The sequence below is a fragment of the Bradyrhizobium sp. USDA 4541 genome (assembly GCF_024171085.1).
Lineage (GTDB): Bacteria > Pseudomonadota > Alphaproteobacteria > Rhizobiales > Xanthobacteraceae > Bradyrhizobium > Bradyrhizobium australafricanum.
Genome location: NZ_JALJZF010000001.1, coordinates 7,222,489 through 7,337,831, shown reverse-complemented (window position 1 = coordinate 7,337,831; position 115,343 = coordinate 7,222,489). Strand labels below are relative to the sequence as shown.

The window sequence follows — 115,343 nt, the reverse complement described above, 5'->3', positions numbered from 1 at the left end:
AGCCATTGCGGCATCGGGTCCGGCAGCGCGAAATTGTCGGCGGCGTCGGCGAGCGTATCCGACAGCAGTCGCTGTGCCTGCGGCGTCGCCCACAGCAGCGCGCCGGCGCTGTTCACGGCGAGCAGATAGCGGCCGGAGACGTCGAGCGCCGCGCGGGCGCTTTGCGTCATCCGCGCATTGGCGAGATGGACCCGGATGCGCGCGAGCATCTCCTCGACCACGATCGGCTTCGTGACATAGTCGACGCCGCCGGCCTCCAGCCCGCGCACGATATGCTCGGTTTCGGCGAGGCCCGTCATGAAGATGATCGGCACGCCGTCGAGCCCTGCGTCGCGCTTCAGCCGCCGGCAGGTTTCGAAACCGTCCATGCCGGGCATCACGGCATCGAGCAACACGATATCGGGCGTGATCTGTTCGACGATGCGCATCGCCGAGGCGCCGTCGAGCGCGACCATCACGGTCATGCCAGCGCCGTCGAGCGCATCGGTCAAGAGACGCAACGTCTCGGGTGAGTCGTCGACGACGAGCGCGACGTCGCGCTTCTTCTGTTCAATGGTCATAGCTGTGCAATGTCTTCAACGTCGCCATATATTGATCGAGATCGAACCGGTCGATCAGTGTGCGCATCTGGCCGACGAAATCGGCATGTTCGGGACACTCATTGCCGATCTCGTCGAGCTTGAGCTGGATCGCCCTGACATAGCCGAGCTGGCCGAGGCTGATCAGCTCTTCGACATATTTCACCGGCGGCCGCGAACCGCTCTCGGGCTTCCATTGCGGAGGCGGGGCCGGCTCGGCCTCATACTGCCACTCGATCTTGAGCAACTGGCGGATGGTCTCGAGCAGCCGCGGGATGTCGATCGGCTTCATCAGGTAGCCGTCATGGAATGGCTGCGCCAGCGGCGCGCCATGAGCCTCCAGCGCGCTGGCCGAGATCATCAGGATCCGCGCCTGGTGATGGCCTTCGGAGCGCAGGGTTTCGGCGACCGTCCAGCCGTCCATGCCCGCCATCGAGATGTCGAGCAGAAATAAGTCCGGCCGGCAATGCTGTGCGAGGGCAAGGCAGCCCGGTCCGTCCGGCGCGCTGAGCAGGATGAAGCCGAGCGGCGTCAGGATCTCGCGCAACAGGTCGCGGTGGGTCGGGTCGTCGTCGGTGATCAGGATGGTCTTGCGCGGACCGTGATAGCCGTACACGGGAGCATCGACCGGTGCATCGCGCCGCGGATTGGTGACCTCCGACAGCAGCAGCTTGACGCGGAAGGTGCTGCCGGTGCCGACCGTGCTCAGGACCTTGATGTCGCCGCCCATCACGCCCGCGAGCAGGCGGCTGATGGTCAGGCCAAGCCCGGTGCCGGTCTGCGGCTGGGTGACGCCGAGCGCACCGCGCTCGAACGGCGCGAAGATCCGCTCGAGGTCGTCGGGCTGGATGCCCGGCCCGGTATCGATCACCTCGAACTCTGCGACCGGGCTGCGGTAATGCACCACGAACTGGACCTGGCCGGATTGCGTGAACTTGATCGCGTTCGACAGCAGGTTGATCAGGATCTGACGCAGCCGCTTCTCGTCGGCATAGACCACGACGGGCAGCACGGCAGGCCGTTTGAACACGAAGTCGATGCCTTTTGCTGCGGCTTGCAGGCGGAACATGCCGACCAGCTGCTCGAGGAAATCGTTCAGCCGCACTTCGTCGCGCGACAGGTAGAGCCGGCCGGCCTCGATCTTGGAGATATCGAGGATGCCGTCGATCAGCCCAGACAGATGATCGGCGCTGCGGCGGACGACGCGCACCTGCTCGCGCGGCCGCACCTGCAGGCTGTCGTCCTGCTCCAATAGCTGCGCGTAGCCGGAGATCGCATTCAGCGGCGAGCGAAGCTCGTGGCTGAGGCCCACGACGTAGCGGCTTTTGGCGAGATTGGCTGACTCGGCGACTTCCTTGGCGCGCTGCAGTTCGGCGTCGGTGCGCTTGTGGGCGTCGATCTCCTGGATTAGCAGCGTGGTCTGGCGGCGTGTTTCCGCTTCCGCGGCGCGCCGGCTTTGTTGCGCCAGCACGAACAGCCAGGCGACCACGCCGATGATGAGGGTCAGCGCAAAGAACACCTTCCAGAGCACGTCGGCCAGCAATTCATTGGCATGCACGGCCGCCGTGGTCTGCAGGTAGATCAGGCCGAGCACCAGCGCCACGAGGCCGGCTGAGACGGCGAACACGCCGAGGTAATGCCCGAGCTGTGAATTGATGCGGGCGTAGATCGGCTGCGGCATCACCTTGCCCAGCGCGTCCGAGACCTGTGCGCCGATCCGGCCATGCGGCTTGCAGAGGTCATGGCAGCGTGCGTCGAGCGAGCAGCACAGTGAGCAGATCGGGCCTGCATAGGCCGGGCAGGAAGCCATGTCCTCGGGCTCGAACGCATGCTCGCAGATGCAGCACTGGATCGACTCGATGTTCTGCCAGCTCCGCTTCGGCTTGCGGGCGATGTAGTACTTGCCGTCGGTGGCCCAGGCGATCAGGGGAGCCGTGACGAACGCGACCGCAAGCGCAACGAAGGCCGACAGCGCCTTCGCGGTCGGGCCGAACAGGCCGTAGAACGCGCTGATCGAGACCACGGTGGCGATCGTCATCGCGCCGACGCCGACCGGATTGATATCGCAGAGATGGGCGCGCTTGAACTCGATGTGCTGCGGCCGCAGGCCGAGCGGCTTGTTGACGACGAGATCGGCGACCAGCGCGCCGACCCAGGCGATCGCGACGTTGGAGTAGAGCGCGAGCGTCTGCTCCAGCGCCTTGTAGACGCCGATCTCCATCAGCAGCAGCGCGACGACGACATTGAACACCAGCCACACCACGCGGCCCGGATGCGAGTGGGTGAGGCGGGAGAAGAAGTTCGACCAGGCGATCGAGCCGGCATAGGCGTTGGTGACGTTGATCTTGACCTGCGACAGGATCACAAATGTCCCGGTCAGCGCCATTGCCAGATCCGGCTGCGACAGCACGTAGCGGAAGGCTTCGAGATACATGTTGGCCGGCTCGGCCGCGTGCTCGGCCGAGACGCCGTGGCTGAGCGCGAAGAAGGCCAGGAACGAACCGGCCAGCAGCTTGAGCGCGCCGAGCACGATCCAGCCGGGACCGGCGCTCAGCAGCGCGATCCACCAGGCCTTGCGCGAGGTGCGGCGGTCGCGCGGCAGAAAGCGCAGGAAGTCGACCTGCTCGCCGATCTGCGCCACCAGCGCGAACACGACGGAGGCGGCGGTGCCGAACAGCAGCAGGTCGAGAGTCCCTGCGGGATCGCCGTGATCGCCGGCGAATTTGCGCCACTCGGTGAAGGAATGCGGATTGGCCCAGGCGATCGCCGCGAACGGCATGATGTGGAGGATGATCCACAGCGGCTGGGTCCAGAGCTGGAAGCGGCTGATCAGCGTGATGCCGTAGATGACCAGCGGAATGATCACGACTGCGCTGATCAAATAGCCGATCGGTCGCGGGATGCCGAAGCACATGTCGAGCGCGCTGGCCAGGATCACCGCCTCGATCGCGAAGAAGATGAAGGTGAAGGAGGCGTAGATCAGCGAGGTGATGGTCGAGCCGATATAGCCGAAGCCGGCGCCGCGGGTCAGCAGGTCGATGTCGATGCCGCTTTTCGCGGCATGGTAGGCGATCGGCAGCCCGCAGAGGAAGATGATGACGCTGACGACCAGGATCGCGGCGGAGGCGTTCATCGCGCCGTAATTCAGCGTGATGGTGCCGCCGATCGCCTCCAGCGCGAGGAAGGAGATCGCGCCGAGCGCGGTGTTGGCGACGCGGGCGGCGGACCAGCGCCGCGCGCTCTTGGCGGTGAAGCGCAGCGCGTAGTCTTCCAGCGTCTGGTTGGCGACCCATTGATTGTACTGGCGCCTGACGCGGTCTATCCGCTGCCGCCCTGCCACTCGTTTGAACTCCTGGTCCACGATGCGCTGATCGCGGGCAAATCCCGTACCAAAAACCTACGTCGCTATTTTGCGGTGCAGTATACGCGATCTCACGTATCAGTGCGCTGCACAAAAGTGAGCAATCCTCGCCTGATCAATAAGCGTTCTCGAACCAGATGGGGTGCTCATGTCAGACGAACCAAAACCAGGCCTGAAGTCTCCGCTCCGACGCAAGCTCTTGATGGGAATGGCGGCATTGCCGGCCGTTTCGATGCTGGGCCGTCCGGCATTTGCCGACGTTCCTGCAACCTCTGCGGTCAATACCACGGGTCTTGCAGTCACCGATAGCGAAGTCACGGTCGGCATCCTGCATTCCGTCACCGGCACCATGGCGATCTCCGAGACCGGGTCGGTCGAGGCCGAGAAGCTCGCGATCGAGCAGATCAATGCCGCCGGCGGCGTGCTCGGCCGCAAGATCAAGTTCATCCAGGAAGACGGCGCCAGCGACTGGCCGACCTTCGCGGAAAAGGCCAAGAAGCTGCTGGTCAACGACAAATGCGCGGCCGTAATGGGCTGCTGGACCTCGGCCTCGCGCAAGGCGGTGCTGCCGGTGTTCGAGCAGTACAACGGCATGCTGTACTACCCGACCTTCTATGAAGGCCTCGAGCAGTCCAAGAACGTGATCTACACCGGGCAGGAGGCGACCCAGCAGATCATCGCCGGCCTCGACTGGGTCAACAAGACCAAGGGCGCCAAGAGCTTCTACCTGCTCGGCTCGGACTACATCTGGCCGCGCACCTCGAACAAGATCGCGCGCAAGCACATCGAGAACCATCTGCAGGGCTGCAAGGTGGTCGGCGAGGAATACTTCCCGCTCGGCTCGACCCAGTTCAACTCGGTCATCAACAAGATCAAGCTGACCAAGCCGGACGTGATCTACGCGATCATCGTCGGCGGCTCCAACGTCGCATTCTACAAGCAGCTCAAGGCGGCCGGCATCGACTTGTCCAAGCAGACGCTGCTCACGATCTCGGTCACCGAGGACGAGATCGACGGCATCGGCGGCGAGAACATCGCCGGCGCCTATGCCTGCATGAAATACTTCCAGTCGCTCGACAATCCGAACAACAAGGCCTTCGTGCCCGCCTTCAAGAAGATGTGGGGCGAGAAGACCGTGATCGGAGACGTCACCCAGGCTGCCTATCTCGGTCCGTGGCTGTGGAAGTTGACGGTGGAGAAGGCCGGCTCCTTCGACATCGACAAGGTGGCGGCCGCGTCGCCCGGCGTCGAGTTCAAGGGCGCGCCGGAAGGTTACGTCCGGATCCACGAGAATCATCACCTCTGGTCGAAGACCCGCGTCGGACGCGCCAAGGCCGACGGCCAGTACGAGCTGATCTACGAGACCGCCGATCTCGTCGAGCCGGATCCGTTCCCCAAGGGCTACCAGTGAGCCTGTAGCCCGCATGAGCGGGGCGATATGCGGGACCGTCCCGGGTATCGCACCCGCTCACCCGGGCTACGAAGCTCCACAACGCATCGTGGCGTGGACGTCATCGTCCACGCCGCGGAACGAGCGTCGCTTGACCGGCGGCGCGTGCCCCTTGGAATGACGGAGGACCAGATGTTCGGCGACTATTCGATCAGCGATCTCGGCGCCATCCTTGCGATGCAGGGATTTGCCGGGCTCATCCTGTTCTCCGTCTATGTGCTGATGGCGCTGGGGCTTGCCATCATCTTCGGCCAGATGGGCGTCATCAACATGGCCCATGGCGAGTTCATGATCCTGGGGGCGTACGTCACCTGGATGACGTCGAACGCCGTGCAGCACGTCGCGCCCTGGCTGTTCCCCGGTTACTTCTTCATCGCAATGATCCTCGCGTTCATTGCGTCAGGCGCGCTCGGCATGCTGGTCGAGTGGGCGCTGATACGCCATCTCTACAAGCGTCCGCTCGACACGCTGCTGGCGACCTGGGGCCTCAGCCTGATCCTGCAGCAGGCCTATCGTTCGGTCTTCGGCGCGCGCGAGGTCGGCGTCGAACTGCCGGAATGGATGATGGGCTCCTGGCAGGCGACCGACTCCATCCAGATTCCGATCAACGGCATGTTCGTGATGGCGCTGACCATCCTGATCACGATCGCGGTCGCCTATGTGCTGTTCTGGTCAAGCTGGGGCAAGCAGGTACGCGCCGTGGTGCAGAACCGCGTGATGGCGGGCGCCGTCGGCATCAACACCGAGAAGGTCGATCGTTACACCTTTGGCCTCGGCTGCGGCATCGCCGGGATCGCCGGCTCGGCCTTCACCATGATCGGCTCGACCGGACCGACCGCCGGCCAGCTCTACATCGTCGACACCTTCCTGGTCGTCGTGTTCGGCGGTGCGGCTTCGCTGTTCGGCACCATCGCCTCCGCCTTCTCGATCTCGCAGACCCAATCGACGCTGGAATTCTTCCTGTCGGGATCGATGGCCAAGGTGATCACGCTGCTGACGATCGTCGCGATCCTGATGGTGCGTCCGCAGGGGCTCTTCGCGCTCAAGGTCCGCAAATAAGAACAAGCAGGCTGGTCATGATCATCAACTCGCGCTTTTTCAATCGCTCCGAACTGCTCGGCTTCCTTGCGCTCGCAGTGCTGTTGTTTGTCATCCTGCCGCTGTCGCTGGATATCTTCCGCCTCAACCTCGTCGCCAAATATTTGACCTACGCCTTCGTCGGGATCGGCCTCGTGCTGTGCTGGGGCTATGGCGGCATCCTGAGCCTGGGGCAGGGCGTGTTCTTCGGCCTCGGCGGCTACTGCATGGCGATGTACCTCAAGCTCGAGGCGTCGTCGGTCGCGAACACCAAGATCCAGTCGACGCCGGGCATCCCCGACTTCATGGACTGGAACCAGCTCACCTCGCTGCCTTTCTTCTGGAAGCCGTTCCACAGCTTCCCGGTCACGCTGCTTGCGATCTTGCTGGTTCCCGCGGTCTTCGCGCTGATCATCGGTGCCGCGATGTTCAAGCGTCGGGTCGGCGGCGTGTACTTTGCCATCATCACGCAAGCGATCGCCGCGATCCTCACTATTCTGATTGTCGGGCAGCAAGGCTACACCGGTGGCATCAACGGCATTACCGACTTACGCACGCTGCACGGCTGGGACATCCGCACCGATCACGCCAAGTTCATTCTGTATTTCGTCGAGGTTGTGCTGCTGTTCGGCTGCATCTGCGTCGCGCAGTTCATCCGCCTGACAAAACTCGGGCGCATCCTGGTGGCAATGCGGGAGCAGGAGGATCGCGTGCGCTTCTCCGGTTACAGCGTCGCCAACTTCAAGATCTTCGCATTCTGCGCCGCGGCGGTGTTTGCTGCGATCGGCGGCGCCATGTTCACGCTCGAGGTCGGCTTCATGTCGCCGTCCTTCGTCGGCATCGTGCCGTCGATCGAGATGGTGATCTACACCGCGGTCGGCGGCCGGATGTCGATCTTCGGCGCAGTCTGGGGCGCGCTCCTGGTCAATTTCGCCAAGACCAGCCTCTCGGAGTCCTTCCCGCAGCTCTGGCTGTTCGGCCTCGGCGCGCTGTTCATCGCGGTCGTGCTCGCCTTCCCGAACGGGCTCTCCGGCATCTGGGCGGACCACGTCCAGCCGCGCATCGATCGCCTGCTGGCATCACGCAAATCGAAATCGGCGGCCGGCCTGATCGCCGACGGCGCACCGGCCGAGTGAGGAGGGATCATCATGCTCGTCGGCCATCAGCCCAAGGACTTCCTGCTCGCGGTCTCCGGTCTCACTGTGTCGTTCGATGGCTTCAAGGCCGTGAACGATCTCTCCTTCTATGTTGAGGAGAACGAGATCCGCGTCATCATCGGCCCGAACGGCGCCGGCAAGACCACGGTGCTCGACCTGATCTGCGGCAAGACCAGGGCGACGTCAGGCTCGATCCAGTTCCGTGGCCAGGAGCTGACCAGGTTGCGCGAGAACGAGATCGTGCAGGCCGGGGTGGGACGCAAGTTCCAGACGCCGTCGGTGTTCGAGGATCTCACCGTGTTCGAGAACCTCGAGATTTCCTTCCCGCGCGGCCGGACCGTGTTCGGCTCGTTGACCTTCCAGCGCGACGATACCGTCAGGCAGCGGGTCGAGGAGGTCGCCGAGATGATCTTCCTGAAGGACAAGCTCAACACCTATGCCGACCAGTTGAGCCATGGCCAGAAGCAGTGGCTCGAGATCGGCATGCTGCTGATCCAGGATCCGGACCTCTTGATGCTCGACGAGCCGGTCGCCGGCATGAGCGTGTCTGAGCGCGCCAAGACGGCCGAGCTGCTCAACCGCATCATCAAGGACCGTTCGGTGCTGGTGATCGAGCACGACATGAAGTTCGTCGAGGACATCGCGCACAAGGTCACGGTGCTGCACCAGGGACAGATCCTGTCCGAGGGAACGATGGAGCACGTCAAGAACGATCCGAAAGTCATCGAAGTGTATTTGGGCCACTGAGGAACCGGGACGATGCTGGCAATCAATGATCTTCACGTCGCCTATGGCCAGAGCGAGGTGCTGCACGGCCTCAACGTCTCGGTCGCGCCCAACGAGATCGTCGCGATCATGGGCCGCAACGGCATGGGCAAGACCACGCTGATGAAGTCGCTGATGGGCATCCTGCCGGCCAAGAGCGGCAAGGTGACCATGGACGGCACCGAGCTCGGCGCGATGAAGAGCTACGAGCGGGTCGCGAAGGGGCTCGCCTATGTGCCGCAGGGTCGCATGATCTTCTCCACGATGACGGTGAAGGAGAACATCGAGACCGGGCTCGTGGTGTCAGGCGGCTCCGAGGTACCGGGCGACATCTATGAGCTGTTTCCGGTGCTGCTCGAGATGAAGGGCCGCCGCGGCGGCAATCTCTCGGGTGGACAGCAGCAGCAGCTCGCGATCGCCCGCGCTCTGGCGACCAAGCCGAAGGTGCTGCTGCTGGACGAGCCGACCGAAGGCATCCAGCCGTCGATCATCAAGGACATGGCGCGCACCCTGAAGCGGATCCGCGACGAGCGCGGGCTGTCGATTGTGGTCTCCGAACAGGTCCTGAGCTTCGCGCTCGACATCGCCGACCGGGTGCTCGTCATCGAGAATGGCGAGATCGTCCGCGACGATCCGCGCGCCAGCGTCGATGCCGCGCAGATTTCCAAGTACCTGTCCGTCTAACTATCAGTAACCCAAGGGGAGCAATGCGATGCCAGATACACTGATCAAGGTCGATCTCAGCAAGTCGGCCTACGAAAACGACAAGATCCACAACCGCTGGCATCCGGAGGTTCCGATCGTCGAGTGGGTCAGCCCCGGCGAGGACTTCATCATCGAGACCGTCGACTGGACTGGTGGCTTCATCAAGAACAACGATTCGGCCGACGACGTGCGCGATATCGATCTGTCGATCGTGCACTTCCTGTCCGGCCCGATCGGCGTCAAGGGCGCCGAGCCTGGCGACCTCCTCGTCGTCGACCTGCTCGACGTCGGTCCCTTGAAGGAGAGCCTGTGGGGCTTCAACGGCTTCTTCTCCAAGCAGAATGGCGGCGGCTTCCTTACCGACCATTTCCCGCTGGCGCAGAAGTCGATCTGGGACATCAAGGGCCTCTACACCTCGTCGCGCCACGTCCCCGGCGTGAACTTCGCCGGCTTGATCCATCCCGGCCTGATCGGCTGTCTGCCCGACGCCAAGATGCTTGCCGCATGGAACGCGCGCGAAGCCGAACTGATCGCGACCAACCCGACCCGCGTGCCGGGCCTCGCCAACCCGCCGTTCGCGCCGACCGCCCATGCGGGCCAGGCCAAGGGCGACGTCAAGGCCAAGATCGGCCTCGAGGGCGCCCGCACCGTGCCGCCGCGCGAGCATGGCGGCAATTGCGACATCAAGGATCTGTCGCGCGGCTCGAAGATCTACTTCCCGGTTTATGTGCCGGGCGGCGGGCTCTCGATGGGCGATCTGCATTTCAGCCAGGGCGACGGCGAGATCACCTTCTGCGGCGCGATCGAAATGGCCGGCTGGCTGCACATCAAGGTCGACGTCATCAAGGACGGCGTCTCGAAATACGGCATCAAGAACCCCGTGTTCAAGCCGTCGCCGATCACGCCGAACTACAAGGATTACCTGATTTTCGAGGGCATCTCGGTCGACGAGGCCGGCAAGCAGCATTATCTCGACGTCCACATCGCCTATCGCCAGGCTTGCCTCAACGCGATCGAGTATCTGAAGAAGTTCGGCTACTCCGGCGCCCAGGCCTATTCGATCCTCGGCACCGCGCCGTGCCAGGGTCACATCTCCGGCGTCGTCGACGTGCCGAATGCCTGCGCCACGTTGTGGCTGCCGACGGAGATCTTCGACTTCGACGTCATGCCGTCGTCGGCGGGACCGATCAAGCACATCACGGGCGACGTGCAGATGCCAATCTCGCCGGACAAGTGATCCTTTTGGTGATCCCTGCGCGAAGGGTGCGGGACGGCTGCGTATTGGCCGCCCCGCATCCATCGCCGGATGTCACGCACGATTGCGCAAGGATGAAGGAAATGCCGATCTACGAATATCTCTGCAACGACTGCGGCCCGTTCACCGACATGCGGCCGATGGCGGAATGCGACCTGCCGCAGGACTGCCCGCAATGCGAGACGACGTCGCCGCGCGTGATCCTGACCGCGCCGGCGTTCTTCTGCATGCCCTCCGACAAGCGCAAGGCCCACGCCACCAACGAGCAGAGCCGCCATGCGCCGAAGACGCTCGATCAATACAAGGCGGCGCACGGCCCGGGCTGCGGCTGCTGCTCGACGGGAAGGAAGAAGCCGGCACGGCTGATGACCAAGACCAAGAGCGGCGCCAAGGGCTTTCCGACCGCGCGGCCCTGGATGATCAGCCATTAGAGCGTTTTCGAGCGAAGTGGATACCGGTTCGCGTTAAGAAAACGCGTCAAAACAAGAGTCTGGAGCCCGTCCCGATTCACTCGGAACGGGAAGGGCTCTAGAAGCGTGGCTGATCATCAGGCCTGTTCGGCGACCTTCAGGGCTTCGGTGCGGATTTCCTCGACCAGCCGTTCCTTCAGGGCGACGAATTCGGGCGTGGTCTTGATCTTGTAGGACCGGGGATGCGGCAGGTCGACTGCGATCTCGGCCTTGATGCGGCCCGGACGCGCGCTCATGACGATGACGCGGCTGCCGAGGAAGATCGCTTCCTCGATGTCGTGGGTGACGAACAGCACCGTTTTCTGGTCGCGCTCCCAGATCCCCAGCAGCATCTCCTGCATCAGCGCGCGCGTCTGGTTGTCCAGCGCGCCGAACGGCTCGTCGAGCAGCAGGATCTTCGGATCGTTGGCCAGCGCACGGGCAATCGCGGTGCGCTGCTGCATGCCGCCCGACAGCTGCTTGGGCCAGTGATTTTCGAAGCCCGATAGCCCGACCCGGCGAATGAACGCATCGGCGATCTCGTGGCGCTCCGCTTGCGACACGCCGCGCTCGCGCAGGCCGAAGGCGATATTCTCCCGCACCGTCAGCCACGGAAACAATGTGTAGGACTGAAACACCATGCCGCGATCGGCGCCGGGGCCGGTGATTTCGCGCCCGTCGAGCGTGACCCGTCCGCTGGTCGGCCGGTCGAGCCCGGCGATGATCCGGAGCAAAGTGGACTTTCCGCATCCGGAGGGGCCGAGGATGGTGACGAAGTCGTTGTTGCCGACGTCGAGCGTGGTCGGCTCGAGCGCTCTCGTCGGCGCGTTGCCGGCGCGGGCGGGGAAGGTTCGCGAGACCTGATCGATCCTGAGCGCGGTCATGCGAGCTTCCACGGGAACAGCCAGGCGTTGAAGGCCTTGAACAGGAAATCGGAGATCAGGCCGATCAGCCCGATCACGATGATGCCGAAGATGATCTGGCCCGTGTTGAGCAGCGCCTGGCTGTCGGTGATCATGTGTCCGATGCCGGATGATGAGCCGATCAATTCGGCCACGATGACGTAGGTCCAGGCCCAGCCCAGCACCAGCCGGAGGATTTCGGCAATCTCGGGCGCGGCGGAGGGCAGCAGCACGCGGCGGATGATGCCGCGGTCGCGGGCGCCGAGCGTGTAGGCGGCCTCCACCAGGTCGCGCCGTGTGGCACCGACGGTGACGGCGACCATCAGGATGATCTGAAATACTGCGCCGATGAAGATCACAAGCAGCTTCTGCAACTCACCGATGCCCGCCCACAGGATCAGCAGCGGGATGAAGGCGGATGCCGGCAGATAGCGCGCAAAGGACACAAAGGGCTCGAGAAAGGCCTCGATCGGCTTGTAAGCGCCCATCAGAACGCCGAGCGGCACCGCGATGACGGCAGCAAGCACAAACCCGCCGATCACGCGCCAGATCGTCATCCCGATGTCGAACAGAAAGCCCTGCTTTGCGAGCAGCTCATAGCCCTCCTGCACCATGGTCAGCGGGTTGGCGAGGAAGGTCCTCGACACATGGCCGCCGAACGTTGCCCAGGACCAGAGGGCGACGAACAGCACGAAGAAGGCGAGGCCATAGGCCACGCGCTGCTTCGATGTCGTGGGCTCGAGAGGACGCATCAAATGATCCGGAAGTAGCTTATGCGCCGGTCCCGCCCGCTGTGTCGCGAGGTGGGACCGGTCCAAATGGTTGCTGCGTTACTTGATGAAGCTTGCGTCGTAGATGTCTTCGACCTTCGACGCGGCCTTGATGATGCCGACCTCGAGCAGGAGCTCGGCAGCGTCCTTGTTGAAGGTCAGGAAGTCGCCGGCGAAGAATTTCTGGTTGGCGGCCTTGTCCTGCCAGCGCAGGTACTTTGCCGAGTTGCCGAACTGCTCGCCGGTCTGCTTCACGTCAGCGCCCATGATCTCGTAGGACTTGGCCTGGTCCTTGGCGATCATGTCGAGCGCCTCGAAATAGCTGTTGGCAAGCGCCTGCGCCGCCTTCGGATTGTCGGTCAGGAATTTCGGCGTGCAGCCGAACGTATCCATCACGATCGGGTAGTCGAGCGTGGTCGCGATGATCTTGCCCTTGTCGGGAGCGGCGCGCACCGTCGACAGATAAGGCTCGTAGGTCATCGCGGCATCGTTCTGGCCGGAGACGAAGGCCTGCGCTGCGGCGGCCGGCTCCAGATTCACCACGGTGACGTCTTTCACCGTGAGGCCGTTCTTCTTCAGCATCCAGGCCAGCGCGAAATACGGAGAGGTGCCGGGCGCCGACGCCGCGACGGTCTTGCCCTTGAGGTCCTTGATCGCGGCGATGTCGTTGCGCACGGCCATGCCGTCGGCGCCATAGCTCTTGTCGAGTTGGAAGATTTGCTTGGTCGCGACGCCATTGGCGTTCCAGGAGATCCAGGTCTCGACCGTGGTGGCCGCGCACTGGATGTCGCCCGAGGCGATCGCGAGATGGCGGTCCTTCTGCGGAATCTTCTTCAGGGTCACGTCGAGGCCGTTCTTCTTGAAGATGCCGGCCTCCTTGGCGAGCGTCAGCGGCGCGAAGCCGGTCCATCCGGAGATGCCGACGCCGACCTTGACGTCATCCGCGAACGCGCCCGTGGACGCGAGCAACACTGCGATTGCGGGCAATAGCTTGAAGGAACGCATGATTGTCGACCCCTTGAACGATGGATTGAACCCAGTTGATGTCTTCACGTCAGTCGCGGCGGATTGCCGCATGAAGCATGTCGGCGGACGATGGCCCATGATGCATTGCATGAAATATGCCGCGCAAGCTGTCCTCAGCCTCCCTTGAAGCGGGCCACCAGGCGATGCGTCTCGCCTGGATAATGCAGCCGCACCGCCGTCAGCGTGCGCGCGCTGCGCCAGGTGTAGCGGTCGATCACGAGGCAGGGCGCCCCGACCGCGATGTCGAGCGCCTTTGCCGTGCGGTCGTCGGCGATGACGGCGCTGATCGTATGCTCGGCTTCGGTCCACGGCACATGGTGCAGCAGCCATGACCCCGGCGGTTCGCGGGCGAAGTCCGCGGTTGCAGCTTCCGGCACCGTGGAGAGATCGATCAGCCTGTCCTCGACGGCGAACGGCACATTGTCGGCGCTGTGCCGGCAGGCGATCGCGACTATCTTGCCGGCCGTGCTGACGCCGAGCCGGGCGCGATCGGCCGATGTCGCGGTACGGCGCCGGCATTCGATCAGCTGATAGCCGTAGCTGCGGCCGAGCGCGGTGATCTCGGCGCGGATGTCGGCGATCTTGAGCACCGCCGACAGATGCTGCGGACGGCGCACGAAGGTGCCGGCACGGCGCCGCCGCTCGATCAGGTCGGCCTGCGCCAGTTCCGACAACGCCTTGTTCACCGTCATGCGCGAGCAGCGATAGCGCGCCATCAGCTGGTGCTCGAACGGGATGCGATGCCCGGGCGGCCATTCGCCGGTCAGGATCCGCGTCTCGATGTCGAGCCGGATGCGCTTGTAGAGTGTCGGCTTGTTCGCCGCGCCGGGCTTGGCCTGGTCGGAGGCGAGGCTCATGCGACGAGCCTCCGCACGCTTGCATTGAACTGCTCGCGCGCCTTGTCGCGCAGCCGATGCCGTCCGCCCGCCACCACCTTGTCGCCGGCGGCCCAGACGCAATCGATCGCGTCGCTGCCGGTTGCAAACAGCCAGCCGTCGAGAACCGCATCGCCCGATCGTCCCGCGAGGGACGGATGCGCGGTGTCGAGGCTGACGATGTCGGCGCGCGCGCCGGGCGCAAGCCCGGCCTTGGTCCGTGCCAGAGCCTGCGCGCCGCCAGCGAGCGCCTGGTCGAACAGGGCGCGGCCGGTGGATGTGCCGGGACGCCCCGAGAGTACATTGCGCTCGCGGTGTTTCAGCCGCTGACCGTATTCGAGCTGGCGCAGCTCGTCGGCGACGCCGACCAGCACATTGGAATCGGTGCCGATGCCGAACCGGCCGCCCGCGGCGAGGAATTCGCGCGCCGAAAAGATGCCGTCGCCGAGACTTGCTTCGGTGACGGGGCAAAGGCCGGCAACCGCGCCGCTGCCGGCGAGTGCATTGACTTCCTGCTCCGTCATGTGGGTCGCGTGAATGAGGCACCAGCGCTGATCGACGGGCGCATGTTCGAGCAGCCATTGCACCGGCCGCTGTCCTGACCAGGCAAGGCAATCCTCCACCTCGCGCACCTGTTCGGCGGCGTGGATGTGGATCGGGTCCGCCCCGGCAAGCGGGATGATCGCCGCCAGCTCATCCGGCGCCACGGCGCGCAGGCTATGCGGAGCGATGCCGATGTTGGCGCCGGGAAGTTTTCGGATTGCCTCGCGCGAGGCGGCCATCAGCGCGGCGAACTGATCGACCGAGCAGATGAAGCGACGTTGCCCGGCATGCGGTGCGGCGCCGCCGAACGTGCTGTGAGCATAGAAACTTGGCAGCAGCGTGAGCCCGATGCCGGAGGCGTCGGCGGCCTCTGCGATGCGTATGGCCATCTCGGCGAGATTGGCGTAGGGCGCGCCGTCTCGATCATGATGCAGATAGTGAAACTCGCCGACACGGGTAAAGCCGCGCTCGAGCATCTCGACATAGAGCAGGGTCGCGACGGCTGTGACGTCGTCCGGCGTCATGGTCAGCGTGAAGCGATACATCGTCTCACGCCAGGTCCAGAACGTATCGGTCGTGTCGCCGCGCAGTTCGGCAAGGCCGGCCATGCCGCGCTGAAAGGCGTGGCTGTGCAGGCTCGCCAATCCCGGAACCGCCATTTGGTGACGTTCGTCGCCGGCGCCAGGCGCAACGCCCGCCGTCACCGAGGCGATCGCGCCATCGACAACGACGACTTGCACGTCATTGGCCCAGCCCGAAGGCAGCAGCGCGAATGCGAAATGCAGTCGTGTCATTTTTCCACGCCGGCTGGACAGAACCCGGACACGATTATATGTCTAGACATATAAGTCAAGCATCCCACCTCGAGGGGACGATCGCATGGCAGAGCGCTTCGACCGTATCTGGCACAACGCCCGGCTCGCCACGATGCGCAGCGACCGCACTGATCTCGGCGAGATCGAGCGGGGCCTGATCGCGGCGCGCGACGGCCGCATCGTCTATGCCGGCGTGCAGTCGGACTTTCCTGTGGATGCGGACGCCGTTGATCGGATCGATTGTGCCGGCCGCTGGATCACGCCTGGGCTCGTCGATTGCCACACCCATCTCGTCTTCGGCGGCGACCGCGCGCACGAGTTCGAGCTGCGCCTGAAGGGCGCGAGCTATGAGGAGATCGCGCGCGCCGGCGGCGGCATCGTCTCGACCGTTGCGGCGACGCGCAAGGCGACCGAGGCGGAGCTCGTCGCCGGCGCGCTGCCGCGGCTCGACGCGCTGATCGGCGAGGGCGCAACCACCGTCGAGATCAAGTCCGGCTATGGCCTCAATGCCGAGACCGAGATGCGGCAGCTTGCGGCGGCACGCAGCCTCGCCCGCCTGCGGCAGGTCGCGATCCGCACCTCTTTCCTCGGAGCGCATGCGCTGCCGCTGGAGGCCAATGGCGACAAGGACGGTTACATCGATCTGGTCTGCAACGAGATGCTGCCGGCCGTGGCCAAGGCCGGCCTTGCCGATGCCGTCGACGGCTTCATGGAGGGGATCGCGTTTTCCGGAGAGCAGACGGCACGGGTGTTCGAGGCGGCGCGTGCGCTCGGACTGCCGGTCAAGCTGCATGCGGATCAGCTGTCCAATCTCGGCGGCGCGGCGCTGGCCGCGAAATTCTCGGCGCTCTCGGCCGATCATCTCGAGCACACCGACGAAGCCGGCGCGGTGGCGATGGCGATGGCCGGCACCGTCGCGGTCCTGCTGCCCGGCGCGTTCTATTTCATTCGTGAAACGCACAAGCCGCCGGTCGAGCTGTTCCGTAGCCACGGTGTGAACATGGCGCTGGCGACCGATTGCAATCCTGGCAGCTCGCCGCTCACCTCGCTCCTGCTGGCGATGAACATGAGCGCAACGCTGTTCCGGATGACGGTCGCCGAATGCCTCACAGGGGTGACGCGGGAAGGGGCGCGCGCGCTCGGCATGCTCGCCGAGACCGGTACGTTAGAGGCCGGCAAGTGGTGCGATCTGGCGATCTGGGACATCGAGCGTCCGGCCGAACTGGTCTACCGCATCGGCTTCAACCCGCTGCACAGCCGGGTGTGGAGGGGGCAATGAGCGATCGGGATGCGCCTGTCGTCGTGACTCCCGGAACCGTCGGCCTCGACGTCCTGGTGCGCGTGCTCGCGGGCGCGCCCATCATGCTCGATCTATCGTGCTGGCCGCGCGTCGAGGCGGCCGCGGAGATCGTGGCGAAGGCGGCGCATATCGACGTTCCCGTCTACGGCATCAATACCGGTTTCGGGAAGCTGGCATCGACGCGCATTGCGCCCGATCAAACCGCGCTGCTTCAGCGCAACCTCATCTTGTCGCACTGCTGTGGAGTCGGTCCGAACACGCCCGAGCCGATCGTGCGTTTGATGATGGCGTTGAAAGTGATTTCGCTCGGTCGCGGCGCATCCGGCGTGCGCCGCGAGGTGATCGAGCAGTTGCAGGGCATGCTGGCGCGCGGCGTTTATCCGCTGGTGCCGCAGCAGGGCTCGGTCGGTGCCTCCGGCGATCTCGCGCCGCTCGCTCACATGACCGCGGTCATGATCGGGGAGGGACAGGCAATCCTTGATGGCAAAGTCGTGCCGGGCCGCGAAGCGCTTGCGGTTGCCGGCCTCGCGCCCTTGACGCTCGGCCCGAAGGAGGGGCTCGCGCTGATCAACGGCACGCAGTTTTCCTCCGCCTACGCCATCTCCGGTCTGCTGCGTGCGAATCGCCTGGCGTGCGCCGCGCTGGTGACCGGTGCGCTGTCGGTCGATGCGGCGATGGCGTCGACGGTGCCGTTTCGTCCCGAGATTCAATCTTTGCGTGGCCATGACGGGCAGATCGCTGCGGCCGCCGCCCTGACCGCGCTGCTTGACGGCAGCGACATCAGGCAATCGCATCTCGAAGGCGACGAGCGCGTGCAGGATCCCTATTGCCTGCGCTGCCAGCCGCAGGTCGCGGGTGCTGTGCTCGACCTGCTCGCGCAAGCCGCCCGCGGGCTGACCGTTGAGGCCAATGCCGTCACCGACAATCCACTCGTCCTGGTCGAGACCGGCGAAATCGTGTCAGGCGGCAATTTCCACGCCGAGCCGGTGGCGTTCGCCGCCGACCAGATTGCGCTCGCGCTTTCGGAGATCGGGGCGACCAGCGAGCGGCGGATCGCGACCCTCGTCGATCCCGCCCTGAACTTCGGCCTGCCGCCGTTCCTGACGCCCGAACCCGGCATCAATTCCGGCTTCATGATCGCCGAGGTGACGGCGGCGGCGCTCTATGCCGAGAACAAGCAGCGTGCGATGCCGTGCTCGATCGATTCGACGCCGACCAGCGCCAACCAGGAAGATCACGTCTCGATGGCCGCGCATGCTGCGCGCCGGCTGTCCGATATGGCCGACAATCTCGCCGCCATCCTCGGCATCGAACTGCTGGTCGCCGCGCAGGGCATCACGCTGCGCGCGCCGCACTCAACGAGCGCGCCGCTCGCTGCGGTCATTGCCGCGCTCCGAGAGCAGGTTCCGGCGCTCGCCGCCGACCGCTACATGGCTGACGATCTCGCCAGGGCGGCCGCTCTGATCGAAGCCGACGCGCTGCCCGCCGCTGCGATCGCGGTGCTTCCGACCGATCCATTTCCAAGACTGACTTAGAAGACTTGCTTAGCAGGAACATCCGTCATGAACCGCCGACTGGATAACGAACGCATCATCCGTGCTCCCCGCGGCACCGACATCAGCGCCAAGAGCTGGCTGACGGAAGCACCGCTGCGCATGCTGATGAACAATCTGGACCCTGATGTCGCCGAGCGCCCGAGCGAGCTCGTGGTTTATGGCGGCATCGGCCGTGCGGCGCGCGACTGGGAGAGCTTTGATCGGATTGCCGCGTCCTTGCGCAAGCTCGAAGGCGACCAGACCCTGCTGGTGCAGTCCGGCAAGCCGGTCGGCATTTTCCGGACCCATGCCGACGCGCCGCGCGTACTGATCGCGAATTCCAACCTGGTGCCGCATTGGGCAACGCTCGATCATTTCAACGAGCTCGACCGGCAGGGCCTGATGATGTTCGGCCAGATGACGGCAGGCTCATGGATCTATATCGGCAGCCAGGGTATCGTGCAGGGGACCTATGAGACGTTCGTCGAGGTCGGCCGCCGGCATTATAGCGGCAGTCTCGCCGGCAAATGGATCCTGACGGCGGGCCTCGGCGGCATGGGCGGTGCCCAGCCGCTGGCCGCGACGATGGCCGGCGCCTCGATGCTCGCGGTCGAATGCCAGCCGAGCCGCATCGAGATGCGGCTGCGGACGGGCTACCTCGACCGCCAGGCGGCGACGCTCGATGACGCGCTCGCAATCATTGCTGAGGCGGTCAAGAGCCAGAAGCCGGTGTCGGTCGGCCTGCTCGGCAATGCGGCCGAGATCTTTCCCGAACTGGTGCACCGCGGCGTGCGCCCGGACATCGTCACCGACCAGACCAGCGCGCATGATCCGATCAACGGTTATTTGCCGAAGGGATGGACACTCGCCGATTGGGAAACCAAACGCGCGGGCGACCCGAAGGCCGTTGAGACGGCAGCCAAGACCTCGATGGTCGATCACGTCCAGGCCATGCTGGATTTTCACGCGCAGGGAATCCCGACGCTCGATTACGGCAACAACATCCGCCAGATGGCCAAGGACATGGGCCTGAAGCAGGCGTTCGATTTTCCAGGCTTCGTTCCGGCCTATATCCGTCCGCTGTTCTGCCGCGGCGTCGGGCCGTTCCGCTGGGCGGCGCTGTCGGGCGATCCCGAGGACATCTTCAAGACCGATGCAAAGGTCAAGGAGCTGATGCCCAACGACAGCCACCTGCACAACTGGCTCGACATGGCCAAGGCGCGCATCAAGTTTCAGGGACTGCCTGCGCGAATTTGCTGGGTCGGGCTCGGCGACCGCCATCGGCTTGGCCTTGCCTTCAACGAGATGGTGGCGCGCGGCGAGCTCAAGGCGCCGATCGTGATCGGCCGCGATCATCTCGACAGCGGCTCGGTGGCGAGCCCGAACCGCGAGACCGAGGCGATGCGCGACGGCTCCGACGCGGTGTCCGACTGGCCGCTGCTCAATGCACTGCTCAACTGCGCGAGCGGCGCCACCTGGGTGTCGCTGCATCACGGCGGCGGCGTCGGCATCGGCTATTCGCAGCACGCCGGCATGGTGATCGTCGCTGACGGCACGCCGGAGGCCGCGCGCCGGCTCGAGCGTGTGCTATGGAACGACCCGGCGACAGGCGTGATGCGCCACGCCGACGCCGGCTATGACACGGCGGTCGAATGCGCGCGCGCCAACCGGCTCGATCTGCCTAGCCTGCGCTGATAGGACCTCCTCGATCGGGAGTTGCGGCATCTCCCGACCGGGGCGCAGCTTAACGAGCAATCCCGTTGCAGCTCTCAACCTTCCGGTTGATGTACGCGAGGTGACCGGCCGGACATGCCTTGATACGGGAAATCGGCGGTGCAGCTACCGGAGATAGGTGGTCCGTGGAGCGCTGCGTCTGTGACCCGTCGCGGGTGACACATTAGTCTGCCTGCTTTCGCGTCAGCTTCGCTGACAGGATGAGCGGCCAGGGTCCTTGTCTCGCGGCAGATGGCATGCAATCTTCCGCAGCCGGCAATGCTGTTCGAGAGCAACAAGAACAATAATCCCTCTCGTCCCTCCAATTCTGTCGAGGGCCTGATCATGTCGAACCTTACCCAAACGACATCCGCTCCGTGGCGGATAGGAGTGCTGTTCTCGCGAACCGGCTTCATGTCGGTCATCGAGGAGACCCAGTATCAGGGCACGCAACTCGCGATCGAAGAGGTGAATGAAGCGGGCGGCGTCTGCGGCCGCGAGCTGGTTCCCGTTGCCTATGACCCCGGATCGGACTCGGCCGCCTATGGTCATTACGCCAAGCGGCTGATGATCGAGGATCAGGTCAGCACGATCTTCGGCTGCTACACCTCGTCGAGCCGCAAGGCGGTGCTGCCGGTAGTCGAACGGCTGAACGGTCTGCTCTGGTATCCGACGCTTTACGAAGGGTTCGAGGCGTCGCCCAACGTCATCTACACCGGCGCCTCGCCGAACCAGAACAGCCTCGCGCTGTGCCGCTATTTGATGGATACGTTCGGAACGCGGTTCTATTTCGTGGGGTCCGACTACATCTATCCGCGCGAGTCCAACCGGGTGATGCGGGAGCTGCTCAAGAGCAACGGCGGCTCGGTGGTCGGCGAGCGCTATGTCAATGTTTACGCGCGCTGGCAGGATTTTGTGCCGATCATCCAGGATATCAAGCGTGTCAGGCCCGACGTGATCTTCTCGACCGTCGTTGGCGAGGGCACGGTGTTCCTTTATCAGGCCTATGCGAATGTCGGGCTCGATCCAAAGCAGGTGCCGATCGCCAGCCTGACCACGACGGAAGCGGAAATTGCCGCCATGGGCTTCGACGTCGGCGAGGGACACGTCACGGCCGCATCGTATTTCCAGGGCGTCGAGGGCAGCGCTAATAATGCGTTTGTGCAGCGCTTCAAGAAGCGGTTCGGCGCCGATATCTCAACCAACATGTGCGCCGAAGCATCCTATTTCCAGCTGCATCTGTTCGCGAAGGCGCTCGAGCAGGTCAATTCACTCGACACCGAAGTTCTCCGCTTGATGGTGTTCGGCACCAGCTTTGATGCACCGCAAGGTGCCGTCACCGTCAACCCGATGTCGGGTCATACCGACCTCTGGACCCGCATCGGGCGCGCCAACCGCCAGGGGCAGTTCGATGTCGTCAGCCAGTCGAAGGAGCCGGTGCATGCGGATCCGTTCCTGATCGGATATGGTCGTGCAACGCAAACAGGAAGCGTCCAATGAACGAAATGTCGCGTAAGCCGTCGCTGAGCCGAGACGTCGGCGGACGCAAGACCATGGTTCAGGAACTTGCCGATCTGTCGGCGGTGGTGGTCGCGCCGGTCGACGATCAGGTCGGCATGTTGCTGCGCGAGTTGCAGCGGTTCCGGATGCGGGTGCGGCAGGTCTGGCCGATGCCGGAGAGCGTGCCCGCCGATGCCGACGTGGTGTACTGCGAATATTCCCCTGATCTGGCGCGGCGCCTGCCATGGATTCCCGGCGACGCGCGCTCGGCGCTGGTTGTGATCCTGCCGGCGACGGAAACCGTTCACGCCGATGCGCTGTGTCATGCGACGCCGAACGCCGTGCTGCCGCGGCCGTTCACGCAGAATGCCGTGCTGTCCAGTCTCGTGCTGGCGCGCAGTCAATTTGGTTATGAACGGCGGCTTCGCAGCAAGATCGAGAAGCTCGATGACAATCTGCGCTCGATGCGCACGGTGGAGCGCGCCAAGGCGATCCTGATGGCGACGCGGCAGATGCCGGAAACCGAAGCCTATGGCTTCATCAGACGACAGGCGATGGATCGTCGCGTGTCGGCAAGTGCAGTCGCCGCGGCGATTGTTGACTCGTTCGAACTGCTTGGCTACGATCATCGACAGTAAGCCCCAATAGCGGGGCCGGCGGCGACAGCGCCGCCTTCAACCGGCAACAAAGCCCTCCCAATGCTCGCGTAAGCGCGCATCGGGAGGGCTTTTTGTTTTTTCAGTCCTGAAGGGAGCTAGGGATGAGCATTTCACGGCGGACTTTGCTGAGGAATACCGCGGCGCTGGGCGCGTTTGCCGGCACCGGACTGCCGCACATCTGGATCAAGAACGCCGACCTCGCTTACGCCGCCGGCGGCGAGATCAAGGTCGGCGTGCTGTTCTCGCTGACGGGAACGACCGCGATCATCGAGGAATCGCTCAACAAGGCGACGCTGCTCGCCATCGAGGAGATCAACGCCGCAGGCGGCATCAAGGGCAGCAAGATCGTGCCGATCGTCGAGGACCCCGCGTCCGATCCGGCGACCTTCTCGGAGAAGGCTCGCAAGCTCGTCGTCGGCGACAAATGCGTCAGTGTGTTCGGTTCCTACACCTCGGCAAGCCGCAAGGCGGTGCTGCCGGTGTTCGAGCGGCAGAACAATCTCTATTGGTATCCGACGCTCTATGAAGGCCGCGAGTGCTCGAAGAACGTCATCTACACCGGCGCGGTGCCGAACCAGCAGCAGGACGAGTTCGTGCCCTGGCTGGTCAAGAAGTTCGGCAAGAAGTTCTACCTGATCGGCTCCAACTACATCTATCCGAAGGAAGAGAACAACTACTGCAAGAAGCTGCTTGAGAAACTCGGCGGCGAGGTCGTGGCGGAAGAATATGTGCCGCTCGGCCATTCCGAATTCTCTTCCGTCATCAACAAGATCCGCTCGACTCAGCCGAACGTGATCTTTTCCACCGTGGTCGGCGATTCCGTGGTCGCGCTGCATCGTCAGTACAAGGCGGCCGGCCTCGATCCCGAGAAGATGCCGATGGCGAGTCTCACGACCTCCGAGAACGAAGTCGCTGCGATGGGCGGCGAGGCGGCCGCCGGTCACTTCACCTCGGCGCCTTACTTCATGGTGCACAAGTCGCCGGAGAACGAGAAGTTCGTCGAGGCTTACAAGAAGCGTTGGGGCGCCGACAAGGTGACGCATTTCGTGTCGGAGGCCTGCTACTTCCAGACCTACCTGTTCAAGCAGGCGGTCGAGAAGCTCGCGACCAGCGATCTCACGCCGCCGAACATCCGCGACGCGGTCAAGGGCCAGGAAGTGATTGCACCGCAGGGCAAGGTCCGGATCGAGCCGGAGAACCTGCACACCTGGCTGTGGCCCAAGATCGCGCAGGCGAAGTCGAACGGACAGTTCGAGATTCTCGTCGAGGCCAAGGAGTGGCTGAAGCCGGTGCCTTACGCGGCCTATCCCGGACAGTCATGCACCGAGAAGGGCTTGGTCGAGAAGAGCTGACGACGGGGGCTGACGAAGGCCGTCGGCGTGCGGCGCCGGCGGCCAGCGTCCCGAAACGAATGCTGCCTCTCGCACGAACGGGGGCGAGGGGCAGGGCGCACAACGCGAACATCGAAAGCGGATCCCGACGTGGACCAATTCATCGAACAAATCGTCACCGGCCTCAGCATCGGATCGATCCTGCTGCTGGTCGCGCTGGGCCTGTCGATCATCTACGGCTCGATGGGCATCATCAATCTCGCCCATGGCGAGTTCGTGATGCTGGGCGCTTACGCGGCCTGGGTGTTTCATACCTATCTCGGGCTCGGCCTGCTCGCGAGCCTGGTGCCGATCTTCTTCGTGGTCGCCGCGTTCGGCTGGGTCATTGAACGTTACGTCCTGAGCCTGCTCAACAACCGGCCGCTGGACACGATCCTTGCGACCTGGGGCGTCGGCATCATGCTGCAGCAGGCGGTGCGGCTGATGGTCGGCAGCGAACTGCGCTACGTGCAGCTGCCGCCGGCGCTGTCCGACAGCATGGACGTGTTCGGCATCTCGGTATCGTCCTATCGGGTGTTCCTGTTCGTGGTGTCGATCGCACTGTTCGTGGCGACCTGGTTGCTGATGAACCGCACCACGGTCGGAATGAAGCTACGCGCGATCATCCAGGACCGTTCCGTCGCTGCCTCGTTCGGAATCAACGCCAAACGGGTCTATGCGCTGACCTTCGCCTACGGTGCGGGCCTTGCGGGACTGGCTGGCGCGCTGGTGTCGCCGCTGAAGAGCGTGTCGCCCGATATGGGCACCGGCTATGTGGTCGATGCCTTCATGGTGGTGGTGCTCGGCGGCGTCCAGAGCCTCGCCGGCACCGTGGCGAGCGCCTTCATCCTCGGCGAGCTCTCCGGCGGCATTGCCTTCCTGCAGAACGACACGGTGGCCAAGGCAATCGTGCTGCTCGCCATCGTCGTGCTCATCCGTTTCCGCCCCGAGGGGCTTTTCACCGCACGCGTGCGGGCCTGAGACAGATCGCTCATCTATGCCGTCGCATGTTTCTAACTCCAGCGGATTGCAGCGCCTGATCGCGCAGCTTGCGCCTCTGCTGATCGTCTGCGCCGTGGTGTTCGCGCTGCCGGTGCTGCTCAACAACGACTTCCTGCTCAACAAGGTCGCGCGTTATCTGGTGCTGGGCATCCTCACGGTGTCGCTCGGGCTGTCCTGGGGATTCGGCGGCATCCTGAATCTCGGCCAGGCGATGAGCTTCGGGCTCGGCTCCTACGCCATGGCAATGGCGCTCAAGCTCAAGACCGTGCCGGTGCATACCGGAGCGAGCGGACTGCCGGACTTCATGGTCTGGAATAATGTCCAGCATTTGCCGTGGTTCTGGGAGCCGTTCCGCTCGCTGACCTTCGCGATCGCCGCCGGCCTGATCGTGCCGGCGCTGGTTGCGGCGGCGCTCGGCTGGTTCATGTTCCGGGGCCGCGTCACCGGCGTCTATGTCTCGATCATCACGCTCGCCACCATGGTGGTGATCAATCTCGTGATCATCGACCAGCAGAGCTACACCGGCGGCTTCAACGGCATCACCGATCTCGCCCAGCTCGAGATCTTCGGCGTCGCGTTCGATGCCTATGGCCGGGCTACCTATTATCTCGTGGCCAGCTGTGTCCTGCTCAGCCTGCTTGTCGCCTTTGCCTTCACGAGAACCAAGGCCGGACTGATCGTGCAGGCGATCCGCGACCATGAGAGCAGGGTGCGCTACTTCGGCTACGACGTCGCGCTCTACCAGATCTTCGTGTTCGCGCTGTCGGCGGCGATCGCGGGCCTTGCCGGCATGCTCTACACGGTGGTGATGGAGTTTGCCTCGCCGACCTTCCTCGGCGTGCAGCTCTCTCTTTCGGTGGTGGTGTGGTGCGCGGTCGGCGGCCGGCAGAGCCTGGTCGGTGCGTTCCTTGGCGCAGTGCTGGTGGCGGGCATGCAGGGCGCGCTGTCGGAGTCAGCGGCGTTCCTGGAAACCTGGACGCTGGTGATGGGCGCGCTGTTCGTGCTCGTGGTGCTGTTTTTGCCGAAGGGGCTCGCCGGCCTTGCGCAGGTCGTGCTGCGCTGGATCGTGCAGCGCCGCCATGCGGCCGCGGGCGGGGTGGCGCAAGGCGTCGGCCAGACGGAGGGCAGCACATGAGCTCCCATCTCGATCTCCGCGACGTGTCGGTCAGCTTCAACGGCTTCAAGGCGCTCAATTCACTCAACATGAGCGTGCGCAAGGGCGAGCTGCGCTGCCTGATCGGGCCGAACGGCGCGGGCAAGACCACCGCGCTGGACATCATCTGCGGCAAGGTCAAGCCGAGCGCCGGCACGGTGAGCTTCGATGGCACCGCGCTGCAGGATCTTGAGGAATACGAAATCGCCCGCGCCGGCGTCGGCCGCAAATTCCAGGTGCCGAGCGTGTTCCGCGAGCTGTCGGTCTCCGAGAACCTCGAAGTGGCGCGGGCGCGTCGCACCTCCGTGCTTGGCAATTTGCGCTGGAACATCGGCAATTCAGGACGCGAGCATGTCGAGCGTCTGGCCGAGCTGGTCGGGCTCACCGAGCAGCTCGACCGGCCGGCCGCCTATCTGTCGCACGGTCAGACCCAGTGGCTGGAGATCGGCATGCTGGTCGCCCAGGACGCCGAGCTGATCCTGATGGACGAGCCTACCGCGGGCATGACGGCGCAGGAAACCCGCAAGACCGCCGAACTGTTCGCACGGCTGAAGGGCAAGCACACGCTGATCGTGGTCGAGCACGACATGGGCTTCGTCAAGGCGATCGGCGACATCATCTCCGTGATGCATATGGGCCAGATGCTGGCCGAGGGCACCGCGGCAGAAGTCGAGGCGCATCCGGAAGTGCGCCGCGCCTATCTCGGATCGGGAGGCATCAGCCATGCTTGAGCTGACCGACGTCGACGCCTTCTACGGCAACAGCCGCGCCCTGCAGGGCATCAACCTGATGGTTGGCAATGGCGAATTCCTCTCGGTGCTCGGCCGCAACGGCGTCGGCAAGACCACGCTGATGCGCAGCATCCTCGGCCTGATGGACCGGTGCACCGGACGGCTATCGCTCGACGGTGCCGACATCTCGCCGCTGCGGACCTATCAGCGCGCCAAGGCCGGTATTGCCTACGTGCCGCAGGGCCGCGGGATTTTGCCGCGCTTCACCGTGCGGGAGAACCTGACGCTCGGAACCTTCGCGGCGAAATCGGCCAACGGAATCGAGGAGTGGGTGCTCGAGCTGTTTCCGGTACTCAAGGACTTTCTCAATCGCTATGGCGGCAATCTCTCCGGCGGCCAGCAGCAGCAGCTTGCGATCGCGCGGGCGCTGCTGGCCAAGCCCAAGGTCATCCTGCTGGACGAGCCGACCGAGGGCATCCAGCCGAACATCGTCGAGCAGATCGAGGACGTGATCGTCAGTCTCAATCGCGAGCGCGGCATCACGGTCGTGCTGGTCGAACAGAATGTCGCGTTCGCGCGGCGCGCGTCTCACCGCTTCGCGCTGCTCGAAAAGGGACGCGTCGTCGCCAAGGGCGCGATCGGTGAGCTCACCGATGATCTCATCCAGCTGCACATGGCCGTGTAGCGGGAATTATCGCTCAGGAAAGGGAGTCGAGACATGTTGCATGGAGACATATCGAGCAGCAAGGACACGGTCGGCGTTGCCGTGGTGAACTACAAGATGCCGCGCCTGCACACCAAGGCCGAGGTGCTGGATAACGCGCGCAACATCGCCAAGATGGTCGAGGGCATGAAGCTCGGCCTTCCGGGCATGGACCTTGTGATCTTCCCGGAATACTCGACCCACGGCATCATGTACGACTCCAAGGAGATGTACGAGACGGCGTCGTCCGTGCCGGGCGAGGAGACCCGCATCTTCGCCGACGCCTGCCGCAAGGCGAAGGTCTGGGGCGTGTTCTCGCTGACCGGCGAGCGCCATGAGGAGCACCCCAACAAGGCGCCGTACAACACCCTGATCCTGATGAACGACAAGGGCGAGATCGTCCAGAAGTATCGCAAGATCATGCCGTGGGTGCCGATCGAGGGCTGGTATCCCGGCGATTGCACCTACGTCTCGGACGGGCCGAAGGGGCTGAAGATCAGCCTGATCATCTGCGACGACGGCAACTATCCGGAGATCTGGCGTGACTGCGCGATGCGCGGTGCCGAGCTGATCGTGCGCTGCCAGGGCTACATGTATCCGGCCAAGGAGCAGCAGATCCAGATATCGAAGTCGATGGCCTGGGCCAACAACTGCTACGTCGCGGTCGCCAACGCCTCTGGCTTCGACGGCGTCTATTCCTACTTCGGCCATTCCGCGCTCATCGGTTTCGACGGAAGGACGCTCGGCGAGTGCGGCACGGAGGAGAACGGCATCCAGTACGCGCAGCTCTCGGTGTCGCTGATCCGCGACGCCCGCCGCAACATGCAGTCGCAGAACCATCTCTTCAAGCTGATGCACCGCGGCTATACCGGCCTGATCAACTCCGGCGACGGCGATCGGGGGCACGCGGTCTGCCCCTACACCTTCTACAAGAACTGGATCACGGACCCCGAGGGCACCCGGGAAATGGTCGAGGCCATGACCCGTCCGACTGTCGGAACCGACGAATGCCCGATCGAGGGCATTCCGAACCAGAAAGTCGCACATCGTTGAGTGACATCGATAATCGGCGCCGGCGCGATGTTTCGCGCCGGCGTGGTTCGATGCAACGGCGGACACTTCCTCGCGGAGGAAACAGGGGGGACATCATGAGCGGTCAATCGAATAGCGGGCTGGTTCAGCAGACCGAAGGGCAGATCGACGACCTTCTCGGCCATGAATTCGAGCACGAGCCGGTGCCGATGAGCGCCCGGCGCAGCGCCTTCTCGGTCACGATGGTGTGGCTGGGCTTTCCGATGATCATCACCGGCGCGATGACCGGATCGCTGTTGGTGCTGGGCATGGGGTTCAAGAATGCACTGGTGGCGATGATCGTCGGCAATTTGATCATGTTCGCCTATGTGGGCGCGCTCGGCCTGATCGGCACCCGGCGCGGCATGAACTTCGCGCTGATCGCGAGTATCGTGTTCGGAAAGAAGGGCTACGTGCTGGCGTCGGGCCTGCTGTCGACCCTGCTGCTCGGCTGGTATGCAGTGCAGACCGGCATCACCGGCGCATTGATCTCCTCGACCTACGGCCTCAACTATGTGGCGATGACCATCGTCGCCGGCGTGCTCTATATCGGGATCACCTTCGTCGGCGTGAAGGGATTGCACTGGATCGGGCTGGCGTCGGTGCCGCTGTTTGTCGTGCTTGGCCTCTGGGTCGCGGCCGATGCCGCCTCGACCACGACGTCGGCGGCGATCTTCGGCTATGCCGGCAACAATGGCGTCGCCAGCATGTCGATGGGCGTCGGGCTTACGGTGGTGCTCGCGCTGTTCATCGACGCAGGCACGGTGACGGCGGACTTCAATCGCTGGGCGCCGAGCACGCGGTCCTCGCTGTTTGCCACGTTCAGCGCGTTTCCGTTCGCCAATCTGGTCGCGATGCTGGTCGGCGGCGTGATGACGGCGGCGCTCGCCGTGCCGAACGCCAACCCGTTCGGTGTCGACAACATGTTTGGCTACATGAACGGCAAGCAGCTCACCTGGCTCAGCATCCTCGCATTCATCTTCCTCTATGCCAATCTCGGCTCGGTCTGCTCGCATTGCCTGTACAACGCGGCCACCGGCTGGTCGCGCATCCTCGGGACCAATATGCGGCTGATGGCGGTGGTGCTCGGCGCGCTTGGCATCCTGGTCGCTGCCGGCAATGTCTGGGCGTTCTTCATCCAGTGGCTGTCGCTGCTCGGCATCCTCGTGCCGCCGATCGGTGCGATCATTCTGGTCGATCAGTATCTGCTACGGGCCGAGGCGCGCGCGGACGTCGACTGGCGTGCGAAGCCGTTCATCGCCTGGGGCATCGGGTCGCTGTTTGCCTTTGCGGTTGAAAACCTGATGCCGGGACTGTCCACTGCGATCTCCGCCGCAGTGGTCGCAGGCATCGTGTACGGTGCGATCGCACGGGTGGATTCTCCGACTGAAAAGGTGGCGCGTCCGGCGTAAGCGATCAGCTCGATCAAGCAAGAAGGGTACATCAATGAGCGTCGACTATCAGATCCATGATCTCGGCAATTTGACCTTGCAGCGCGGCGCGACCATTCGCGACTGCAAGCTCGCCTACAAGACCTATGGCCAGCTCAACGCAGCCAAGGACAACGTCATCGTCTATCCGACCTGGTACTCCGGCCAGCACTACGACAATGAATGGCTGATCGGACCGGGCAGGGCGCTCGACCCGGCAAAGTACTTCATTATCATTCCGAACATGCTCGGCAACGGGCTGTCGTCGTCGCCGAGCAACACGCCGGAACCGTATAATGGACCGCGTTTCCCGCAGGTGACGGCCTATGACAATGTGCGCGCCCAGCATCGGCTGGTGACCGAGAAATTCGGCATCAAGCACATCTGTCTCGTGGTCGGCTGGTCGATGGGCGCGCTGCAGACGTTCCATTGGGGCGCGCTCTATCCGGATATGATGGATCTGTTGGCGCCGTTCTGCGGCTCGGCCAAATGCTCGCGGCACAACTTCGTGTTCCTCGAAGGCGTCAAGGCGGCACTCACGGCGGATGCTGCGTGGAAGGAAGGCTGGTACACCGACAAGCCGGCCCGCGGCCTGCGCGCCGCCGCGCGTGTCTATGCCGGCTGGGGCTTTTCGCAGGCCTTCTATCGCGAGCAGCTCGACATCAAGACGCTGGGCTATTCGTCGCTGGAGGATTTCCTGGTGGCATTCTGGGAAGGCTTCTTCCTGCCGAAGGATCCCAACAACCTGCTGACCATGCTGTGGACCTGGCAGCACGGCGACATCAGCGACAACGAAATCTACAACGGCGACTTCAAGGCCGCGCTGCGGGCGATCAAGGCCAAGGCCTATGTCATGCCGGGTCAGACCGATCTCTATTTCCCGCCGGAGGACAGCGCGTTCGAGGTCGAGAACATGCCGAACGCCAAGCTCGTGCCGGTACCGTCGATCTGGGGCCACTTCGCCGGCGGGCCGGGGACCAATCCGGTCGATGTCGACTTCATCGACAGCAAGCTCAAGGAGCTGCTCGCATCGTGATATCGACCGGTTGCGAACGGCTGCCTGCGCGATCATGGGAGGCGTGAGCTTGTCCAATCCCGCTTTGCTGCTTGATCAATACCGCATCCGGGAAGAGCCGTATTACCGGCCGCTCAAGGATGAGGTCGAACTGTTCGGTGCGGCCTATGCCAACCGCATGCCGGTGATGCTGAAAGGGCCCACCGGCTGCGGCAAGACCCGCTTCATCGAATATATGGCGTGGCGGCTCGGCCGCCCGCTGATCACGGTGGCCTGCCACGAGGACATGACGGCGGCGGATCTGGTGGGGCGCTGGCTGCTCGACGCAGAGGGCACGGTGTGGAGCGACGGGCCGCTCACCACAGCGGTGCGCCTTGGCGCGATCTGTTACCTCGACGAGATCGTCGAGGCGCGCCAGGACACGACGGTCGTGATCCATCCCTTGACCGACGATCGTCGTGTGCTGCCGCTGGAAAAGCGCGGTGAATTGATCCACGCCCATTCCGACTTCCAGCTCGTGATTTCCTACAATCCGGGCTACCAGAGCGCGATCAAGGACCTCAAGGAATCCACCAAGCAGCGCTTCGCGGCGCTGGATTTCGGCTATCCTGATCGGCCGGCCGAAACCGAGGTGGTGTCGCGCGAAGCCGGTATCGAGCCGAACCTCGCCGATCTCCTGGTGAAGATCGCCCAGCACAGCCGCAACCTGAAAGGCCAGGGGCTCGACGAAGGTGCCTCGACCCGGATGCTGGTCAATGCCGGCCGACTGATCGGATGCGGCATCAGCCTCGAAAAGGCCTGCGAGACCACGATCGTCGTTCCCCTGACCGATGATGCGGACACCAGGAACACGTTGCGCGACGTGATCTCGGCCTGTGGGTAAGTGGAAGATTGCAGGTGGCGGTCGCGCAAATCAGTTCGCTCGATAGCTTCCGGTCCGGACGTCGGCTTGCGGCACTCTTGCGCGGCCATGACGATGTAGCTGCGGCGGTGCAGACAGCGCGTACCGCTCTGCAGCGAACTGGTTGGTTCGATCACCTGGCGGTCTGGGACGAGGCCGTGCACGCCCTGTTCGAGGCCAATCTCGGTCAAGCCGTGGTGCAGGGTTTTCTGCGTCTATCGGAGCAATGGCCGGCGCAGCGATCGGCCGATGATCTGATCGCGATCGGCCGCGCGGTCAGGGACATCGGCTGCGGTGCCGGAAGCCGCGTCGCCCATGCCTTGCTGACCGAATTGTCCAAGGTGCTGCCCCGGCTTGCGGGTGCAGGAGAACTCACCGCGGTTCTCGCCGCGCTCGACGAACTCGCAGCCACCGGGCCGGAGTCGGCGGGGCTCGCGATCGGCCGGCTGGGGCAGTTTCTGACGCATGCCGGCGGCGAGGAGTTTGCGGCGTGGGTCTCCGCTGGCTTGCGCGCCAGTGGCAGTCGCGCATCGCGCCGCCGCGCCTATTTCGCGCTCGACGATCAGCTTTCGGCGCAGCTGTTCGCAGCCGGTCGGAGCGGGGATGATTTCGCGCGGCTGGAGAAGCGCCTCGCTGCAACCACGATCGCGTTGTGGAACAGAAAGCCGCGTTTCCGCAAACTTGCCGTTGCACCGACGCCGGTGCCGCGGCGGACCTCGCTCGCCGCCGGCCTCGTCGGTCTTCCGCAGACCTTTCCCGGCTTCGAGGGCGAGGCGGCCGACGCCGTCTATCTCGCGGCGGTCGCGCATGCCGGCGCGCATCTGGTGCATTCCACCGTCCGCTTTCCGGTGCGACGACTGAAGGCGCTGCAGATCGCGCTGGTCTCGCTGATCGAGGATGCCCGGGTCGAGGCGCTGGCGCTCTACCAGATGCCGGGGCTGCGCCGGCTGTGGCTGCCATTTCACAGCGCCACGCCAGCCGGCCAGGCAACCGCAGCCGGACTGATGATGCGGCTGGCGCGGGCGCTGATCGATCCCGATTATCAGGATCCGGATGCGTGGGTGACCAAGGGGCGGACGCTGTTTGCCGCTGCCGCCGGCCGCTGGACCGATCCCGCCATCAGCCGCGAGATCGGTGGTTTGCTCGGCAACGACATCGGGCAGATGCGGCTGCAGTTCAACGCCAAGAGCTACGTCGTCGAACCTGCCTATCGCGACGACAATCTGGCGCTGTGGGATTTCGGCGACCAGCGGGACAGTCCGGCCGAGACGATCGAACTTGCCGTCGATTCCGTCCGGATCGAGCGGCGCGACGATGCGGGTGGTCAGCCGGCCGACGACAACGCCAGGCCGGACGAGACGCTGCGCGCGAAGGCCAGCGCGGTAACGCTGCTGGACGGGTTTCCGGTCGCGACCTACCCGGAATGGGACTATGCGGCGCGTACCGAGCGGCCGGACTGGACCACGATTCTGGAAGCCGATGCCGCCGTTTCCGCACAGCCCTTCGATTCCTCGACGGACGCCGACGCGATGCGCTGGATCACGGAGTTGACCCGCGACGCGTCGATCGGCCGCCGGATCAGACACAAGGGCCAGCGCGACGGCGACGCGCTCGACATCGACGCGGCGATCGCCCTGACAATCGAGCGGCGCACCGGCAATATCAGCGAGCCCAGGGTCTACCAGCGCGATGCGCCGGGACCGCGCGATCTCGCCATCCTGCTGCTCTTGGACCTGTCGCAATCGACCGCCGACCGTGACCGCCGCGGCCGGACGGTCCTCGACGTCGAACGCAAGGCGGCTGCGATCATGGCGGCGGCGGTCGAGGCCGCCAATGATGCGATCGCGGTGCATGGTTTCAGCTCCGACGGCCGCGAGCGCGTGCGCTATCTGCGCATCAAGGGCTTTGCGGAGCCGATGGATGCCGTGGTTCGCGCGCGTCTAGCCGGCCTTGGTAGCAGCCATTCCACCCGGCTGGGCGCGGCATTGCGCCATGCCGGGGGCTACCTCGCGGAACGACGCGCGTTCCGGAAAGTGCTGCTGGTTCTGACCGACGGCGAGCCGTCCGACGTCGACGTGCCGGATGCGCAATATCTCGTCGAGGACGCCCGCCGGGCCGCGCAGCAGCTGCGGCGGCGCGGCACCGATATCTTTGCCTTCGGCATCGGTGAGCACAGATTTCCCCAGCTCGATCGGATTTTCGGCGAGCGCTATGCGCTCCGGGTGCCGCGCATCGAGGTGTTGCCGCAACGGGTGATGCAGCTCTACGCGGAACTGAAGAAATAGACGACCGGCTCTAGCCCGTTGCCCGGGGCAGGGAGCCCTTTGCGGTGATCTCCGCCGAGAGTTCCTCGATCGTCTTGCGCTGCTCCATGGCGGCGCGGCGGATCAGCGCAAAGGCCGCCGGCTCGGCCAGCGCATGGCTGTGCATGACCTGAAGGACCGCGGCAAGCACGACGCGGCGGGATCGCAGCCGCTGCTCCAGCTTGAGCACCTGCTGCTTGAGCTCGCTGGTGCGCTCGCTTCGCTCGAAAGCCAGGACGAGCGCGGCATAGATGCCGGCCGATCGCAGCGGCTTCACCAGGAATGACGCCGGATCGAGGTCGAGCACCAGCTTCAGACGGCTTGGCGTCTCGGTGCCGAGCAGGGCGATGACCGGGCTTCGTCCAAGCGACGTCTGCTGTGCCGGCGAGGTGAGCGGCAGGAACTCGTCATCGATCAGCGTCACGTCGGGAAGGCAGTCGATACTGGCACCGGGCTCCCATATGACGATCTCGATCCCGAGGCGCTCGAACTGCCGCCTGACGATCGAGGCATCGCGCTCATCCTTGATGGCGACGAGCGCCTTGCGGCCCCGCAGCGAAAATGAAGACGGTTTGCTCATTTCACAACCCGCAAATGCGGCGCATTCGGCAACGTTCCATCCCTTGCCGGGCTGGCGGCGATGTCGAGCTGCGTCAGATAGGGATCCGGTCTAACCGGCGCTTCAGCTTCCCAGAAGATGTCAAACTGTCCTTCGGCGTTCGAGACGGCCAGCCGCGGCGTCAGGACGCAGTGGTTGTTGCTGCCGTCGATCCAGACCGGACCTTGCGGCGAATTGTAGCGATGGCCGGCCGCGGCGCGCCGCACCTCGCCGATATCGGATGTGCCCGCGCGCTGCAGCGCCCGGGCCAGCAGATAGACCGCGACATAGGCGGATTGCCCGTCGACGGACGGGCTGCTGTGCTCGCCGTGGCGCGCCTTCCAGCGCGCCACGAAGGCCCGGTTCTCGGGCAGGCGAATGCTCTCGAAATAGGCCGACGATGTGATGCATCCGGCCGATGCAGGACCCGCGATCTTGAGCTCGGGCTCGCACAGGCTGCAGCTCAGCATCGGGATCTCGAGGCCAGCCGCGGCGGTCGCCGCATGAAAGGCGCGGATGAAGTCGTAACTCGAACTGCCGACCAAGGTGTTGAAGACGACCGGCGGCCGGCGCCGCACGATCTCGTCCACGATGTGCGTGACCGCGCTTTCACCAAGTTCGAGCAGGCGTTCGGCGAGAATGCGTCCTTTGGCCGCCGTCACCAGCTCGCGGGTGACGCGATTGGTTTCCCAGGTCCAGACGTAGTTGGAGCCGACACAGAAGATCTCGCGCGACAGATTATCGAGCACGTAACGCACCAGCGGCAGTACGTTGTGATTGGGTGAGGCGCCTACATAGATGACATTGTCGGAGCATTCGAACCCCTCGTAGCGCGCCGGATACCAGAGCAGGCGGTCGGTACGCTCGACGATCGGCAGCACCTGCTTGCGCGAGGCCGAGGTGTAGCAGCCGATGATATGCTCGACGCCGACGTTGCGAATGAGGTCGTCGCAGACCGTGTGGTACTCCGAAATGATTCCGCGGGGATCGCGGACATGCGCCGATATCGCGAAGTCGAATTCGTCCTGATTGTTGATTTCGTCGACCGCCATCATGGCGCTCTTCAGGATCTCGCGTCCCATGGCCTGATAGGGCCCGTGCTGCGAGCAGATGATGCCGACTGGAATGGAGGGCTTGGTCATTGAGTACTTTCGGCCGCGCAACGCATCAAGGAAATCATCTTCGCAGAGGTCGGTGCAAGAGGTCATGCCGATTTGCTGCGCATGCACCTCGCGAAATTTGTGCAGCCAGCCTCGTTGACAACGCGCTGCACACCTCCTTAGAATTTTCTCCTACAGGGCTTCCTGTCGAACCTTGCGTGCGTCGATCTGGCCGATGACGTCCCGATCGCCGCGCAGAGTGCTCCGTTCGACCCCGGACCCATGCGATAGTTCATAGCTGCGGCATTTGGGCCATTCGTCACCTTCGTTTCGGAGGGGCGGGTGGCTTTTTGCTTTTGCCGCTAAACAAATTGGCGACACGTCCGTGCCGCCAAGCCGGAGGCGCATGCGCGGTGATGGGCAGTGCCTGCGCTTGCGTCATGTCAAGTGCGGGGATGAGAAACGATGCCGACGACGGATCTTCACTATCTCGGGCTCATTGAGATCGGGCAGCAAATCCAGGCCAAAAAGCTCTCGCCGGTCGAGGTGACGAAGGCGATGCTCGGGCGGATCGAGCAGCTCGACGGCAAGCTCAAGAGCTACGCCTATGTGATGGGCGAGGCGGCGCTGGCCGAAGCGGCCGCAGCCGAGAAGGACATCGCATCCGGCAAGATCAAGGGACCGCTCCACGGCGTGCCGATCGCCGTCAAGGATTTGTGCTGGGCCAAGGGCGCTCCGGCCGCGCATGGCATGACCATTCACCGGGACTTCCGGCCGAGCGAGGATGCCACGGTCGTCGCGAGATTGAAGGATGCCGGCGCTGTCATCCTCGGCAAGCTGCAGCAGACCGAGGGCGCCTATGCCGACCATCACCCGAAGATCGATCCGCCGAAGAATCCGTGGAATGCGGATTTGTGGTCGGGCGCATCGTCGAGCGGTTCCGGCGTCGCCACCGCCGCGGGGCTTTGCTTCGGCTCGCTTGGCACCGATACGGGCGGCTCGATCCGTTTTCCATCGGCCGCCAACGGCATCACCGGGCTGAAGCCGACCTGGGGACGCGTGAGCCGTTATGGCGCGTTCGAACTCGCGGCAACGCTCGATCACATCGGGCCGATGGCGCGCAGCGCGGCCGATTGCGGCGCGATCCTCGCCGTGATTGCCGGCCAGGATCCCAAGGACACCACCTCCGTGCCGCTGCCTGTGCCGAACTATCTCGCCGGCCTGTCCGGCGATTTGCGCGGCGTGACGATCGGGGTTGATCGGCGCTGGACCATCGAAGGCACCGACGAGGCTGCCGGCAAGGTGCTCAGCGAAGGGCTGCGCGTTGCTGCCGATCTGGGCGCGAAGATCAAGGACATCACGTTTCCTGATCCCAAGGCCGTCATCGAGGACTGGTTCCCCTTGTGCGGCATCGAAGTGGCGGTCGCGCACGAAGAGACCTATCCCGCACGCAAGGACGAATATGGTCCGGCGCTCGCCGGCCTGCTCGATCTCGGCCGGGCGCAATCCGGCATGAATTACCAGAAGATCGTGCTGCGGCGCGAAGCGTTCCGCGGCGCGGTGCGGCTGTTGTTCGAGACGGTCGATCTGATCGCCGTTCCGGCCCAGGCGTTCGCTGCGCCGACATTGGCCAAGATGGCGGCGCTGGGTGAGGATCCGTCGCTGATTACCGGGCTGCTGCGCTTCACCTGTCCGTTCGACATGACCGGCAGCCCAACCGTGACGCTTCCCGGTGGCTTCGCGCCGAACGGCGGGCCCGTCGCCTTCCAGTTCGTGGGCCGTCACTTCGACGAAACAAGCCTCGTTCGCGCGGGCGATGCCTTCCAGCGCGTCACCGACTGGCACAAGCGCCATCCCGCGATCTGAATTGGGGAGCCGACCGCATGACCGAAGATTGGTTGAAGAGTTCCATCATGGCCAAGCGCGCCCTTGCCAAGGGCGCGACCGGTACGACCCATAGCCTGACGATCGAGCAGCAGGGCGGCTTTCATTACGTCTATGGACCCTATGCCAAGCCGACCCTGTCGATCGATCCGGGCGGGGTCGTCGTTGTCGAAACCGAAGACGCCTTCGGCGGCGTGCTCACCAGCGAAAGCGACAGCCCTACGGCGAAGCTGAACTTCCCCTATCTGAACCCGCAATGCGGGCCGATCGCGGTCAAGGGCGCCAAGAAGGGCGATTGCCTCGCCGTCTATATCCGCGACGTCGAGACCCGCGGCGCGCAGCCGGCCGGAACGACCTGCATCATTCCGGAGTTCGGCGGCCTGGTCGGGACCGCATCCACGGCGCTGCTCAACCCGCCGCTGCCGGAACGCGTCAGGAAGCTGCATGTCGACCGCAACGGCGTGCGTTGGAACGACAAGATCACGCTGCCCTATGAACCGTTCATCGGCACGATCGGCGTCTCGCCAGAGATCGAGGCGATCTCCTCGCTGCAGCCCGATTATCACGGCGGCAACATGGACCTGCCCGACGTTGCACCGGGCGCGATCATCTATCTGCCGGTGCATGCCGAAGGCGGGCTGCTCTATGTCGGCGACTGCCACGCCACGCAGGGCGATGGCGAGCTCTCGGGCGTCGCGCTGGAGCAGCGCGCGACGGTGACGCTGCAGATCGATCTGATCAAGAACTGGAGCTTCGCCTGGCCGCGGCTCGAGACGCGCGACTTCATCATGACGATCGGCAGCGCGCGCCCGCTCGAGGACGCGGCGCGCATCGCCTATCGCGAGCTCGTGCGCTGGATGAACGCCGATTACGGCTTCGACGAGATCGACGCCTACATGCTGCTCAGCCAGGCCGGCCGCATGCGGCTCGGCAACATGGTCGATCCCAAATATACGATGGGGGCGTCGATCCTGAAGAATTACCTCAAGGCGTGACTTCAAACATCCTTCAACGACAGAGGACATCGCGATGTATTCGGGGCGTATAGTCGGAATGGCTTTGCTTGGTGCAATGCTCGGGACCGCGGCAATAGGTGCCGCCCAGGCGGCGGAGCCGCCGCTGAAGGTCGGCTTGCTGGAGGACGTCTCCGGCGATCTCGCCTTCATGGGCATGCCGAAGCTGCACGGCTCGCAGCTGGCGGTCGAGGAGATCAACAAGAGCGGCGGCATTCTCGGCCGGCAGATCGAGCTGATTCATCTCGATCCCCAGGGTGACAATGCCCGCTATCAGGAGTTCGGCCGCCGGCTGCTCAATCGCGACAAGGTCGACGTGCTGATCGGTGGCATCACCTCGGCATCGCGCGAGGCATTGCGCCCGATCGTCGATCGCACCACCACGCCGTACTTCTATACGAACCAGTATGAAGGCGGTGTCTGCGATGCCAGCATGATCAGCATGGGTGCGGTACCGGAGCAGCAGTTCTCGACCCTGATCCCCTGGATGGTCCAGAAGTTCGGCAAGAAGGTCTACGTCATCGCAGCCGACTACAATTTCGGCCAGATCTCCGCGGAGTGGAACCGCAAGATCATGAAGGACCTCGGCGGCGAGGTCGTGGGCGAGGAATTCATCCCGCTCGGCGTGTCGCAGTTCGCGCAGACGATCCAGAACATCCAGAAGGCGAAGCCGGACTGGCTGCTGACGATCAATGTCGGCGCGGCGCAGGACTCGTTCTTCGAACAGGCAGCCGCGGCCAACCTCAACCTGCCGATGGGCTCTTCGATCAAGATCATGCTCGGCTTCGAGCATAAGCGGTTCAAGCCGCCGGCGCTCAACAACATGCATGCGACCGCGAACTGGTTCGAGGAGATCGATACCCCCGAAGCCAACGACTTCAAGAAGCGCTGGCACGCAAAATTCCCCGATGAGCTTTACATCAACGACATGGGCTACAACGCCTACAACGCGCTCTACATGTACAAGGCGCTGGTCGAGAAGGCCAAGTCGACCAAGCTCGAGGACATGCGCAAGGTGATCGCAACGGGTGATGCCTGCATCGAGGCTCCCGAGGGCAAGGTCTGCATCGACCCGAAGAGCCAGCATACGTCGCACCGCATGCGCCTGATCTCGGTCGGGCCCAAGCATGAGGTGACGGTGGAGAAGGACTACGGCACGATCCAGCCATACTGGCTTGGCGAGATCGGCTGCGACCTCACCAAGAAGAACGACAAGGACCAGTACACGCCGAGTCATCTCCCCAGCAAATCGTGACGCGCGCAGGCACGAATCTTGCTCGTGTTGTGCATCACGACTTCGAAACCGAAACCGGCGCCGCAATGATGCGGCGCCGCGATCAGGGAGACCGGAATGTCGGCTGAACTCTTCTCGGTATTCTATCAGTTCGCCGATGTCTTCGCGTTCCTCATCCTGTCGGCGGCGGGCCTGGCCATCGTGTTCGGCATGATGGGCGTCATCAACATGGCGCATGGTGAGTTCATCATGTGCGGCGCCTACGTCACCGTAGGGCTCGTGAATCTCGGCGTCCCGCTTCCGATCGCGCAGATCATGGCCGCGCTGACGGCGGGGATCATCGGCATGATCGTCGAGTACCTCGTCGTGCGGCGCTTCTACAAGCGACCGCTCGACTCGTTGCTCGCGACCTGGGGCCTCAGTCTGATCGTGACGCAGTCGATGCTGCTGATCGTCGGCTCCGCGGTGCGCGGTATCGGTACGCCGGAAGGAAGCTTTGCGATCGGCGGCTACACGTTTTCGACCTACCGGCTGGTGCTGTTTGCCTGTGCGGTAGCGGTGCTGGCGGGCCTCTACATCATCTTCATGAAGACGCGCTTTGGCGTGATCGCGCGCGCCACGATGCAGAATGCGGCGATGGCCAAGGCGCTCGGCGCGCGCACCGGGCGGATCTATTCCATCAGCTTCGGCATCGGCACCGCGCTCGCGGGGCTCTGCGGCGCGCTCTACGCGCCGACCATGACGCTGATCCCGACCATGGGCGCGACCTTTGTGGTCGAGAGCTTCGTCACCGTGGTGATCGGCGGCGCCAATGTCCTGCTTGGAACCGCGCCGGCCGCGGTGTTCCTGGCGATGATCCGAATGGCATTGAATGCCAGCTACGGGCAGATCATCGGCCAGATCGGCATGCTGTTTGCTGTCATCCTGATCATACGTGTGCTGCCCGAGGGACTATCCAGCGTGCTGGTTCGTCGTGGGCGCTAGACGGGAATTTCTGATGTTGAAGCTGCTCGAGGGCCCGCAGACGCTCGGACGCGGGAAGATCTTCTGGTCCTGCTTCCTCGCCGTGCTGGCCGGGGCGCTGATCTATCCGCTGTTCGCCGATTCCTATGATGTCGGCAATTTCGCCTACTTCCTGATCTGGATCTTCATGGCGCTCGGCCTCTGCCTGATGTGGGGATACGGCGGCATGCTGTCGTTCGGCCAGACCTTCTTCTTCGGCATCGCCGGCTACGGCTATGGCGTGCTCGCCATCAATATGGGCGGGGGAACGACCACGATCGCCGCGCTGGTTCTCTCCGTGGTCATCGCGATGATCGCGGCCGGGATCCTCGGTTACTTCATGATCTGGGGCGCCATCAGCGGGATTTTCTTCGGCATCGTGACGTTGTCGGCGACGCTAGTGCTTGCCTTCTTCCTCGGGCAGACCGCGGGGCCCGAATGGCATATCGGTCCGGCCCGGCTGAACGGCTTCAACGGCATGAAGGGAATGGACCCGCTCACGGTCGGCGACTTCGACATCGAGGGCTCGGCGCTCTATTACGTCATGATCGCGCTGATCGTGATCGTCTACATCGCGCTGCGCATGCTGGTGAACTCGAGCGTCGGCAACGTGATCGTGGCCACGCGGGAAAATCCGCAGCGCGCCGAGATGCTCGGCTATGACGTCCGCAAGTATCAGCTTCTGACCTTCGTGATTGGCAGCGGGCTCGCAGGCCTCAGCGGCGCACTGTACACGTCGTGGGGGCAGTTCATCACGCCATCCAGCATCGGCCTGCCGGCGGCGGCGATGCCGATCGTGTGGGTGGCGTTCTCCGGACGCAACGATCTGACCGCGACCTTGGTCGGATCGTTCCTGCTGCTGTTCGGCTTTCAGACCATCACGGTCTACAGCCAGCAGGCGGCGTTGGTGCTGATGGGCGTGCTGCTGCTCGCCACCGTGATGCTGGCGCCGCAGGGCTTTGTGCTCGGCATCGGCAAGCTCGTCGTCGATTGGTGGACCAGGCGTCGGCGCCGCGACGAAGCCCCCGCGCTGGCCGATACCGCCCGCCTGCAATCCGATGAGACCTGAATCATGGCGCTGGTCGATGTGAAAGGTGTCTCCAAGCGTTTCGGTGGATTGACCGCCGTCTCCGACGTCGACCTGACGGTCAATGCCGGCGAGGTGCACTGCCTGATCGGGCCCAACGGGGCCGGGAAGAGCACGCTGTTCAAATTGATCGTCGGGCTCTATCCGCCGACCACGGGCAGCATCTTCTTCGACTCGATCGATATCACCGCCGAGCGGCCCTACGCGCGGGTGCAGCGCGGCATGAGCATCAAGATGCAGGCGCCGAGCGTGTTCAAGGAGCTGCCGGTGCGGCAGAACATCCAGATCGCGCTGCAGGAACGCATTTCGGGCGCGGAATGCCGTGCTGAAGAGGAGCGGCTGCTCGCATTGTTCAATCTGGCTGACGATAGCGGCAAGCTCGCCGGTGCGCTTTCGCACGGCCAGCAGCAATGGCTGGAGATCGGGATGGCGCTGGCGCTGCAGCCGCAGCTGCTGCTGCTGGACGAGCCGACCGCCGGCATGTCGCCAGAAGAGACTTTCAAGACCGGCGAGCTGATCAAGTCGTTCAATGCCGAGGGCATGACCGTCCTGGTCGTCGAGCACGACATGGCGTTCGTGCGTCAGGTCGCCCAGCGCGTTACCGTTCTGCATCTTGGCAAGATCTTCGCGCGCGGCAGCTTGGAGGCGATTTTGGAAGACGAGAAGGTCGCGGAAATTTATCTGGGTAAGACTCATGCCCACTGATCGCATCCTGGAGGTGTCGGGGCTTTGGGCGGGCTACGGCGCGACGCCGATCCTGCAAGGCGTCAGCATGTCGGTCTCGCGCGGCGAGATCGTCGGCGTGATCGGCCGCAACGGCGTCGGCAAGTCGACCCTGATGCGGTGCCTGATCGGTCTGCTGCAGACCTGGCGCGGCACCATCAGCTTCATGGATCAGGATGTCACGCAGCTCGAGGCCGATGCGCGGGCGCGCGCCGGCTTCGGCTACATCCCGCAGGGTCGCGACGTGTTTCCGCAAATGAGCGTCGAGGAGAATTTGCAGGTCGGCGAGTTGATCGGCGGGCCCGAAGGCAAGAAGCTGCCCGAGCTCGTCTACGAGTATTTTCCACGCCTGAGGGAGCGCCGGCGCCAGATCGCGGGCACCATGTCGGGCGGCGAGCAGCAGCAGCTTGCGATCGGCCGCGCGCTGATCGGCAATCCGGCGCTGATGATCCTCGACGAGCCGTCGGAGGGCATCCAGCCGTCGATCGTGCAGCATATTTGCGAGGCGCTGAAATCGTTCCGAGCGGAGCTCGGGACCACGATCGTGTTCGTCGAGCAGAACCTCGACACCATCCTGGAGATCGCGCAGCGCTGCTACATCATGGAGAAGGGCAAGATCACGCGATCGCTGGCCGGTGAGGAGGTCAACGCGGACAACGTTCGCGCGCAGCTGTTACTGTGATCGACCGCGCGATGCGGTGAAGATCAGTGCGTTGCATAATTGATAATAATGGAGGGAATGGACATGGATCTCGGACTCAAGGGAGCAAAGGTTCTCGTTACCGGCAGCACCAAGGGCATCGGCAGGGCGATCGCCGACACGTTCGCCGCCGAGGGCGCCAATGTCGGCATCTGTGCGCGCAACCAGGGCGACGTCGACGCTGCGGTCACAGCGCTCAAGGCCAAGGGCGTTGCGGCGTTCGGTAGTGCCGTCGACGTCTCGAACGGGCCGGCCCTGAAGGCCTGGGTCGCCGATATGGCGTCCAAGCTCGGCGGCATCGATGTCGTGGTCGCCAATGTCAGCGCGCTGTCGATCGGGCAGGACGAGGAGAGCTGGGAGAAGGAATTCTCCACCGACATGATGGGGACGGTGCGCCTCGTCAACGCGGCGATGCCGTATCTGGAGAAGAGCGGCGCCGCCGCGATCGTCACCATCTCGAGCGTTTCGGGACGCGAGGTCGATTTTGCCAGCGGTCCCTACGGTACGTTCAAGGCGGCGATCATCCACTACACGCAGGGCCTCGCCTACCAGCTCGCGGCCAAGGGCATCCGGGCCAATTCGGTATCACCGGGCAACACCTACTTCGAGGGTGGTGTCTGGAACATGATCAAGGACGGCAATCCCGAACTGTACAAGACCGCACTGGCGCTCAACCCGACCGGCCGCATGGGCACGCCGCAGGAGATGGCGAACGCCGCTGTGTTCCTGGCGAGCAAGGCGGCGAGCTTCATCACCGGGACCAACCTCGTGGTGGACGGCGCGTTGACGCGCGGCGTCCAGTTCTAGGCGGGGCGCGCCGTCAGCAGAGCCGCGAGATCGCCGCCCGCGGCGGCGGTCCGGACAGGCATATTCCGATAACAGCAGGGCGTCAGATGTCAGCGGATTCATTGCACTACAGATCCATCACCGAAATCTCCGAGCTCATTCGCCGCAAGGAGGCGAAGCCGTCGGAGATCACCGAGGCAATGCTGGGCCGGATTGCGAAGCTGGATGGACAGTTTCACGGTTATGCGCTGGTCCTAGCGGAGCGAGCGATGGCCCAGGCCAAGCAGTACGACGCGGAGATCGCCAAGGGTGTCTGGCGTGGCCCGCTGCATGGCGTTCCGATCGGGCTGAAGGACCTCTGCTACACCTCCTTTGCACCGACCGCGGGCGGCACCACGATTCACGCTAAATTCGTACCGTCCTTCAATGCCACGATCGTGGACCGGCTCGAAGTCGCCGGCGCGGTGACGCTCGGCAAGCTGAAGATGACGGAGGGGGCCTATACCAGCCACCATCCTGCAATCCAGGCGCCGCTCAACCCGTGGAATGTGAACTACTGGGTCGGCTCCTCATCGACCGGATCGGGCGTCGCGACCGCGGCGGGGCTCTGCTACGGCTCGATCGGCAGCGACACCGGCGGCTCGATCCGCTTTCCGTCGGCGACCTGCGGGTTGACCGGGATCAAGCCGACCTGGGGGCGGGTCAGCCGCTACGGCGTCTTCCCGCTGGCCGACTCGCTCGATCACGTCGGGCCGATGTGCCGGAGCGCTGCGGATGCCGCGGCGATGCTCGGCGTCATCGCGGGCGCTGATATCAACGACCCGACCGCCTTGCGGGCTCCAGTGCCGAACTATCTGGCTGGAGCGGGCGACAGCATCAGGGGCCTCAGGATCGGTGTTGACCGCAGGTACACCCAGGAGGGCATCGACCGGCAGGTCGTCGCTGCGCTGGTGCAAGCCGAGCGCACGCTCGCCGATCTCGGCGCCGACATCCGCGAGGTGCATTTCCCGCCTTACCAGAAGCTCGTCAGCCAGTGGATTGCGATGTGCTCGGTCGAGACGGCTGAGGCGCATCTGGACACCTACCCGTCGCGCAAGTCGGAATACGGACCCGATCTCGCGCAGCTGATCGAGCAGGGCCGGGCGACGAGCGGCGTCGATATTGCCGCGATTCATCATGAACGGTTGAAGTTCAGCGGCAGCCTCGCCGCGATGTTCGAAGATATCGACCTGCTGCTGATCCCGACGATGCCGGTGCCGATCCCGACGCTCACCAAGATGAGCGAATACGGTGCCGACCCCAATGTCCTCCTGAGCATTCTGCGCTTCACGGCGGTGTTCGATTTCTCAGGCAGCCCGACCATTACCTTGCCGATGGGCATGGCCTCGGACCAGATGCCGCTCAGCATGCAACTGGTCGGCCCGCATCTGTCCGAAGACGTGCTGGTCCGCGCCGGCGCCGCGTTCCAGTCGGTGACGGACTGGCATGCGCGGCGGCCGCCGATCGAATAGGCACCGCTAGCCTGTCTTGTCGACATTCCAGAACAGCGGCACCGGCGCCCGGACGATGTCCTTCAGCGCCTTGCGCGTCGCGGCCGGTTGATTGTACTGCCCGGTCGGGACGTGGGTGACCACCTCGTAGGCGCGTGCCTGGATCTTGTCGGCCAGCGCCTTCTGGTCCGGCGGCGCCGCGGTTCGGGCAAAGCTGTCGCGCAGCCGCTCGAGCTCGGCGTCCTCGACCCAGCCGAAGAAGCCGCCGTTCTTGCCCTTGCCGTTGACGCAGGCGTTGCCGATCGGATTGACGAGGTCGGCGCTGGCCCAGGTCGAATGGTAGAGCGACCAGCCGCCCTCGGCCGGCATCGACTGTTTGGCGCGGCGTGCCACCACCGAACCCCAATCCATCGCCAGCAGGCTGACGTTCATGCCGATCGAACGCAGCGCCTCGGCGGTGACCGTGCCGAGCGCGGTGATGATCGGGGCGTCGGTCGCGTGCAGGATCGTGATCTGCTCGCCCTTGTAGCCGCCCTGCTTGAGCAACTCCCTGGCTTTCGCGGTGTCCGCCTTGGTCGACCATCCGACCGCGCTTTCGAACGGCGTGCCGGCGACGAAGATTGCCGGCGTGATCTTGTAGTAATCGGGATTGCCGATCTGGGTGTCGAGCCAGTCCTTCTGGTTCACCGCGTGCAGCACGGCCTGGCGGATCTCCGGCCGGTCGAACGGCGGCACCAGCCAGTTCATCCGGCACATGCCGGAGAAGCCGAGCGTGTTGTAATCGGTCAGCTCGACATTGGAGGCGCGAGCAAGCATCGGATGATGGTCGTGCGGCGGCACCTCGAAATAGTCGATCTCGTCGTTGACAAGCGCGTTGGTCGCGATCTGGAAATCCGGCACGCTGATCCATTCGTAGCGGCCGATCTTGACGACCTTGCCGCCGCCGGTGCCGTCGGACGGCTCGTCGCGGGAAACGTAGTCCGGGTTTTTCTCATAGGCGGCCTTGACGCCGGGCTGGAATTCCGCCGTCACGAAGCGGAACGGTCCGGAGCCGAGATGATCTGATATGGCCTGGTCGGCGGGCGTCGCGGCGATTCGCGCCGGCACGATGAAGGGCACGTTGGCGGTTGGCTTGCCGAGCGCCGCCAGCACGAAGCCGCATGGCTCCCTCAGCACCATGCGGAAGCTGCGCTCGTCGACCGCCTTCAGTTCGGCAATGAATTCGAACAGTTTCTGGCCCATCGTGTCGCGCTTGGCCCAGCGCTGCAGCGAGGGGATGACGTCGGCCGACGTCACCGCGCTGCGGTCATGGAATTTGAGGCCGGGCCGCAGGCGGAAGGTGTAGGTCAGGCCGTCGGCGGAGACCTCCCAGGCCTCGACCATCTGCGGCTTGATCTCGAATTTCGAATTGGTCGAGAACAGCGTGTCGTAGATCATGTAGCCGTGGTTGCGCGCGGTCCACGCCGTCGTCATGATCGGGTCGGTGACGCGCAGCGGCGCGTGCATGACGGCCGTCATCGTCTTCGAACTGGCCCGCGCGATGCGCGGCATCGCAATGCCGAGGCTTGCTCCCGCACCGATCTGCAGCAGACGGCGGCGGTTGATCGGTGGTCCCATGGTGTCCCCCTGTCGCAATCGGTCAGCTCTTGCCGGCAAGCCTGGCCGCGATCGCGCGATAGCCGCGCATCCACATGTGATCGAGATCGAGATCCATCGGCAGCGGCTGGGAGGAGACGCGTGCGATCACGGTCTCATTGGCCGGATCGATGTAGATCCACTGGCCATGAATGCCGACCGCGGCAAACGGCGTTTCACGTCGATCGAGCGTGTACCACTTGTTGCGGTAATTGCCGTTTGGAAACACTTTCGTCAGGTCGCCGCGCGACCAGGCCTCGGCATTGCCGTTCTGCCTGATGTCGTCGATCCACCAGCCGGGGACGACCTGTCGTCCGTTGCTGATGCCGTGATTGCGCATCATCTCGCCGAACCGGGTGAGATCCCGCAGTGTCGCGCAGATGCCGCCGGCGACGCGGCCGGCACCGCGTGAATCGACCGTGATGTAGGCGTCGTGCTCGGCGCCCATCGGCTGCCACAGATAGTGGGAGAGGATCTTTGCGTAGGGCATGCCGCAGGCGCGCTCATAAACCCAGCCGAGCACGTCGGTGTTGGTCGAGACGTAGTGGAAGGTCTCTCCATGCGGTGCGCCGTTCGGCCGCAGCGTGCGCAGATAGTCGCGCAGATTGCTCGGCGGAATCGCCGGATCGGGCAGCTCCCAGCCGGTCGAGCGCCGGTAGTTGATGACGTCGCCGTCGCGCGCCATGTAATCCTCGTCGAAGCGGATGCCGACGCTCATGTCGAGCAGATGCCGCACCCTGCAGTCGCCGCCATAGACCGAGCCCTCCATCTCCGGGATGTAGCGCGTGACCGGCGCGTCGGGATCGAGCTTGCCGTGATCGGCGAGGATGCCGCCGAGCGTTCCGGCGACCGACTTGCTGACGGAGAAGATCAGGTGCGGGGTATCGGGCGTCAGGCCATGGGCATACCATTCGAACGCGACCTGTCCGCGATGCGACACCACGATGCCGTCGGTGTGGCTGGCGCGCAGCGCCTCGCCGACGCCGACCGTCTCGCCGCGCGGGTTGGCGAAGCTGAGGTCGTCGAGATAGCGCGGCGCAAAGGACAGTGGCGCCGGCGCTGCGGCGCGCGCGATGTTCGCGGTGGGCAGCAATTCGCGGACATTGCGGAATGCCCACTCGTTGAAGGGATGTTGGCGCCAGTTGGCGAGCGTGACCTGTTCGTCGGCCGCCGACGGGAAGGCGGCCATGATGCGACGCGAATTCATTCTTGATCCAGCAATGACATCGGATGATGCGCGAAAGTTCCGCATGGCTCGTGTCGCTCGCAATCAACCGGATGGTGGAGGGGGCCGTTGGGTTACTTCGGCGTAACCGTTTCCCCGGATGTGCGCTTCGTGCGTTTGGCCCGCAATTTGCTTGACTATGGCTCGCGCGTGCCCCAGCGTGACCGTTACGCGACGCGCAGACGTTCGCCATCGGGAAACATCGGGAGGTAGGTCATGATCGCGCTTCTGGGCCGACCGGATCCGGCAACCACGCAGGCCATTCAGTTCGCGCGCGGCATTCTCGAGGGGTCGGCGACCGCGTTCTACGAGGTCGACGGCAATTTGACCCTCAACCGCTTCGTGCTCTCTAGCAACGTGCCGCCGAGTTTTCACGACCAGTATCTTGCCGGCATGAACCGGCTCGATCCGTTACATCCGCGCTCGGCGAGCAACCGGCCGATTGCGCGGCTGAGCACAGCGCTCGACCAATGCGCGACCCAGGAGGCGGCGACCTACCGCGCCTTCGCCGGCCAATGCGGCGTCGCCGACATGATCGAGTTCTTCTTCCGCCGCAACGACCGCATCGTCGCCGGAATGAGCGTGCTGTGGGCGCCGGGCTGCGCGATCCCCGACGGCAGCATGCACATTGCGGAGAAGATCCACGACTATCTCGAGTTCAACCTCACCAGCCGCCTGTCGTCGAATGCCGACGAGCCGGCGCGCTTTGGCCTGACCTCGCGCGAGATGGAAGTCGTCGAGCTGTTGTGCTGCGGCCGAACCAACCGCGAGATCGGCGAGTGTCTGAACATCGGCCTCGCGACGGTGAAGACGCACCTGATCCATATCTTCGAAAAGCTCGGCGTCGAGACCCGCTCCGCCGTCGTGGCGATGATGTCGCGGCCGCATTGAGGCGCGGGCTGTCGATTAGAGCCCGCGGCTCTTCCAGCACGTCGTCTCTGCGAAAGCAGGGACTCATACGCTGCGGCGGATTGTGAACGGGATTCGTTACTCCAGCGTCGTGAAACGATAAACATCGGTGGTTATGGGTCCCTGCTTTCGCAGGGACGTCGATGAGGATGAATCGCAATTCAAGATGTCAAGCGGCGCGGTGTCATCACCCGCGAATGCGCGCATGCGGGGATCCAGTATTCCAGAGATGCCTGTGCTTGAATCGAGAGGCCGCGGCACACTGAATCGCCAGGTCGAGCCGGGCGATGACACCGAAGAATATGCCAGCACACAGCTCCCTCCACGTGTCGTCCCGGCGAAGGCCGGGACCCATAACCACAGGACTGGGTTGGTGAGGAAAGCCGTGGCCCCAGCGTCGCACAACAATCATCTTCAGTGGTTATGGGTCCCGGCCTGCGCCGGGACGACGATGAGGATGCTTCTCGCGCGAGACAACGCACCGCTACTGCGCACCCTTCTTCGGTGTCATCACCCGCGCATGCGCATGCGGGTGATCGAGTGGCGCTTCTGACAAAGCGAAATATTCTTCGCGTGAAGGATTGACAGGATTTGCTGAGTTGCCCGTCGAACTGATCTGTCGTTTCCGGAATTGGGCGGGACCGTCGCTCCGTGGGCCGAAGCGGCGATCCCTGATCGCGCGAGGTGCATGGTCGGGTGTGGGCAAAATGTCGGCCAATCCGCACGACTGGGGACATGATAGATCGACAAGCGCACGCGGCAATTGCCATTCTGGACTAGCCCCGAGTAACAGATTCAGCGGCAAGCAAGCTCCACAGCGCAGAAGTAGTAGCGCGGCGCAGCAATCGCGGTTCCTGGTAGATGAGAGTCCGGGGAGAGGCGTAACGTCATGGACGGAGGCTGGCCGCTACGGCCTCCGAAGCCGCCGTCAGCCCCAGCTCACCCCCTGAGCTGGGCGCGCCGGAGCGCACGAAGCGCAGGAGGGTAGGCCAATCAGAGGCGCGAGCTGAGTTTCGTCGTCGCGGCCCTCGACGCTGCCTTTGACTTTGCGCGCGTCGTCACGCCATGTCTGGAAGATGCTGCGATTCGGGTATGTCGCTTGCCGGCCAGCTTTGTGTGCCTTGATACCGTACGATGAGCAGCATACTCCCGACCATCGACCGGTGCGAGATGCGCTGGGTCTCCATTCAAGTATGGACGTCCGACTCCGAACTGCTTTTCGTGCTCGTCGATCCATTTCCATAATCGCTTGGTCTCGGTTGCACGCTCCTCCTTGCTCCCGCCATTCATGCTGACGACGTCTGCGGCGAGCCCGTGACCATAGCCTCCACGCGAGCTGCCGCCGTGATAGGACTTGTCATTTGCGGCCTTCAGCCCGCTTGCAATCGATTGGCGGTAGTCGTCGCGAAATCCGCTTGTGATCCCGGGTGCCAGTCCGGCCTGCTCCGCTGCGTGGAGCATATAGAACAGCTTTTGCTTGAAGGCTCGATCCATCCCTCCGATCACGTAATCCATCAGAGGCATGCGGGCTCTTTCTGCCGCCCTGGGGTCCTTCCATCCGAAGTCATTTTCGACCCGCTTCGGGATGCTGCGCGTGACCGTGATCAGCTTGCGCTTCCGTTTGATGATCACGTCCTTTTTTTCGTACACGACGATCCAGTCGGTCTTCGGCGCTCGCGTGTAGAGCGCGCCAAGGAACCGGTCGATGCACGCCTCGGCAACAAAGCATTCGTCCAGGACCAGAACTGTATCAATATTGTCCGGGGCGACCTTGAACGAGCCGGCAACGTTGGCCGTGGATACCTGCTCAGGTTGCTTCTCGCCTGGCGTCGTCGACGGAGCCTCGGGCGACGCTCGGTCCGCATCCGGCAAGACACCTCCGTCGGCATCGGATTGAGCCGACGGTTCGGATGCCGTCACGGGTCGGCTCGACTCCTCATTGGGCGACGCCGCACGCACGTCGTGAACGACGGCGCAGCATGACAGTGAGACCAGAGACGAGGCAATGCGTAACCAACCAGCCCCCCAACCGAACCGACTTCGCCTGGCGCCATGAAGCTCTCTGAGAGATGACATCGGCATTGGCAATCGACATGAGCTAAATTGATCGTGGCAGCGTGCCATCGCGCTCCGGGCTTGGCAACCAGTTACCCACCACAGAATTGCCGCCGAGCACGCAACTATTCAGATAGGCCGAAAGAATTCCTCACGCGCAGGTTTGACAGGTTTTGCCCGGTTGCCGCCGGATCAATTCGCCGCGTCCGAGAGGCGTGACAACCCTCGTCCGTATTCACCGATCCACCGTTGGGTGGATTGCTGCCTGCCCGGTGGCCAAACGAGAGTCCTCCGCGAGGACCGGTGTCGTTTTCGACAATGTTGGCGAGCGGCGGCCGCTCACAACATTGAAGGAAACGACATGCGCGATTTCATGGCCGTCGGCCGTTCGGTGGCGGTTGCGGAGCGTGGCATGGCCGCGACCTCGCACCCGCAGGCGACGCTGGCCGCGGTCGAGATGCTGAAGGCCGGCGGCAATGCCGTCGATGCCGCGGTGGCGGCGGTCGCGGTGCAGGGCGTCGTCGAGCCGCAGATGACCGGGATCGGTGGCGACTGCTTCGCGCTGTATTCGCCTGACGTCGGCGAGCCGATCGCGCTGAACGGCTCGGGCCGCACGCCGGCCGCAACCGATGCCGAGAAATTTGCCGCAAGCGGCGCGCGCGACATTCCGCCGACCGCGCCCGAGGCCGTCACCGTGCCCGGCGCAATCGATGCGTGGTGCCGGCTGGTCGCCGATCATGGCAGAAGGTCGCTGGAGGAGATCTTCCGCCCGGCGATCGCGGCTGCCGAGCGGGGCTTCTGCGTGACGCCGCGCGTCGCGGAGGACTGGCGCCGCTTCCGGGCCCGGATCGAGATCGACAGCAATGCGGCGGCGCAGTTCCTGCCCGGCGGCAAGGCGCCTGAGGTCGGCGACATCCGTACGCAACCCGCGCTCGGCCGCACCCTTCGCCGGATCGCGCAGCACGGACGCAACGCGTTCTACACGGGCGAGGCTGCCGACGAGATGGTGGCTATCTTGCGTGCCCTGGGCGGCGCCCACAGCACCGACGATTTCGCCGCCCAAGCCTCCGACTATGTGCACCCGATCTCGGCGCGCTACCACGACCACGACGTGGTCGAGTGCCCGCCGAACGGGCAGGGCCTGGCCGCACTGATGATCCTGCGGACGCTTGCAGGCTTCGATGTCGGCAAGCTCGGAGAGGCCGATCGCATCCATCTGCTGGCCGAAGCCACCAAGGCGGCCTACCGCGCGCGCGACGCCTTCTTTTGCGATCCCGCCACCAACAAGGTCGATCCGACCGCATTCCTTGCCGACGACTATATCGGGAGAATCCGTGGCAAGATCGACATGGGCCGCGCATCCGCGCCCGTGGCCTGGGACGATATCGAGCATCGCGACACCGTCTATGTCACGGTGGTCGACCGCGATCTCAACGCCGTATCGCTGATCAACTCGCTGTTCTATCCGTTCGGCAGCGGCATCTACGCGCCGAAATCGGGCATCTTGCTGCACAACCGCGGCTGGAGCTTTCGCGCCAAACCGGGACATCCCAATTCGCTCGGGCCGCGCAAGCGGCCGATGCATACGATCATTCCGGGCCTGCTGCGCAAGGACGGCAAGACCGTGATGTCGTTCGGCGTGATGGGCGGGCACTACCAGGCCGCGGGCCACGCCAATCTGCTGTCGAACATCTTCGACATGAAGATGAACATCCAGGCCGCGGCCGAGGCGCCGCGCTCCTTTGCCTTCGACGGCGCGCTGTCGCTGGAGACGACCATTTCTCCCGGGATACGCGACGACCTTCGCGCCCGCGGCCACGATGCGCGGTTCTCGGAGGAGCCGATCGGCGGCTGCCAGGCGATCCGCATCGACCACGCCCGCGGCGTCCTGTTCGGCGCTTCGGACCACCGCAAGGACGGACTGGCGTTAGGGTTCTGAGGCGCGTCGCGCGGTTTCGGAATAATAGAATAGTAACGCTGATTTGCCCGACATGTCAAGTCGCCATGTCGAGTGCCGGCACGCCGCCGGCTACTGTGCATGGGGTTGTTTTCGATGTTTTGGCAGTGCGCCCCTGCGGAGGCAGGCAATACGCAATAGCCCTGCGCTTGCGGGGAAGCGGCGGAGCATCCACCGGACGGTGGATTGTTCCAAATGCCGACATGCCGAACGTTTGGCCATCATGCCGGCGTCGTGCGCGGTTCAGCCTTGTGCACCGCACGGTGAGAGGCTGATCGCTCCAGGCTTTCCCAATCGAGAAGTTTGATCCGTATGAACAGGACATTCGCCGACACGGTCTTCCGCAACGGCCGGATCTACACGTCGAACCGCGGGCAGCCCTGGGCAAGCTGCGCGGCCGTCAAGGCCGGCCGGTTCATCGCGGTGGGCGAGGAGCGCGACGTCGCCGCGCTCATCGGCGAGGGGACGGCGACCGTCGATCTCGGCGGCCGCATGGCGATGCCGGGGATCGTCGACATCCACAATCACATCATGATGGGCGGGCAGGCCGATCTCTACGAGCTGCGCTTCTCCAACGCCGACAGCATTCCAAGGATCGCCGAGACCCTGCACAAGGCTGCCTCAGTGGCTGCGCCGGGCGCCTGGATCGTCGGCGGGCAGTTCGGCAATAATCTCCTGAACGAGATGAACACCGCGGAGTCCTGCGCGCTGCTGGACGCGGCCTGCCTCGGGCATCCCGTCGTATTACGCGACGACACCTATCATAATCGCTGGGCGAGTTCGGCCGCGCTGCGGCTCGCCGGCGTTGCGGCCGACACGGCTGATCCGACCGACGGCGAGATCGGCCGCGACCTCAAGACCGGAACGCTGACCGGGATCATGATCGAGGCCGCCTCCGGCCTGGTCGAGCGGGCACTCGCGGCCTCCGGTCACTACACGGCCGAGATGGACCGCGCGGCGGTGGCGCGCTCGATCTCGGTGCTGAACTCATATGGTGTCACCGCCTTCATCGACGCCGCCAGCATGCAGCCGATCATGGCGGCGTTGAAGGGGCTCGACGATCGCGGCGAGCTCACCGCCTGGGCGGTGTGCGCGATGCCGGTGGTCGAGCCGGGTTTCATGTTCGGCAAGGCCGGCGAGGAGCTGTTTGCGCTGCGCGAGGATTACCGCGGTGCGCATGTGAAACCCGATTATGTCAAGGTGTTCCTCGACGGCGTGCCGGGCGCCAAGACCGCGGCCTTCCACGAGCCGTATGTGGCCGACCCGGTGCGCGGCTGCTGCTTCCGCGGCTCCACCATGCTGACCGTGCCGGACCTGATCCGTTGGCTCGGGCGCTGCGAGAAGCTCGGCCTTGCCGCGAAGATCCATTGCGCGGGCGACGCCGCGGTGACGCAGGCGCTCGACGCCATCGATGTCGTGCGCAACTTCAACGGCCCGACCCATCTGATCCATCAGATCGCGCATGCGAGCTATATCGCGCCCGACGATGTCAAGCGCTTTGCCGAGCTCGGCGTCGCCGCCGACCTGTCGCCGATCATCTGGTATCCGACCATCTTCCTCGAGGCGCACAAGGCCGCGATGGGCGAGGAGCGCGCGCAGCGCTTCTGGCCGAACAGGGATTTGAAGGAAGCCGGCGCACTGATGGCCGGCGGCTCGGACTGGCCGGTGATCCCGATCCCCGACCCCTGGCAGGGCATCGAGGGCATGGTGACGCGGCAGAATCCGACCGGAGATTTTCCGGGCAAGTCGCTGTGGGCGGAGCAGGCGCTCGACCTCAAAACCGTGATCGACATCTACACAATCGACGCCGCGCGCGCGGCCGGCCTCGGCCAGTCGATCGGCTCGATCGAGGTCGGCAAATCCGCCGACCTCATCGTGCTCGACCAGATGATCTTCGACATCCCGCCGGATCAACTGGCCGATACGCGGGTCGAGCTGACCTTCTTCGAGGGCCGCAAGGTTTACGAGCGGGGCTCGTGATGGGCACGGCGGATCAGATCCCGGTCACGGTGCTGACCGGTTTCCTCGGCAGCGGCAAGACCACGGTGCTGAACCATTTGCTGCGCCAGCCAGAGCTCAATGGCGTCGTCGCCATCATCAACGAGTTCGGCGAGGTGGCGTTGGATCACCTTTTGGTCGAGAGCAGCGAGGACCGCCTGGCGCTGCTCGACAATGGCTGCATCTGCTGCTCGGTGCGCGAGGACCTGATCGAGACGCTGGCCGACCTCGCATCGCGCCGCGCTGACGGCACGATCCCGCCATTCCACCGGGTGCTGGTCGAGACCACCGGGCTCGCCGATCCCGTGCCCGTGCTGCACACGCTGATGACGGCGTCCGATATCGTCGGCCGCTACCGGATCGACGGCGTGGTCGCGACCGTCGATGCGGTTAATGGTACGCACACTCTTGCGGCGCACAGCGAAGCCGTCAGGCAGATCGCCGTCGCCGACCGGCTGCTCGTGACCAAGACCGACCTTGCCGCCGATGATGCACTGGCGCGGCTCGATGCGCAGCTTGCGGCGATCAATCCGGTCGCAACGCGCTCACACGTGCGGAACGGGATCGTCGATCCGGCAAAAGTCCTCGATGCCGGGCTGTTCGATCCGGCGGCGCGCTCCGCTGATGTGGTGCGCTGGTTCGATCTGGCAGCGCAGGCGGCGAACACGCCGCACCATCACGGGGATCACCATTGCGACGGCGAGACGTGCAGCCACCACAGTCACCACGCGCACGACACCGGCGTATCGTCCTACAGCCTGATCATCGACGAGCCGATCCAGCGGGAGGCGTTCGCGCGCTGGCTCGATTATGTCGCGGCGCTTAGAGGCGAGGACCTGCTGCGCTTCAAGGCGATCGTGCATGTCGTCGAGCAGCCCGATGCGCCCATGGTGGTGCACGGCGTGCAGCACGTGTTCCATCCGCCGATCGCGCTGCAGGGCTGGCCGTCGGCGGACCGGCGCTCGCGGCTCGTCTTCATCGTGCGCGGCATCCCGCGCCAGATCATCGAAAACACCTTGTGCAAATTCGCCGCGGTGAGCCGTGCGGCGATCCAGCGACCGGCTGCGTGAGCCGCGGTCAGGCATTTTCATTGGTTGTGGAGGGAGAGGGACATGACTGAGACAAAGAACAATACGGCATCCGGCCGGCTCAATCGGCGCACGCTCTTGAAAGCGGCCGGTGCCACCGGCCTCGCATCGGCGATGAGCGTGCCGCTGGTCAATGTCGCGCGGGCCACCGGCAACACCATCAAGATCGGCTGGGTCGGCTGCCTCTCCGGCGTCCGCGCGCAGTTCGCCGAGCCCGATCCCTGGATCCATGAGCGCATCAAGGCGCGGCTGAAGGATGGTCTGAAGATCGGCGGCAAGACCTATCAGGTCGAGCTGGTGTTCAAGGACAATCAATCCGATCCGAACCGCTCGTCGGTGATCGCGAGCGAGCTGGTGCTGCGTGAGAAGTGCGACCTGATCCTGATCGAGGACGGCGACGCCCAGCCGCCGGTGCAGGAGCTCGCCGACGCCCGCGGCATTCCCACCATCTCGACCATGGTGCCGTGGCAGGGCTGGATGTTCCCGCGCAAGTCGACGCCGGACAAGGGTTTTCCCTACAGCTACCATTTCTTCTGGGGCGCCGACGACGTTGCGAAAAATTTCTTGGGCATGTGGCAGTCGGTCGACACCAACAAGAAGGTCGGCACGCTCTACATCGACAACCCGCCGGGCCAGGCGTTCTCCGATCCGAAGCTCGGCCTGCCGGCGGGCATCTCGGGAGCGGGCTATCAGGAGTTCTCGGCCGGCAAATTCCAGATCGCGACCGACGACTTCACCAACCAGATCGCGCTGTTCAAGAACAACGGCGTCGACATCGTCTCCGGCTTCACCTTCAGCAATCACTGGGCGACGCTGTGGAATCAGGCGGCGCAGGCCGGTTTCAAGCCGCAGATCTGCACGGTGGCGGCGGCCTTCCTGTTCCCGGCTGCGGTGAATGCGCTCGGCGATCGCGGCGACGGCATGTCGACCGAGGTGTGGTGGACGCCGGCCTATCCGTTCAAGTCCTCGCTGACCGGGCAGAGCGCTGCCGAGCTCGCCGCGGAATGGGAGAAGACCACCGGCAAGCAGTGGACCCAGCCGATCGGCTACGCTCATGCGCTGTGGGAGGTCGGGCTCGCGGCGTTGCAGAACAGCGATCCCAAGGACAAGAACTCATTGCGTGATACGATCGCCAGCCTCGACATGGAGACCGTCGTCGGCCGGGTCAAGTTCAAGGACAGCCCGATCAAGAACGTCGCGGTCACCTCGCTGTCGGGCGGGCAATGGCGCAAGGCCAAGGGCGGCAAGTCGAAATACGAGCTCCTGATCGTGCACAACGGAACGGCACCGTTCATCCCGAAGCAGGCCGATCTCCAGCTGCTCTCCAAGCTGGCCTGAGATGGCACCGCTTCTGCGCGTCAGCGGGCTGTCCAAGCGCTTCGGCGAGATCGTGGTCGCCGACAATGTCAGCTTCGCGCTGGCGCGCGGCGAGTGCCTCGGCGTGATCGGCCCGAACGGCGCCGGCAAGAGTTCGCTGCTCAACCTGATCGTCGGCCTGCTCACGGCCGACGGCGGCTCGATCATGCTCGACGACAGGGAGATGTCAGCCCTGCCGCCGCATCGCCGGGCGCGGATGGGGCTCGGGCGCGCGTTCCAGATCCCGCAGCCGTTCCCGCATCTGTCGGTCTATGAGAATGCGCTGGTCGCGGCATCCTACGGCGCCGGCCTCACCGGCGAGGCGGCGTCGAGCTGGACCATGGAGGTGTTGCAGCGCACCGGGCTCGACGCCAAGGCGGACAAGCTCGCGGGCGCCTTGCCGCTGATCGACCGCAAGCGGCTGGAATTCGCCAAGGCGCTGGCCTCGAAGCCGAAACTGATCCTGCTCGACGAGATCGCGGCCGGTCTCACGGAGCCCGAGGTCGAGCGCCTCGTTGCCATCATCCAGTCGGTGAAGGCCGACCATGCCACGATCTGGATCGAGCACATTCCGCACGCGCTGCGCGCGGTGTCGGATCGCATCCTGGTGCTCGACTTCGGCCGCAAGGTGCTGGAGGGACCGCCGGCCGAGGTCATGGACAGCGCCGTGGTGCGCGAGATCTACATGGGATTGAAGGCCGATGGCGTTGCTTGATGCGAACGGCCTGCAAATCTTCTACGGCGATCTGCAAGCCGTGTTCGACATGAACTTCACCGTCGCGGACGGCGAGGCGGTGGCGCTGGTCGGCGCCAACGGCGCCGGCAAGTCGACGTTCCTGAAGGCGCTGGTCGGTCTCAACGAGGAGCGGCGCGGGGCCGTGCAGTTCGACGGCATCGATATCTCGCAGATGCCGGCGGAAGAGGTGTCGCGGCTCGGCCTCATCATGGTGCCCGAGGGCCGCCTGCTGTTCGACTCGCTGACGATCGAGGAGAACCTCTTGATGGGCAGCGTCAACCGGCGCAAAGGCAGCTGGACCCTGCGGCGGGTGTTCGACCTGTTCCCGATCCTCGAGGAGCGGCGGCGGATGTTTCCCGGCCAGCTCTCCGGCGGCCAGCAGCAAATGGCGGCGATCGGCCGCGCGCTGATGTCGAACCCGCGGCTCCTGCTGTGCGACGAGATCTCGCTCGGGCTCGCGCCGGTCGTGGTCGAGCAGATCTACCGCTCCTTTGCCGACATCCGCCGCGAGGGCACCGCGGTCGTGCTGGTCGAGCAGGACGTCAAGCGTGCGCTCGCGACCTCGGAGCGGATCTATTGCCTGTTGAAGGGGCGGGTGTCGCTGACCGGCCCGGCGCAAGGGTTGCAGCCGGAGCAGCTAACGCACGCCTATTTCGGTAACTAGCCAGGATTGGCACGACATGATCTGGGTTGAGACATTGATCAACGGGGCTCTGCTCGGCGGGCTCTATGGGCTGCTCGGCATCGGGCTCGCGCTGGTGTTCGGCGTGATGCGCGTCGTCAATATCGCCCATGGCGAGTTCATGGTGCTGAGCGCGTTCTGCGCCGTGCTGCTGGCCAACCTGTTTCCGCAGGTCTCGCCCCTCTTGATGCTGATCCCAGTGATCGCGCTGTCCTTTGCGGTCGGATGGCTCTACCAGGCCGCCATCGTCAACCGGGTGGTGACCTCGCCCGATCCGCTATCGCCGCTGCTGCTGACCTTCGGCGTTTCTGTCATTCTGCGCAACGTGATGGTCGAGGTGTTCGGCGCCGACGTGCGCAGCCTCCAGGTCGGCGAGCTCTCGCGCGCCAGCCTCGAGATCGCGGGCCTCAATATCGGCATCATGCCGCTGCTGACACTGGTGCTGGCCGCGCTGCTGTTCATGGCGCTGCAGCTCGTGTTGCGTCATACCGATTTCGGCCGGATCGTGCGCGCCACCGCCGACCGCCGCGATATCGTCCGGCTGTCCGGCGTCAAGCCGGACCGGGTCTATAACTATGTCATGGGCCTGTCGCTCGCGCTCGGCGCGATCGGCGGCGTGCTGCTGGCGGTGCGTTCGAGCTTCACGCCGTTCTCGGGCGCCGAGCGGCTTCTGATCGCGTTCGAGGTCGTGGTGCTCGGCGGGCTCGGCTCGTTCTGGGGCGCGCTGCTCGGCGGCATCGCGCTCGGCATGGCGCAATTGATCGGGCTGAAAATCGATCCGAATGCCGGGCTGCTCTATGCGCACCTCCTGTTCTTCATCATGCTGCTGATCCGCCCGTCGGGTCTCGTGTCGAGCAGGGTGTGATGCCGATGCCGACACGTACCATTCTTGCGGCCTCTGCCATCGTGCTCGTCGCGGTGATTGCCGGCGCGCCCTTCGTGCTGAACGAGGGATTCCTGCGGCTCGCGACCGAGTGCCTACTCTTGCTGACGATGGCGCAGATGTGGAACCTGCTGGCGGGTTATGCCGGGCTGGTCTCGCTAGGCCACCAGGTCTTCATCGCCTTCGGCGCCTATGCGCTGTTCCTGACCTCGGGCTGGCTCGAGGTTACGCCGATCTGGGTGCTGCCGGTCGCGCCGCTGGTGGCGGGCGCCGTTGCAGCGATCATCGCCTTTCCGCTGTTTCGGCTTCGCGACGCCTATTTCTCGATCGCGATGTGGGTGTTCGCCGAGATCATCGGCGCGTTTACGATGAAGTCGCAGGCCGTCGGCGGCACGTCGGGCGTGCCGCTCGCGACCAGCAAGCTGATCGATTTCGACTGGTTCGAGCCGACGATGTTCTGGCTCGCCGGCGGCCTGACGCTCGTGACCATCGCTGCGCTGTACAGGATGATGACGTCGAGCTTCGGGCTCGGGCTGATGAGCGTGCGCGACAATGATCTTGCCGCGATGAGCGTCGGCGTCGACGTCCGGCACAATCGTTTCGTCGCCTTCGTGCTCTCGGCGGCGGGATGTGGGCTTGCCGGCGCGCTCAGCTTCATGGGCAATCTGTTCATCGCGCCGCTGGCGGCCTTCGACGTCAACTGGTCCGTCTACATGATGTTTATCGTGATCATCGGCGGTATTGGAACGCTGGAAGGCCCGATCCTCGGCGTCATCATCTTCTTCGGCCTGCGCGAGCTGATGACCGGACCGCTCGGCCTATCCGGCGGCTGGTATCTGGTGGGGCTCGGCATCATCGCCGTCGTGGTGATGATCGTGGCGCCGCGCGGCCTCTGGCCGGCCTTGCGCGATCGCTTCGGCGTGCGGCTGCTCGATGTACACCGCGCCGCGCCATGCCCGGCCGCGGCCGCGATCCTGCCGGCGGCGTCGGAACAGGTTACCGGATGAAGAAGCGGGCCTTCACGTCGCCACCGTTGCTTGTATTCTGACAGTTCTGGCTTTGAGTGGAGGGCGGAATGGCTCTGATTTTCAGGCATGGCGTGTGGGCAGTGGCCAGTCTGATGGTCGCGACATTGGCGGCGCCGCTGCCGGCGCAGGCCGAGCGGCGGATGTGGCCGCAGGCGGCCGCAACGCACCCGATGGACGGGCTCACCACCGACGAAATCCGCTCGGTCTCCGATATCCTGCGCGGCGCCGGCAAGCTCGACGATTCGGCGCGGGTCGTCTCGATGTCGGTCGAGGAGGATCCCAAGGACGAGGTGCGGGCGTGGAAGCCCGGACAGCCCTTCACGCGCCGGGCCAGCGCGACGCTGCTGAGCGGCGCGCATCTCTACGAGGCCCATGTCGATCTCGCCGCGCGCAGCCTGCTCGGCTGGCAGGAAGTCAGGGATCACGAGGCTGCGCTGACCATCGATGAGCTGATCTCCGCCGGCGACCTGCCGAAGCAGGACCCGCGCTGGATCGCCGCGATGGCCAAGCGCGGCATCACCGATTTCCGCAACGTCATGTGTCTGCCGCTGACGGTCGGTCCGGTGAGCGACCCGGTCCTGAAAGGCCGCCGCCTGCTCAACGTTCCCTGTGTCGACACCACGGGCGCCGCCAACAATCTCTGGGGCAAGCCGATCGAGAACCTGTTCGCTCAGGTCGATCTCAAGAGCAAAACGGTGCTGTCGGTGACCGATCTCGGCGTGGTGCCGCCACCGCCGCAGACGCCCTCGCACGCCTATGCCGACTCCGGAACATATCGCAAGCCACCGAAGCCGATCGAAATCACCGCGCCTGAAGGCAGCAACGTGAAGGTGGAGGGCGGCCAGGTCCACTGGGACAACTGGTCGTTCCATGTCCGTCTCGAGCCGCGTGTCGGCGCCGTGCTGTCGCTGATCCGCTACGACGACCACGGCACGCTTCGCGACATCGCCTACCAGATTTCGGCGAGCGAGATGTTCGTGCCCTATATGGATCCGGCGCCGACCTGGTCGTTCCGCGCCTATATGGACATCGGTGAGTATGGCTTTGGTGTGCTCTCCAGCGAATTGCAGCGCGGCGCGGATTGTCCCGAAGGCGCGCATTATCTCGACCTGACGATCTCGGATACCAAGGGTGCGCCGGTCGTTTCCAAGGGCGCCGTCTGCATCTTCGAGCGCCCGACCGGCGATCCGATCTGGCGCCACAGCGAGCTGATCAACAACACCGCCGAGGTGCGGCCGAACAACGAGCTGGTGGTGCGGATGGCGCCGGTGGTCGGCAATTACGACTATCTGGTGGACTACGTGTTCGACCGTGCAGGCAATATCGATGTGCGGCTCGGCGCCTACGGCATCGATGCGACCAAGGGCGTCGCGAGCAAGACACTGAGCGACCCGACGGCGGCGCAGGATACCGCCTTTGGGACGCTGGTCGACGAACGGCTGCTCGCGGTCAATCACGATCACTACATGACGTTCCGGATCGACATGGACGTCGACGGCACCTCGAACCGGCTGGTGGAGGATCGCTTCAATGTCCGCCGGCTGGAGCAGGGCCAGCGCAAGAGCCTCTGGCAGGTCGACACCAGGCCGGTTGCGACCGAAGGGCCGATCACCATGCCGCTGAGCGCGGCACAGTTCAGGATCGAGAGCACAGGCAAGACCAACAGCCGCGGCTATCACACGAGCTATCAGCTGATGCCTGGTCACTCCGACGTCTCGCTGCTCGCCAAGGACGATCCGATCCAGCTGCGCGCGGGTTTCAGCGCCTACACGCTATGGACCTCGGCCTACGCCAAGGACGAGCGCTACGCCGCGGGCATGTATCCGAACGGAAACCCCGAGGTCGACGGCCTGCCGAAATGGACGGCGGCGAAGCGGCCGATCGAGGACCGCGACCTCGTGCTGTGGTACACGGTCGGCTTCCGCCACGTGCCGCGCGCCGAGGATTGGCCGGTTATGCCCGGCCTGTGGCATGGCTTCCGGCTGCGTCCGTTCAACTTCTTCGATCGCAATCCCGCGCTCGACGTGCCGCCGATGGTGAATGCCAGGGAGACGAAATGAGCGGCCGCGCGCGTTGCATCGGAGCGGTGGCCGGCGCGCTGCTGGCTTTGCTCGCGACGGGGCCGGCCGCTGCTGGCGCAGCGGCTGAAATCAGCATTGACGATGCGTCCTTGCTCTATCTGAGCAGCCGCGACTGGGAGCGCCAATCCGCGCCGCGCAAGGTCGCGCTGGCGGCCGATTTCATGCGCATCTTCTGCACCGACCAGAGTATGTCGGCCGCGTCGCTGGCCAATTGCCTCGACCGCGACAAGGCGGATGGCGCGCTGTTCGAGCGCGCCATGGCTTGCGTCAGCGTGCTGTCAACCGGCCGCTGAGAGGCCGGCGTCGATTCCTTCGGCGATCCGCCGCACGTCGGCCGACGTCAGGATCAGGGGCGGGGACAGGATCAGGTTGTTGCCGGAGACGCGCAGCATCACCCCGGCCTCGTAGGCCGCATCGGCGACCTTCGCCATCGTCTTCTTGTCGGCGGCCTTCTTGCTGTCGCGATCGGCGACCAGCTCGAGTGCGGCCATCAAACCCTTGCCTCTGACGTCGCCGACCAGCGCGTGCTTCGCCTTGAGCGCGGCAAGTGCCCGCGCAAGGTCCTCGCCGCGTGCGGCGGCATTCTCGTCCAGCTTGAGGCGGCGGGTCTCGGCGAGCGCCGCAAGGCCCGCGGCGCAGCCGACCGGATGGCCGGAATAGGTGTAGCCGTGGCCGATCGAGCCGAACGTGGTCGTGTCGGCCTCGAAAGCTTCCGCAACCTGCTCGCCGATCAGCGTCGCGCCGAGTGGGAAATAGCCCGAGGTGATCGCCTTGGCCATCGTCATCATGTCGGGTTTCACGCCCCAGAGCCGCGAACCCGACCATGCGCCGGTGCGCCCGAAACCGGTGACGACCTCGTCCGCGATCATCAGGATGCCGTGACGGTTGCAGATCTCGCGCGCCAGCTTCATGAAGCTGTCCGGCGGCACGATCACGCCGCCGGCCCCGAGCACCGGCTCCATGATGACGGCCGCGATGGTGTCGGCGCCCTGGAACGCGATCTCCTCTTCCATCGTCGCCGCGCACAGCTGCGCGAGTTTTGCGGGATCGGTCTCGTTGAAGGGATTGCGATAGGTCGACGGCGCGGGGATATGGAACACGCCGGGCAGCATCGGCTCGTAGTTGCGGCGGAAATTGGCGTTGCCGTTGACGGAGGCACCGCCGAAATGGGTGCCGTGATAGCCCTTCTTCAACGCCAGGAACTTGGTGCGGTCGGCCTGGCCCTTGATCTTCCAGTATTGCCGCGCGAGCCGCAGCGCGGTCTCGACTGAGTCCGAGCCGCCCGAGGTGAAGAAGGCGCGCACCATGCCTTCCGGCTTGAACCATTCGGTGAGCTCGTAGGCGAGCTCGATCGAGGGACCGGATGAGGTGCCGCGAAAGCCCGAATAATACGGCAGCGCGCTGAGCTGGTCCGCAATCGCCTGCTTGATCGGATCGCAGCTGTAGCCGAGATTGACATTCCACAATCCGCCGACCGCATCGATCACGGTCTTGCCATCGATGTCGGTGACTTCGACGCCTTCGCCCTTCATCACGATCCGCGGCGGCTGCGCCCGCATCTCGGCGGGATGAGCCATCGGGTGCCAGATCGGCTTGGCGTTGTTCTCAACCAGGAAGTTTCTGTCGCGCATGATCGTTCCCTGTCCGGCTGGAGCCTTTTCCGTTCCGATGGAATCGGAACGTGGCTCCAGATTCTGGTTTTGACGCGTTTTCGAACCGGTACCCGCTTCGCTCGAAAGCGCTTTAGTCGAACTGCAGCCCGAAATGCCGCAGCGCCTCGCTGTAGGACGCGGCAGGATTGCGCACATCGAACAGCACCGTGCGCATGTTGCATGCGGCGGCGCCTGCGATGTTGCGGCGCTGGTCGTCGACGAAGACGCAATTGTCTGCCTCCAGCGCCAGTTCGTCCAGCACGCTTTGATAGGCGCGGGGGTCGGGCTTCAGGATGCCGGTATGCGTGGCATCGACGATGGTATCGAAGCGCTTGAGGATGGAGAGGCGGCTGCGGAAATCGGTGCCGTAGAACAGGTCGAGCTCGTTCGAGAGGATGGCGAGCCGGAACCCGGCATCGGCGGCGAGGGTGATCGCGCGCGCTGCCTCAGGGCGGATCACGGTGTCGGGATCGGCGCCGCGCGCGCGTTTCACAAAGGTCTCCATGTCGCGCCAGTCCTCACCGACCAAGCGCCCGACCTCGCGGCTGCGGGTCAGCCAGTAGTCGCGTTCCGAAATCTCGCCGAGCTGCATGCTCGTCCAGAGCGGATCGCTGTCGGGCGCGAACGGTCCGAGCCATTTCAGTGTGCAGGGGGCGAGTCCGAGCGTGCGCTCGGTCAGGTCGTGGGTCTCGAACAATGTCTTCGAGATTACCCCGCCGAAGTCGAGCACCAGCGCCTGGGCAAGCGGCCTCCTCATGCGGCAGCCGTGGTGCGGCCGCGAGGGACAATGCCGGCAGCGACCCATCGGTCGAAGATGCCGAGCACCGTTTCGTTGAATGCGGCGCTGTTGATGTGATCCTTGATCTCGTGCAGCTCGACCGGCGCCTGGATCGCCGATCGCATGGCGTCGACGAAGGCGGCGAGGGCGTCGGGATCGTGCAACGCTTCGCCTTCGCGATCCCATTGCTGGATGCCGCCGGCGGGCAGCACGAAGGCAACGGGAGCGTTGGCCTGGGACAGTTTCCCGGCAATCGCGCGGGCGATCCGTTGGCGATCGGTGGATCCCGACGTTGCCGACGCAAGCAGCCGATTATGCGCGTGGAATGGACGATCCGACAGCTCGTTCGGAACCCCAAGCCATGCCGGGAAGTCGACCATGTCGATCGCCCCGGGCGCGACGATCTGTGGAATGCCGGCTCTGCCCGCATTCTCCAGCCTGTCAGCGCCGGAATTGACCACCGAGCCCGTGAGCTGGTTGGCGACCTCCTGCAGGCTGAGGTCCAGCACCGCGACAAAGCCACCTTGCGCGGCGATCGATTCCATCGCGCGGCCGCCCATGCCGGTGGTGTGGAAGACGACCACCTCGTAGCCGCGCCGTTCGAGCTGTGGCTTGAGCTCGACCATGTAGCGCAGGCAGCTCTTGCCGAGCGAGGTGATCGCAACGACCGGCCGGTCCTTGCGCGGCCTGATTGCGCTTCTGGCGGCGCCGACGATCGCGCCGCAGGCTTGCGACAGCACGGCGGTGCAGGTGCCGTTGAGGCCGTAGAGACCGCCGGCCCACAGGATCATCATCAGATCGGCGGCGACGCGCTCGGGCGGGATCAGATGTGAGAAGGCGACGGTCGAGACGATCAGCTTCGGCAGGCCGAGCGGCAGCGCCTGCGCGACGTCGAGCGCAAGGTCGGTGCCCATCGTGCCACCGATCGCGATCACGCCGTCGATGGTATCGCGCTCCGCGAGCGCGCGCGCCAGATTGGCGGCGCCAACCGCCATCAGTGACATCGCGGAATTCTCGTCGCCGCTCGATGCGATCGCCTCGATCGTGGTCTGTGCGGCGGCCGCCACCGCGTGCTTGTCATGTGCCGCCTGGTACGGCGGATCGCCGAGCACGCTGATGTCCATCATGATGGTTCGGCCACCGGCGCGGGCGATGCACTCGCTCATGAACAGCAGTTCGTCGGCCTTGGTGTCTCCCGTTCCGATCAGGAGAATGCGGGGCTGCGTCATCTCAGGCATGACCTTCGGCTCGCCGGCAGGCGTAAGGGATGGTGACAACCGGTTTGGATAACGCAGGCGGAGCGCTCGGCCATCGTGCGATCACGCTATGGGGGCGCGCCTTGCCGTGACATCCACCTATCGGTTGATTGCTGCCAAAGCCTTGATTTGGCGAGGATTGCGCGGTGCCAGCGGTCTCGCTCGGAAGCCACCTTGTCATCATCATAATTGTCTCGCATGCAGCAAGCCCAGATCGATCGACTACGCGTGGCCGTCATTCCGGCTCAGCAGCTCTTCATCGGCGGCCGGCCGGCGCCGGCGATCAGCGAGGCGCGGCTTGATGTCGTGTCGCCGATCGACGGCAAGGTATTGACCAGCATAGCTGACGGCGACGTGGCCGATGTCGACGCCGCGGTCAGACATGCGCGGCAGGCCTTCGAGCAGGGCAGCTGGTCGCGCGCGGCGCCGGCGCAGCGCAAGAAGGTGTTGCTGCGGTTCGCCGATCTCATCGAGCGGCACGCGCTCGAGATTGCGGTGCTCGGCGTGCGCGACAACGGCACCGAGATCAGCATGGCCTACAAGGCCGAGCCGCTCTCGGCCGCCGGCACCATCCGGTACTACGCCGAGGCGATCGACAAGGTCTATGGCGAGATCGCGCCGACCTCAGGCGATGTGCTCGGGCTCGTGCATCGCGAGCCGCTTGGTGTCGTCGGCGTGATCGTGCCGTGGAATTTCCCGCTGATGATCGGAGCGTGGAAGATCGGCCCGGCGCTCGCCGCCGGAAATTCGGTCGTGGTCAAGCCGCCGGAGCTGGCGTCGCTGACGCTGCTGCGGCTTGCCGAGCTCGCGACCGAGGCGGGGTTGCCGGACGGCGTGCTCAACGTCGTCACCGGCCGCGGCGCAACGGCCGGCGAAGCGCTCGCGCTGCACATGGATGTCGATGTGCTCGCCTTCACCGGCTCGGGTGCGGTGGGCCGGCGTCTCCTGGAATGCTCGGCGCGATCGAACTTGAAGCGCGTCCATCTCGAGCTTGGCGGCAAGTCGCCCAACGTCGTGTTCGCCGATGTGCCCGACATCAAGCATGCGGCCAAGGTCTCCGCGAGCGGGATCTTCCGAAACTCCGGCCAGGTCTGCGTGGCCGGATCGCGGCTCTTGGTGCAGTCCTCGATCTATGATCGCTTCATGGCCGAGCTGCGCGACGCCACCACAAAACTAACGGTCGGTGATCCCCTCGAACTGACCTCGGATATCGGCGCCATCGCGAGCAAGGCGCAGTTGCGCAAGAACCTGGATGCCGTTGCCCGCGCGGAAGCGCAGGGCGCGACGCGGCTGATCGGCGGCGAGCGGATCCGCGTCGAGAGCGGCGGCAATTTCATGGCGCCCGCGATCCTCACCGACGTGACGCCGTCGATGCAGGTCTGGCGCGATGAGGTGTTCGGCCCGGTGCTGGCAGTGACGCGGTTCGAGGGCGAGGAAGATGCCACAGCGCTCGCCAATGCGACCCCCTATGGACTTGCGTCGGCGGTGTGGACCGCAAGTCTGTCGACGGCGCATCGTATGGTGCGCGCCATCAAGGCCGGCGTCGTGCACGTCAACGCCTATGGCGGCGCCGACATCACGGTGCCGCTCGGCGGCTTCAAGCAATCCGGCTTCGGACGCGACAAGTCGCTGCACGCCCTCGACGCCTATACCGACCTCAAGACCGCCTGGATCGCGCTATGACATCTTTGGCTGCCGAACGCGCCGGCGTTCTGAACCGATTGCTCGATGCCGAGCAGGAGCGCTTTCGCGCGCTGCACCCGCGCTCGGCCGCGGCCTGGCAGGAGGGAAGGCAGCATTATCTTTATGGCGGCCCGTCGCACTGGATGCGGCGCTGGGCCGGCGGCTTCCCTGTCTATGCCGAGGAGGCGCAGGGCGCGCATATCAGGGATATCGACGGACGCGACTACATCGATTTCTGCCTTGGCGACACCGGCGGCATGTGTGGGCACGCGCCCGAGGCGGTGACCGAGGCGGCGCTCGCTCAGCTCAAGCGTGGCGCGACCATGATGCTGCCGACGGAAGACAGTATCTGGGTCGGTGCCGAACTGTCGCGCCGCTTCGGTCCGAAATACTGGACGCTGACGACGTCGGCGACCGACGCCAACCGCGCGGCGATCCGTATCTCGCGCATGATCACCGGCCGGCGCAAGGTGCTGGTGTTCTCCGGCTGCTATCATGGCGGCGTGGAGGAGGCGCATGTCGAGATCCGCGACGGCCGGGTCGGCCTGCGCAACATGATCCATCCCAACGGCATCGATCATGATGCGGTGAGCAGGGTCGTCGAATTCAACGATGTCGCGGGCCTCGAGGCGGCACTTGCCCATGGCGACGTCGCCTGCGTGCTGACCGAGCCGCTGATGACAAATTTCGGCATGATCCCGGTCGATCCTGGTTTTCACCAAGCGTTGCGGGAGCTGACGCGCCGCGCCGGCACCGTCCTCATTATCGACGAGACCCACACGCTGTCCTGCGGGCCGGGTGGCTACACGAAGAGCCATGGACTCGAGCCCGACATCTTCGTCGCGGGCAAGGCGATCGCGGGCGGCATCCCTGCCGGCGTATTCGGTCTCAGCCAGGAGATCGCCGAGCGGCTCTGGAAACTCGTTCCCCACGTCAATCCGCGCGAGCGGCAGTCGGCGCATCTTGGATTCGGCGGCACGCTTGCCGGCAACGCGCTGACGGTCGCGACCATACGCGCGGTGCTGGAGAAGGTGCTGACCTCTGCGAATTACGAGCGGATGATCGGAACCGCGACCTGGCTTGCGCAGGAAGCGCGCCGGCTGATCACGGCGGCCGGTCTGCCCTGGCACGTCACGCAGATCGGCGCGCGCGCCGAGATCATGTTCATGCCGCAGCCGCCATGCAGCGGCGCCGACGTCATTGCCGGCCGGCAACCCGATCTCGAGACCCTGCTGCATGCGTTCTACATCAACGAGGGCATTCTGGTGACCCCGTTCCACACCATGCTGCTGATGTGTCCGGCGACGTCCGCGCGCGACGTCGACACACACACGGCGGTGTTGGCGCGGTTCATCGACTTGCTGCGCGGCGCAGGAGCGATCTGATGCAGGTGCCTCCGTTCAATCTTGACGGCCGCATCGCCATCGTCACCGGCGGGGGCAGGGGGATCGGCGCCGCCATCGTGAGACGGCTCGCGGAGGCCGGCGCGACCGTGGTGATCGCCAACCGGACGCTTGATGTGGCCGAGGCGTTGGCGCGCGAATTGACGGCCGATGGACGGGCGGCCTATTGCGTCCCGTTCGACCGGCTGGACCGCAGTAGCTTGCGCGCGATGGTCGATCGCGTCGCTGCTCAATATGGCCGGCTCGATATCGTCGTGCACAATGCCGGCGGCTGTCCGTGGTCATCGCTTGAAGAGCTTGACGAAGCCAAACTTGAGGACACGCTGGCGCTTAACCTCAACGCCAGCATCTGGCTCGCGCAGACCGCAATTCCGCACATGCGTGCCGTCAGGTTCGGGCGCATCCTCGTGACATCCTCGGTCTCCGCGCGCGTCGCGATGGGCGGCGGCGCGCATTACTCGGCGGCGAAGGCCGGCGTCAACGCATTCATCCGCGGCGCCGCCTTCGAGCTCGCGCGCGACGGCATCACGGTCAACGGCGTCGAGGCCGGCTTCATCGAAAAGCCGGGCCGCGGCACCATGAGCGCGCCGGAGAACAAGGCGAAGCTCGAGCGCTTCATTCCGATGGGGCACATGGGTAGCGCCGACGACATCGCCTGCGCGATGCTCTATCTCGCCTCCACCGAGGCCAAATACGTCACCGGGCAGACCATCGTCGTCGATGGCGGCTCGACGCTGCCGGAGACCGGATTTGCCGTCGAACGGCAGTGGGGAGTCTAGATGAGCATGGTCTTTTCGGAAAACCGGTTTCCACTTTTCCCGATCATGCCCTGATGCCGCGGCTCGACGGAAAGACGGCGCTGGTGACCGGCGCAGCCACGGGGATCGGCCGGGCGACGGCGGCGCTGCTGGCGTTGAGCGGCGCGCGCGTCGTGCTGTTCGGGCTCGGTGAGGCAGAGCTCCAGACCGCCGCGGCGGAGTGCGGAGGGCAGGCGGTCCATGGCGACGTCACGCGTCCGGACGATATCGCAAAGGCCGTCACCGCCTGCGGGGCGTGGCTCGACATCGTGGTCAACGCCGCCGGCCTGATCGTGCCGGATCAGCCGGCCAGCGTCTCCGACGAGGTGTGGGCCAAAACGCTTGACGTCAACCTCACGGGGACGATGCGTGTCTGTCGCGCGTCCCTGCCGCTGCTCCGGCAGCGCGGCGGCGCGATCGTGAACGTCGCCTCGGTTGCCGCGTTCAATGCCAGCCCGGACAGCGCAAGCTACGCCGCCAGCAAGGCGGCCGTCGTCGCCTATACGCGCTCGCTGGCCTACGCGCACGGCGCCGACGGCATCCGCGCCAATGCGGTGGCGCCGGGCTGGGTGCGCACGCCGATGAGCGCCCATGAAATGCAGCTGCTCGCGGACCAGAACGGCACCACGGTCAATGCCGAGATTCGCGGCGTCGAACGACGCATTGCCCTGGGAAGGATGGCCGAGCCCGCCGAGATCGCCGCGTGCTGCCTGTTTCTGGCCTCCGACGAGGCGTCCTTCGTGACCGGCGCGGTGCTGGTCGCCGACGGCGGCGGCCGCGCGCCGACGCAGAATCGCGCGGTGTAGGCGGCCGGTTGGCGTCTCGGGCAGGCGGCCGGCACCTGCAGGCGGCCGGCACCTTGATAACGACCGGCGGATTTGGCACTCTCGTGCGGTCACGTCATTCGATCGAGGGGCGTTATGAACAAGTCATTTTCCGTGATCATTGCCGCGGCCGCTTCAATCGTCGTTCTGTCTTCGACGGCGGCGCGATGCGGCGACTACTATCCGTTTGGCGATCCGCCGTACCGGCTGGACTACGTGCAAGAGCCCCAGATCGTATCGGGCTGCTGGAAATGGAATTGGCAGCTGTACCAGTGGCAGGACTACTGCCCGGTCTACGTCAATCCGAAGGCGTATATGTTCTCGCGCTCGTCGCGCGCCGTGCTCCGCACCAAGGGGTGAGGAGAGTTCGGCTGCTTGAGGTGCTCTGCGTCGCGCCCGTTGCAGCGACGCAGAGCGCGCACTCATGAATGCGCGATGGTGCACGCCACCTGGTGGCGCTTGCCGAAGTTGAGCAGCGCGTTTTCCCGGAAGCCGTCCAGCCAGACGCCGCCGCCCGCATAGCGATAGCCGACGCCCATCGGAACGTGCCGCACATGGATGCCACCACGGCCGGTGAGCAGGGAGGCCGTGACCACTTCGCCCTCGACCGACACAGCGCGCGGGCACAGCGGATATTGATGGCCGTTCTCGCAGGTGAAGACGATCTCGGTGCAGGTGCCGACCGGTGCTTTTGTGACCAGGCCAAGGTCCGCTGCCGCCGCCGGCCCGGAGTTGCCGAACAACGTTGCACCCAACGCCAAAATGCCTGCGACCGTGTAGCCAAACCGAATACGCATCAGTGCCCCCTCGTCCAGCGATAGGCTAAGTAATTGAAGAAAATATCTCGCGCTAAATGAGCAAAAAAAACCTCTGAGGTCAAACCTCTCTGCCCAATGCGGTGCGGGGGAGATCGGCCGGCGCCATCGCGAATGGCGTGTCAGGTGTTGCAAGTTTGCTGCAGTAAGTCCGAATTCGGCTGCAAGCTGCCCGGTAGCGTTAATGCGCCTTTACTGGCCACAATTCGCCCTGCAAGTGGTGTGATGTATTGAGTCGTGTTCCGGAGATTGCTTCAATGCGCTGACCGGATCGCATCACGAACGCATTCGGACGGACATCGGGGGTGGGAATGGACTTCCGTGGTGGCATTGCACGTTCGCTACTGACCCTGCTGATTGTCTCATTGCCTGCGCTGGCAGCTCATGCACAGACTCAGGCTCCTCAACCGGCGAACGGCCGGGCAGCGGCGGCGCAGCCGGCTCAGGGCGATCAAGCCTTTTCTGGCCCGAGCTTCCGCAAAGGTCTGTGGCGCTTCGTGCGAACGCTCGATGTGGTCAGGACGGCCAACAAGAACTTCAAGTATCGGATGGTCAACGCGGAGACGACGCGCTGCGTCGACCCGACCCACGCCATGAAGGCGACCTTTGCCTCGGGATCGATCGGAAGCTGCGTCTCGGACAAGCCGGAGAAGGTCGGTAATCAATACACCTTCGGACACCGTTGCGATTACATGGGGACGGTCAGCACCGTCATCACCGTGCGCAGCGACGAGGCCTATACCGAGCTGAACGAGATCAGCACCGGAGAGCATCCCCGGACCGACACGGTCGTCGCGACAAGGATCGGCGACTGCGACGACGGTAGCGCGGCCAAGATTGAGGCCAAGTCCGAGGCCAAGACTGACAAGTCCGCTGCGGCGGCTTTGCAGCACTAGCTGGCAATCAAACGGCAGTGGCGTCGGACGAGGCGTCCATTTGTCCCCGACGACGCAGACGCTGCGCTTCCTTTCGCGCCGAAGCTGCCCCGGCCTGAAGCAACCGGGCATTCACCTTGTTTGGCGCAAGAGCTCGTGAGAGCGTCGAGGAAAGGCCAAGCATTTACGGGGTCTTAACACGAAATGCTCCTGAATGATGTGAGGTTGGACGTGCTTCAAGCGAAGTCACGCGATCCGCGTCAATCGGCCGGTTAGGGATTCAATAAATGACATCGCGTGAGGGCTTCGCCCCGTCGAAGATCTTCGCATCCGCGCTTGGCGTCGTGACCGCGCTTTCGGTGTTCGTGCTCGCCTCCCCGAGCGCCATGGCGGAGGAGGGATTCAGCGGGCCGAGCTTCCGAAAGGGAATGTGGCGCTTCGTGCGGACGCTGGAAATCGCCACGTCCTCGAACGTCCGGCAAACGCTGCTCGAGCGCGAAATGACGCGCTGTGTCGATCCAACCCAGGCGATGAAGGCGACCTTCTCATCTCCGTCCGTTGGAAATTGCCACTCTTCGCGGCCGGAGAAGATCAACAACAAATACGTCTTCTCCAACCGCTGCGACTATCTCGGGCCGGTCAGCACCGTCATCACGGTTCTCAGCGACGAGGCCTATACCGAGGTCAACAAGACCAATGTTGGTCAGGCGCCGCGGACCGACCGGGTGGTTGCCCGCCGAATCAGCGATTGCCACGAGGATAGAGCTTCGCTCAGGCAGCCGGCCTCCGCGCCGAGCGAGGTGTCGTTGCAGCTGGACGAAGCCGAGGGCGAGCCGCTGTAAGGCGATTGGTCGGCGCGCGGGCCTCAGATCGCCGGCAACACCCATCAGATCTTCTGCTGCCCGCCTGGTGCACTCACCTTGACGGTGATCTTCTGAATTTCGGTTCGACCGCCCTGGTACTTGACCTCGATGGTCAGCGCGTCATCGCCGAGAAATTCCGGCGGCGCCTTGTAGAAGGCGACATAGGCCGGCACCTCGAGCGCCAAACAGGCCTTGTAATTGGTGGCCTTCGCCTTCGCCGACTTCACCACAACCTTTCCGGCAGCCGGCGCGGCGACCAGGCGGATGGTCGGCAGCGGGCCCGACGTGCAATCAGGTAACACGTTGAGATAGAGGCCAATCTGGGTGTCCCGGTTGGCCAGGGCGCGAACCTGGCGCTCGACCGTGGTCTCCTGGGGGACAGGTTGTGCGGGGGCTTGCGCGGCCGCCGCGCCGAAACATCCCCAAATCAGGACAGCGGCACACGCCTGAAGAATCACCCGCATCGACTGCTGCTCCAAATCGCCGGGAAGGACGAACGGGGCCGGGGAAATACTGCCTTTGGCCAAGTTAATCCGGCTAAGCCGTTGTTCTTTCAGCTTCGACCTGTCCGATCTTTACCACACTTCCACGGAAAGCATTGATTAACCAAATACATTTCTTGACCGCGGGGAGGGTTAACAATAGCCTAAAACTAAATTTTTCTACAACTTTTCCTCTAATCGCATTTTGCGGAGTTGATAATGCAGGGTTCGTTTCAGGTCGCTCAGGCAACCGGCACCGGCAATTCCACCAATTCGGCTCCCGTACGAATTTACAAGCTGACCAAGCCGCTGACCGATCAGGCGGTGGTCGTCAATCTTGGATACGACCAGAAGGTGAAGGTCGACTTTTCGTCGATCGCCAATGAAAAGATCACGCTGGTTCACGTCGGCGAAAAGCTGATCATCCTGTTCGACAACCAGTCGACCGTCACGGTTGAGCCGTTCTTCGACTCCCGTGCGGATGGACTGAAGAATGTCACGATCGAGATGGCGCCGGGGCGCGAGGTCTCGGTCCAGGAGTTCGCGACCCTTTTTCCGATCAGCACGGACGCCTCCGTGTTGCCGGCGGCCGACAATGGCGGCAACTCGAACGGCAACGCGCAGGCGAGCGGCGCGAATTTCAGTCCGTTCGCGATTGATCCGTTAGCTCCTGTGCCGACCAACGTGTTGGCGCCGCAGGAAGAGTTGCCGAACCTCGTGACCCCTGTGCCGCCGACCGGCTTCGTGCTGGGCATTGCTCCGCCTCCGACCATTTTCGGCAACCCCCTGTCGGCGCTGATTGTCGACGAGAGCTTCCTGACCGCGGCCACCAACCATGGTGTCGCCGGTTCGGGGCTCGGACCCGCAGGGGCAACGGTCGCGTCTGTGCAGGTGTCGTTCAACGTCACGGTACCGGGCGGCCAGCAGTTGCTGACCTATGCGCTGTCGGTCACGACCCCGAACGAAGATTCCGGTCTGATCGATTCGGCGACCGGTCAGCACGTTCTGCTGACGGTCAACGCGGCCGGCGTCGTGGAAGGGCGCACGGCGATCAGTGGCGATCTGGTCCTCACGGTCTCGGTTGACGCCGCGGGTCATGTGACGCTGACCGATCTGCGCGCGGTTCATGAGGCAACACCGGGCAACTTCAATGAAGGGATCACGCTGGCATCGGGTCTGATCACGCTGACCGCCACCGTGACTGACAACAACAATCAGTCGGCAAGTGCGAGCGTCGATGTCGGCTCGCATCTGACGATCCTTGACGATGGTCCGGTGGCGGGCACGGTGACCGGCGCGACCGACACGCTGGTGCTGGACGAAACGCGCCCTGTCGGCAGCGACACCGCGGGCGGCACGACGCCGACCGGCCTCGCCAGCGTGACGGCTGACTTCTCCAACAACTTCACCGGCGGCAGCTACGGCGCCGACGGCGCCGGCAGCACTGCCTACACGCTGCATCTCACCGGCACGAACGTGGCCTCGGGCCTCTATGCGCTGGATCCGACCGACACCAACCCGGCCCATTTCGGGCAGGGTGCGCAGATCGTGCTGAACCAGTCCGGTGACACCATCACCGGCTCGGCGAACGGCACGACCTACTTCACAATCACGATCAACGAGACGACCGGGATCGTGACCTTCACCCAGGTCAACAACATCTGGCATGCCGATCCGACCAACCCGGATGACGCGGCGACGTTGACCCTCTCCAGCGCCAGCCTGCTGCAGGTGGTGCAGACCATCACTGACGTGGACGGCGACAGCGTGGCAACGCCGATCAACCTCGGTGGCGGCGTGTTCACAATTCAGGACAGCGGTCCGACGGCCGGCACGGTGATCGAGAAGGAAGGGCCGGCGGAAACGCTGGTGCTGGACGAGTCGCGCCCGGTCGGCAGCGACACGCCCGGCGGCTTTGCGCCGAGCGGGCTTGCCAGCGTGACGGCGGACTTCTCCCATGACTTCACGTCCGGCAGCTACGGCAGCGACGGACCCGGCCATACGGCCTACACGCTGAAGCTCACCGGCACGAACGTGGCCTCGGGTCTCTACGCGCTGGATCCGACCGACACGACCACTGCAGACGGCGACGGCATCGGACAGGGCGCGCAGATCGTCCTCAACCAGTCCGGCAACACGATCACCGGCTCGGCCGGCGGGACGACGTATTTCACCATCACGATTGATCCGTCGACCGGTATCGTCACGTTCACGCAGTCGAACAATATCTGGCATTCTGACCCGAAGAATCCGGACGATCCGGCAACGCTGACGCTGTCGAGCCCGAGCCTGCTGCAGGTGGTGCAGACCATTACCGACGCGGACGGCGACAGCGTGTCGACGCCGCTCGATGTCGGCACCCGAGTGTTCACGATCCAGGACAGCGGTCCGACCGCCGGCACGGTGACCGGCGCGACCGATACCCTGGTGCTGGACGAGACCCGTCCGGTTGGCACGGACACCGCGGGCGGCACGACGCCGACCGGCCTCGATTCCGTGACCGCAGACTTCTCCAACAACTTCACGCCCGGCAGCTATGGCGGCGACGGCCCGGGCCACACGACCTACACGCTGAACCTCGCCGGCGCGAATGTGGCGTCCGGTCTCTACGCACTTGATGCGACCGATACGACCACCGGCGACGGCGACGGCATCGGGCAGGGCGCGCAGATTCTGCTGAACCAGGTCGGCAACACGATCACCGGCTCGGCTGGCGGCACCAATTACTTCACGATCACGATCGATCCCTCGACCGGGATCGTGACGTTCACCCAGCTCAACAACATCTGGCACTCCGATCCGACCAACCCGGATGACGCCGCGACGCTGACGCTGTCTGGCGCCAATCTGCTGCAGGTGGTGCAGACCATCGTCGATGCCGACGGCGACAGCGTGACGACGCCGCTCGATGTCGGCACCGGCGTGTTCACGATCCAGGACAGCGGCCCGAGCGCCGGTACGGTGATCGCGGCGGCGGATACGTTGGTGCTGGACGAAACCCGTCCTGTCGGCACCGACACTGCGGGCGGCGCCACGCCGACCGGCCTCGACACCGTCACGGCGGACTTCTCCAACAACTTCTCGGCCGGCAGCTACGGCAGCGACGGCGCGGGCAACACGGCCTACACGCTGAAGCTGACCGGCGTGAATGTGGCCTCCGGTCTCTATGCGCTCGATCCGACCGACACCGACCCGACCCACTTCGGCCAAGGTGCGCAGATCGTGCTGAACCAATCCGGTGACACCATCACCGGCTCGGTCGGCGGGACCACCTACTTCACGATCACGATCGACGAGACGACCGGGATCGTGACGTTCACCCAGCTCAACAACATCTGGCACGCCGATTCGACCAACCCGGATGACGCCGCGACGCTGACCCTGTCGGGCGCGAACCTGCTTCAGGTGGTGCAGACCATCACCGATGCGGACGGCGACAGCGTGTCGACGCCGCTCGATGTCGGCACCGGTGTGTTCACGATCCAGGACAGCGGCCCGACGGCGGGCACGGTGACAGGTCCGACCGACACCCTTGTGCTGGACGAGACGCGGCCTGTCGGCAGCGACACCGCAGGCGGCACCGCGCCGACCGGCCTCGATACCGTGACGGCGGACTTCTCCAACAACTTCACCGGCGGCAATTATGGCAGCGACGGTGCGGGCAACACGGCCTACACGCTGAAGCTGACCGGCGCCAACGTCGCCTCCGGCCTTTATGCGCTGGATCCGACCGACACCGATCCGACCCATTTCGGGCAGGGTGCGCAGATTCTGCTGAACCAGGTCGGTGACACCATCACCGGCTCGGCTGGCGGCACCAACTACTTCACGATCACGATCGACGAGACGACCGGCATCGTGACGTTCACCCAGCTCAACAACATCTGGCATTCCGATCCGACCAACCCGGACGATGCCGCGACGCTGACGCTCTCGGCGGCCAACCTGCTGCAGGTGGTGCAGACCATCACCGATGCGGACGGCGACCACGTGTCGACGCCGCTCGATCTCGGCACCGGTGTGTTCACGATCCAGGACAGCGGCCCGACGGCGAGCGCGCTGTCTGGCGCAACGGACACGCTCGTGCTCGACGAGACGCGGCCTGTCGGCACCGACACCGCGGGCGGCACGGCGCCGACCGGCCTTGCCAGCGTCACGGCGGATTTCTCGAACGGCTTCGCCGGCGGCAGCTATGGCAGCGATGGTCCGGGCAATTCGGCCTACACGCTGAAGCTCACCGGCGCCAACGTGGCGTCCGGCCTCTATGCGCTCGATCCGACCGACACCGACCCGACCCATTTCGGGCAGGGTGCGCAGATTCTGCTGAACCAGGTCGGCAACACGATCACCGGCTCGGCCGGCGGCACCGATTACTTCACGATCGCGATCGATCCCTCGACCGGGGTCGTGACCTTCACCCAGCTCAACAATATCTGGCACTCCGATCCGACCAACCCGGATGACGCCGCGACGCTGACGCTGTCGCGTCCGGAAATCCTGCAATTGGTGCAGACCATCACCGATGCCGACGGCGACAGCGTGACGACGTCGCTCAACCTCGGCTCCGGTGTGTTCACAATCCAGGATAGCGGTCCGACCGCGGGCACAGTGATCGCGGCGGCGGATACGTTGGTTCTGGACGAGACCCGTCCCGTCGGCACGGATACGGCGGGCGGCACGACGCCGACCGGCCTCGACACCGTGACGGCAGACTTCTCGAACAACTTCTCAGCCGGCAGCTATGGCAGCGACGGTGCGGGCAACACGACCTACACGCTGAAGCTTACCGGCGCCAACGTGGCGTCCGGCCTCTTTGCGCTCGAAGCGACCGACACGACCACCGCCGACGGCGATGGCATCGGGCAGGGCGCGCAGATTCTGCTGAACCAGGTCGGCAACACGATCACCGGCTCGGTTGGTGGAACCAATTACTTCACGATCACGATCGACCCCTCGACCGGTATCGTCACCTTCACCCAGCTCAACAACATCTGGCATTCCGATCCGACCAATCCGGACGATTCTGCGACGCTGACGCTGTCGGCTGCCAATCTGCTGCAGGTGGTGCAGACCATCACCGATGCGGACGGCGACAGCGTGACAACGCCGCTCGACGTCGGCACCGGCGTGTTCACGATCCAGGATAGCGGCCCGACGGCGGGCACGGTGACAGGTCCGACCGACACTTTGGTGCTGGACGAGACCCGTCCTGTTGGCAGCGACACCGCAGGCGGCACGGCGCCGACCGGGCTCGATACCGTGACGGCGGACTTCTCCAACAACTTCACCGGCGGCAACTACGGCAGCGATGGTGCGGGCAACACGTCCTACACGCTGAAGCTGACCGGCGTGAACGTGGCCTCCGGCCTCTATGCGCTCGATCCGACCGACACCGACCCGACCCATTTCGGGCAGGGTACGCAGATCGTGCTCAACCAGGTCGGTGACACCATCACCGGCTCGGCGAACGGCACGACCTACTTCACGATCACGATCAACGAGACGACCGGGATCGTGACGTTCACCCAGGTCAACAATATCTGGCACTCCGATCCGACCAATCCGGACGATTCTGCGACGCTGACGCTGTCGGCGGCCAATCTGCTGCAGGTGGTGCAGACCATCACCGATGCGGACGGCGACAGCGTGACGACGCCGCTCGACGTCGGCACCGGTGTGTTCACGATCCAGGACAGCGGTCCGACCGCGGGCACGGTGACCGGCCCGACCGACACCTTGGTGCTGGACGAGACCCGTCCCACCGGAACGGATACTGCCGGCGGCACGGCGCCGACCGGGCTCGACACCGTGACGGCGGACTTCTCCAACAACTTTACGCCCGGCAGCTATGGCAGCGACGGCCCGGGCAACACGACCTACACGCTGAAGCTGACCGGCGCCAACGTCGCCTCCGGCCTCTACGCGCTGGATCCGACCGACACCGACCCAACCCATTTCGGCCAAGGTACGCAGATCGTGCTCAACCAGGTCGGTGACACCATCACCGGCTCGGCAAACGGCACGACCTACTTCACGATCACCATCAATGAGACGACCGGGATCGTGACGTTTACCCAGGTCAACAATATCTGGCACTCCGATCCGACCAATCCGGACGATGCCGCGACGCTGACCCTGTCGGCCGCGAACCTGCTTCAGGTGGTGCAGACCATCACCGATGCGGACGGCGACAGCGTTGCGACGCCGATCAACGTCGGCACCGGCGTGTTCACGATCCAGGACAGCGGTCCGACCGCGGGCACGGTGATCGGCCCGACCGACACCTTGGTGCTGGACGAGACCCGTCCCGTTGGCAGCGACACCGCAGGCGGCACAGCGCCGACCGGGCTCGACACCGTGACGGCGGACTTCTCCAATAACTTCACCGCCGGCAGCTACGGCAGCGATGGTGCTGGGTCGACGACCTACACGCTGAAGCTGACGGGCTTGAACGTGGCCTCCGGCCTCTATGCGCTCGATCCGACCGACAAGACCGCCGGTGACGGCGACGGCATCGGACAGGGTACGCAGATCGTGCTCAACCAGGTCGGTGACACCATCACCGGCTCGGCGAACGGCACGACCTACTTCACGATCACGATCAATGAGACGACCGGGATCGTGACGTTCACGCAGGTCAACAACATCTGGCACTCCGATCCGAACAACCCGGACGATGCGGCGACGCTGACGCTGACGCGCCCTGAGTTGCTGCAGGTGGTGCAGACCATCACGGACGCCGATGGTGATAGCGTGTCGACGCCGCTCAACCTCGGCACCGGCGTGTTCACGATCCAGGACAGCGGCCCGACGGCAGGTACCGTGACCGGTCCGACCGACACCCTCGTGCTGGACGAGACGCGTCCTGTTGGCAGTGACACCGCGGGCGGCACAGCGCCGACCGGGCTCGACACCGTGACGGCGGATTTCTCCAACAACTTCACCGGCGGCGGCTACGGCAGCGACGGTGCTGGCAGCACGACGTTTACGCTGAAGCTCACCGGTGCGAACGTGGCCTCCGGCCTCTATGCGCTCGATCCGACCGACAAGACCGCCGGCGACGGCGATGGTATCGGACAGGGTGCGCAGATTCTGCTGAACCAGGTCGGCAACACCATCACCGGCTCGGTCGGCGGCACCAACTACTTCACGATCACGATCGATCCTTCGACCGGCATCGTGTCCTTTGCTCAGCTTAACAATATCTGGCACTCCGATCCGACCAACCCGGACGATGCGGCGACGCTGACGCTGTCGGCTGCCAATCTGCTGCAGGTGGTGCAGACCATCACCGATGCGGACGGCGACAGCGTTTCGACGCCGCTGAACCTCGGCACCGGCGTGTTCACGATCCAGGACAGCGGTCCGACCGCCGGCACGGTGACCGGCCCGACCGACACGCTCGTGCTCGACGAGACGCGTCCTGTTGGCACCGACACCGCGGGCGGCACGGCGCCGAACGGGGTTGTTTCCGTGACGGCGAACTTCTCCGACAACTTCACCGGCGGTAGCTATGGCAGCGACGGTGCTGGTTCGACGACCTACACGCTGAAGCTGACGGGCTCGAACGTGGCCTCCGGCCTCTATGCGCTCGATGCGACCGACAAGACTGCCGGCGACGGCGATGGTATCGGACAAGGTGCGCAGATTCTGCTGAACCAGTCCGGCAACACCATCACCGGTTCGGTTGGCGCGACGACCTACTTCACGATCGCCATTGATCCCGCAACCGGGATCGTGACCTTCACCCAAGTCAACAACATCTGGCACTCCGATCCGAACAATTCGGACGATGCGGCGACGCTGACGCTCTCGAGCGCCAACCTGCTGCAGGTGGTGCAGACCATCGTCGATGCCGACGGCGACAGCGTGTCGACGCCGCTCGACCTCGGCACCGGCGTGTTCACAATCCAGGACAGCGGCCCGACGGCGCCGACAGCGACGGTCAGCGCAGCTACGATCGGCGTGGACGAGACGCCCGGCGTGCAGACCACCGGCGGCGCGAGCGACGTGCTGGGCTCCACTGCGATCACGTTCAACGGTGCCGCCAGCACTGTCGCCGCGCTGTTCAGCACGGTTGCGAACAAGGGCGTCGACACCGATGTGCCGGGAGCGTCACTTGACAACGGTGCGCTCAGCTTTGCCTCGACGGGCGCGAGCAGCATCCTGACGGTGGCCGGGGGCAGCTTCGGCTCTGACGGCGCGGGGTCTACGACCTATGCGTTGAGCGTCCTCAGCGCTGCGTCAGGCCTGACATTGACGGATGGCACAGGGATCGCGCTGTCGCTGGATGCCAGCGGCCGGATCATCGGTACTGTGGGCAACGATGCCGCCAACCCCAGCCTGACGGGCCAAACGGCGTTCGCGATCGCCATCGATCCGATCACCGGTCAGCTCTATGTGGCGGACTATCTCTCGCTCCACCACAACAGCACCGCCAGTCCGAACGATCTGCTGACGATGACGGCCGGCAAGATCGGCGCGACGGTCACGTTGACGGACGCCGATGGCGATCATGTGACGGCCACCGCCGACATCAGCACTCATATCAGCTTCCTCGACGACGGCCCGAGTTTCGGCACGATCGAGCATGGAATCATTGCCGATTACGCGGGAATGTCCGTGCTAGGTAACCTACCCGTGTTCTCCGGCGCCGATGGTTTTGGCGCATATGACTTCACCTTGACTGGAAACACGGCGCCGGCCGGCCTGACGTTCAATGGCCAGGCCGTGCACTATTCCATCGACGCATTTGGACAGAATTTGACGGCCTATATCGGTGCGGCCCCATCGGCAGCGAATAATATCTTCACGCTGACTCTGGATGACACAACCGGTCACTACCTGTTCACATTGCTTCAGCCATTCACGGAGACAACGATCCAGAATGTCGGCAGTTCATCCGCCTTCGGCTCGGGACCCTCGCAAGAGCAGATTCTTTCCTCGAGCACCGATCAGCTGGCGGTTATTTCGGGCACGGCCTCCGGCGGTGCTCAAGGCAGCGTGAACGGATCGACCAATGGTTGGGGCGTCGGCAACAACAACTTCGACCCCAACGAAAAGCTGCTGTTTGACTTCACGGACGGCGCAAGCGCCAGCCCCGGCGGCAACGCGGGGTTCCATCCTCCAGCACACGAATCGGTCGCGAACTACACGTTCAGCGGTTACAAAGCCGGCGACGACATTCACTACGTCGTCTCCTATTGGGACGGAGTGCACGCCGCCTCGATCACATCGGTCTCCGGTGATTTCGATCCTTCCACCCACACCACGGTCGCCACCGAATGGTCGACGCCCACAGCGCCGGCCGGCCTGCAGCTCTACACTGTCCAGTTCACGGACGTGACAGGCAGCGGCAAGGTCGACCTGGTTGGCGTCGGAGTTTCGTCCACCACGAACGTCTCCGAGGATCTGAGCTTCAACGTGTCGACGATTGACGGTGACGGCGACACTGCGTCGAGCACCATCAGTATCAACATCAATGGCACCGCGACCCTGCTGGGCACGGCCGGCAATGATGTCATTGTCGCCGGACCAACCAACGAGACGCTCACTGGCAATGGTGGGGACGACAAGTTTGTTCTCAATCTCAGCGCCCACGATATCATCAGTGATTTCAACAGCGGTGATACGCTCCTTCTCGACGTGGCCGGTCTGAGCCTGCCGACGGGCGTTTCAAACGCCCTTACGGCTGGTCAATTCACGTCATCGGCAGTCACCGGCGGGACCGAGAACAACGCGAGCGCCTGGAACGAAAGCGCAAGCACGAACAAATTCTTCTTCAACAATACGACCCATGAGCTCTGGTACTCGGCAAATGGCACCGGCTCCGACAAGGTGGACCTCGCACATGTGAGCACCGGCTTGCCGGCGGCCACGAACGTTCATATTTTCTAGGTTAGGCTTGCAGCAAAATCGAAAATCCGCGGAGACTTCTCCGCGGATTTTTATTGATTGAATTGTCGCCTTTCTTGCGCGCAATCACATCAGCACGGGCAGGAAGCCCAAGAGCGGGCTTGCCGCGTCCAGCGCTTCTACGCCGGTCCATTCGGTCTCCGCGGCATTGGCGGCCGCCGGCGCCGCGTCGAGCTCGTCGCCGAGCGGGAGGCGCTTGGCATAGGGGGCCGCAAACAGCTGCACGCCGCGGTCGTTGATCGCGAACATCGGTGTGAAGTTGCCGAGCTCGCCGTCATCAATCAGTTCGGAGCGGCGGCTGTCCAGGATCAACCAATGGCCGTCCAGGCGCGCCGCCAGCACGGCATGATCCTGGCGGATGGCGCGATCGCGGCCCAGCACCAGGCGCAGATCCTCGCGCGGGAAGCCGGCTTCGCTGAGCGCGATGTATTTTGCGATCGCATAGTCCTCGCAGTCGCCCTTGCCGGTCGCGAAGGTGGCGAGCGGCGCAGTCCAGCGGTCGGCCTCGCCGTGCTGAGCGAAGTCGCTGACATAGCGGATCGCCTGATTGACGGCGCGGTTGGCCTCATCCAGCCGGTCGCGTCCGGATTTGGACTTGACCGCGCCGATCAGGCGAAGGAATTGCGCGGCCTGCGACGGGCAGCCGGTTGCGCTCTCCCGGCATTGCTCGAGAACGCTCGCCTCCTTTGCGAGATCGGATTCGAGGCTGCGCCATTTGCGCCACAGTCCGTTTTCCGGTGCGCGGAAGGTGAACAGGCCAAACGGCTCGGCGCCGACAGGCGGAAGCGGCTTTGCCGCGGGCACCGCGTCGGTCGCGGTGTTTGGCGGCGTGAGCGAGGCGGTGCGAATGGCGTTCGGACCCCGGCCGCGCTGCCGGTCCAGCTTGGCCAGGACGTCGGCGATGGTGAAGAAGGTGGCAGGCGGGCGGTTCGACGCGGCGTCCGCTGCGGGCGCGAGCTCGCCGGCGGGTTTTCCGAGAGAGAGCTCGTCCGCGGCAAACGCGGCAGGCGTGGCGCAAAGACCGATTGTCAGTGCAGCCGCGGCCATGACCGCCGACGAAGCAAACTTCAGCGACTTCATATGACGTCCCCAATGTCGGGGACCGTCAACGTCTGTGCGTCGATCTGCGTCCCCGCTGTTATCGGGACGCAGACTGGCGCTTTGGCCGCTTAAGCGGAGTTAAGTGGAGGGGGTGCCGCCTCGAATGTCGAAAAGGCGGTCAATCCGGGGTTTGCCGGTTCGTTCGAAATTGAACGAACCGAGGTCACGACCGGTTAACCACGGTCACCGTGGTCCCGATCAGCGTTCGCGCAGGGCCTCGTCACGCAGCAGGCGGGCAGGCTTCACGATGTAGTCCAGCACGGATTTCTCGCCGGTCAGGACCTCGACCGTGGTCACCATGCCCGGAATGATCGGCAGCGGATGCTGCTCGGTGCCGAGATGGTTCTTATCGGTACGCACCATGACCCGGTAGAAGGTCTCCTGGCGTTCGGTCTTTTCCGCCTTGTCGTCGACGATGGTGTCGGCGCTGATGCGTTCGACCTTGCCCTTCAGCGATCCGTAGACCGAGGAATCATAGGCGCTGATCTTCACCACCGCGTCCTGGTCGGGACGGATAAACGCGATGTCCTGGGGACGAATCCGGCCTTCCACCAGCAACGTGTCGTCCAGCGGCACGATGTCCATCAGGTTGGCGCCCGGCTGTACGACGGCACCGATGGTACTGATGTTCAGTTTGTTGACGATGCCGTGGACCGGCGCCTTCAGATCCGTGCGGCGCACCCGGTCCTGGGCGGACTTGATATTCTCGTCGAGCACGGCGAGGTCGGCGCGCGATTTGGCCAGGTCCTCGTCGGCCTGTGAACGGAACGACGCGGTGATGTTCGCGATCTTCGACTGCGCTTCGGCCAGCTGTCCCTTCATCTCGGTTGCCTGCCGATCAAGTCGCAGCATCTCGATCTCGGGCACGACCTTCTGCTCATACAGCCTGCGCGTCAGGGTCTGCTCGCGCTCCAGGAGTTTGAGGGAGCCGGTGAGGCGAGTGACCTGCTGGTTGAGGACGTCGATGTCCTGCGCGACCTTCTGACCCCGCATCTTGAACACGCTGGTCTCGGTCGCGACGGCGGCGGGAACCATCTTGTCGAGATCATCCGGGAAGGCGATCTCGGCTCGGCCGCGCGCCTCGGCGTCGAGGCGGGCCACCCGCGCCGCCATCGCCGCACGGCGCTCGCGGATTTCGCCGAACTCGGAAGCGAATTTCGTATCATCGATCCGCATCAGGGACTGGCCCTGCTGCACGATGTCGCCTTCCCGGATCAGGATGTCGCCGACGATCCCGCCTTCGAGCGATTGAACCACCTGCATCTGCCGCGACGGCACGACGCGGCCGCTGCCGCGCTTGACCTCGTCCAGCACGGCAAAATGAGCCCAGATCAAGAACGTCGCAAGGAGCGCGCACGACGTCCACAACAGCATGCGGGAGGTGCGCGGCGTGCGCAGCAGCGCCGCGGACCGGATATCATTTGCAAATGTGAAATCGGAAGACGCCATAATGTATTTGCTCGTTATGCAGATTTCGGCTGAATCGTATTCTCCGGCGACGGGGCCGCGGACGCCGGCCGGCCCTGGAGCAAAGCGAGCACCTTGTCGCGCGGGCCGTCGGCAACCAGGCGGCCATTGTCGAACAGCAGCAAGCGATCGACCATGTTCAGCAATGACAGGCGGTGGGTCGAAATGATGATGGTCATGCGATCATCATCGAGGCCCTTGAGCCGCTCAAGGAACTCCTGTTCGCTGCGAATATCGAAGTGCGCCGTCGGCTCGTCGAGAAAGAGCACGCGAGGCTTGCGGATCAGAACGCGCGCGAGTCCGATGGCCTGCTTCTGGCCGCCCGACAGGCTGCGGCCGCCTTCCGAGATGGGCATGTCATAGCCCATCGGGTGACCGGCGATGAAGCTTTCGACGCCCGAAAGCCGCGCGGCAAGCAGGACTTCCTCGTCGGTCGCTTCCGGTTTGCCAAGGGCGATGTTGTCGCGCAGCTTGCCGAAGAACAGGTCGGTATCCTGCATCGCAAAGCCGATGCCGGCGCGCAGGTCCGAGGGATCATATTGGCGCGAGTCGACGCCATCGACCAGGATGCGGCCTTCCTTCGGCTCGTAAAATCCGAGCAGCAACCTGCCGACCGTGGTCTTGCCAGAGCCCACCCTGCCGATGATGCCGACCCTTTCTCCGCCCTCGATCTTGAAGCTGACCTTTTCGAGCGCGTTAGCCGGCGCGTTGGGGTAGGCGAACGATACGTTCTCGAAGGCGACCTTGCCGTCTTCGATTCGTCTTGCGACGTAGGACCGGGTCGGCGAGCGTTCCCGCTCGATCGACATGATGCGATCGATCGCCTTGAGGGCCGTGATCGTCTGCGTACCCTTGGTGATCACCGCGGCGATCCCGGCGATCGGCGCCAGAACGCGCCCGGCGAGCATGTTTGCGGCGACCAGCGCGCCGACGCTCAGCTTGCCGTCGAGGATCAGGAAAATGCCGACGATGACGAGGAGCAGGCTCGTAATCTGCTGGGCCGTGCTCGCGCTCGTCAGCGACATCGACGACCAGAAGTGAACGTCCTCGCCGGATCGGGCGGTCGCGGCAACCGAGCGTTCCCACAAGGTCTGCATGCGGGCCTCGGCGCCGGTCGCGCGGACGGTTTCGAGGCCGGACAGGGATTCGACCAGCACGCCGTGCCGTGCGGCGGATTCGGCCTGCAGCCGCTTGATGGCCCGATCGAGCGGACGCTGCAGCAGAAAGCCGATCAGCATGACCAGCGGCAGCATGACCAGCGGGATCCAGGCCAGCGGTCCGGCGATGAGGAACAGCACCCCGACGAAGAGGATGGCGAACAGCAGGTCGGTTGCCGAAACCACGCTTCCGGAGGTGAAGAACTCGCGCACCGAGTCGAAGTCGCGGAGCTGATTGGCCAGGATGCCAACCGAAGTCGGCCGCTGCGCCATCTTCACCGACATCACGTGCTCGAAGATGTTTGCGGCCAGCACGACGTCGATGGTCTTGCCGGTCACGTCGATCATGCGGCTGCGGACCATGCGGAAGATGAAATCGAACACGATGCCGAGCCCCATGCCGATCGAGAGCGCGATCAGGGAGGGGATTGCCCCGTTGGGGATGACGCGGTCATAGACGCTCATCGTGAACAGCGGCGTCGCGAGCGCGAGGATGTTGGTCAGAAAAGCCGCGACCGCGATGTGCCCGTAGCTGCGCCAATGCGTCTTCACCACCGACCAGAACCAGTGGCTCTTGGGGATGTCGCCTGCGGCGGCGGCGCGCGCATCGGCCTGCGGCGCGCTTCTCACCAGGAACGCATAGCCGGTATAGTCCGTGGCGAGCGAGGCGATGTCGGCGACGCGCGGGCTGTTCGGCGTCGCCGGATCAACGACCTTGATCGACTTGTTCGCCGGGTCCACACCCAGAAGGATCAGCGCAGAGCCGTTCTTCATGACGAGGACGGCCGGCAGGACCAGCGCGGGAATGTCTGAAATGTCGCGCTTGACGGCCTCGGTCTCCAGACCCGCGCGCCTGGCGGCGCGGTCGTAGAGCGAAACGGACAAGCGTCCGTCCGTGATCGGAAGTCCGCCGAGCAGAGCTTCGCGGCTCACCGCGCGGCCATGATGGGCGGCGAGATAAGTCAACGACGCGGTGAGGGGATCGTCGCCCAGCGCGCGTGGCCTGTTTGTCGCGGCAGGCTTTGAGGTTGAGTCATCCGGCGAGGGGCGGACGGCGTCGGCCGCCGCGCTGGGGGTGCGAAACAACAACTGAAACCTCGACAAGCAAAATGGAAATGCAGCAATCGCATTAGATTTCGGGCAGACTACAACAAACAGCGAACAAATTCAGCGAAACTTATCTTAACGATTAATAAGGAATCGAAAGGGCCCCGACTTGGGGCCCTTCCGGCAGTCCTGTCCTGAGCTTGTTGGCGGTCACTATCGAGCGGAACTCGGGAAGGCCGACAGCAGCCAGTGGGGCTTGGTCGACGCATAGGAGCTCGCGTTCGCCGTGACCGACGGATCCGCGTAAATCACGTTCGGGCCGTCCGCAGCCGTCTTTTGCTGCTGCATCCATTCCGTTGAACCGGGCACCGCTGCGGTCGTCGTCGCACCGGTGAAACGGTCCGCAAAGCCAACGTCCTTCGGCTGGGTTGCCGCATAGGTCTTGGCAGGACGGGCGACAGGCGCCGGAACGGCGACGTGCAGCGGCTCGGACCCGGTTTGCGGGAGGTTCACGCGAAGAGTCGGGAACGAGTAGCGGGGCAGGCCAATCGAAAGCATGTCCGTCGGCGCAGCATCGACCGGCGGCGGAGCCTTCAGGTACTCAATCAGGGTCCCCATCGCGGCCAGCAGCTGGTAGTCGGCGAAAACGACGACGCTGCGGGCGGAGGTGAGCGAGACCGATGCGTTGAAGAACTGGTTCTGCGCGTTCAGGAGATCGATCAGCGAACGCTGGCCGAGTTCATATTCCTTCTGGAACGCCGTGATGGTCTTCCTGGCTGCTTCCAGCTCACGGGTCAGAGCACCGATGCGGGTAGCCGTAATTGTACGGGCATTCCACGCCTTGTCGATCGACTCATACGCGTCGCGCTGCAGGCGGGCGTGGCGCATGGTGGCTTCGGTATAGCGCTCGGCCTTCTCTGACCTGTTCCAGGCATCTTGGCCGCCGCGGAAGATGTCCCACGACATGACGACCTTGCCGCTGTAGTCCTCATGCGTGATGGAGGGAGTCCCGGGGGTCGCCACGTAGGGGTAGGAGTTGTCGTAATGGGTTGCCCGTCCCTCGAGATAGAATTTCGGGCCGAACGTGCCGTCGGTGGCCTTGAACGCATGCTTGGCGGCGTCGGCGTCGGACTGGGCCGCCGCGATCGTCGAATTGAATCGGAGGGTGGTCGCCAGCGCTTCGTCGCGGCTGTGCGGCAATCCTGCGAGAGGGGCGGGGAAGCGAACATTGATCGGCTCAAGGCCAACAACCTTGCGGTACTTTGCCCGGGCGTCATCGAGGCTGCGCTGGAATTCGGCGAGTGCCGCACGGGCAGCTTCGACGCGCTCCCGCGCTTGCTCCAGGTCGCCTTCGCCGGCCCGGCCACCCGAGAAGCGGGAGTTCACGTTTGCAAAGATCTTCTCGTGGTTGGCGACGTTCTGCTGGGCGAGGCTGACCAACCGGATGTAGCGGACGACGTCCATGTAGCCTTCGGCGGCGTCGAGGGCCAGCAGCTCGGTTCTCTCCTTGACGCGGGAGGCGGCGGCATTGACCCGCGCGGTCTGGCGCCAGACGTCATAGATCGACGAAAAACCGTCCCACAGCAGCTGGCGCACCACGACCGATTCCTGGCTGCCATTGCGCCATGGTCCTGAGCCCACGGTCGGTGCCGCCTGAATGTTCGGGGTGATGAAGCCCGGCGATTGATCGAATTTTTCCGGGCCGTAGCTGGCGTCAATGCGCACCTGCGGCAGCAGTGTGCTTTGGGTTTGCCGCAGCTCGCTTTCCGTCGCCCGCCGGTTCGCCGAAGCCTCGCCGATACCCGGGTTGGTCTGCATGGCCTGGCGTAGAGCATCATTAATAGAAAAAACCTCGGCACATGCTGGCGTTGCCGCCAAGCATAGGCACGCTATGACCGTGTATGCCGACTTCATAATCTCAGCCCCTACTCACAAAAATATTATGTAGAATCCTCCAAAGGGTAACAAAGGACAGTTCCGCGACCTATGACATTTCAGCCACACAGGCGCCCTAAGTGGGGGCCGAACCATCCGAGGTCCAGTGCGCGCAAATCTAAACATTTTTATTAAAATTCAGTGATTTATATGATGTTCTGTGATCGCGCGAACTGGTGCCGAGCCGCAACACCGGGGACCGGAACATGAAAGATCAGTTAAGCCCATCTTAAGGTTGGCGGCAGCCGGCTACTGCTGGCGACAGGTCGCCAGGTAGGTTGCAACGAAGGGCGCGGCCTTGGTGTCCGCGGAGGGGCCTCCCAGTCGGCTCGTTAGTTTGTAGAGCGACTTATCGCCAAAATAGAACCGGAAAATCTCGGCCGTGGTGTCGTCGGTGCGGGTCGCAAAGATCGACGCGGCGGTACGGCGGGCGGCCGCAAAGACGTAGGTCGTGAGCTTGGCTCCTCCCTTGCCTTCTGCCGCGACAGATGTCCCCCAGGTGACCGTGAAGGTGTCGCCATCGATCACGACGGCGGGCCGGACCGTATCGAGATCGTCATCGATCCACTGGGCGTCACCGCCTTTGCCTGACGGGCCGAGCTCCACCCGTTTGCCCCGCGGCGCGTCGCAGGTGAACCGGGAAGGTTCGGCGACCGCGGCGCTCGTCGCCGCCAAGAACAGCAACAGGCAGCCGACCGACCTCCACATGGGTGTTACCCTCTGTTTCGTTGTTTGGAGGATAGTGATGTCAGCGCCCGACTCGCGCAACTCGGTGATTTACGGACAAGCAGAGCTGCTTTGCTTCCTCGCCGGAAGAGGCGCCCGCGATTTCACTCGGGCGCGATCGGGTGCGCTGGACGTTCGATCGATGCCCTGAGGCTTTCGAGTTCGAGGAAGACGTCAGCTTGCCTGCGAAGCTCATCGGCGATCATGGGAGGCTTGGTTCGGATGCTGGAAACGACCGTCACGCGGACGCCAGCCCGCCTGACGGCTTCGACGACGGCGCGCAGATCACCGTCGCCAGAGAACAGGTACGCGTGGTCGATGCGGTGCGCGATTTCCAATGCGTCGACCGCGAGCTCGATGCCGATGCTGCGCTTCATTCGCCGCCGCCCTTCGCCGTCATCGTGCGTTTTGGCTAACTTTCTCCTGACCGCATATCCGTTGTAATCGAGCCAATCCACCAGCGGCCGAAGGCTGCTGAACTCGTCGTCGTCTCTCACGACCGTGTAGAAGTAGGCGCGGACGATCTGTCCATGCTTGCCGAACTCCGAGAGCAGTCGCCGGAAGTCGATTTCGAAGCCGAGGTTCTTGACAGTGGTGTGGAGGTTCGCACCATCAATGAAAAGTGCAATGCGATCGGCCATCTCAAATCCCCATGACGCCCGGATCAGTGCTGTACGCTTCGGTTCTGAAAATTCCTCGAGCGCATCGTGGGTGAGCGCCAAAACTGAAATGACTGATCCTAGAGCAAGGACTCGCCCTGGAAAAAGTGAAAATTTTCGCCAACCCGGATGCCATACGAATCGTGCGCCTGTTGATAACAGAACGATCGAAAGTGCGCGGCTGGCCGGCCACGCAAACAACACGGTCGTCGTTGAACAAGGAGGCGGCCGTTTGCGCCGGCGCAGAAAAGCTGGCTGCGATGGCGATTCGGTGGCATCGGCGGTCCGAGCGCCTGCGCGCAGCGTCGATCCTCATCTCCTAGTATCTAAATAAATGGCATCGGACGAAAGCCGCCGTAGACGCCAACAATGGTGCAGCGCGGCGCGCCGTCACAAGGCGACAGTTGCGTCACCGATAAAACTACATCTAAAATCAATCTGGTGTAGCGGCATCATTTCGTGCCGGCGGAATATTTCGAGATACCACTTTTTTGCAGATGCAGATTTTGGTCGATACCAATTTCGTCAGAGGAAGACCGCCTTGCGTCCCCACATTACGCAGATGGTCTATTCTAGCGGGCGGGTGTGGATGCGCGGCGGCGTGTCTGTCGCGCCGCCTCAACCAATCTCTCGCACGCATCGCTAACGAACCGTCGCGACCGACCCATTGCTCGATGTGATGTTCGGATCAGCAGGAGGCAGGGTGGGGAGCTCGCGATGGGGCTTGCTGTGATCGATATCGCAGTCGGGCGCCCGATCGAGGCGGGCGCCAGGGAGTATTGGCCAAGGCGCGCGAGATGCCTGGTCGCTCTGTCGTTCTGTATCCTGTTGTCCTGTTGCGGGGCCGCTAGACAGGCCATCGAGAAGGAGGCGGTACGGGCACCGGACCCAACAATGGAGACGCCAACAGCGGCCACAGAGCCGACACCAGCGGCGACAACGACACCGACGCCGGAGGCGACAGGGACGCCGGCACCGGCGGCGGAACCGGTCAACCTGAACGGCGCACTCGCGGAATGCCGCCGCGCGTTTCCGGATCAGATCGCGCAGGCGGTCGCGAGAGCGTCGTGTGTGATCAAGGCGACCGAGCTCGTCCGACCGCTATTGCCGTTTCCCGATCTGCTCGATCGGGAGAATGTCCTGCGCAAAGCGCTGGCCGAGCAGGTTCAAGCAAGAACAATGTCCCTGCTCGAGCGCAACATCCAGATCCAGAAGCTGCATTCGCAGCTCCTCGAAGAGGAGCGCAGTAGGCTATCAGCCGCGACAGCGGACGGGAGCAAGCCGCAGCTCGCCGTCACGCAGTGGCGGCAATCCAATGGTGAGAGTTGCGGCCGGCTCGGCGGGGACTCTGGGGCGTGTTATTGAGTGAAGGCCGTATGTCCGCCTCTTCCGGTAGATGGCTCGCCCTACACTGCGCGTCCGAGGGGCACTTGGGCGGCCCGAGCCGATCCTCATCACAGGAGGACGAGCCGTGGCAGATTGTTGGGAAGCTTTGTCGGAATCTACGTTACGAAGCTTGGAAATGCTATTGCGATCGCTGAAACAGGCCGGGAACGAGAGGTTCGTTTTTCCAAGAGGTCGATGTGTTGGCGACGGGCATGTATGTGCCGAATCGTTGAACGAATCGCCAGCCTGTTTGTAGGTGCATTTCTGTTATGAGACCGGTCCGGTTGGTTACGGCTTTCTCGCGAGATCCTGTCGCTCGGCCATGAACGCGCGACCCTGGGTGCGCCATCGCTGATCCCAGGGAGGGCGAGCTGGTGAAGGTCAACCGCTGAGGCGCGCCATCAACTCGATGATGTACGCCCCCAGAACGTCGTCTGGCGGATCGAGAGCGAGCTTAGCGCAGCTCTGGCCGTCACCTGGGCGCAAACCAAGTGCTCGGCAACGCAAAGGCGCGCCTCTGTCTTATGTCGCTGGCAAATGGAAGAGCCAGCGCAGGATCTGGCCTGGCGCGCAGTAGTCGACCAGTGGGGCGTCATCTCGTAGATTCGCGATCAGACCTAATTAGCGTACAGCGTACCTCTGCGTCGGCATGCTCGGCGCCCTGGGTTTTTCTCGGCACAGCCTGCGGATTTGCATCGCGTGCCGGGCTCCCAAGAGGACACCTTCATATTCGTCCCATGATCCAAGGCTCGTCCCAAGCGATCAGCACTGCAATGGTCAATGCGGCGATGACATAGAGGAGGAATTCGGTTCTCGTGACGTTGAACATCATTTGAGTCCTCGTTCGCCTCTGTTTGTGTCTGCTCAGGTGGCATGCGTGGTTCTTAAATTCCATGGGCGTATCCTGAGCACCCCTAGCCGAAATGATTAATTCTGGAGCTAAGGACTCGGCAGGGAAGAAGCGGAAGTTCTTGCGATCGCGGGTTGCGTGCGAATCGTGCGCTTGCTGATAAGGCAGCGGTCGCGGGCCGGCTTGCAAGCGGACATGCCATTATTTCGCTATTCTGCGCGTTCGTGCCGCGGAAGGTCTGCCAGGCGCTCCCGCGATCAGGGAATTTGGGAGCCATTCTCGAGAGGAGCTGCGATACCTGCTCTTTCGGCGCAGAAGCTTGGTCTGCGCGGAGAGGTCCACAATTACCTGCATCGTTGGCCGGAGAGCTTGCGCCCGAAGCGAACGCCGAGCACGGTTCGACCGGATTTGAACTTCAATGGTCATCCAGCAGCAATCATTTGCATTTTTGAGGTCGGCGCGCTGACGAAAGCTTGGGAAAAGCGGAGATCGGATGCGCGGGGGAGATCGATCTCTTCCCGGATAGGTTGATATTGCGTTAATTTGAAAAAGCGGATTACATGCCGGTTTGAATTTGTGCGTCCCCGCAGCGCGTTAGCGGTGCGGTTTTTTTGCTGCGTGCGCTTAGCAACCGCGTGCAATGCGCGGTCAGGTGATCCGGATACAGCGCCGGATCATTGCCGCGAATGCTCATATTTTAGGGGGTTAATGCTTCATGGCTACCATCGACGTTACAGCTCAGAGCTCAACAGCCACCACCGATACCGGAGCAGTTTTCACGAACGTAACGTCGGTTGCTTCGACCGGCACAGGCGTATTCGACAGCTTTCTGGTTATCCAGAACAACGGCACCGAGCAGGGCTACAATACGGATGGCTCGCCTCTGCCGCTTGACGACAAACAAGCATCGCATACCAACGCAATCCTGCTTTCGTCGATTCCGGTGGTCACCGGAGATGGTCAGAACGGCACCGTTGCAGGAACTCAGTACCTCGAGTTCAGACTCGACATCAATCAAAACGGGTCGGCCAACCAACCCCAATTGATCTCGTTGGATCAATTGAAGATCTATCAGGAAAGCAGCGGTAATCTCCTGACCGACTTCGCCGGCGAAACGCCGAAATTCGACCTTGGCGACAATACGGTTTTGCTTAACGCGCAGTGGGATGCGGGCAGCGGCAAGGGTGATTATGTGATCCTTGTCCCACTTTCCAATTTCGATACGTCCGGAGCCGACCCTTACGTTTATCTCTATTCGCAGTTTGGCGCTGTTGGCGGCGACTATGCTGCAAATAGCGGTTTCGAAGAATGGGGTGTCATCGGAAGTGGAGGGAGCGGGCTTGGCGCGCTGAGCGTCGCCAAACAGGTTCACGATATCGATGGCAATACTCAAAATTTGGTGGTCGACCATGCCGGCCAGCAGATTGATTACACCATCGAGGTTGGGAATACCGGAACGGGCGTTCTTACCCTGACGTCAGTTACCGACCAAATCGAAAGCTTAGGCGCCACGGCTGCTGTTGCCGTGACAACGACTTTTAATAATGCGACGTACAATCTGGGTGATACGAACCATAATAACCTGCTCGATCCCGGCGAACACTGGCAGTACACAGCTTCGTACACCGTTCAGCAGGCTGATATAGACCATGATGGCTACGGCACCGGCGCAGGTGGCGCGCCAGGTGATGGCTTCATCGACAATCTGGCTACAGCATCAGCAACGGGTGTTCCCGATGCTACAGATACAGCGTCTATCGCAATCGACTACAAGCCGTCGATGTCGGTCGATAAGACGGTGGTTTCCGTCGACGACGTCAACGGCGACGGGCTGACCGACGCGGGCGACATCATTCACTACAACATCCATGTCGCGAACACGGGTAATGTGACGCTGACCGGCGTGACAGTGACCGACCCGCTGACGGGCGATCCGGCGGGCGGTTTGTCGACGCTTAACGTCGGGAGCAGCGAGGATCTGGTGGCGACCTACACGCTGACGCAGGCCGACATCGACAACCACGGCTCGAACCTGGTTGATCTCATCCAGGACGACAAGATCACCAATACGGCGACCGCGGACAGCGACCAGACCTCCCCGGTCAGCGACTCGGTTGATCAGCCGATCGACTACAAGCCGTCGATGTCGATCGTGAAGACAGTGGTGTCGGTAGATGACGTCAATGGTGACGGGCTGACCGACGCGGGCGACATCATTCACTACAATATCCATGTCGCGAACACGGGTGACGTGACGTTGACCGGCGTGACGGTGACCGACCCGCTGACGGGCGATCCGACGGGTGGCCTATCGACCCTGGCTGTTGGGAGCAGCGAGGATCTGGCGGCGACCTACACGCTGACGCAGGCCGACATCGACAATCACGGCTCGAACCTGGTTGATCTCACCCAGGACGACAAGATCACCAATACGGCGACCGCGGATAGCGACCAGACCACCCCGGTCAGCGACTCGGTGGATCAACCGATCGACTACAAGCCGTCGGTCGATCTGACCAAGACGGTCCTTTCCGTCACGGGAGGGCATGCTGATCATGTTGGCGATGTCATCACCTATCAGATCACCGTGGAGAACACCGGCGACGTGACGCTAACCGGGGTCAAAGTAACGGATGCGCTGGAAGGCTATTCCCTTGCCACGTTGGACAATTCGACCGTGACCGGAGACAACGGAAACCACGTCCTCGATGTGGGTGAAACCTGGACCTACACAACGACCCACACATTGACCCAAGCGGACTTGGACAACAACTGGCTCAATGGTGGCGATGGCGTATTCGATAATACCGCCACGGTCACTGACAATCAAAACGTAACGGACTACGACACGGCTCACGTCCTACTGGGACCGGGCGTGCGGACGCCCGGCTTCTGGGCACAAAAGACCTGGCAAACATTCTGGGACGGTAACGCAAATAATCAACCTAAGCAGGCCGGAACAGATGGCTTTGCGAGCGGCGAAATCAGCTATGCCGTAGATTCAAATCACGACACACATGTTACCTCTGCTGACAAAGCGGGTCTCTTGATCGGTGATTACAATCTCAACGGAGTCCAGGACATCGGCGAAAACGTGCTGTTCATCTCGACGGCCGATGCACTTACGCTGCTGAATGCGTCCGACAAGCAGGTCCAGGATGGCCGCTATATGTTGGGCAGGGACGTCGTAGCCACTTGGCTCAATTATCTTGAAGGTAATGCAATCGGAAATGGTTCGGCCGGCACTGCAAGGCACGACATTGATGATGCAATCAAGTGGCTCGAATACACGCAAGCCAAACCGGGTGCCATCGAAAACAGTGCGGATTTCCATACCTTGTCGGTGGCGGACGACCTTACGTCGAGCTCGGCCGTCAAGACGTCATCTGCGATATGGAGCGGCCCGGTGGTAAATGTGCCGCTGCTCGGTCAAGCCATCGATCTCTCGGCAAGCCATCTCCACACCGATCTAGATCACTACAACAACTTAGGCTTCGTCTGACCGCACGACAGAGGAGGGGCTCGGACGAGAGTATTTTCGTTCGGGATCCTCTGCTTGCCCACGGGATACCGGCATTGCCGTCAGCCGTACTCATGAGACGCCCGGTGACCCGGTCAATCGCGCAGCAGGATCTGAGGGACAACGGCGCGCGCTCGTCCTTTCGCTCTGTATCGTGCTGGCCTGTTGCAGGGTCGCTCGCCAAGCCATCGAGCAGTCGCATCGTGATGCGATACGCACTGTGCTGCCCCTGGATGCGAGTTTCAGCCCGTAAATCCACGGAGCATTTCATGTGGGCACGAGGGAACTCCATGGCGATACGACATTAATAGTTAAAACTGAGCGTCTCGCGCGGCTCTAGACGGCTGCGCAAATTTGCGCCAAATTGCATCCAATTTGGTTAAGAGATTTTTGCCGTGCAGTTTTGCGGACGACACGGCGAAGCGTCTCGAACAATATTGAAGACAAAAAGAATTGCGAGCGTGCGGAGCAGGGCCGCGCGCGAAACGGGCAGGGTAATGGCGGTCGGATTCTTTTCACGGTAGGCGTCTAATGGCACGGGCGGCCTTTTGGCCGCGCGCCCCACGAATATTGCTGATGGGCATCGTGCGCGTGTTGTTGTGAATTGATTTTCGGGTGCGATCACGCCTGCTCTGCGTTAGCAGAGTTCAAGGAGTGTGTATTGAGTCGCGTCAATTTCATCCCGAAGGCCCAGCCACTGATCAACTGGTCCGAAGTTGAATCGCGCCTCCAAGGAATTTCAAAGTCTGCTTCTTCATCGTCAGCCGATCTTTCGATCGAGCCTGCGCTCACCCCGGCTAGTGATCGGCCGGCTCTAATTGCTATCGCTCTATCAAGACATCATTCCAGGTATCGAGCCAGCTAGTCACGCATCCGTTTGATCAAATAGCAGAAGCTGTAACGCGAATTGTACGAAAAGAATTATTGGAGCATCTCTAATGGCAAGCGCCAGCGGCGACACCACCATTATCATGACGGGAACCACTAACGACAATCTGGTCGGAGGTTCTGGCAACGACACGCTGTATGGAGGTGCAGGCAGCGATCGTCTCAACGGTGGTTCTGGAGACGACACCCTTAACGGCGGCAGCGGCTTTGATACCGTGTTGGGCGGATCAGGATCCGATACCCTGATCTATAAGGCCTATGAAAATCAGTACATCCTGGGATCGACCGGCTTCACCGCCACCAACCAGCAAATCAGCGGCGGGGCTATTTATTCAGGAACCGATCAGACGAGTCTCGGCATTGTTGGCGCGTCTACGGTCGTCTCAGGTACAACATTCCAGGGCTACGACTCCTACGACGGCGGAAATGGTGCTGTGCAGCTCGGCAAGGCGGGCGCGACGCCGGATGTCGATACGCTCCAGATCTGGCTGAGCGCCGCGCAGTTAGCCGATGCAGATATTCGGGCCGAGATTTCGTATTATAAGAACGTCTGGGTTCCTGCGCACATCAGTGCTCAAACCGGACAGGCCGACGGTACCATCTATACCTTCAAAACTCTCAATTTGCAGGTTTCTGCGATCGAGAAAGTTGAAGTACGTGATGCCTCGGGCAATCTTACTATCGCAGCCACTGCCGATACAGCATCGGCGACAGAAGCGGGCGGTATTAATAACGGCACTGCTGGCGTCAATCCGACCGGCAACGTCCTAACGAACGATTTCGATTTCAGTGCAGCTTCCAAGACGGTTGCGGGCGTTGCGGCGGGAACCACCAGCGCCTCGTTGAGTTCTGGCGCCGGGACCGATGTGGTCGGTGCGCACGGCACCCTGCATCTCAATACCGACGGCTCCTATACCTACACCGTGAACAACGGCCAGGGCGCGGTCGAGGCGCTGCGCACGTTCAGTGACACGCTGACGGATACGTTCTCCTATACGGTGAAGGATAGCGCAGGGGCGACGGCCACCACGACGCTGACGGTAACGATCCACGGCAGCAACGACAACGCGACCATCACGGCCTCGGCCGCCGAGGACACCTCGGTGACCGAAGCAGGTGGCGTGGCCAACGCCACCACCAATGATCCGAGCGCCTCGGGTCAGCTCACCGTGCATGACGTCGACAGCGGCGAAGACCATTTCGCCACCCCGACCGCGGCCTCGCTGGTCGGCACCTACGGCAATTTCACCTTCGACCCGGCCACCGGGGCCTGGACCTACACGCTCGACCAGAGCAAGGCCGACCACCTGACCGACGGCCAGCACGTCACCGACACGCTGACCGTGGCCTCGTTCGACGGCACCGCCTCGCAGCCGATCGTCGTCAACATCACCGGCTCCAACGACTTCGCCAGCATCACGGCCTCGGCCGCCGAGGACACCTCGGTGACCGAAGCAGGTGGCGTGGCCAACGCCACCACCAATGATCCGAGCGCCTCGGGTCAGCTCACCGTGCATGACGTCGACAGCGGCGAAGACCATTTCGCCACCCCGACCGCGGCCTCGCTGGTCGGCACCTACGGCAATTTCACCTTCGACCCGGCCACCGGGGCCTGGACCTACACGCTCGACCAGAGCAAGGCCGACCACCTGACCGACGGCCAGCACGTCACCGACACGCTGACCGTGGCCTCGTTCGACGGCACCGCCTCGCAGCCGATCGTCGTCAACATCACCGGCTCCAACGACTTCGCCAGCATCACGGCCTCGGCCGCCGAGGACACCTCGGTGACCGAAGCAGGTGGCGTGGCCAACGCCACCACCAATGATCCGAGCGCCTCGGGTCAGCTCACCGTGCATGACGTCGACAGCGGCGAAGACCATTTCGCCACCCCGACCGCGGCCTCGCTGGTCGGCACCTACGGCAATTTCACCTTCGACCCGGCCACCGGGGCCTGGACCTACACGCTCGACCAGAGCAAGGCCGACCACCTGACCGACGGCCAGCACGTCACCGACACGCTGACCGTGGCCTCGTTCGACGGCACCGCCTCGCAGCCGATCGTCGTCAACATCACCGGCTCCAACGACTTCGCCAGCATCACGGCCTCGGCCGCCGAGGACACCTCGGTGACCGAAGCAGGTGGCGTGGCCAACGCCACCACCAATGATCCGAGCGCCTCGGGTCAGCTCACCGTGCATGACGTCGACAGCGGCGAAGACCATTTCGCCACCCCGACCGCGGCCTCGCTGGTCGGCACCTACGGCAATTTCACCTTCGACCCGGCCACCGGGGCCTGGACCTACACGCTCGACCAGAGCAAGGCCGACCACCTGACCGACGGCCAGCACGTCACCGACACGCTGACCGTGGCCTCGTTCGACGGCACCGCCTCGCAGCCGATCGTCGTCAACATCACCGGCTCCAACGACTTCGCCAGCATCACGGCCTCGGCCGCCGAGGACACCTCGGTGACCGAAGCAGGTGGCGTGGCCAACGCCACCACCAATGATCCGAGCGCCTCGGGTCAGCTCACCGTGCATGACGTCGACAGCGGCGAAGACCATTTCGCCACCCCGACCGCGGCCTCGCTGGTCGGCACCTACGGCAATTTCACCTTCGACCCGGCCACCGGGGCCTGGACCTACACGCTCGACCAGAGCAAGGCCGACCACCTGACCGACGGCCAGCACGTCACCGACACGCTGACCGTGGCCTCGTTCGACGGCACCGCCTCGCAGCCGATCGTCGTCAACATCACCGGCTCCAACGACTTCGCCAGCATCACGGCCTCGGCCGCCGAGGACACCTCGGTGACCGAAGCAGGTGGCGTGGCCAACGCCACCACCAATGATCCGAGCGCCTCGGGTCAGCTCACCGTGCATGACGTCGACAGCGGCGAAGACCATTTCGCCACCCCGACCGCGGCCTCGCTGGTCGGCACCTACGGCAATTTCACCTTCGACCCGGCCACCGGGGCCTGGACCTACACGCTCGACCAGAGCAAGGCCGACCACCTGACCGACGGCCAGCACGTCACCGACACGCTGACCGTGGCCTCGTTCGACGGCACCGCCTCGCAGCCGATCGTCGTCAACATCACCGGCTCCAACGACTTCGCCAGCATCACGGCCTCGGCCGCCGAGGACACCTCGGTGACCGAAGCAGGTGGCGTGGCCAACGCCACCACCAATGATCCGAGCGCCTCGGGTCAGCTCACCGTGCATGACGTCGACAGCGGCGAAGACCATTTCGCCACCCCGACCGCGGCCTCGCTGGTCGGCACCTACGGCAATTTCACCTTCGACCCGGCCACCGGGGCCTGGACCTACACGCTCGACCAGAGCAAGGCCGACCACCTGACCGACGGCCAGCACGTCACCGACACGCTGACCGTGGCCTCGTTCGACGGCACCGCCTCGCAGCCGATCGTCGTCAACATCACCGGCTCCAACGACTTCGCCAGCATCACGGCCTCGGCCGCCGAGGACACCTCGGTGACCGAAGCAGGTGGCGTGGCCAACGCCACCACCAATGATCCGAGCGCCTCGGGTCAGCTCACCGTGCATGACGTCGACAGCGGCGAAGACCATTTCGCCACCCCGACCGCGGCCTCGCTGGTCGGCACCTACGGCAATTTCACCTTCGACCCGGCCACCGGGGCCTGGACCTACACGCTCGACCAGAGCAAGGCCGACCACCTGACCGACGGCCAGCACGTCACCGACACGCTGACCGTGGCCTCGTTCGACGGCACCGCCTCGCAGCCGATCGTCGTCAACATCACCGGCTCCAACGACTTCGCCAGCATCACGGCCTCGGCCGCCGAGGACACCTCGGTGACCGAAGCAGGTGGCGTGGCCAACGCCACCACCAATGATCCGAGCGCCTCGGGTCAGCTCACCGTGCATGACGTCGACAGCGGCGAAGACCATTTCGCCACCCCGACCGCGGCCTCGCTGGTCGGCACCTACGGCAATTTCACCTTCGACCCGGCCACCGGGGCCTGGACCTACACGCTCGACCAGAGCAAGGCCGACCACCTGACCGACGGCCAGCACGTCACCGACACGCTGACCGTGGCCTCGTTCGACGGCACCGCCTCGCAGCCGATCGTCGTCAACATCACCGGCTCCAACGACTTCGCCAGCATCACGGCCTCGGCCGCCGAGGACACCTCGGTGACCGAAGCAGGTGGCGTGGCCAACGCCACCACCAATGATCCGAGCGCCTCGGGTCAGCTCACCGTGCATGACGTCGACAGCGGCGAAGACCATTTCGCCACCCCGACCGCGGCCTCGCTGGTCGGCACCTACGGCAATTTCACCTTCGACCCGGCCACCGGGGCCTGGACCTACACGCTCGACCAGAGCAAGGCCGACCACCTGACCGACGGCCAGCACGTCACCGACACGCTGACCGTGGCCTCGTTCGACGGCACCGCCTCGCAGCCGATCGTCGTCAACATCACCGGCTCCAACGACTTCGCCAGCATCACGGCCTCGGCCGCCGAGGACACCTCGGTGACCGAAGCAGGTGGCGTGGCCAACGCCACCACCAATGATCCGAGCGCCTCGGGTCAGCTCACCGTGCATGACGTCGACAGCGGCGAAGACCATTTCGCCACCCCGACCGCGGCCTCGCTGGTCGGCACCTACGGCAATTTCACCTTCGACCCGGCCACCGGGGCCTGGACCTACACGCTCGACCAGAGCAAGGCCGACCACCTGACCGACGGCCAGCACGTCACCGACACGCTGACCGTGGCCTCGTTCGACGGCACCGCCTCGCAGCCGATCGTCGTCAACATCACCGGCTCCAACGACTTCGCCAGCATCACGGCCTCGGCCGCCGAGGACACCTCGGTGACCGAAGCAGGTGGCGTGGCCAACGCCACCACCAATGATCCGAGCGCCTCGGGTCAGCTCACCGTGCATGACGTCGACAGCGGCGAAGACCATTTCGCCACCCCGACCGCGGCCTCGCTGGTCGGCACCTACGGCAATTTCACCTTCGACCCGGCCACCGGGGCCTGGACCTACACGCTCGACCAGAGCAAGGCCGACCACCTGACCGACGGCCAGCACGTCACCGACACGCTGACCGTGGCCTCGTTCGACGGCACCGCCTCGCAGCCGATCGTCGTCAACATCACCGGCTCCAACGACTTCGCCAGCATCACGGCCTCGGCCGCCGAGGACACCTCGGTGACCGAAGCAGGTGGCGTGGCCAACGCCACCACCAATGATCCGAGCGCCTCGGGTCAGCTCACCGTGCATGACGTCGACAGCGGCGAAGACCATTTCGCCACCCCGACCGCGGCCTCGCTGGTCGGCACCTACGGCAATTTCACCTTCGACCCGGCCACCGGGGCCTGGACCTACACGCTCGACCAGAGCAAGGCCGACCACCTGACCGACGGCCAGCACGTCACCGACACGCTGACCGTGGCCTCGTTCGACGGCACCGCCTCGCAGCCGATCGTCGTCAACATCACCGGCTCCAACGACTTCGCCAGCATCACGGCCTCGGCCGCCGAGGACACCTCGGTGACCGAAGCAGGTGGCGTGGCCAACGCCACCACCAATGATCCGAGCGCCTCGGGTCAGCTCACCGTGCATGACGTCGACAGCGGCGAAGACCATTTCGCCACCCCGACCGCGGCCTCGCTGGTCGGCACCTACGGCAATTTCACCTTCGACCCGGCCACCGGGGCCTGGACCTACACGCTCGACCAGAGCAAGGCCGACCACCTGACCGACGGCCAGCACGTCACCGACACGCTGACCGTGGCCTCGTTCGACGGCACCGCCTCGCAGCCGATCGTCGTCAACATCACCGGCTCCAACGACTTCGCCAGCATCACGGCCTCGGCCGCCGAGGACACCTCGGTGACCGAAGCAGGTGGCGTGGCCAACGCCACCACCAATGATCCGAGCGCCTCGGGTCAGCTCACCGTGCATGACGTCGACAGCGGCGAAGACCATTTCGCCACCCCGACCGCGGCCTCGCTGGTCGGCACCTACGGCAATTTCACCTTCGACCCGGCCACCGGGGCCTGGACCTACACGCTCGACCAGAGCAAGGCCGACCACCTGACCGACGGCCAGCACGTCACCGACACGCTGACCGTGGCCTCGTTCGACGGCACCGCCTCGCAGCCGATCGTCGTCAACATCACCGGCTCCAACGACTTCGCCAGCATCACGGCCTCGGCCGCCGAGGACACCTCGGTGACCGAAGCAGGTGGCGTGGCCAACGCCACCACCAATGATCCGAGCGCCTCGGGTCAGCTCACCGTGCATGACGTCGACAGCGGCGAAGACCATTTCGCCACCCCGACCGCGGCCTCGCTGGTCGGCACCTACGGCAATTTCACCTTCGACCCGGCCACCGGGGCCTGGACCTACACGCTCGACCAGAGCAAGGCCGACCACCTGACCGACGGCCAGCACGTCACCGACACGCTGACCGTGGCCTCGTTCGACGGCACCGCCTCGCAGCCGATCGTCGTCAACATCACCGGCTCCAACGACTTCGCCAGCATCACGGCCTCGGCCGCCGAGGACACCTCGGTGACCGAAGCAGGTGGCGTGGCCAACGCCACCACCAATGATCCGAGCGCCTCGGGTCAGCTCACCGTGCATGACGTCGACAGCGGCGAAGACCATTTCGCCACCCCGACCGCGGCCTCGCTGGTCGGCACCTACGGCAATTTCACCTTCGACCCGGCCACCGGGGCCTGGACCTACACGCTCGACCAGAGCAAGGCCGACCACCTGACCGACGGCCAGCACGTCACCGACACGCTGACCGTGGCCTCGTTCGACGGCACCGCCTCGCAGCCGATCGTCGTCAACATCACCGGCTCCAACGACTTCGCCAGCATCACGGCCTCGGCCGCCGAGGACACCTCGGTGACCGAAGCAGGTGGCGTGGCCAACGCCACCACCAATGATCCGAGCGCCTCGGGTCAGCTCACCGTGCATGACGTCGACAGCGGCGAAGACCATTTCGCCACCCCGACCGCGGCCTCGCTGGTCGGCACCTACGGCAATTTCACCTTCGACCCGGCCACCGGGGCCTGGACCTACACGCTCGACCAGAGCAAGGCCGACCACCTGACCGACGGCCAGCACGTCACCGACACGCTGACCGTGGCCTCGTTCGACGGCACCGCCTCGCAGCCGATCGTCGTCAACATCACCGGCTCCAACGACTTCGCCAGCATCACGGCCTCGGCCGCCGAGGACACCTCGGTGACCGAAGCAGGTGGCGTGGCCAACGCCACCACCAATGATCCGAGCGCCTCGGGTCAGCTCACCGTGCATGACGTCGACAGCGGCGAAGACCATTTCGCCACCCCGACCGCGGCCTCGCTGGTCGGCACCTACGGCAATTTCACCTTCGACCCGGCCACCGGGGCCTGGACCTACACGCTCGACCAGAGCAAGGCCGACCACCTGACCGACGGCCAGCACGTCACCGACACGCTGACCGTGGCCTCGTTCGACGGCACCGCCTCGCAGCCGATCGTCGTCAACATCACCGGCTCCAACGACTTCGCCAGCATCACGGCCTCGGCCGCCGAGGACACCTCGGTGACCGAAGCAGGTGGCGTGGCCAACGCCACCACCAATGATCCGAGCGCCTCGGGTCAGCTCACCGTGCATGACGTCGACAGCGGCGAAGACCATTTCGCCACCCCGACCGCGGCCTCGCTGGTCGGCACCTACGGCAATTTCACCTTCGACCCGGCCACCGGGGCCTGGACCTACACGCTCGACCAGAGCAAGGCCGACCACCTGACCGACGGCCAGCACGTCACCGACACGCTGACCGTGGCCTCGTTCGACGGCACCGCCTCGCAGCCGATCGTCGTCAACATCACCGGCTCCAACGACTTCGCCAGCATCACGGCCTCGGCCGCCGAGGACACCTCGGTGACCGAAGCAGGTGGCGTGGCCAACGCCACCACCAATGATCCGAGCGCCTCGGGTCAGCTCACCGTGCATGACGTCGACAGCGGCGAAGACCATTTCGCCACCCCGACCGCGGCCTCGCTGGTCGGCACCTACGGCAATTTCACCTTCGACCCGGCCACCGGGGCCTGGACCTACACGCTCGACCAGAGCAAGGCCGACCACCTGACCGACGGCCAGCACGTCACCGACACGCTGACCGTGGCCTCGTTCGACGGCACCGCCTCGCAGCCGATCGTCGTCAACATCACCGGCTCCAACGACTTCGCCAGCATCACGGCCTCGGCCGCCGAGGACACCTCGGTGACCGAAGCAGGTGGCGTGGCCAACGCCACCACCAATGATCCGAGCGCCTCGGGTCAGCTCACCGTGCATGACGTCGACAGCGGCGAAGACCATTTCGCCACCCCGACCGCGGCCTCGCTGGTCGGCACCTACGGCAATTTCACCTTCGACCCGGCCACCGGGGCCTGGACCTACACGCTCGACCAGAGCAAGGCCGACCACCTGACCGACGGCCAGCACGTCACCGACACGCTGACCGTGGCCTCGTTCGACGGCACCGCCTCGCAGCCGATCGTCGTCAACATCACCGGCTCCAACGACTTCGCCAGCATCACCGGGACGGCGACGGGCTCGGTGACGGAGGATGGCACCTTGACGGCGGGTAACACGCTGACCGTCAATGATGTGGACAGCGGCGAGAACCATTTCCAGACGCCAGGCTCGCTCGCCGGGACCTACGGCACCTTTACGTTCAATGCGACGAGCGGGGTGTGGGGCTACACGCTGGCCAATAACCAGGCCAATGTTCAGGCGCTGGCAGGCGGCACCCAGGTGCATGACACGCTGACCGTGAAGTCGGTCGACGGCACCGCCACGCAGACCATCAATGTCACTATCACCGGCACCAACGATGCGCCGGTGGTCACGGCTGGAAACACCTTGAGCTTTACGGCGGGTAGCGCGGCAGCGGCGATCTCCCCTGCTGCAACAGTGACAGATATCGATTCGGTTGATTTCAACGGGGGGCACTTGACGGTTGCGCTCACGGCTAATGGCGCTGCAACTGACCAACTCACCATTCAAAACCAGGGAACGGGGGCCGGTCAGATAGGCTTGGCAGGCAACAACGTTACCTACGGCGGAGTTGTGATCGGCACTTTTAGCGGCGGCAACAACGGCACGAATTTGAGTGTCACTTTCACCAGCGCCGCCGCGACGCCCGCTGCGGTGCAAGCCCTTCTCGACCATATACTTTATGCGACCACATCGAGCGTCGCCGCTACAAAAACGGTGACTTACACCGTGGTAGACGGAGATGGCGTCGTGAACGGTGGCGCAGACACAGGAACGGCAACTGCAACGATCAACGTGACCGCCGCAGATACGACTCCGCCCAGCGTGTCTATTAGCCACCAACTGTCATCGAGCCATCAGCAATCGACCTTCACAGTACATGCCACGGACGCCAGCGGTATTAGCAGTGTTAAGCTTTTTGATAGCGTGAATGGCGGTCCACCGACCTTAATCTACACTTTTACGGCCGCGGAACTGCAGGCAGCAACGAACGGGAACTATGTTCACACGTTCACAGATGGCACTGCCCCTTTTGGAACCATCAACAACGACATCCATCAAATCAGCGCTCAGGTGATCGACAACTCAAGCAATTCGGCCACAGCCGTCGATCCGGTGACGTTCAATACCAACGGGGGGAACCAAAGTAATACAAAGTTTTCGGCGCCAGCCGGCATTTCCGGAGAGCCTATGAACTTGGGGTTGACAGACCCGACCGGACACTACGGAGAGGTTACTTTAACGGTTGCCGGAGCTCCGGCAGATTGGGTTCTGAACGGCGCAACACATAATGCGGACGGCTCGTGGACCATAGCAACGAACGATGTCGGCTCTCTAACCATTACCACGCCGAGCACTTACGCCGGCGCGCTCGCGCTTAACGTCACCGAAACTTGGACCAATCCTGACGGTAGCATCGAGAGCGCGACCGTGGTCGACAATGTCGAGGCCTACGCCAAGGGCACGCCGATCTTCGCGTGGTCGGGAGACGACAATCTGACTGGAGCTTCTGGCCGCGATACGTTTGTGTTTTCGCAGCCGATTGGCAACGACGTGGTGCACAGTTTCGAGGTGTCGTCTGACGTCATCGACCTTATCAGCTACGGCTGGCAGAGCTTTGCGGACGTTCAGGCACACACCGCTGATGACGCGAGTGGGAATGCTGTGATCACGCTGGCCGATGGTCAGACAATCACCCTGGACGGCGTCCATGCGGCGGACCTGACCGCGTCAAACTTTGAGTTCGACGTGACACCTACAGTCGAAAATCCCGGCCAGATGACAATCGGCGACGGCGCGATGCTGCCGCTGTCGGGTGTCATCCACAACACCGGCGAGATCGACCTGCAGGCCTCCGGCGACGACACGCTGCTGCAGCTAATCCAGACCGGGGTCACACTCAACGGCGGTGGCCACGTGGTCCTGTCCGACGATGACCACAACATCATCGCCGGCACGGCCTCGAACGTCTCGCTCGACAACGTTGACAACGTGATCTCCGGCGCCGGCCAGATCGGGCAGGGTGACCTGACGCTCAGCAACGAGGGTACTATCGACGCCAGCGGTACCCATGCTCTGGTGATCGACACCGGCGCCAACGTGATCATCAACGCCGGTACGCTGGAGGCGACCGGCACGGGTGGGCTCGTGCTCGAGAGTGCGGTGGCCAACAGCGGCCTGATCTGGGCCAATGGCGGCACGGTCACGGCAGAGGGCGTGGTTACCGGCAGCGGCAACGCCTTGATCAGCGGAACCGGCACCATTGAGTTCGGCGCAGCCTCGGCGGCAGGCGTCACTTTTGACACAACCGCTGCCGGCCACCTGATCCTGGATGATGCCTTCCACTTCTCCGGTACGGTGAGCGGCCTGGATGGCAACGACGACATCGACATCAGGGGCATCAGCTTCGGCGCTGGCACCACGTTGAGCTTCACGGAGAACCTGGCGGGGACCGGCGGCACTCTGACGGTGTCGGATGGCGCTCACACGGCGAACATCGTCCTGCTCGGGCAATACGATCCGAACGGGTTTGCCGAGAAGGCCGACACAGCGAACGGTACGGTGATCACCTATGATCCGCACCACATCGCTTGAGGGGCGTGAGCATCTACCATGGAATAGAACCGCGCGGGGAGAAGGAGAACCCCGTATGTTTACCCTCCTGCCTGTTTTGCGCCGGCGGCGGCTATCAACGCGGCCGTCGGCCATGCTAAATGGGGGGATTGGATGATTGATTTTTGAATCTTTCGACTGCTGCCCAGGGGCGGCCAGCGATCATGTTTAGAGGGTGGCTCCGGCCAATTTCCGCGTGAGTATCTCCCGTAAAAAAGCGGATGAATTCCGGCAGTCGCTGCAAGCCTGCCAGAGCTATTTTGTCACTGCGGCCATATTCAGCCTTGCCATTAACCTGCTCTACCTAGCGGGCCCGCTGTACATGCTGCAGGTCTATGACCGCGTGATCTCCAGCGCCAGCGAGATCACGCTGCTGATGCTGACTCTCGCGCTGTTGCTGGCGTTCATGGCGCTCGCGGGCCTTGACGCGGTGCGCGCACGCGTGCTGACACGCACCAGCATTCGCCTCGATCGCAAGATCGCGCCGCGGGTGATGACCGCCATCATCGACCATTCGGCAAAAATCGGCGGCGCGCGCAGCCAGCTCTTGCGTGATTTTGATACGTTCCGCCAGTTCATCACCGGGTCCGGAATTCACGCAATCTTCGATCTGCCGTGGTCGCCGATCTACATCGCGGTGATCTTTTGCCTGCACCCGTTCCTGGGCGAATTTGCGCTGGGATCTTCTATCATTCTGGTGTTGATGGCCTTTCTCAATGAATGGATCGTCAAGCCTCCGCTCTCCGAATCCGGCGAGGCGGCGAACCGAAATTACGGTTTCACCGAAATGAGCCTGCGCAACACCGAAGTGGTGCGCGCCATGGGGATGACCGGTGGCCTCCTGAAGCGCTGGAGCCGCGACCGCGACCGCATGCTCGAGCGCCAGGTCGCCGCAAGCGATCGCGCGGCGACCATGCAGAGCATGATCCGTTTCCTGCGGCTTTCGATGCAATCCCTGATCCTCGGTCTTGGTGCCTATCTGGTGATCGAGCGCATGACCACCGCCGGTGCCATGTTCGCCGCCAGCATCCTGCTTGGCCGCGCGTTGCAGCCGATCGAACAGATCGTTGGATCATGGCGCAGTCTCGTCTCGGCCCGCGGCGCGTTCCTGCGGGTGCGCGAGCTGTTGGCAGCCAACCCGCCGCGTGAAACAGGACTGACGCTGCCGCGGCCCGAAGGCCGTCTTTCCGTCGAAGCGCTGTCCTTTGCTGCGCCTGGAACGTCGAAGCCCATTCTGCGCGGGGTCACCTTCCAGATCGAACCGGGTGAAGTCCTGGGAATCATTGGCCCCTCTGGCGCCGGCAAATCCACGCTCGCGCGTCATATTGTCGGCGTTCAGGCGCCATCCGCAGGGGCCGTTCGCCTCGACGGGTCTGACGTTTCGAGCTGGATCAGGTCGTCGCTCGGCGAGCATCTTGGCTATCTACCGCAGGATATCGAGCTGTTTGCCGATACGGTGGCAGCCAATATTTGCAGGTTCAAGGACGGTGACGACAAGGACATCATTCTGGCGGCGCGAATGGCCGACGTGCACGAGATGATCCTGCGGCTCGTCGATGGCTACGATACCCAGGTCGGGGAGGGCGGCGCGATCCTGTCCGGAGGCTACCGCCAGCGCATCGGCCTCGCACGCGCGGTCTACGGCAATCCGAGCCTGGTCGTGCTCGATGAGCCGAGCTCGAACCTTGATGCCGAGGGCGATGCGGCGCTCGCCGACTGCATCACGCAGCTGAAGAAGCGCGGGACCACGGTGGTGATCATTTCGCATAGGCCGGCCACGATCGGCGTGGTCGACAAGATATTGGTGTTGCGCGAAGGCGTGGCCGAGATGTTCGGACCGCGGAGCGAAATCCTGGCGCGCCTCACGCGGCCTGTGCCGGTTCCTGCAGTTCGGGGAGCGACCGGTTAGGAGAAATCATGACATTGCTTGATGTCACAGATCTGTCGATGCGTCCCGCCGCTGCCCCACGCGGAACAAAACGCGCCAACAAAGATGGATCGCCAAACGACTCCATTCGCAAGGTTGCAATAGCGGGGTGGCTGATCATCGCGGTCTTTTTCGGCGGGATCGGTACCTGGGCCGTGACTGCGCCGCTCAACGGTGCGGTGGTCGCCAACGCGGTCGTGAAGATCGACGGCAACCGCAAGAGCCTCCAGCACCTCGACGGCGGCATCGTCAAGGAATTGCACGTCAGGGAGGGCGACAGGGTCCTCGCAGGCGATCTGCTGATCGTTCTCGACGAGACCCAGGCTCGCGCGGAATTCGAGGTGCTGACTCAGCAATATGCCGTGCTTCGTGCAACGGAAGTCCGGCTTCTGACCGAACTCGACCACGGATCCGCGCTGGTCATGCCGCCGGATCTGAAGGCACGCTCTGACGATCCCTATTTCAAAAGCGTCTGGAATGGGCAGCTCAGTCAGTTTGACAGCCGCCGGGCGTCGCTCGAAGGACAAAGAAGCGTCGTCCGTGAGAAAATCAACCAGCTGGGGTCCCAGATCGTTGGCTCGGAAGCGCAGGTGAAATCGTTCACCAACCAGATCGACTCAGTACGCAAGGAAGCCAAAGACATCGCCCCGCTCGTCGAACGCGGGTTGATCGCCCGTCCCCGCATCCTGCAGCTGGAGCGGACGGCGTACGGTCTCGAAGGCCAGATCGCCGATGCAAACGCCAACATCGCCAAGGCCCGCCAGGCGATCGCCGAGCAGGAGCAGCAGATCGCCCAGTTCGACAACGATCGGATGACCGACGTCACGAAGGATTTGCGCGATACGCAAGCCAAGCTCCTGGAGGTCATCCCGAAGGCGACGAACGCCAAAGCCGTGCTCGGCCGGATGGAAATTCGTGCTCCCTATACCGGACGCGTGGTTGGGCTGAGCGTGTTTTCGGTGGGAGGCGTGATCCAGCGCGGCGATAAAATCCTGGACATCGTGCCCGACGAGGATTCGCTCACAATCGAGGCGCAGGTGGCGGTCGAGGATATCAGCGACGTGCATCCGAACACGCGCGCGGAAGTTCACCTAACCGCCTACAAGCAGCGGATCGTCCCGATCATTCATGGCGACGTCATTCAGGTCTCGGCGGACCGCTTGACTGATCCCAAGACCAACAATCCCTATTACACGGCCTTCGTTCGGATCGATCAGGACGAGCTGGCGACCATGCCCAACATTCGCCTTTATCCGGGAATGCCGGCAACGGTGATGATCCCGACGATTCAACGAACCGCATTTGACTACATCGTGGGGCCGCTCGTGATGTCGTTCAATCATGCGTTCCGGCAGAAGTGAGCCTTGGACGCATCCCTCGAAGATTTAGTTAACTGGCGCCGACATAATTGTTTTGAAATTGCTGTGGCGCCCGTGCCACCAACGGTGCCCTGCATAGGTCTATGTTGCTCCCCGCAACAGGGCGCTCTCATGTACGATGTATACTTGAGTGGGAAGAACGATCTGCTGGTTATCCGACGCGGACTTCCCATTCCTTCGAACCTTGGCGGAAATTGGCGCAAAAGGAAGCGCACCGTGCGATCGGTGAGCGAAAAAATCCGCGAGGACGTCGAAAAGCGTGGCTATCACTGGCGCAAGCTGGCCAGCCAGATTCGGTGTGACAGGTAACTGAAGCGCGGGTTCTGCTTACGCCTTCGGCCCATCCCTGGTTAATGCTGCTCTACCTCGGAACGCGAACCATCGATTGCCATAACGGCCTACGAGACCGAACGCGGCGGAGAGCGCTCGGTCCGTTTCGCCACGCAACCAAAAAGCGGGAGAGCAATGTCCGGCGAGCTCGCCCTTAGCTGGCATACAGGTCGTGCCCGTCGCGCTTTTTCCCGGAACTTAGACCCACCCCGCGCTCGCTTAAGGCTCTGGTTACCGTTTTCGGCCAGCATTCACTATTGTAGCTAGGTCGCGAGCAGCGACAGCAAAGTTTCGACACAACTGAAACTCTGACAGCCAGGTTGTACGCATCCGACGGGGGCCGTCTTGCGTGATGGGTGGCAATTCGCGAAGCGTGTGGCCTTAAGTCTAGCTTTAAGGTCATCAGGCGATGCGGGTCGAGGTTTTGGGCGGGTTGGAGCGGCGGCGGCGCTGGTCGCAGGACGACAAGGCACGGATTGTCGAGGAGACATTGGCACCGGGCGCGAAGGTGACTGAGGTTGCGCGTCGCAATGGAGTAGCGGCCAGCCTGGTGTTTACCTGGCGTCGACAAGCACGGACATCGGAACAAGTTGTGCCATCTTTTACGCCGGTGCAGATCGCCGCCGTAGCGGCCTCGGCTGAGGAAGCTCCGAAGCTTTTGCCTACGGTTGATGGCCGAGTTCGCTCCGTGACAGCCGCGCGTACTGGATTGATAGAGATCGATCTCGGCAACCGACGGTGCATCCGGGTGGATGCGCACGTCGATCCGGAGGCGTTAGCGCGGGTCCTCGATGTGCTTGGACGCCGATGATTGCGATACCGGGGAATGTGCGAGTGTGGCTCGCGACAGGCTACACGGATATGCGCAGAGGCTTTCCGTCGCTGGCACTCCAAGTGCAGGAGGTGCTGCACAAAGACCCGCTCAGCGGTCATCTGTTCGTCTTCCGCGGTCGCCGCAGCGATCTTGTGAAGGCGATCTGGCACGATGGCCAGGGAGCCTGCTTGTTCACAAAAAGACTCGAGAGAGGAAAGTTCATCTGGCCATCGGTTACCGGAGAATCGGTAACGATCTCGCCGGCGCAGTTGAGCT

At 63.9% G+C, this 115,343-nt stretch carries 81 protein-coding genes (2 of these 81 only partly in view); 58 read left to right on the top strand and 23 right to left on the bottom strand.

All coding sequences use genetic code 11. From position 1 onward, the window contains the following. Positions 1–560: the 5' portion of a response regulator transcription factor gene (locus J2R80_RS35435; protein WP_076833513.1), read on the bottom strand. 367 nt of this gene lie to the left of the window's left edge; the window shows 560 of its 927 coding nt (coding positions 1–560); the start codon lies at positions 558–560; the stop codon falls past the left edge of the window. Continuing rightward, on the bottom strand, positions 550–3,918 hold the full coding sequence (locus tag J2R80_RS35430) for a hybrid sensor histidine kinase/response regulator (RefSeq protein WP_076833515.1): 3,369 nt from the start codon (positions 3,916–3,918) through the stop codon (positions 550–552). The genes J2R80_RS35435 and J2R80_RS35430 overlap by 11 nt, the downstream gene beginning before the upstream one ends. A 169-nt stretch (positions 3,919–4,087) precedes the next feature. Between J2R80_RS35430 and urtA the strand changes: the two genes are divergently transcribed. The 7 genes from urtA (at position 4,088) to J2R80_RS35395 (ending at position 10,779) form a co-directional block, all read left to right on the top strand. Then, complete coding sequence (gene urtA, locus J2R80_RS35425; RefSeq protein ID WP_057015907.1) at positions 4,088–5,350, top strand: urea ABC transporter substrate-binding protein; 1,263 nt, start codon at positions 4,088–4,090, stop codon at positions 5,348–5,350. Between the two features lie 171 nt (positions 5,351–5,521). Then, the gene (urtB, locus tag J2R80_RS35420) at positions 5,522–6,448 is read left to right on the top strand and encodes an urea ABC transporter permease subunit UrtB (protein WP_076833517.1); all 927 of its coding nucleotides are present in this window, start codon (positions 5,522–5,524) and stop codon (positions 6,446–6,448) included. Positions 6,449–6,465: 17 nt separating this feature from the next. Continuing rightward, complete coding sequence (urtC, locus tag J2R80_RS35415) at positions 6,466–7,602, top strand: urea ABC transporter permease subunit UrtC (protein WP_057015908.1); 1,137 nt, start codon at positions 6,466–6,468, stop codon at positions 7,600–7,602. A 12-nt stretch (positions 7,603–7,614) separates the two neighbouring features. Next, positions 7,615–8,370: an urea ABC transporter ATP-binding protein UrtD gene (urtD, locus tag J2R80_RS35410; protein ID WP_057015909.1), complete on the top strand. Its 756-nt coding sequence runs from the start codon at positions 7,615–7,617 to the stop codon at positions 8,368–8,370. 12 nt (positions 8,371–8,382) lie between these two features. Continuing rightward, positions 8,383–9,072 (top strand): urea ABC transporter ATP-binding subunit UrtE, encoded by a 690-nt coding sequence (urtE, locus tag J2R80_RS35405; RefSeq protein ID WP_050400072.1) that lies wholly within the window; start codon positions 8,383–8,385, stop codon positions 9,070–9,072. A 28-nt stretch (positions 9,073–9,100) separates the two neighbouring features. Beyond that, positions 9,101–10,330, top strand: coding sequence for a formamidase (gene fmdA, locus J2R80_RS35400; protein ID WP_141339904.1), 1,230 nt, complete (start codon positions 9,101–9,103; stop codon positions 10,328–10,330). A gap of 101 nt (positions 10,331–10,431) precedes the next feature. After that, positions 10,432–10,779: a zinc ribbon domain-containing protein gene (locus J2R80_RS35395; protein WP_057015943.1), complete on the top strand. Its 348-nt coding sequence runs from the start codon at positions 10,432–10,434 to the stop codon at positions 10,777–10,779. 116 nt (positions 10,780–10,895) lie between these two features. On the opposite strand, the gene J2R80_RS35390 is transcribed toward J2R80_RS35395, so the two are convergent. From J2R80_RS35390 to J2R80_RS35370, 5 genes are all read right to left on the bottom strand, one after another. Further along, complete coding sequence (locus J2R80_RS35390; RefSeq protein ID WP_168857084.1) at positions 10,896–11,681, bottom strand: ABC transporter ATP-binding protein; 786 nt, start codon at positions 11,679–11,681, stop codon at positions 10,896–10,898. Then, a complete protein-coding gene (locus tag J2R80_RS35385; RefSeq protein ID WP_057015911.1) occupies positions 11,678–12,451 on the bottom strand; it encodes an ABC transporter permease in 774 nt (257 codons plus the stop codon). Before J2R80_RS35385 ends, J2R80_RS35390 begins: the two co-directional genes overlap by 4 nt. Positions 12,452–12,529: 78 nt before the next feature. Next, positions 12,530–13,474, bottom strand: a complete 945-nt coding sequence (locus tag J2R80_RS35380) for an ABC transporter substrate-binding protein (RefSeq protein WP_253640226.1) — start codon at positions 13,472–13,474, stop codon at positions 12,530–12,532. Positions 13,475–13,608: 134 nt separating this feature from the next. Further along, on the bottom strand, positions 13,609–14,352 hold the full coding sequence (gene hutC, locus J2R80_RS35375) for a histidine utilization repressor (RefSeq protein WP_076833523.1): 744 nt from the start codon (positions 14,350–14,352) through the stop codon (positions 13,609–13,611). Beyond that, complete coding sequence (locus tag J2R80_RS35370; RefSeq protein WP_076833525.1) at positions 14,349–15,707, bottom strand: formimidoylglutamate deiminase; 1,359 nt, start codon at positions 15,705–15,707, stop codon at positions 14,349–14,351. Before J2R80_RS35370 ends, hutC begins: the two co-directional genes overlap by 4 nt. An 85-nt stretch (positions 15,708–15,792) precedes the next feature. On the opposite strand from J2R80_RS35370, the gene hutI reads away from it, so the two are divergent. The 15 genes from hutI (at position 15,793) to J2R80_RS43550 (ending at position 34,096) form a co-directional block, all read left to right on the top strand. After that, positions 15,793–17,007 carry an imidazolonepropionase gene (hutI, locus tag J2R80_RS35365; RefSeq protein ID WP_076833527.1) on the top strand — a complete coding sequence of 405 codons (1,215 nt, stop codon included), beginning with the start codon at positions 15,793–15,795 and terminating at the stop codon, positions 17,005–17,007. Beyond that, positions 17,004–18,563 (top strand): histidine ammonia-lyase, encoded by a 1,560-nt coding sequence (gene hutH, locus J2R80_RS35360; RefSeq protein WP_253640225.1) that lies wholly within the window; start codon positions 17,004–17,006, stop codon positions 18,561–18,563. Before hutI ends, hutH begins: the two co-directional genes overlap by 4 nt. Positions 18,564–18,590: 27 nt before the next feature. Continuing rightward, complete coding sequence (hutU, locus tag J2R80_RS35355) at positions 18,591–20,258, top strand: urocanate hydratase (RefSeq protein ID WP_076833531.1); 1,668 nt, start codon at positions 18,591–18,593, stop codon at positions 20,256–20,258. Between the two features lie 363 nt (positions 20,259–20,621). Further along, entirely contained in the window at positions 20,622–21,776 is a 1,155-nt protein-coding gene (locus tag J2R80_RS35350) for a transporter substrate-binding domain-containing protein (RefSeq protein ID WP_253640224.1), read from the top strand. Then, a complete protein-coding gene (locus J2R80_RS35345) occupies positions 21,773–22,414 on the top strand; it encodes an ANTAR domain-containing response regulator (RefSeq protein WP_253640223.1) in 642 nt (213 codons plus the stop codon). The genes J2R80_RS35350 and J2R80_RS35345 overlap by 4 nt, the downstream gene beginning before the upstream one ends. 122 nt (positions 22,415–22,536) lie before the next feature. Continuing rightward, on the top strand, positions 22,537–23,787 hold the full coding sequence (locus J2R80_RS35340) for a transporter substrate-binding domain-containing protein (RefSeq protein ID WP_253640222.1): 1,251 nt from the start codon (positions 22,537–22,539) through the stop codon (positions 23,785–23,787). Between the two features lie 129 nt (positions 23,788–23,916). Beyond that, positions 23,917–24,786: an urea ABC transporter permease subunit UrtB gene (urtB, locus tag J2R80_RS35335; protein WP_057015920.1), complete on the top strand. Its 870-nt coding sequence runs from the start codon at positions 23,917–23,919 to the stop codon at positions 24,784–24,786. A gap of 16 nt (positions 24,787–24,802) precedes the next feature. Next, on the top strand, positions 24,803–25,942 hold the full coding sequence (gene urtC / locus J2R80_RS35330) for an urea ABC transporter permease subunit UrtC (protein ID WP_253624091.1): 1,140 nt from the start codon (positions 24,803–24,805) through the stop codon (positions 25,940–25,942). Next, the gene (gene urtD / locus J2R80_RS35325) at positions 25,939–26,691 is read left to right on the top strand and encodes an urea ABC transporter ATP-binding protein UrtD (RefSeq protein ID WP_057015922.1); all 753 of its coding nucleotides are present in this window, start codon (positions 25,939–25,941) and stop codon (positions 26,689–26,691) included. Before urtC (J2R80_RS35330) ends, urtD (J2R80_RS35325) begins: the two co-directional genes overlap by 4 nt. Continuing rightward, positions 26,684–27,376, top strand: coding sequence for an urea ABC transporter ATP-binding subunit UrtE (urtE, locus tag J2R80_RS35320; protein WP_050386944.1), 693 nt, complete (start codon positions 26,684–26,686; stop codon positions 27,374–27,376). The genes urtD (J2R80_RS35325) and urtE (J2R80_RS35320) overlap by 8 nt, the downstream gene beginning before the upstream one ends. A 33-nt stretch (positions 27,377–27,409) precedes the next feature. Then, a complete protein-coding gene (locus J2R80_RS35315; protein ID WP_028331418.1) occupies positions 27,410–28,447 on the top strand; it encodes an aliphatic amidase in 1,038 nt (345 codons plus the stop codon). A 95-nt stretch (positions 28,448–28,542) separates the two neighbouring features. Further along, a complete protein-coding gene (locus J2R80_RS35310) occupies positions 28,543–29,877 on the top strand; it encodes a cytosine permease (RefSeq protein ID WP_076833534.1) in 1,335 nt (444 codons plus the stop codon). A gap of 34 nt (positions 29,878–29,911) precedes the next feature. Then, positions 29,912–30,931 (top strand): alpha/beta fold hydrolase, encoded by a 1,020-nt coding sequence (locus J2R80_RS35305; RefSeq protein WP_076833536.1) that lies wholly within the window; start codon positions 29,912–29,914, stop codon positions 30,929–30,931. A gap of 34 nt (positions 30,932–30,965) precedes the next feature. Next, positions 30,966–31,793, top strand: coding sequence for a CbbQ/NirQ/NorQ/GpvN family protein (locus J2R80_RS35300; protein WP_051002629.1), 828 nt, complete (start codon positions 30,966–30,968; stop codon positions 31,791–31,793). Between the two features lie 14 nt (positions 31,794–31,807). After that, on the top strand, positions 31,808–34,096 hold the full coding sequence (locus tag J2R80_RS43550; RefSeq protein WP_083715185.1) for a VWA domain-containing protein: 2,289 nt from the start codon (positions 31,808–31,810) through the stop codon (positions 34,094–34,096). Positions 34,097–34,106: 10 nt separating this feature from the next. Here the strand turns inward: J2R80_RS43550 and J2R80_RS35290 are convergent, their stop codons facing one another. Beyond that, a complete protein-coding gene (locus tag J2R80_RS35290) occupies positions 34,107–34,694 on the bottom strand; it encodes an ANTAR domain-containing response regulator (RefSeq protein ID WP_253640221.1) in 588 nt (195 codons plus the stop codon). Continuing rightward, positions 34,691–35,854 carry a transporter substrate-binding domain-containing protein gene (locus J2R80_RS35285; protein ID WP_057015928.1) on the bottom strand — a complete coding sequence of 388 codons (1,164 nt, stop codon included), beginning with the start codon at positions 35,852–35,854 and terminating at the stop codon, positions 34,691–34,693. The genes J2R80_RS35290 and J2R80_RS35285 overlap by 4 nt, the downstream gene beginning before the upstream one ends. A gap of 423 nt (positions 35,855–36,277) precedes the next feature. Between J2R80_RS35285 and J2R80_RS35280 the strand changes: the two genes are divergently transcribed. From J2R80_RS35280 to J2R80_RS35240, 9 genes are all read left to right on the top strand, one after another. Next, positions 36,278–37,678 (top strand): amidase, encoded by a 1,401-nt coding sequence (locus J2R80_RS35280; protein ID WP_076833542.1) that lies wholly within the window; start codon positions 36,278–36,280, stop codon positions 37,676–37,678. A 17-nt stretch (positions 37,679–37,695) separates the two neighbouring features. Next, entirely contained in the window at positions 37,696–38,691 is a 996-nt protein-coding gene (locus tag J2R80_RS35275; protein ID WP_076833544.1) for an acetamidase/formamidase family protein, read from the top strand. Positions 38,692–38,749: 58 nt separating this feature from the next. Continuing rightward, on the top strand, positions 38,750–39,964 hold the full coding sequence (locus tag J2R80_RS35270; RefSeq protein WP_141339913.1) for an urea ABC transporter substrate-binding protein: 1,215 nt from the start codon (positions 38,750–38,752) through the stop codon (positions 39,962–39,964). A 96-nt stretch (positions 39,965–40,060) separates the two neighbouring features. Beyond that, positions 40,061–40,927, top strand: a complete 867-nt coding sequence (locus J2R80_RS35265) for a branched-chain amino acid ABC transporter permease (RefSeq protein WP_076833547.1) — start codon at positions 40,061–40,063, stop codon at positions 40,925–40,927. 13 nt (positions 40,928–40,940) lie between these two features. Then, a complete protein-coding gene (locus tag J2R80_RS35260; protein ID WP_253640220.1) occupies positions 40,941–42,014 on the top strand; it encodes a branched-chain amino acid ABC transporter permease in 1,074 nt (357 codons plus the stop codon). Between the two features lie 3 nt (positions 42,015–42,017). Then, positions 42,018–42,737 carry an ABC transporter ATP-binding protein gene (locus J2R80_RS35255; RefSeq protein WP_076833549.1) on the top strand — a complete coding sequence of 240 codons (720 nt, stop codon included), beginning with the start codon at positions 42,018–42,020 and terminating at the stop codon, positions 42,735–42,737. After that, complete coding sequence (locus J2R80_RS35250; protein WP_016845725.1) at positions 42,727–43,437, top strand: ABC transporter ATP-binding protein; 711 nt, start codon at positions 42,727–42,729, stop codon at positions 43,435–43,437. The genes J2R80_RS35255 and J2R80_RS35250 overlap by 11 nt, the downstream gene beginning before the upstream one ends. Before the next feature lie 63 nt (positions 43,438–43,500). Further along, entirely contained in the window at positions 43,501–44,262 is a 762-nt protein-coding gene (locus J2R80_RS35245) for an SDR family NAD(P)-dependent oxidoreductase (RefSeq protein WP_038376099.1), read from the top strand. An 86-nt stretch (positions 44,263–44,348) separates the two neighbouring features. Further along, entirely contained in the window at positions 44,349–45,752 is a 1,404-nt protein-coding gene (locus tag J2R80_RS35240) for an amidase (protein ID WP_076833551.1), read from the top strand. 6 nt (positions 45,753–45,758) lie between these two features. Here J2R80_RS35240 and J2R80_RS35235 read toward each other — a convergent pair whose 3' ends face one another. Next, positions 45,759–47,348, bottom strand: coding sequence for an ABC transporter substrate-binding protein (locus tag J2R80_RS35235; RefSeq protein ID WP_253640219.1), 1,590 nt, complete (start codon positions 47,346–47,348; stop codon positions 45,759–45,761). A 22-nt stretch (positions 47,349–47,370) separates the two neighbouring features. Continuing rightward, positions 47,371–48,573 (bottom strand): serine hydrolase, encoded by a 1,203-nt coding sequence (locus tag J2R80_RS35230; RefSeq protein WP_253640218.1) that lies wholly within the window; start codon positions 48,571–48,573, stop codon positions 47,371–47,373. Between the two features lie 234 nt (positions 48,574–48,807). Between J2R80_RS35230 and J2R80_RS35225 the strand changes: the two genes are divergently transcribed. Next, positions 48,808–49,482: a LuxR C-terminal-related transcriptional regulator gene (locus J2R80_RS35225; RefSeq protein WP_028345120.1), complete on the top strand. Its 675-nt coding sequence runs from the start codon at positions 48,808–48,810 to the stop codon at positions 49,480–49,482. Between the two features lie 1,011 nt (positions 49,483–50,493). Here J2R80_RS35225 and J2R80_RS35220 read toward each other — a convergent pair. Then, entirely contained in the window at positions 50,494–51,420 is a 927-nt protein-coding gene (locus J2R80_RS35220) for a D-alanyl-D-alanine carboxypeptidase family protein (protein ID WP_244558722.1), read from the bottom strand. A 496-nt stretch (positions 51,421–51,916) separates the two neighbouring features. Between J2R80_RS35220 and J2R80_RS35215 the strand changes: the two genes are divergently transcribed. The 10 genes from J2R80_RS35215 to J2R80_RS35170 all read left to right on the top strand — a co-directional run bounded on the left by J2R80_RS35215 (position 51,917) and on the right by J2R80_RS35170 (position 63,657). Further along, positions 51,917–53,494, top strand: coding sequence for a gamma-glutamyltransferase family protein (locus tag J2R80_RS35215; RefSeq protein ID WP_253640217.1), 1,578 nt, complete (start codon positions 51,917–51,919; stop codon positions 53,492–53,494). 330 nt (positions 53,495–53,824) lie between these two features. Next, positions 53,825–55,492, top strand: a complete 1,668-nt coding sequence (locus J2R80_RS35210) for an amidohydrolase (RefSeq protein ID WP_253640216.1) — start codon at positions 53,825–53,827, stop codon at positions 55,490–55,492. Next, positions 55,492–56,580 carry a GTP-binding protein gene (locus J2R80_RS35205; protein ID WP_253640215.1) on the top strand — a complete coding sequence of 363 codons (1,089 nt, stop codon included), beginning with the start codon at positions 55,492–55,494 and terminating at the stop codon, positions 56,578–56,580. The genes J2R80_RS35210 and J2R80_RS35205 overlap by 1 nt, the downstream gene beginning before the upstream one ends. Before the next feature lie 42 nt (positions 56,581–56,622). Next, on the top strand, positions 56,623–57,936 hold the full coding sequence (locus J2R80_RS35200) for an ABC transporter substrate-binding protein (protein ID WP_253640214.1): 1,314 nt from the start codon (positions 56,623–56,625) through the stop codon (positions 57,934–57,936). 1 nt (position 57,937) lies between these two features. Continuing rightward, positions 57,938–58,669 carry an ABC transporter ATP-binding protein gene (locus J2R80_RS35195; protein ID WP_253640213.1) on the top strand — a complete coding sequence of 244 codons (732 nt, stop codon included), beginning with the start codon at positions 57,938–57,940 and terminating at the stop codon, positions 58,667–58,669. Then, a complete protein-coding gene (locus tag J2R80_RS35190) occupies positions 58,656–59,354 on the top strand; it encodes an ABC transporter ATP-binding protein (protein ID WP_253640212.1) in 699 nt (232 codons plus the stop codon). Before J2R80_RS35195 ends, J2R80_RS35190 begins: the two co-directional genes overlap by 14 nt. A gap of 16 nt (positions 59,355–59,370) precedes the next feature. Next, positions 59,371–60,237, top strand: coding sequence for a branched-chain amino acid ABC transporter permease (locus J2R80_RS35185; protein WP_253640211.1), 867 nt, complete (start codon positions 59,371–59,373; stop codon positions 60,235–60,237). Positions 60,238–60,242: 5 nt separating this feature from the next. Beyond that, on the top strand, positions 60,243–61,262 hold the full coding sequence (locus J2R80_RS35180; RefSeq protein WP_229189302.1) for a branched-chain amino acid ABC transporter permease: 1,020 nt from the start codon (positions 60,243–60,245) through the stop codon (positions 61,260–61,262). A gap of 68 nt (positions 61,263–61,330) precedes the next feature. Beyond that, positions 61,331–63,343: a tyramine oxidase gene (locus tag J2R80_RS35175; protein WP_253640210.1), complete on the top strand. Its 2,013-nt coding sequence runs from the start codon at positions 61,331–61,333 to the stop codon at positions 63,341–63,343. Beyond that, a complete protein-coding gene (locus J2R80_RS35170; protein WP_253640209.1) occupies positions 63,340–63,657 on the top strand; it encodes a hypothetical protein in 318 nt (105 codons plus the stop codon). Before J2R80_RS35175 ends, J2R80_RS35170 begins: the two co-directional genes overlap by 4 nt. Here J2R80_RS35170 and J2R80_RS35165 read toward each other — a convergent pair. From J2R80_RS35165 to J2R80_RS35155, 3 genes are all read right to left on the bottom strand, one after another. Further along, complete coding sequence (locus J2R80_RS35165; protein ID WP_253640208.1) at positions 63,643–64,995, bottom strand: aminotransferase class III-fold pyridoxal phosphate-dependent enzyme; 1,353 nt, start codon at positions 64,993–64,995, stop codon at positions 63,643–63,645. The genes J2R80_RS35170 and J2R80_RS35165 overlap by 15 nt on opposite strands. A gap of 112 nt (positions 64,996–65,107) precedes the next feature. Then, entirely contained in the window at positions 65,108–65,773 is a 666-nt protein-coding gene (locus J2R80_RS35160; protein WP_076826170.1) for an HAD family hydrolase, read from the bottom strand. Further along, entirely contained in the window at positions 65,770–67,032 is a 1,263-nt protein-coding gene (locus tag J2R80_RS35155) for a Tm-1-like ATP-binding domain-containing protein (RefSeq protein ID WP_253640207.1), read from the bottom strand. Before J2R80_RS35155 ends, J2R80_RS35160 begins: the two co-directional genes overlap by 4 nt. Before the next feature lie 216 nt (positions 67,033–67,248). On the opposite strand from J2R80_RS35155, the gene J2R80_RS35150 reads away from it, so the two are divergent. From J2R80_RS35150 to J2R80_RS35130, 5 genes are all read left to right on the top strand, one after another. Next, positions 67,249–68,733, top strand: a complete 1,485-nt coding sequence (locus tag J2R80_RS35150) for an aldehyde dehydrogenase (RefSeq protein WP_253640206.1) — start codon at positions 67,249–67,251, stop codon at positions 68,731–68,733. Further along, positions 68,730–70,118, top strand: a complete 1,389-nt coding sequence (locus J2R80_RS35145) for a transaminase (protein WP_253640205.1) — start codon at positions 68,730–68,732, stop codon at positions 70,116–70,118. The genes J2R80_RS35150 and J2R80_RS35145 overlap by 4 nt, the downstream gene beginning before the upstream one ends. Beyond that, complete coding sequence (locus J2R80_RS35140; RefSeq protein WP_253640204.1) at positions 70,118–70,915, top strand: SDR family oxidoreductase; 798 nt, start codon at positions 70,118–70,120, stop codon at positions 70,913–70,915. Before J2R80_RS35145 ends, J2R80_RS35140 begins: the two co-directional genes overlap by 1 nt. Positions 70,916–70,968: 53 nt before the next feature. Beyond that, positions 70,969–71,739: an SDR family NAD(P)-dependent oxidoreductase gene (locus J2R80_RS35135; RefSeq protein ID WP_253640203.1), complete on the top strand. Its 771-nt coding sequence runs from the start codon at positions 70,969–70,971 to the stop codon at positions 71,737–71,739. A 114-nt stretch (positions 71,740–71,853) separates the two neighbouring features. Continuing rightward, positions 71,854–72,117, top strand: coding sequence for a hypothetical protein (locus J2R80_RS35130; RefSeq protein ID WP_018270873.1), 264 nt, complete (start codon positions 71,854–71,856; stop codon positions 72,115–72,117). Between the two features lie 62 nt (positions 72,118–72,179). Here J2R80_RS35130 and J2R80_RS35125 read toward each other — a convergent pair whose 3' ends face one another. Further along, positions 72,180–72,554 carry a hypothetical protein gene (locus J2R80_RS35125; RefSeq protein WP_253640202.1) on the bottom strand — a complete coding sequence of 125 codons (375 nt, stop codon included), beginning with the start codon at positions 72,552–72,554 and terminating at the stop codon, positions 72,180–72,182. Positions 72,555–72,883: 329 nt separating this feature from the next. Between J2R80_RS35125 and J2R80_RS35120 the strand changes: the two genes are divergently transcribed. Together J2R80_RS35120 and J2R80_RS35115 are read left to right on the top strand one after the other, a co-directional pair. After that, on the top strand, positions 72,884–73,468 hold the full coding sequence (locus J2R80_RS35120; protein ID WP_253640201.1) for a DUF3617 family protein: 585 nt from the start codon (positions 72,884–72,886) through the stop codon (positions 73,466–73,468). Positions 73,469–73,734: 266 nt separating this feature from the next. Then, positions 73,735–74,289, top strand: a complete 555-nt coding sequence (locus tag J2R80_RS35115) for a DUF3617 family protein (protein WP_253640200.1) — start codon at positions 73,735–73,737, stop codon at positions 74,287–74,289. 44 nt (positions 74,290–74,333) lie between these two features. Here the strand turns inward: J2R80_RS35115 and J2R80_RS35110 are convergent, their stop codons facing one another. Next, positions 74,334–74,837 (bottom strand): hypothetical protein, encoded by a 504-nt coding sequence (locus J2R80_RS35110; protein WP_229158651.1) that lies wholly within the window; start codon positions 74,835–74,837, stop codon positions 74,334–74,336. Between the two features lie 174 nt (positions 74,838–75,011). On the opposite strand from J2R80_RS35110, the gene J2R80_RS35105 reads away from it, so the two are divergent. Beyond that, a complete protein-coding gene (locus J2R80_RS35105) occupies positions 75,012–84,689 on the top strand; it encodes a DUF5801 repeats-in-toxin domain-containing protein (RefSeq protein ID WP_253640199.1) in 9,678 nt (3,225 codons plus the stop codon). 84 nt (positions 84,690–84,773) lie between these two features. On the opposite strand, the gene J2R80_RS35100 is transcribed toward J2R80_RS35105, so the two are convergent. From J2R80_RS35100 to J2R80_RS35075, 6 genes are all read right to left on the bottom strand, one after another. After that, positions 84,774–85,787, bottom strand: coding sequence for a transglutaminase-like cysteine peptidase (locus tag J2R80_RS35100; RefSeq protein WP_253640198.1), 1,014 nt, complete (start codon positions 85,785–85,787; stop codon positions 84,774–84,776). Between the two features lie 219 nt (positions 85,788–86,006). Continuing rightward, positions 86,007–87,257, bottom strand: coding sequence for an HlyD family type I secretion periplasmic adaptor subunit (locus J2R80_RS35095; protein ID WP_076826192.1), 1,251 nt, complete (start codon positions 87,255–87,257; stop codon positions 86,007–86,009). A 14-nt stretch (positions 87,258–87,271) separates the two neighbouring features. Further along, the gene (locus J2R80_RS35090) at positions 87,272–89,425 is read right to left on the bottom strand and encodes a type I secretion system permease/ATPase (RefSeq protein WP_076826678.1); all 2,154 of its coding nucleotides are present in this window, start codon (positions 89,423–89,425) and stop codon (positions 87,272–87,274) included. Between the two features lie 267 nt (positions 89,426–89,692). Then, the gene (locus J2R80_RS35085) at positions 89,693–91,297 is read right to left on the bottom strand and encodes a TolC family outer membrane protein (RefSeq protein WP_229190220.1); all 1,605 of its coding nucleotides are present in this window, start codon (positions 91,295–91,297) and stop codon (positions 89,693–89,695) included. A 366-nt stretch (positions 91,298–91,663) separates the two neighbouring features. Continuing rightward, the gene (locus J2R80_RS35080; protein WP_253640197.1) at positions 91,664–92,122 is read right to left on the bottom strand and encodes a hypothetical protein; all 459 of its coding nucleotides are present in this window, start codon (positions 92,120–92,122) and stop codon (positions 91,664–91,666) included. 122 nt (positions 92,123–92,244) lie between these two features. Continuing rightward, positions 92,245–92,781, bottom strand: a complete 537-nt coding sequence (locus J2R80_RS35075) for an NYN domain-containing protein (RefSeq protein WP_038377452.1) — start codon at positions 92,779–92,781, stop codon at positions 92,245–92,247. 125 nt (positions 92,782–92,906) lie between these two features. Here J2R80_RS35075 and J2R80_RS35070 point away from each other — a divergent pair, with 125 nt between their 5' ends. From J2R80_RS35070 to tnpB, 8 genes are all read left to right on the top strand, one after another. Beyond that, complete coding sequence (locus J2R80_RS35070) at positions 92,907–93,122, top strand: hypothetical protein (protein ID WP_168859128.1); 216 nt, start codon at positions 92,907–92,909, stop codon at positions 93,120–93,122. Between the two features lie 406 nt (positions 93,123–93,528). Further along, entirely contained in the window at positions 93,529–94,164 is a 636-nt protein-coding gene (locus J2R80_RS35065; protein ID WP_253640196.1) for a hypothetical protein, read from the top strand. A gap of 1,586 nt (positions 94,165–95,750) precedes the next feature. Next, the gene (locus tag J2R80_RS35060; RefSeq protein WP_253640195.1) at positions 95,751–98,537 is read left to right on the top strand and encodes a DUF11 domain-containing protein; all 2,787 of its coding nucleotides are present in this window, start codon (positions 95,751–95,753) and stop codon (positions 98,535–98,537) included. Between the two features lie 956 nt (positions 98,538–99,493). Then, positions 99,494–110,599 (top strand): VCBS domain-containing protein, encoded by an 11,106-nt coding sequence (locus tag J2R80_RS35055; RefSeq protein WP_253640194.1) that lies wholly within the window; start codon positions 99,494–99,496, stop codon positions 110,597–110,599. Between the two features lie 220 nt (positions 110,600–110,819). Then, on the top strand, positions 110,820–112,526 hold the full coding sequence (locus J2R80_RS35050; protein ID WP_375162669.1) for a type I secretion system permease/ATPase: 1,707 nt from the start codon (positions 110,820–110,822) through the stop codon (positions 112,524–112,526). Between the two features lie 8 nt (positions 112,527–112,534). After that, the gene (locus J2R80_RS35045) at positions 112,535–113,905 is read left to right on the top strand and encodes an HlyD family type I secretion periplasmic adaptor subunit (RefSeq protein WP_229162499.1); all 1,371 of its coding nucleotides are present in this window, start codon (positions 112,535–112,537) and stop codon (positions 113,903–113,905) included. A gap of 757 nt (positions 113,906–114,662) precedes the next feature. Further along, positions 114,663–115,064 carry a transposase gene (locus J2R80_RS35040; protein WP_139486052.1) on the top strand — a complete coding sequence of 134 codons (402 nt, stop codon included), beginning with the start codon at positions 114,663–114,665 and terminating at the stop codon, positions 115,062–115,064. After that, positions 115,061–115,343, top strand: partial view of an IS66 family insertion sequence element accessory protein TnpB gene (tnpB, locus tag J2R80_RS35035; RefSeq protein WP_092084175.1) — the 5' portion only. It continues 65 nt past the right edge of the window; the window shows 283 of its 348 coding nt (coding positions 1–283); its start codon is at positions 115,061–115,063; its stop codon lies off the right edge, out of view. Before J2R80_RS35040 ends, tnpB begins: the two co-directional genes overlap by 4 nt.

Bases quoted from the DNA above. Each gene is read 5' to 3' on its own strand.
- J2R80_RS35305 (WP_076833536.1), top strand. From the start codon at position 29,912: ATGAGCGTCGACTATCAGATCCATGATCTCGGCAATTTGACCTTGCAG.
- J2R80_RS35370 (WP_076833525.1), bottom strand. From the start codon at position 15,707: ATGACACGACTGCATTTCGCATTCGCGCTGCTGCCTTCGGGCTGGGCC.
- J2R80_RS35240 (WP_076833551.1), top strand. From the start codon at position 44,349: ATGTCAGCGGATTCATTGCACTACAGATCCATCACCGAAATCTCCGAG.
- urtD (WP_057015909.1), top strand. From the start codon at position 7,615: ATGCTCGTCGGCCATCAGCCCAAGGACTTCCTGCTCGCGGTCTCCGGT.
- J2R80_RS35055 (WP_253640194.1), top strand. From the start codon at position 99,494: ATGGCAAGCGCCAGCGGCGACACCACCATTATCATGACGGGAACCACT.
- J2R80_RS35285 (WP_057015928.1), bottom strand. From the start codon at position 35,854: ATGACCAAGCCCTCCATTCCAGTCGGCATCATCTGCTCGCAGCACGGG.
- hutU (WP_076833531.1), top strand. From the start codon at position 18,591: ATGAACCGCCGACTGGATAACGAACGCATCATCCGTGCTCCCCGCGGC.
- J2R80_RS35250 (WP_016845725.1), top strand. From the start codon at position 42,727: ATGCCCACTGATCGCATCCTGGAGGTGTCGGGGCTTTGGGCGGGCTAC.
- J2R80_RS35075 (WP_038377452.1), bottom strand. From the start codon at position 92,781: ATGGCCGATCGCATTGCACTTTTCATTGATGGTGCGAACCTCCACACC.
- J2R80_RS35230 (WP_253640218.1), bottom strand. From the start codon at position 48,573: ATGAATTCGCGTCGCATCATGGCCGCCTTCCCGTCGGCGGCCGACGAA.
- J2R80_RS35135 (WP_253640203.1), top strand. From the start codon at position 70,969: ATGCCGCGGCTCGACGGAAAGACGGCGCTGGTGACCGGCGCAGCCACG.
- J2R80_RS35130 (WP_018270873.1), top strand. From the start codon at position 71,854: ATGAACAAGTCATTTTCCGTGATCATTGCCGCGGCCGCTTCAATCGTC.
- J2R80_RS35160 (WP_076826170.1), bottom strand. From the start codon at position 65,773: ATGAGGAGGCCGCTTGCCCAGGCGCTGGTGCTCGACTTCGGCGGGGTA.
- J2R80_RS35215 (WP_253640217.1), top strand. From the start codon at position 51,917: ATGCGCGATTTCATGGCCGTCGGCCGTTCGGTGGCGGTTGCGGAGCGT.
- J2R80_RS35225 (WP_028345120.1), top strand. From the start codon at position 48,808: ATGATCGCGCTTCTGGGCCGACCGGATCCGGCAACCACGCAGGCCATT.
- J2R80_RS35290 (WP_253640221.1), bottom strand. From the start codon at position 34,694: ATGAGCAAACCGTCTTCATTTTCGCTGCGGGGCCGCAAGGCGCTCGTC.
- hutC (WP_076833523.1), bottom strand. From the start codon at position 14,352: ATGAGCCTCGCCTCCGACCAGGCCAAGCCCGGCGCGGCGAACAAGCCG.
- J2R80_RS35125 (WP_253640202.1), bottom strand. From the start codon at position 72,554: ATGCGTATTCGGTTTGGCTACACGGTCGCAGGCATTTTGGCGTTGGGT.
- J2R80_RS35380 (WP_253640226.1), bottom strand. From the start codon at position 13,474: ATGCGTTCCTTCAAGCTATTGCCCGCAATCGCAGTGTTGCTCGCGTCC.
- J2R80_RS35190 (WP_253640212.1), top strand. From the start codon at position 58,656: ATGGCGTTGCTTGATGCGAACGGCCTGCAAATCTTCTACGGCGATCTG.
- J2R80_RS35140 (WP_253640204.1), top strand. From the start codon at position 70,118: ATGCAGGTGCCTCCGTTCAATCTTGACGGCCGCATCGCCATCGTCACC.
- J2R80_RS35235 (WP_253640219.1), bottom strand. From the start codon at position 47,348: ATGGGACCACCGATCAACCGCCGCCGTCTGCTGCAGATCGGTGCGGGA.
- J2R80_RS35080 (WP_253640197.1), bottom strand. From the start codon at position 92,122: ATGTGGAGGTCGGTCGGCTGCCTGTTGCTGTTCTTGGCGGCGACGAGC.
- J2R80_RS35350 (WP_253640224.1), top strand. From the start codon at position 20,622: ATGTCGAACCTTACCCAAACGACATCCGCTCCGTGGCGGATAGGAGTG.
- J2R80_RS35275 (WP_076833544.1), top strand. From the start codon at position 37,696: ATGACCGAAGATTGGTTGAAGAGTTCCATCATGGCCAAGCGCGCCCTT.
- J2R80_RS35385 (WP_057015911.1), bottom strand. From the start codon at position 12,451: ATGCGTCCTCTCGAGCCCACGACATCGAAGCAGCGCGTGGCCTATGGC.
- J2R80_RS35245 (WP_038376099.1), top strand. From the start codon at position 43,501: ATGGATCTCGGACTCAAGGGAGCAAAGGTTCTCGTTACCGGCAGCACC.
- urtC (WP_057015908.1), top strand. From the start codon at position 6,466: ATGATCATCAACTCGCGCTTTTTCAATCGCTCCGAACTGCTCGGCTTC.
- J2R80_RS35195 (WP_253640213.1), top strand. From the start codon at position 57,938: ATGGCACCGCTTCTGCGCGTCAGCGGGCTGTCCAAGCGCTTCGGCGAG.
- J2R80_RS35200 (WP_253640214.1), top strand. From the start codon at position 56,623: ATGACTGAGACAAAGAACAATACGGCATCCGGCCGGCTCAATCGGCGC.
- J2R80_RS35115 (WP_253640200.1), top strand. From the start codon at position 73,735: ATGACATCGCGTGAGGGCTTCGCCCCGTCGAAGATCTTCGCATCCGCG.
- J2R80_RS35315 (WP_028331418.1), top strand. From the start codon at position 27,410: ATGTTGCATGGAGACATATCGAGCAGCAAGGACACGGTCGGCGTTGCC.
- J2R80_RS35180 (WP_229189302.1), top strand. From the start codon at position 60,243: ATGCCGACACGTACCATTCTTGCGGCCTCTGCCATCGTGCTCGTCGCG.
- J2R80_RS35260 (WP_253640220.1), top strand. From the start codon at position 40,941: ATGTTGAAGCTGCTCGAGGGCCCGCAGACGCTCGGACGCGGGAAGATC.
- J2R80_RS35265 (WP_076833547.1), top strand. From the start codon at position 40,061: ATGTCGGCTGAACTCTTCTCGGTATTCTATCAGTTCGCCGATGTCTTC.
- J2R80_RS35105 (WP_253640199.1), top strand. From the start codon at position 75,012: ATGCAGGGTTCGTTTCAGGTCGCTCAGGCAACCGGCACCGGCAATTCC.
- J2R80_RS35085 (WP_229190220.1), bottom strand. From the start codon at position 91,297: ATGCAGACCAACCCGGGTATCGGCGAGGCTTCGGCGAACCGGCGGGCG.
- J2R80_RS35310 (WP_076833534.1), top strand. From the start codon at position 28,543: ATGAGCGGTCAATCGAATAGCGGGCTGGTTCAGCAGACCGAAGGGCAG.
- J2R80_RS35210 (WP_253640216.1), top strand. From the start codon at position 53,825: ATGAACAGGACATTCGCCGACACGGTCTTCCGCAACGGCCGGATCTAC.
- hutH (WP_253640225.1), top strand. From the start codon at position 17,004: ATGAGCGATCGGGATGCGCCTGTCGTCGTGACTCCCGGAACCGTCGGC.
- J2R80_RS35100 (WP_253640198.1), bottom strand. From the start codon at position 85,787: ATGAAGTCGCTGAAGTTTGCTTCGTCGGCGGTCATGGCCGCGGCTGCA.
- fmdA (WP_141339904.1), top strand. From the start codon at position 9,101: ATGCCAGATACACTGATCAAGGTCGATCTCAGCAAGTCGGCCTACGAA.
- J2R80_RS35150 (WP_253640206.1), top strand. From the start codon at position 67,249: ATGCAGCAAGCCCAGATCGATCGACTACGCGTGGCCGTCATTCCGGCT.
- J2R80_RS35205 (WP_253640215.1), top strand. From the start codon at position 55,492: ATGGGCACGGCGGATCAGATCCCGGTCACGGTGCTGACCGGTTTCCTC.
- urtB (WP_076833517.1), top strand. From the start codon at position 5,522: ATGTTCGGCGACTATTCGATCAGCGATCTCGGCGCCATCCTTGCGATG.
- J2R80_RS35095 (WP_076826192.1), bottom strand. From the start codon at position 87,257: ATGGCGTCTTCCGATTTCACATTTGCAAATGATATCCGGTCCGCGGCG.
- urtE (WP_050400072.1), top strand. From the start codon at position 8,383: ATGCTGGCAATCAATGATCTTCACGTCGCCTATGGCCAGAGCGAGGTG.
- J2R80_RS35340 (WP_253640222.1), top strand. From the start codon at position 22,537: ATGAGCATTTCACGGCGGACTTTGCTGAGGAATACCGCGGCGCTGGGC.
- J2R80_RS35185 (WP_253640211.1), top strand. From the start codon at position 59,371: ATGATCTGGGTTGAGACATTGATCAACGGGGCTCTGCTCGGCGGGCTC.
- J2R80_RS35175 (WP_253640210.1), top strand. From the start codon at position 61,331: ATGGCTCTGATTTTCAGGCATGGCGTGTGGGCAGTGGCCAGTCTGATG.
- J2R80_RS35040 (WP_139486052.1), top strand. From the start codon at position 114,663: ATGCGGGTCGAGGTTTTGGGCGGGTTGGAGCGGCGGCGGCGCTGGTCG.
- J2R80_RS35395 (WP_057015943.1), top strand. From the start codon at position 10,432: ATGCCGATCTACGAATATCTCTGCAACGACTGCGGCCCGTTCACCGAC.
- J2R80_RS35270 (WP_141339913.1), top strand. From the start codon at position 38,750: ATGGCTTTGCTTGGTGCAATGCTCGGGACCGCGGCAATAGGTGCCGCC.
- urtE (WP_050386944.1), top strand. From the start codon at position 26,684: ATGCTTGAGCTGACCGACGTCGACGCCTTCTACGGCAACAGCCGCGCC.
- J2R80_RS35060 (WP_253640195.1), top strand. From the start codon at position 95,751: ATGGCTACCATCGACGTTACAGCTCAGAGCTCAACAGCCACCACCGAT.
- J2R80_RS35280 (WP_076833542.1), top strand. From the start codon at position 36,278: ATGCCGACGACGGATCTTCACTATCTCGGGCTCATTGAGATCGGGCAG.
- urtD (WP_057015922.1), top strand. From the start codon at position 25,939: ATGAGCTCCCATCTCGATCTCCGCGACGTGTCGGTCAGCTTCAACGGC.
- J2R80_RS35145 (WP_253640205.1), top strand. From the start codon at position 68,730: ATGACATCTTTGGCTGCCGAACGCGCCGGCGTTCTGAACCGATTGCTC.
- J2R80_RS35155 (WP_253640207.1), bottom strand. From the start codon at position 67,032: ATGCCTGAGATGACGCAGCCCCGCATTCTCCTGATCGGAACGGGAGAC.
- urtA (WP_057015907.1), top strand. From the start codon at position 4,088: ATGTCAGACGAACCAAAACCAGGCCTGAAGTCTCCGCTCCGACGCAAG.
- J2R80_RS35170 (WP_253640209.1), top strand. From the start codon at position 63,340: ATGAGCGGCCGCGCGCGTTGCATCGGAGCGGTGGCCGGCGCGCTGCTG.
- J2R80_RS35300 (WP_051002629.1), top strand. From the start codon at position 30,966: ATGGGAGGCGTGAGCTTGTCCAATCCCGCTTTGCTGCTTGATCAATAC.
- J2R80_RS35165 (WP_253640208.1), bottom strand. From the start codon at position 64,995: ATGCGCGACAGAAACTTCCTGGTTGAGAACAACGCCAAGCCGATCTGG.
- urtC (WP_253624091.1), top strand. From the start codon at position 24,803: ATGCCGTCGCATGTTTCTAACTCCAGCGGATTGCAGCGCCTGATCGCG.
- J2R80_RS35345 (WP_253640223.1), top strand. From the start codon at position 21,773: ATGAACGAAATGTCGCGTAAGCCGTCGCTGAGCCGAGACGTCGGCGGA.
- hutI (WP_076833527.1), top strand. From the start codon at position 15,793: ATGGCAGAGCGCTTCGACCGTATCTGGCACAACGCCCGGCTCGCCACG.
- J2R80_RS35255 (WP_076833549.1), top strand. From the start codon at position 42,018: ATGGCGCTGGTCGATGTGAAAGGTGTCTCCAAGCGTTTCGGTGGATTG.
- J2R80_RS35390 (WP_168857084.1), bottom strand. From the start codon at position 11,681: ATGACCGCGCTCAGGATCGATCAGGTCTCGCGAACCTTCCCCGCCCGC.
- J2R80_RS35120 (WP_253640201.1), top strand. From the start codon at position 72,884: ATGGACTTCCGTGGTGGCATTGCACGTTCGCTACTGACCCTGCTGATT.
- J2R80_RS35045 (WP_229162499.1), top strand. From the start codon at position 112,535: ATGACATTGCTTGATGTCACAGATCTGTCGATGCGTCCCGCCGCTGCC.